Source organism: Sorangium sp. So ce124 (genome assembly GCF_051525235.1).
GTDB lineage: Bacteria > Myxococcota_A > Polyangia > Polyangiales > Polyangiaceae > Sorangium > Sorangium atrum.
The window spans coordinates 3,048,103-3,163,445 of sequence record NZ_CP150312.1 but is presented as its reverse complement, the minus strand read 5'-3'; the positions used below and the strand labels follow the sequence as shown (position 1 = coordinate 3,163,445).

The following is a 115,343-nucleotide window of genomic DNA, read 5'->3' as shown; positions in this document are numbered from 1 at the left end:
ATCGAGATCTCGACCCAGGCCAAGCACAACGTGTCCGGGGGCGGCTCGCGGTTCACCGGCTACCAGCACACGTTCAGCCTGCGCTACACGTCGCTGAAGCTCGACGGTACCTGGTCTCCGCCGCAGGCCGTCCGCCTGGCCGGCGCGAGCGCGCCGTACCGGAGCAGCTGGGTCAGCGCGCCGAACGGCGTCGCCGCCGATCCGCTGGCCGATTACGGCGAGTCCGCCCATTTCCGGAAGGTGCCGCGTTACGATCTCTACGCGCACGACGACGAGCCGCTGGCCGGCTACACGCTGCGCGGCTACGTCTGGGACCGCTGCTACCCGGAAATCAAAGAGGACGGCGAGCTCGTGGTCACGTGCATCGGCTTCGGCACCCGAGCGAAGATCGATTTCGCCGAGAACGTCATCGTGCCGATGAGCCCCTGGAACATGCGGCCGCCGCACGTGGGCAGCGTCCTGTCGATCAAGAACACTCGGTCGTTGGACAACCCCGATCGCACTCGGCCGCACCTCTTCTTCGGCTTGCCCGCGTCGTTCTTGATCGATCCCTACGCCCAGACCACGGTGTCCCGCAACGCGGCGAACGGGAGCTATTTGCAAGGCCGGATCATCGCGGAGTGGACGCTCGATCATTTCTTCGACAGCGTGCACGACGTCGACCTCGGCGAGCTGAAGTTCGGCGACGATCTGACCATCGTGAACGGCTCGGTCTCGGACGCGATCCTCACGAGCGGACAGGACCTCATCTACCTGCAGTGTCGCCCGAAATCGCCCTCGTCGCAGGCCCGCTCGCCGATCTTTTACCTCGCCAAGCGGCTGGGCACCCGCCTCGCGGACCACCTCTCGCGGGCGCTCTTCACGCGCGGCGTCGACGGCCTGCTCGACGTCGAGACGCAGAAAGCGCTGGGCGAGCCGGGCCTGCCTTTCACCGTCGTCGACTACCTCATCGACCGCACCACGAAGGGCGAGATCGACTTCACTGGGTCGCTCGGCGTCTATTTCCGCGAGATGTTCTTCCATATCCCGGCCCTGATCGCGAATCACCTGAACGTCCAGGGCCGCTACGCGGCGGCGCAGCGCTGGTACCATTTCATCTTCGACCCGACCGCCACGGAGACGATCGCCGTCCCGCCCGAGCTGAGCGCCGCGGAGAGGGCGTTCCGGCAGCGCGACCGGGTGTGGCGCTACATCGAGTTCCGCGGCCTCGACGCCCCGAAGCTGCGGAAGACGCTGACCGATGGGGCCGCGCTCGAGGCGTACAAGAGGGACCCTTTCAACCCGCACGCCATCGCGCGGCTGCGCCTCAGCGCCTACCAGAAGGCGATCGTGATGAAGTACATCGACAACCTGCTCGACTGGGGCGACAGCCTGTTCACCCAGTTCACCACGGAGTCGATCCACGAGGCCGTGATGCTTTACGTCATGGCGTCGGATATCCTCGGGCCGCGCCCGGACAAGCTCGGGTCCTGCGGCGACGGCAACATCGCGCCGAAGACCTACGAGGCCATCGCGCCTCACCTCGGCGCGGGCGAGGACGTGCTGATCGAGCTCGAGCAGTGGCGCGTCGGGCGGCCGGAGGTCGCGCTGAGCCCTCACGGCCTGCCGAAGATGCAGCGGGCGACGTTCGTGCTCGAGACGGCGCGGCTCGCCGCGCGGGGCGGCCGGCTCGGGGCGAACGCGCCGCCGGCCAAGGTGATGGTGCCCGAGCGGCGCGCGGTGGAGTGGAGCCTCATCGACGTGGACGAGCAGGTCGACTCGCGGCCCGGCAGCGCGCTCCTGGCCACCGAGAGGGACCTGGCCCAGGCGGGGCTCATCGAGCTCGACGCCGCGGAGGTCTCTGCGACCGTCAGGACCCCCGGCATGGCGCCTCAGGACGACAGGATCACGAGAGGGCTCATCGCCCGCCCGCTCGATCGGGCCAGGACGGGCATCGGCCTGTGGACCGCCTCCGGGGGGAAGGACGTCCCCGCCGCCGATTTCGGCAGCGTGGACAGGAGCTGGTTCGATCGTTTCTGGCGGTTCGGCATCGCCGTGATCCGGCAGGTCAGCCCCGTGTTCTGCGTCCCGGAGAACAAGGACCTGAGCGCGTACTGGGCGCGCGTCGAAGATCGTCTCTTCAAGATCCGTAATTGCATGGACATCGCCGGCGTGAAGCGCCTGCCGGCCCTGTTCGCGCCGGAGATCGATCCGCGGCTCCTGGTCCGCGCCCGGGCGGCCGGGCTGTCCCTGGAGGACGTGCTCAACGCCACGACGGGCAGCCTGCCGCCCTACCGCTTCGCCTACCTCATCGAGAAGGCGAAGCAGGCCACGGCCACGGTGCAGGCGTTCGGCGCGGCGCTCTACGCGGCGCTGGAGCGGCGCGACAACGAGGAGCTGAGCCGGCTGCGCGTCGTGCACCAGCAGAACCTCCTGGAGATGACGACCAAGCTGCGCGAGCTCGACCTGAAGGTCGCGGACGAGGCCATCGAGCAGCTGCGCCGGCAGAAGGCGGCGATCGAGTACCGGCGCGACTACTACCAGGGGCTGCTCGACGGCGATCTCAGCGCGTGGGAACGAACGCAGCAGGGGGCGCGCCACGCCGCCACCATCGCGTCGGGCATCGGCGCCTTGCAGCAGATGCTGGCCGGGGTTCTGTACCTCGTTCCGCAGCTCGGATCGCCCTTTGCCATGAAGTATGGCGGCGTCGAGCTCGGCAACTCGGCGAACGCGTTCGCGTCGCTGACGCGCGCTGCGGCGACGCTCAGCGAGCAGGTGTCCGCCTCGGCGGGGCTCGAGGCGGGCTTCGAACGCCGCCGCGAGGGGTGGGAGCACCAGGTGGAGCTGGCCGAGCACGAGCTCCGGCAGGTCGAGAAGCAGATCACCGGCGCGGAGCTGCGCAAGGAGATCGCGCGCCGCTCGATCGACCTGCACGCGGAGAGCATCAAGCAGGCCGAGGAGATCTTCGAATTCCACAACGAGCGCTTCACGAACCTCGGCCTGTTCAACCACCTCGCCACCACGCTGCAGCGGCTCTACCGCGACGCCTACGGCGGCGCGCTGGCGATGGCGCGGCTCGCGGAGCAGGCCTATCGGTTCGAGCGCAGCGACGAGGCGACTCCGCTCCTCTCTCCGAGCTACTGGGAGGTCTCGCGCGCCGGGCTGCTCGCGGGCGAGCGGCTGATGATCGATCTCCTGGCGATGGAGCGGCGCTTCATCGAGACCAACCTGAGGGCGCTCGAGATCGATCAGCCGTTCTCGCTCGCCCAGCTCGATCCGGCGGCGCTGATGCGGCTCAAGGAGACCGGGACCACCGACTTCTCGATCCCCGAGCTCGCCTTCGATCTCTTCTATCCGGGCCAGTACCGCCGCCGCATCAGGTCGGTGCGGCTCACCATCCCGTGCGTCACCGGACCGTTCACCAACGTGGGCGCGACGCTGACGCTGACCGGCTCGAAGGTCCGCCGGCAGCCCGCGCTGGGCGAGGAGGAGCTGTTCGATGTGCCGCTCCGGCGCAGCACCACGGTCGCCACGTCGACGGCGCAGAACGACGCCGGGGTGCTCGAGTTCGGCTTCCGCGACGAGCGATACATGCCGTTCGAGGGCTCAGGGGCGATCAGCTCCTGGAGGCTCACCTTGCCGGCCAACTTCCGCCCATTCGACTACCAGACGATCACGGACGCGATCGTGCACATCGCCTACACGGCGGAGTTCGACGGCGCGTTCCGGGACGAGGTGGAGGCGGTCAACGGCGCCGCCGAGGGGACGATCGCGAGCGTTCTCTCGAACACGCCGCTCGCCCGAACCTTCAGCCTGAGGCAGGACTTCTCGAGCGTGTTCGCGCGGCTGCTTCATAGCCCGGCGGACACCGAGGTGCGGATCGAGATCACCCCACGGCATTTCCCGCTCTTCCTGCAGGGGCGCAGCCTGCAGATTACGGGCGCGTCGCTGATCCTGCGCACGCCGCGGGATCAAACCGCGACGGGGCTGCGCATCGCCGTCAACGGCGCGGAGCAGACGGACTTCACGCGTGAGGAGAGGTTTGGGGGCATGTTCGCGAGGGCGCTGGGCGCAGCGCTCGCTGGCAGTCCGGTCGCAACGCACCGTCTATCGGTCAGGGCATCGGGCGATCTTGCGCCCGATGCACCTGCGCCGGGCGATGTCTCTGCGCTCGACTCCACGAAGGTACACGATATCTTGCTGTACATCGAGTTCAAGCCGGCTTAGCGAGCGTTGCCCACCAATCGATGAGTTCCGTTTTGGCAGTTGTTTCGCCGAAAGAGGGCGATCTTCCGCCATGTGGCCAGCAGCGAATGCCTCGTTGCCTTGATCGCCAGCCGATAGGCGCTCTCGTGTGCTGCGCCTGTCGGACGCGCGCGCAGCCCCTGGCGTACGCGGCGGATGCTCGGGCAGGTTATGCTGGATGTCCCCCGAGACGCAGTGGTCCCCTTCGTGCCCGTGGAAGGCGAGTTCGCGACCGTGGCGGCCGAGCGAAAGCCTCCTCGCGCTGCGGAGTCGCTGACCGGTACAGCCCCCTTGCCCGACATTCCGCGAGGGCCGGAGCTGCCGTTCCCTCAATCCGGTGCGGCGAAGGTGGTGAAGCGCCCGCCTCCTGTAATCGCGGAAACCGCACCGCTCTCTGACATTCCCCGCGGCGCCGCTCTCCCGTTCACGGCCGGAGCATCGGGGGCTCCCGTGCCGTCCACATCGACAGCCCGGCCGCAGCAGTCGCGAGCCCCCTGGGAGGTCGCAGAGACGTCACCGTTGCAGGCTCCCCCTCGCGGCCCGGTGATCCCCTTCGCGGCAGCGGACCCCGCGAGGCGTGCCGGAGCTCTGGCAGCATCGAAGCCCTCTCCGCCAGCCGCAGCAGACATCCGGGAGACGTCGCTGAACCTCGCGATTCCCCGTGAGCTGCTGACGCAAGCCGCGTCCACGTCGGCCCTTGCAACCGGAGCTGCCTCCCAGAGCTCCGCGGCATCGCCGCTTTCCATGCCCTCGAGCACGGCCGGCGACGGAAGTACAGTGCCCCTCCCCGAGTCGCTGGAAACGATCCTGCCGCTCGCCCAGTATGCGGCGCTCTGCGCGGAGCTGGTCCTGTCCCACGCCACGGCCGAGGAGATCTTCCGGCGCTACGGCCTGGGTTCCGGCGAGATGCGGTCGGCGATCGATTCGGCCTGGAAGGAGCGGCTCCGCGGGGACCCGGCGGAGTACTCGAGGTAGCAAGACATGTACCAGCGCTACTACGCGCACTTCGCCAGGCGAGGTACGCCCGCGCGGTGAACCGTCTCGACGTTGCGATACTCGATCGCCGAGATGGATGTTCACCCAGACGTCGTCCACGGACCGTGCTGCCTGCATGTAGGCCGGAGCGAGGTGCGCTCCTGAGTGAGCTCAGCAGACCGTGCCGCGAACGTCTGGACACTTTGCCCAGAAGTTCGAGAGGGACGCTGAACCGTCGGACGCACCCTCGACGATCTGCGCCGTGTCGATGCCGGCCGGCTCGGGGTGGTGGATGCCTCCCAAGCACCTCCGCCGGTCGAATTCCCAGCCCCTCAGATAGGGCCACAGTCCAGACATCCGGCTCCGGCGGTGACGGGCACCGTGGTACATCCGAGCACGTGCCGACGCTCGTCCTCTCCCGCCGCTACAGCCCAGACTCGAACGCCCTGTTCGCCGCGGCGCTCGCCGCCGGCTGGGACGTCGAGCGCCTCCACTCGTTCCGCTGCCCCGAGGGCCTCGCGGCGCGCGACCCGGTGTTCTACGGCGAGACGATCCTCGCCGACGCGATCCTGGACGATCTCGGGCTCGCGCTGCTCGAACCGACCGCTGACTGGCTGCCGCGGCTGCCGAAGCGCCATCGCCTTCGCGACGTGAGGCTCACAACCCTCGAGGATGCCCTGGCCCTCCACGATCGTGTGTTCATCAAGCCGACCGACGAGAAGATCTTCCCCGCGCGCGTGTACGCGGACGGCGCCGCCCTGGACCCGGACCCGCGGCTGCCGCTGGATCTGCCTGTTCTCGTGAGCGAGCCGGTGGTGTTCGAGGTGGAGTTCCGATTCTTCGTGGTGGAGCGCGAGGTGGCGGTGCTCTCGCCCTATATCCGGGGCGGGGAGATCGCCCGCAGCGCGGCGGGCGACTGGGAAGCGGATCCAGCGGAGGTCGAGGCAGCATCTGCGTCGGTCGACGCGCTGCTCGCCGACGCCGACGTGGAGCTACCGCCCGCGGCGGTCGTGGACATCGGGCGGATGGCGGGGCGAGGTTGGGGCGTCGTCGAGGCGAATCCCGCGTGGGCCTCGGGGCTCTGCGGGTGCAACCCGGCGAGCGTGCTACGCGTGCTGCAGCGGGCAGCCGTGCCACGGGGCATGGTGTCGGAGGCAGACCAGCGCTGGGTGCGGCGCGTCGGATGAGGGCTCGGGCTCGTCGTCATGTCGCACCACGAGCTCAAAACTATGAGGCAGGCTGATCCTCTTCGGGATCGGCCGCGCGCAGTGCGCACAAACCGCCATGAGTGACAGGGAGGCGCTCGAGATGACGCGCTGTCCTCGGCACCTCAGCTTCATGTACGACGAGCGGCGGCTCGCAGCACAGGAGCGCGATACCACGACCGGACCGGCTGGGCGCACGTCGTCAGGCTGGAGGAGCTACCGGCTGCGTCCCGTGCCCCGTGGCCCGGCCCCGTCCACCTTCGCGAGCCGCTTCTCGTGCCGCTCGATCGACTCGACGATCTTCGCCTTGCGCTCGCGCTCCGTGCGCCAGCGCCGTGGCTCCGGCACACCGAGCCACCTGGCGAGCCGCTCCAACGCGGCGACGTCCGCACGGAAGAGACTTTCACGACTCAGACAGATCACGACGGTGACAGGATAGATCCGCGGCGCTCATCGCGCCGGCACTTTGCCCGGCGCGCGTCCCGCGTGAATTGTCGCCGTGCATGCGTTCGCCGCTCCTGGCCGAACCGACCACACGGGCGCCTCGCGAGCCAACAGGAAGAGTGACGGGTCCCCTGCCCTGGTAGCTCGCTCTGCACCAGTTCGCATTGCCGTCATGTGAAGGGCGCGACCGTCGCGCCTCTCGTCACCGTGAGGCAATACGCCGCGAAGTGCAGGAATAAGAACTGTGAAGGAGAGCTCCTTCGCGGAGGCACTACACGCATGAACAACACCAAGTTCTTCATCAAGGCGCTACGCATCACGGCGGCCGTTTTGACGATGATCGCGCAGGTGATCCTCGCTTGCATGAGCTGAATCCGGTCGCTTCACGGGCTGATCCATGGCCCGCGTCTGCCCTTCATCCATCCCCGTTCTTGTCTCACCGCGCCCGCTCGGACGCACAGGAGCCTCATGTCCAACGTGTCCACTTTCGGTCCCTCAGAGCCCCGACGCAGCTGTCCCGTACATCATCCGCGTGCTCACCATGGGCGCGACGAAGAAGGGCGCCGCCATGGCCGTCGCCGGCCTGCGTGGGGCAGCCACCTCGGAGGCAATCTGGCCGTCGTCGTAGTGGAGCGCGTCGCTGGGCTCCTCCTCGGAGAGATCGCCGCACAGGCGCTCAAGGGTACGCGGAGCACTCGCCCGTAAACCACAACCAGAGCAGCAGCCCCAGGCAGTGTGCGGGACGTTCCGTGCGCCGCGCTGGCTTTTTCGGAGTCGTAATATGAAGCATTCCAAGAACGCGCCGCGTGCCGACGCGCTTTCGGTGTCGCTGAGCGGTCTCGACGCGCACATCGTTCACATCAGGACAACGATCACAGAAACGCCAGGCTCCTTCGAGATCATCGGCCTCAGCGAAGCGCGCCAGAGGGAGACCCGTATCCGGGTGCGCGCCGCCCTGCAGCAGCTCAACGTAGAGCTCCACCAGCACGAGGTCTCCGTCCGTGTTGTGCCGGAGGAAGTCGCGAGGTGCGGAATGTTCGACGTGCCGATGGCCCTCACCATCCTCGCGGCCCTGGGGCAGATCTCCGCCGCACCGTTGAAGGACACGGTCATCCTCGGCGAGCTCTCGTTCGGCGGCGCGATCCGGTCCGTGCGCGGCGTGCTCCCGAGCCTGCGCGGGGCCATCACCCACGGCATCACCCGGGCGATCGTCCCCAGGGCGAACGCCCGGGAGGCCGCGAGCGTGCCCGGGATCCAACTGCTCGTGGCCAACAACCTGGACGAGCTCGCGCGCTACATCCGCGAAGGCGCCCCGCTGGAGAGCGCGGGGGAGCCACCGCCCTTCCCGATCGTGCCGCCGGCTGCAGCGCCGGATCTCGGCGACCTTCGAGGGATGCATGCCGCGCGGCGGGCGGTGGAGATCGCCGCGGCGGGTGGACATCACCTCCTGCTGATGGGCTCGCCTGGAGCCGGGAAGACAACGCTCGCGCGGCGGATGTCAGGGATCTTGCCACCGCTCTCGCTCGGCGAGGCGATCGAGGTCACCTCCGTCTACTCCGTTGCCGGGCTGCTCATGCCGGAAGTCGGCTTGATAGGGGCGCGTCCCTTCCGCGCGCCCCATCACACGGTGAGCGGAGCTGGCCTCGTGGGTGGCGGTGAGCCGGTGCGGCCCGGCGAGGTCTCCCTGGCCCACCATGGGGTGCTCTTCCTCGATGAGCTGCTCGAGTTCCGTAGCAGCGTCCTGGAGACCCTGCGGCAGCCGCTGGCCGAGGGCCGCGTCATCCTCGCCCGGGGGCGCACGCGCGCGACCTTCCCGGCGCAGGCGCTCATCGTTGCCGCCATCAACCCGTGCCCCTGCGGTTTCGGGGGGGACTACGCGCGGCGCTGCGTCTGCTCCCCGGAGCGCCTGCGCGCCTACCGGGCGAGGCTGAGCGATCCGCTCTTCGACCACTTCGATGTCCAGGTGGCGCTCCCACCGGTCGACGTTGCCGCGCTCCAGAGCAGATCGAGGAACGAGCCCTCGTGCGAGGTGCAGAAGCGCGTCCTCGTGGCCCGCTCTGCGCAGGAGGAGCGAGCACGAACGGGCGCGACAGGCCGGAGCAACGCCCAGCTCTCCCCCAGGGAGCTCGAGCAGGTCGCGATGCCGGACGCGGCCGGGGCACGTCTCCTCGCAGAAGCAGCCGAGCGGTTGGGCCTCTCCGCGGCGGGCTACAGCCGCGTGCTCCGGGTCGCGCGCACCATCGCGGACCTCGATGGCAGCGACGGCGTTCACGCCCGGCACGTCGCCGAGGCTGTGCATGCAGTACTGCTCCCCCCTCGGGGAACCGCGGCCACGCCCCCGGCCTGATGCGCCGAGCCTGTCGGCGTCCGGAAGGCACCGAACCGCGACAGCAGCGCAGCTCGCCTTCCTTGGTGAGCAACAAGAACGCGAGGGCGGCGTGCAGGCACTCCTGCGCGCCGTCGTCTTCGTTGGAGAATTGAAGGCTGAGACTCGCGAAGAAGAAGACCGCGACCCCACCGGTCCTGGATCGCGTCCGCCGTCGCCTCACCCGGAGGCTCCTTCGGGCATGCACGGCCGCGGACCCGCGGTGGGGCTACTACCACCAGTTCGCGATCGCGATGATGAAGTCCTACCAGGACCTGCTCGCTGACCTCGGCCTCGTCGGCTACTGGGTGGTGCCGGTCGCCGAGACAGATCACTGGATCGACGCGCTGATGCTCGGCTGCCCAGACGGGCGCGTGCTCGACATCCCGGAGCCGTTCCAGGAGATCGGCCCGCCGCCCTTCCCCCAGATCCACGACGTCGTGGACTTCGTCCTGTCGATCGCGCAGGCCGTTTCGCAGAAGGCCCGGATCACGGGCGCGGGACCGTCCTCGTGAACCGGAAAGTCGCACAGGCGCCGTTCGCCGTGGGATCGGATGGGACGGTCTTCGTCAACCTGGCGCACGTGCGCGGTGACGTCGTCGTGGTGAACCTCATCCGAGAGGCTCGACGGATGGACGGGGTGCTGTTCCTCGGCATCTCCGTCACCGGAGCGGAGAAGGACCTGCTCATTCAGGCCATCGATAACGCGGGCGCCGAGGCGGTCGCGAAGATGGTCGGCCGGCGCCTGCGCGAGCAGAAGCAAAGCGGCCGGCGCTCTTCGTCGAGGGAGTCGCGATGAAGGTGCTGCGCGTCATCCGCATTGAGACGACGCCGGGCGGCGCGGTGCACCTCATCACGGCAGCGGGTGAACGCGTCATCGTCCGCCGCAAGGAGACGGAGGGCTACAGCACCGCCCGGGTTTGTCAACGTAGCCGAAGAAGAAGTTGCCGATCGGCACCTGCTCACCGTCGAGGCTCTCCCTCGGCGTGGAGCGGGGCCGGCGCTCTTCTGAAGCATCAACGTGGCGCACCTGGGGGAGCTTCCCTCGGGCGCGCTTCCACACGCGCCGCTCCGCGGCGCGATGGGAGAGGTCCATGTTTACGGAGAAGAAGCCGGGCGCCCCGCGCGTCGCGCTCGTGGGCTGCTCGGCCTCGAAGCAGAAGCACCCGGCGCCGGCGCGCGAGCTCTACACGTCGGCGCTCTTCCGAGCCGCGTACGACTACGCCGAGAGGACCTGCGACGCAGTGCTCATCGTGTCGGCGTTCTACGGCGCGGTCGCACCGAAGGCGGTGCTCCGCCCGTACGACCGGAGCCTGCGCCTGTACAACAAGCGCGAGCGAGAGGACTGGGGCGTGCGCACGGTCGGTCAGCTCCTGCCATCGTTCCAGCTGCCGCCCCAGCTCGTGATCCTCGCCGGTACGTTGTACGCCGACGCGCTCGCGCAAGGAGCGCACTGGCACAACCTGCCGCGGCCGGAGGAGCCCCTGCGCGGCATCGCCGGCTGCGGCCCGCGGGTGAAGTGGCTCAGGGCGAACACCCCGGCCAACCGAACCGACGAGCGGGCCTCGGGAGGTGCGCGATGACGCCGAGAGCCCGAGCGAAGGCGCTCGCCACCTTGGCGGAGCGGGTGCGGCAGCTCGCCGACAGCACGAACAAGTCCGAGGCGCTCCGGTGCACCGGGCCGGTCTCGTGCATCAAGAAAGAGCAGATGCGGAAGTTCCGGAAGAACCTGCGCCCGCTCTGGGCCTACGACACCGATCGGCTCTGCCAGGGCTGCCGCACGCACTGGTACATCACCATGGCGTCGGTCGAGCTCAAATCGCTCGAGGACGCTGCGGCAGAACGGGCGCGTCCTGCCCGCCCGCGGGGAACGCGATGATCGGGGGAGCCTGGGGTATCGAGCTCGACACGTCGACGGCGCCCATGTCCGTGATGTGCGCCCTCGAGCACGGCGGAAGACTCTGGCAGGCGGACGACGACGGGCATGTTGTCTGGTTCAGCCCGCGCGTAAGCATGTCCGTGCTCCTGATCCACGCCCTCTGCAAGGGCCGCGGGTTCGTCGGGTCGTGGCGTGAGGCCGTCGAGCACCGCCATCAACGGCTGGCGCTCCACTGATCCGCGCTCCTGGTGGGCTCGAGGAAGCTCGGGCCCGCCAGCTGGCGCGACAAAGACAACAACGAGAGGCACGCGATGAAGAAGCCGTCGAAGAAGGCGACCGGCATCGCGAGACGCGCACTGCCCGTGGCGGCCGGCGCCACCGAGGCGCCGCAGTCGGCCGGGCTCCCCACGAACGATCAGCCGTCCGACCACTGGGTGCTGCCTGCCATCCGCGGCGTCCAGGCCAGGCACGAGTACTACGTCGTGCTGGTCAAGCTGCGCGAGCTGCCCCGGCTCTTGGCGCCCATCGCGAAGATGCCGCTTGAGCTTCGGGCGGAGCGGGCGCTGAACAAGGCGCGGGTGCCGAAGATCGCGGAGTACATCCTTGGCAACCCGAACGACTACACCTTCTCCTCCCTGGGCGGCGCCGTCGATGCGCTGCCCCGCTTCGAGCCGGCGGCCGACAGGTCGCGCACCGGCACCCCTTGTGCCGCCCTCGAGTGGCGAAGCAACATCACGCCCAAGCCGCCGCCCGGGGCTGAGACCGCGAATTTTTTACCCCCTGCATGGTGCCCGCACCCAAGCATTGTCACGCCATGGATGACGACAACCTGCGCAGATGGTTGTGGACCGACGCGACCGCGGGCGCGCCGGACGATCCGGCAGGGGTCCTCTTGTCCGTGGAGCGGGACCACGTGGACTCGGTCTGGAGGGAGCACAGCCAGACCAATGTTCGCGTCCTGATCCGGAACGAGCAGCGCCCGGTGGACATGGAGGTCTTGCCGCGCCGGGTCGATGCGCCGTCGAGATGCACCGTGCCCGAGCTCCTCGCCCGCCACGAGCGCGTGCTCGTCGTCGGCGGGCGAGGCTCGGGAAAGACGGCGCTCATCGCGCGGCTCGCCGCGCGGGCCGCAGCAGACCACCGTCCGGGCACGCGGACGCTCGTGCCGTTCGTCGTCCCCGTATCGCTCCTCGACGACCCACGCTTGAGCGAACACACCATCGCGAAGCTCTCGCCGATCGGCGGGGTCGTGCTCCTTCGCCGTGCGCTCGAGGAACGCCGCGCTCTCGTGCTCGTTGACGGGCTCGATGAGGCGAGATCCGGCGCGAGGAGGCTCTCCGAGTCGGTCGAGGCGTTCGCCGAGGCCAATCCGGGAAATCCGATGGTCGTCACGACGCGCCCGCGTCGCACGGGGATCCCGGGCTATACACGCGTGGAGCTGCGCGGATTCGTGACGGCGACCCTCTTGCCGCAGCCCGGCTCCCGCGTGGTCGCGGCGCATCACTTCTTGGCGCGACGGGATCCGGGGCGCCGCACGTCCTTGATCGCGTCCACCATCGACGCGCTGCTCGAGCGCTACGCCGGCGAAGAGCTCCCACCCGACGCGATCCTGAAGTCGCTCGATCTGCGCGACCGGCGGCTCCTCTTCGGATCCATCGCCTGGCGCATGCACTGCGACCAGCTTGTCGAGCTCCCCATGGAGCCGCTGGCCGCGCTCCTGCGACAGCAGTTGAACGGCGCTCGCTGGGTCGAGGGACCGCGCCTCGTCCTCCGCAGGGCGGACGAAGAAGACGACGAAGAAGACATGGATGAGGATGAACACGGCGACAGCGATCGCGATCCCCAGGGCGGCTTGCTCGAGCGCGAAGCGGCCAGCGACGCCCGCGAGCTCGGAGAGCTCGCGCAGGACATCGACGGGATGGTCGAGCGCGTCATCGAAGAGATCCGCCGGCACCAGGGATTGCTGCTCGAGCCACGCCCCGGGTTCTTTTCGTTCGCGGACCTCTCCTACCAAGCGTACTTGAACGCGCTCGATCACGTCAGGATCGGCGCGCTCGACTTCCTCATCGAGACGCGAAACAATCCGTGGTTTCATGAGACCATCGTTCACGCAGCGGGCATACCGGAGGTGGACGCGGCCGCGTTCATTCGGGAGCTCCTCGAAGCGGATCGGGGTGAGCCGCCGGTGGCCACGCTGCTCGCTGCCCGATGCGCCGAGGTCGCCGGCGGGCGCCTCCCGACCCAGCTTCGACGCACGATCGCGCGGCGGCTCTCCGATGTGGTGCCAGCGCGTGATGCGTTCGACGTCGCGCGCCTCGTCGACGACATCGGCGAGGTCGCGGGTCCAGGGCTGATTCAAGCGCTCAGCTCCGCCAGTCCGAGCGAGCGGGCCTATACGGCGATGGCGCTCGGAGCCCTGCGCTATCGGCCCGCCTACGGCGTGCTGGTGCGGATGGCCGCCGACGATTCACCTGTGAACGAGCCGATCGAGTGCTGGCTCTGGGACGACGATCACCTCGTGAAAAATCAAGTTGTCGGTTGCTTCGCGCTCCTCTCGCTCTTCGACGTTGCGCTCGCCGTGCCGTCTGCAAGCACACTCTTCGAGCAGGCCCTCAAGCGCGTTCCACGCGGCGCGCTCGACTGCGTCTACAAGCTCATCGACTACCGACATGTGGTGAGGAGCACGAGGGCCTCCGAGGACAAGCCAATTCGCGATCTGGAGGCCGTCGATGTGCTCCTCGCCAAGATGCGCAAGGTGCTTGACCGCACGGGCGGGCCCTCGGAATGGGAGCCTCCGTAGTCGCGCCGTGAGAATGGCATTGTAACCACGACCTCCGCATGCCCATGCCAGACCGGAGATGAGGTTCCGGTCCGCCGACTTCGGTCGCGCAACCGGCGACCGAAAGGCCGACGACGGTAGGGTCGCGATCCCAGGCCGCGGCGACCGAGCGGCAAGAGGCGCGCCATGGCGCTCCTCAGCCCGGGTCGACGAACGCGCCCTGCTCGACGCCCTGCTCGACGAGCTTGTGGATGATCTCGGTGAGCGTCAGGTGCGTGTTGCCATTCCAGTGCTCGTAGGCGCGGATGCTCCGCACCTGCAGGGTTGACGCAAGGTGCATGAAGTCCGGGGTCTCTTCTTCGGGCGCGAGCGGGAAGTCCTCGACGAGCGGTACGTCGTGCCGCTCTCGTCGGCGATCCTCGTGGAAGCAGTCGAGCGCACGCCGCGCCTCGGCCGGCGTCTTGGCGCCCGCGAGGTACTGCTCCATGCGCTCCTCCGTCTTGCGCGGATCGATCATGGTGACGTTCCGATCGAGGTGCCGGTCGACGCTCTCGGGGCCAGCCGCCATGATCTCCGCCGCATCGAAGAAGCGGTTGAGCACGCGGGCGCGGCGAAGCACGACGCGGGTGCCGAGGATGGGGCCGAAGAAGCGTGCGGCCGCGATGGCGCGCTCGAACGAGCGGACCTCCAGCGTCATGCCGCCCTGCTTCGGGAACCGGAGGGCGCCGATCACGATGGGGTGGACCTCGGCCGGGAGCTCGGCGTGCGGCAGGCGGAAGGTCAGTTGCTCGGCTTCCGCCGTGTAGAGCCAGACCCAGCGGTCCCCCTCCACCTCCTCCTCCATGCAGCCGAGCTGCGCGAGGATGCGGGTGACGAAGCGCTTGCTCGGGATCTCGTAGTAGAGCCGCGCCGGCTAGCAGGGCTCGCCGGTCACCGTGCAGGGGAGCGCACGATCGGTGCGAAGGGGCGGGACGTCGACCATCGGCGCAGTGATCCTCGGCGACGGTCGCGGTGTCCACCCCCGTCGCGATCAACGCGGAGGCATGTCGAACGAGTCGGGCACCTTCATCGAGCAGCCGCTGGCCCCGCGTCGGACCGGCCTCGAAGCCGTCTTGCGCGTCGTCGATGACCATCGCGCTCGTGCCCTCGCGCGTCGCTAACCGGCGTGGCCGCACCGACCGGCGCGGGAGCAACGTGGGTCGCACCGATGCCGAGCTTCTCCGCCAAGCTCGGCCTGGCTCAAGCCAAGGGCTTCGCGCCCGAGACACAACCTCAGGCGAAGATCAACGTGACCGCTCGAGCGCGGCGGCGATGAGGTTCAGCAGTCGGATGGTCTTCGGCCTGGCCTGTCGGAGCCGGCGCAGCAGCCGCCGCAGCTCGGGCGACTCTTCCACGACCGGCCGGGGTCGTGCCGCCCGTTCCTGTCCGCGAACGCGCCCCGTGAGGATGTCCAAGGAGACGTCGAGCGCCTGACCCATCGCGACCAAGGTCGGGGTGCTCGGCATCGTCTGGCCGCGCTCGATGCGCGCGTAGAATTCCAAGCTGATCCCGATGCGCTCGGCTGCATCGGCCTGACTCCACCCGCGCGCCTTGCGCGCTGTGCGGGCGGCGGCGCCGATCTTCTTCGCGAGCTCCGTCTCCATGCCGTCCTGACAGGGCGGGCAGAAGACGTACGCCCACTCGGGTTGACATCACAGGAACTGAGAGGGCACCATCGGCGAGCAGTAGCGGCGACGACGAGTGCTGGTACTGGCTGGCGCGGTGAACGACCGCGGCTACGACGTCTTCCGGCTCGGAAGTCGCCTCGTCGTGGCCCACCGGCACATGTTCGAGATCGAGCACGGCCGCCCTCCCGCCGGGATGGTCCTGCACTCATGCGGCAAGAAGTCGTGCGTCAACCCGCGGCACTTGTACGAGGGCACGAAGCCCAAGCCGCACGACGCAGACGCGTCGCGGATCGAGCAGATCGATCGTGCCGCGCTCCCGCCATCCTCCCCGCCGCGAGGTGCCTCCGGGGTCAACAACCCGCGGGCTCAGCTCAACGAGGAGCAGGTCCGGAGGATCTGCACGCTCCTCGACCAGGGCGTGAGCCCGAGGATCATTGCGCTCGACTTCGAGGTGGACGCGAAGAGCATCCGGAACATCGATCAGGGCAAGACCTGGGGACATCTACCAGAAGTGGCGCAACGCGCGGACATGCCGAGGAGAAGGCGACGCCGCGGCTGGCGGCGGTACGGCCGCTGACGGCTCGGCGTGTACCCCACTGCGGGGGGAGAGAACAACGCCGTCCTTCAGCGTGCTCGGGCTAGAAGAAACGGGCCGCACCCATCTCCTTGGCTGATCCGAGCTGCGCGGTGATCGAGGGAAGTGCGCGGCCTCCGCGTGCTCGTCGAGGCGAAGTTCTGGGCGGACTTCACGGAGCACCGGCCCATGGACTACCTCGACCAGCTTCCGACGGGCGGCGTGCTCGTCGTCATCTGCTCGGGCGCCCGCCTCAGGAAGTCGGGCGTGAGCGGCGTAGCGAGCTGCGCGTCCGGCTCCACGTCAGCAGCCAGCGGCTGGTCCTCGAGCGTGCAGGTCGGAGGACGTGGGGCGGACTTGTCGCTCTCTGTCCGCGCGGATACCCAGGCCGGCGTGCAACACGCGGAGCACTTCCTCTCACGCCTCGATCGCCTGCCCCGCAGCGAGGTGGATCTCGCGCTCGAGCTCTACCGCGACCCGGAGCTGCTCCGCGCTGTCCTCGACGCCGCGACGCTGCCGGAGCGCGTAGAGCGGGTGGCGATCTCGCTCGACGATCCCGTGCAGGGCCCGTTCCTGGTCGTCACGCGCAGCGGTCACTTCGTCACGTGCCTCGGTCGGGGCATGCGGGCCGGGGATCTTCCGCTCGTGAAGCGCGGCGAGCTCGATGCGATCTCCCGGAAGGTCGCCCGGCTCCGGGAGAGGATGGACCTCGCGAAGCAGCTCGGCGGAGAGCGAGGGCACACGCGCCTGCTGCGGCGACTCCTCGTCGCGTCCGACTCGGTGAGCCGGGAGGACTTCCTCACCGTCGCGGCCTGGGAGCCGCTCCTCGGCCCGGTGTTCCTCGACCTCTACCTGGCCATGGGGCGGGAGCTCTCGCTGCAGGGGCCCATGCTCCGGACGCGTCGCAGCCGCCGGGCCCAGGACGAGGAGGTTCTGCACGCGTACTGGAACCTCCTGCACGCCGCGGGGCACATGGCCCTCCTGGGCGCGATCACCGCCGACCGGGAGCAGTACGTGTCGCTCACCGATCAGTACAAGGGAGCGCGGGCCGCGTTCAGCTATCCCCTGACCGGGACGGGCGTCGTCACGTTCATCCTCAAGGGCGCGTGGGCGGCGGCGCGCCTCGGCAAGCTCATGCTGCCCGACTACAAGCGGGCGCTCGCGGAGGACGTGAGCTTCTTCGAGCTGCTCGACACGCTGTTCGCGCTCCTCGCGATCGGAACCCGGACGAAGAGCACCCGCGCCGAGATCGTGAAGGCGCTTCACGCGGCCCCCAGCACCGCCCGTACGCCGCAGGCCAAGCGGATCCGGGAGGTGATGGGCCGCGATGTGCAGCTCTGCTGCGAGGTCACCGCCCAGCTCCTTGAAGCGCCCGCCGAGGAGCTCGAGGCGGTGGTCCGCCGAATCGGCGAGAGCTACTTCGATCCGGGTGCCGAGCGGCTGGACGATTCAATCCAGGAAGAGCTCGTCCGCACGCTGCCGCTGATGTCCTGGACCGATGGGATCACGGACGGGAAGAAGCTGCTGGTATCGCTGCACCTCATCGCAGCCACGGCTCGTGGCGCGCCGGAGCAGTTCTACCTGCCCGGCGAGCTCGCTGAGGCGCTCCACCAGCCGTGGACTCCGGCCAACACGTGGCTGGTGCTCGATCCGCTGCTGAAGGCGGAGCAGGCAGGGCGCAAGCCCGGCGCACGCGCGGCGTCGATCGGACGGCAAGATCCCTGCCCCTGTGGCAGCGGGCGGAAGTTCAAGAGATGCTGCGGGACGTAGGTGCAGGGCAAGGCACGAGCAGCGGCTCGAGCGCAGAGGTGGTCCGACGTGACGTCTCCCGGCGGTTTCTGGGAGCAAGCTACGCGCGGCGGTCGAGGTACGTTCGGTAGTGGTCCGGTTCGAGGATGGGGATCGCGTCGTTCTTCGTGACGCACGACATCCAGTACGGACCGGCGAGCTTCATGAACGCCTCGAACTGGGCCTCGGGCGTCGTCTCCTCGATGAAGTAGAAGAGCTTGTCGCGCACCATGTTCTCGATCTGGCTCTTCATCTCCTTGGGAAAGCCCTTCGGGTCGCCCCAGAGAACGGCCTGTTCGCCGTGGCGGATGGCGCGCGTCAGGAGGATCTCGCCCTTGCCGTAGGCATCTACCGACGGGAACACCGACATGGTCCGGCCCGAGATCAGCTCGCGGAAGTTCGCGACGGTCTTCGTCCGTCCGGCGTCCTGGTAGAGGCCGAGACGGCTCTTGCGCGCCTCGTCGATGAAGCGCAAAAACCCCGGCCCCGCCTCGGTCCCCTCGAGGAACTCCTCGAAGTAGTCGAGCGCAGTCTGGCGCTCGGGGCCGAAGGGGAAGTCCATCAGCGCCCAGCTCTGGACGAAGACGCCGTCCTCGAAGGCCGGGTCGCTCATGAAGAGCCTCTCCAAGTCCTTCCAGCAGCGGGTCAGCGCCGGGTACTTGTTCTCCGCGACGCACGCGATGCCGAAGAAAAGGAGAAAGCGGTACGCACGCATGTACTCGGCGAAACCAGGCGGACCCTCGATCCTCTCGGTGAGGAAGGCGTGAGCCGCCTTCACGTTCCGAAGCTGGTCGAGCGTGAAGCGCGACGGATCCAGATTGCCCGGCAGAATCGAGAGCCACGCAGGCTTCTTCTTCGCCATCGGGCCAGCGATAGCAGGCGGCGCGGCGGGCTTCCATCCCCACGCCGCGGGAGGCGCAGCGGCCCAGCCGCCGGGAGGGCCGCTGGACACGCAGCCGGTCGATCGGACCGAGCCGAGTAGCCGACGCCGAGGAGATCGAGGAGAAGGGGCGGACGTGGTTGACGTCGGCGCGAGAACGGGGCTCGCTTCGCCGCATGGCGATTTCGCGCCCGCGTCACACCGACCTGAAGCTCGTCCCGCAGGGCGAGATCGTGATCAGCGAGCCGGTGGGCGGCGGGGTGGAGGACATCACGGCGCTGGCGCGGGAGCTCGGCACCGGCCGGATGCTGCTCGGGCTCGATGTCCCGAGCACGTGCCCGACGAGGTACACCCCCGTCATGAAGCTCGTGCGGGATGGTTCCGACCCCGGCCGGTAGACGGTTCCGATCCCGGCCTGTACATGGTCCACCGCATGACCTACCGCGGCGACGGCGGCTTCCTGCCGCTCTCGGGCGGATCGCTTCAGGACCTGCTCAGCCGGTTCGTGGTCCACCTTGGGACCGATCGGTTCTTGGAGCTGTACTGAAATCCCGACCGCCGTCATGCAGAAGCCGCGCTTCACCGAGACGCAAGGACGCTACTTGGCCTTCCTGCGTGCCTACACGGCCGTCCACGGGCACGCGCCCTCCGAGGCGGAGATGCAGGACTACTTCAAGGTGAGCCCGCCGTCCGTGCACCGGATGATCCTCGCCCTGGACCAGCGGGGGCTGATCGCGCGAGAGCCCGGCGTGGCCCGCTCGATCCGGGTGCTCGTCCCGGCAGCGGAGCTGCCGCCGCTTGACGGTGACGAACCGACCCCGCGTGGACGGAGCGTCGCCGGCTCGGCCGACGATCTTCGGGAGCGTGCGACGATCGTGGAGCAGACGGGGCGCGAGGTGGTGAAGGTCATGCTCGCGCGGGCAATCGCCATCGGGATCGACGACGCGGACAGCCTGCCGCTGATCGCCGCCGCGGCGGACGCCGTCGAGAACATGGTCCGCGCGGCCGGCATCGCGCCGCGTGGCGCGCGGCTAGCGCGCGAGCGGGTGCTCGACATCGCCGAGAAGGAGTACCTGCGCCTGTGCAGCGAGCAGGACGAGGAGGGAGATCCCGAGGAAGACGCAGCGAGGTTCTGGGAGCTGCTGGAGCCCGAGGACGGGCATGGATGAAGCGGTGCCGCGCAAAGCCGTTCCGAGCCTGTAGTTCATCTTCTGGACTTTGTGCCCACAAGTTCAACGGCGGCTTCGGCGCCAGCACCCACGCGGATCACGCCTCCTCTCCCGCAAACCGTGGCTCTCAGCGAGGATAAAACATGGAGAAATCCACGCAACGAGCAGCCTGACCGAGGAGCCGTCGGTGATCTTCAAGATGTAGTTCAGCAACGTCTATCGCGCCTGCGTGGCGCGCTTTTCTGCGCGTCACGTAGGGCCATGGGCCTCCGTGTGCGCGCTGCATGGAGGACATCGTGAGGTTGAGTATCCCGACGGATCTGCGCCGCAGCTTCGAGGACAAGATCAAGCGCGACATCTTCAACCCCGTCGCCCGACTCCTTCCGGAGCATGTTCGTGAGGACCGACCGCAAGACGCGATCGCGCAGATCTGGGCCATGTACGAGCGCTACGCCGAGCGCGGCGAGCTGCTCGACGACGCGATCTTGGTCCACTCCTGCGGCCCGCGGGCGACGGACGCGAGCCGGTACTACGTTCCCTGCAACGGATACCAGAGGAAGTGCGATGTCTTCGACCCGTGCAACTTCATGGAGGGGCGTATCGAGGTGCTGCGCTTCGGCGATTTCGACAACGAGGACGAGCACCGTGGCCCCAACGAGGACGAGCACCGTGGCCCCGACGAGGACGAGCACCGTGGCCCCGACGAGGACGAGCACCGTGGCCCCGACGAGGACGAGGCGCCGGTCGGCTTCGGCCTCGCCGAGGCGACCAGCAGCAACCCCACACGGCGGATCTTGTCCGCGATCAATTTCACCGCCTGGCTTGCGGACCTCCCCGCGGACGACCGGTGAATGCTCGAGCTGCACGCCGCCGGGTTCGATCTCGAGGAGATCTCCGGCGAGATCGGCTCCTCGACGTTCGCCATTTGCAGGCGGATCGAGGAGCTCGGCGAGAACCTGGCCGGGCACGCCTGCCTGCCCGATGCCGTTCGTCGCCGGCAGTCGAAGCGCATGGCGATACACGAGGACGCACAGCCTGACAGCCGAGTCCGACGCAGGGTACGGGGCCGGCCCGACAAGTCGCAGGTCCCCATCTCCGGCACAAGGGACATGCCGACCCGGCGGATGCGACGCGCGGCGTGATGCCGCGGAGCGGGCCCACGCCGGTTCCTTTAGCCCTGGATCCCCTACGCGACGTTCGGACGGGCTGGAGGCTAAAACGAGGGAGGATCCCTCGTCGAGCGCCGCAGCGCTCATCTCCATATGTCCAGCTCTTTGATGTTGTTGTACGACTAACTCGCCGCGTCTTCCGGCTTGTCCGTGGCGGTGGTTCCGCTTCCTACGCCCACGCCGAGACCGAAGGCGGCGACGCACAAGGAGCAGAGGCCAAAGAAGAACCGGATCGGAGAGACGATGATGATCATGGGGATCCTCCTCATCTCTCTTATTCCCGAGAGCAGTCGGGAATTGAGACTACGACGGATGTTATCCTTCAGCCTGCGGCATCGCTCGCGTACCTCCGGGAACTTCAAGGCCGCCTCGATCCGCGGGCGGAGCGCATCGATCCGATCGCGGCACCGCGCACGATCTCCCCGGCGAGCGCTCGTGCACGATCCAGTCCGGCCGAGGAGGGGCCATCACGTTGACGCAGCCGCGGGAGACGGTGCTCTTCCAGCCCGCCGAGCGTGCACGCGGTCGTGTCCGCCTCTTGCTGAGGAGCAAGGCCTCGACATCCTGGCTGTAACGATGCCACTGTACCCGCTTGGGATGTTCCGGGTCAGGGCGTGAGGCATCACGGTGCGTGGCTTGACTTTGCGGCGCCCCCGGGCGGTGGCGTCCGGCTCATGCGAGAAGCGCGTCAGGAGCCTGCCGGCGCGCGGTCATGACGCCCGGGCGTACTTGCCCGTTCCGTGGACCTTCTCGGCGGCGTCGGCGCACCTTTTCAAGATCTCGAGCGCCTCGTCGGACGCGGAAGAAGCGGGGACGACCAGCGGCAGCGCGCCCGGAGGAGTGGCGGCGCTCACGCAGTCGGCCATGCCATGCAGCGAGGCGGGATGGCATCGCTCGAGGCCGGCCCTGAGCGAGCCGCCCCCGAGTTCGTTCATCCGCCGCGCCCCCTCGCTGAGGGCGTCGTCCCCGAGAGTCAGCTGGGCGGCTCTCGTCAGCGCGTCGTTGTCCGTGAGCGTCAACTGGGCGGCTCTCGTCAGCGCGTCGTTGTCCCCGAGAGTCAGCTGGGCGGCCCTCGTCAGCGCGTCATTGTCCCTCGTGGGCTGGCTCGGCGGCATCGTGGTCGTCGTATGCATCTTGATGTCCGTCATGATGTCCTCCTTCGCGAACTGGTAGGTGGCTAGATAGTCAACCACAAATCAAACGATATGGAAAGCCCTACCACCGCGGTCGTGTCCACCTGGTGTTGATGAGCTCGACATCCTCGGCCGAGTTGGTGGTCGTCTGCAGCACAACGTCCGTCGCGTCATTGCCGTATCTTGCTGATATCGACTTGACGTCGGGCTCGGCCCCCCAGGAAGAGGACGGGACGCTGGACGGGTCGACATGGGTGCCCTCCAAGGTCCTTCAGAGCGGCCCACCCAGCGGCGAAGGCGAGCACGTCGGACATAGACGAAGGTCCGTCGGCCGAGGTGCGAGATCGCCGTCAGGATTTTTCGTAGTAGTTGCCTGCCTTTACAGCAATCCACCTCCCGTCAGCGCAGCGAGGTTCGACACGAGGAGCGGGGCGGTGGAGCCGAGAGGAAACCGCTCGTGGTAGCGTTTTGACGGTTGGCGAACGGCAAGAAGAACTGCTGATCCCCGGTGCCACCATGGGGCCGGCGCACGGAAGTGCTCACCAGACGCTCGATGGCCGGATGCGGTTCTTCGGCGTAAAAATCATACATTTCATCCACTTACAGAAGTGGCTCGGTAGATGGCAGGACCGTCGGGGGCTGAATCCCGAGAGCAGGATCGGGGGCTCCAGATCGCCACGTCGCAGCTGGCACCGGCGCCGGGAACGGAGCGCTGTCCCCCGGGCGTGGCGTGTCGCCGGGTGAGCTCGGGTTGACGTGCCCGCAGGCTGTATGGCTACCCTTCCTTGCCGTGGCCCGGATCCTCGTGCTGCCCCGATGCGCCCGCGGTTCTCGGAAGGCTCCGCTTGGTCCGGGCCGTACCGGAGCTCGGCTTGGGGCACCGATAGATCGACGTGGAGAAGCGGCTACGGATCGGGAGCCGCGACGATTACTGCCAGGTCTGGGAGCTGGTCGGTGAGGTCCTGGACACAACCTGGATCGAACGCGACGGTGAGCTGACCCGGGCCGATCCAGATCCAGCCGACGGGGCCCGACGCCTTCTGCCGTACACGCTCAGGCGCGAGGTGAACGTGGTCCGCGAGCTCGATGGACCGGAACGATAGAGGCCCCTCCGCCTCCGCGCCCTGCACGTCCGCTCGGCATGCCCGGTCCTCCCGTCGCCCACCCGGAGCCGCTTGTCCTGACGCTCACCCGTGGGCGCGGGGAGGCGCGACGGTGACGGTCGTCGTCTGGTAGAACGGAAACCGCCCCGCGTCGGCGGCCACCGACCGGGGCGGGCGGCTCGCGCGTTCAGAAGCGCGGGCGGTGAGGACCTTAGCACAAACAGGTCCATCAAGTCGCCCGGATCCCCGGCCAGCGATCCGGTCGACATGCCGCTCCTCCCCAACGTCCAGCGTCTTGCCGCCCATGGCCCGGGCAGCCTCGCGGACCATGTCGTCGTCGACGTCTCGGCGATCCTGCGCTGGATCTTCGAGACGGAAGCCGACGCCATGCGGACGTGGGTGCTGCTCGACGAAGCAGTTCAACGGAGCGGCCGGCACGTCCTCTGGATCGTGGCCCCGTGCGCCCCTCCCTGCGACGGCGTCGATGTCGCCGATCTCGACCGCGAAGAGCAGCGCCTTCTTGTCCAATATGGAGCGGCGGCCGTCATCCGCACCCATCACCCTGCGCTCGCGTCGCTGAGGGAGTACATCCCCGGCTCGATCAGCGTCGTTACTGCGGGGGTCGACGAGCGCCTGCACCAGCTGCTTCCGCTGGACCACAGCGTCGACCAGATGCTCGACGTCGGCACCGGAAGGCGATGGTCCAGGGAATCCGCCCTTGCTCGTAGAGTCGAGCCATTCGCCCAGCCTGAACTTCGAGCGATCGTCGGCGCCGAGCCCGGTGACAAGGGCTTGACTCGCGATGCGCGGAAGTACGAGCCGCAGCTACAGCATCTCGTGCTGGGCGAGAAGCCGCTTGGCGAACTCCGTCTCGCTCCGTGGCTCGAGGAGAAGCTGCACGCCAACGCGCAAGACGTGAAGCGCCGGGCAGATGAGCTTCGCGGTGGAATCCTGGAGGACACGCCGACGATCTCCCGCCTCACGGACTGGGTGAGTTCCACGAGGCGAGCCCCTTCAACGACGTACCTGCTCCCCACCTTCGGCCGCGATGGAAGCCTCCTCATGCTGCACGCGATCGCGCGCCGGCAGTCGTTCTTCACGTTCGGCGACTACATCGAGGGGCATCTTCGCGATCTGCACCGCGACGATCCGGATCGCTGGTTCGTCCCTCACGGGCTCGACCTCTGCGCATGGATGGTCGATCGGGCGCTACCGCTGCCGCGATCGGTGGTCGACCCTGCGATGGCGGCCTTCGTCCTCAACCCTGACGACCCGCCGGATCTTTACAACACCTCCTCGGCGGCGCTCGGCTACCCGGACGACATCAAGGCGTGGCTAATGGACCTTGAGCGCGAGGAGCCCTCTCCGGAGCGCCTTCACGACGCGATCGGTCTGCTTCCTAGGGTCGACGTGGAGCTCACGCAGCTGCTCGCCCGAGAGGGACTCCTCGCCGTGCTTGAAGATGACGTCGCGCTGATGGTCCCGGTGCTCGCCAGGATCGAGCGGCGGGGCGCCTGGGTGGAGGTGCCGCGAGGATATCGCTCGTGGCAGGCGGTCGAGAAAAAGCTCGTCCGCCGCCTGCGCTTCCACGAGAAGATCCTGCGGCAGCAACTGCCTCACGTCGATCCGTACCACCAGTCGACGTGGTACCTCGTGAACGAGATCATGCGTCTCTCGGCGAACCTGGTGAGCTGGCGCTACGTGGCAGATGCGCATCCAGAGCAGCACCTCAGGCGCTTTGTCCTCGCTGGGCTGCCCGCCGCTCGTGCAATCCAGCGGGCGCGCAGCATCGACGCGAGTGCCCTCGAGTGGATCAAGAGGCTGGAGACATCAGGAGGGCGGTTGCGAGGGCGCCTCGTGCCGCAGGTGACCGGCCGCTTTGGCTACCGCGGCTACGCCCTGCAGAATATTCCGGCGCGTGGCATCGAGGGCCAGCTTATCCGCTCTGCGCTCCACGGGCCGCCGGACTACACCTTGTTCTCGGTCGACTACGACTCGTTCGAGGGCCGGCTGCTCGCCGCGATCTCGGGCGATCCTGCCCTGCTTGCGTCCGCGCAGCAGCGGGACATGCACGCCGCGAATGCGCAGCTGCTCTTCGGCATACCGACGCCGGAGCTCCGGGACCGCGTGAAAAAGGCGCTCTACGCCATCGGCTACGGCCAGCAGAAGAAGGGCTTCGTCTGCGACCAAGCCGATCTCACGAACGATGAAGCTGCGGCGTGCTTCGACGCGGTCGTCCTCGGCTTCCCCGAGCTCATTCGCTACTGCGGCACCGTCACGGCCAGCTTCCGGGCGACCCGCACCGCTACAAGCGCGGGGGGGTGGAGGCGGAGACCAAGAAGCGCGAGGGAGGCCATCAACACCGGCATCCAGGCGCTCGCGGCCACGATCTTCCGACGCGTGCTGCGCCAGCTCGATGTGAAGCTCGCGCCGCTCGGCGCGGCGGTGCTGGTCCAAGTCCACGATGAAGTGATCGTCGCCGCGCCGCCCGAGACCGCCCAGGCGGCGATGCAGGTCGTCACGGCCACGATGGAGAACGCCGCCCTCGATCCGCCGGTCCTCCTGCCTCATCCGGTCCCGCTGTTCACCAAGCTGCACCAGGGGGAGACGTGGGCCGATCTCTGAAGGTGCTGAACGAGTGGGACGAGTGCGGCCGATGCGAGCGCGCTGAGCGACGGCTCGGCGTCTTCGCGCCGAGGTGGTCGAACCAAGTGCGCGTCGTGATGCTCTCGATCGCAGCACCGCGGAGTACCCAGGTGGCCGGCGTCGTGCCACCCTCCATCCTTCGTGAGCTGGAGGCCATGCGGGAGGCGCTCGGCCTCGGGGTCGACGAGTGCATCGCCGACAGCCTTGCCGCCTGCGGCCTCGGAGCGCAGCCCGCGGCTCACGAAGTGGCGGCATGTGCCCACCGCTTCCTCGAGCATGCGGTCGGGGGCGCCATCCCAGATGTTATCATCCTCCGCGGCGAGGCAGCCCTTTACCTGGTGGAGGCCGCGGGACTTCTGGACGAACAGGGGGCCTGGCGCCCTGTAGGAGTGCTGCGTGGCGCACGTGTTGTTGTTCACGAGGGCGGCCGGCACGGGCTCTGGCATACGATCCGCGCGGTCGCGAAGCTCTTGAACAGGCAGGCGCGCTCTCTGCCCAGACATCCTCAACCGAGGGCAGGTGCCGAAGAGGAGTTGCTCCAAGTCCTCGGCCATCACACGGGGATGGGGCGCAAGTCGCTTGCCCGAGAGGGCTGGACGAGGATCGCGGGTGTGCGTCTCTCGGCCGCTGAGGTGCGCGCCCACCTCAACGGCCGGTACTGGGTCGCGCCCTTCTCGCCGATGCATGAGTGGAGCTTCGTCGGCGTCGACATCGACAGGCACAACGCGGTGCAGGAACTTCACTTCGAGGAGACCTTCAAGCGCGCCAGAAAGGCACTGCCGGGCGCGCTCGTTGTCCAGAGCGGCCCCTCGCGCGGCGCCCACATCTACGTCCGCGTCCCCGAGGGCTGGAAGTACAAGGACGCGGCGCTGGTCGTCCGCGCCTCCTTCACGATTCTCGGGCTCCTCCGCAAGCAGGACAAGACGCAGGACGGGCGGCTCATCGTCACCGAGCTCGTCGAGGTGCCCGCGCAGCCGCTCCGTCTCCCGTTCGGCCGCGGGAACAAGCTCTGGGCTGATCCGCGGCCGATTGACGAGCAGCTCGATACTTTCCTTGCGTACGGGCGCGGCGCCGACTTCCGTGCGTTCGAGCAGGCCAGGGCGCGCGTCTTCCGCGAGCTCGAGCTCGAGGGAGAATGGACGGCGGCGAAGGCGGAAAAGATCAACGGATGGCTCCACGAGGAGGAGCTGCGCCACGTGACGCGCGAGAAGCTCCCGTCGGACGATCCATGGGCCGCGGTGCTCGACGAGCTACCGCCGTACCTTTCCAAGATCGCCACGATTGGATCTCCGTCATACGGCAGCCGGAGCCGGTGGACCCGCGAACTCGTCCGCGCGCTCGCTGACCTGCGACCGCGTGAGGAAGTCGAGCGGCTCATGGCCCACTGGATCACCTCGCGGGCGCACGTGAGCGAGGACATCGAGAACAACGTGTCCCGGGCGCTGCGGCAGACGAAGAAGTTCATCGCGTCGCACTACCGCTCCCTTGGCGGCGTGCCGGAGCGCGTCTGGCGGGAGATCGACGACGCCATCCGCACCGCGTACACGAGGGCGGCGGCCTCGGAGCCGGATAAGCTTCGGGCGACCGCGCAGGGCGGGACGCTGCGCCTAGAGGACCTGCGCAAGACCGCGTTCTTCATCTTGCGACGGTTCTACGCCAAGAGGAAACGCACGCTCTCGTTCCACCATGACATGTACTTCCAGCGCTTCACCGGGACCAACACGTCGCGACAGGTCAAGCTCTTCCTCACGGCGAGCGGCACTTGGCTCCGCTTCAGCCGGGGTGCCGTGCAGGGCACGCGCTCCGACGAGTTCACCCTCCGGGACGACCTCTGGCTGGCAGCCCCCGGCGAGCCGCTGCTCTACCCGCTGCCCAGCGAGATCTGATCACGGTCGCTCCGCCGATCCTGTTCTCCCGTCCCATGAGCGCAAACCGCTTGTCTTCAAGACTTCCGTGAAGAGCACCACCAATTCTGAGACGAGCAAAGATCTAAAAGTCCCGGTGAACGGGTGGGGTGGTGCTGGTTGGTGAGTGGGTGGGGATGGCTGGGAGCGGGCGGGGGGAGGTGTGGGCGGTGAGTGGATAGGCCGGGCAAGGAGGGGTCGGAGGGGGGGCTTTTCCGTTTGCTCGGCTCAGAATCGGCGTCGGCCTCAACGAAAGTCTATGAATCAAGGGGTTTTCGCACGGGAGCGGTCCCGTGAGCCCTCCGAGGCGGTGACTCCAGCCCGAGGCTCGCTCCGGGTTCTTCATGTCGAGGTAATTGTTCGGGTGGACTTCGGAAGACTTTCGGCGAGATGAGGTTCAGGGTTGAGACGAGAAGACGCACAACGTCGACTTGAGCCGGAATTGTAGTTGTGGACGAACTGTGACGCACTACGCTGCGCGCCTTGGTGATCGAATGGAAAAACAAGGTGAACGAGTCTCCCTCGAAGCCGCTGATCTCGTGGAGAACGCCGTCGACATCCCTGAGTGCCACCACGACTCGGACGGCAAGACATGGCGGCTGATCGACGGGGACTACCACTGCATCTCCGACCCCGCCGATTGGACCGAGGATGACTGGCAGGAGCACGTTCCCGTCGCGTCGGCTCGGCTCGCTCAGCGTACGATCGCGCAGTTCAGCCGCCACCACTACCGCGTGAGCCCTGAACAGCTCGCAGAGAGGCGGCGGAGGTGGGCTGCGAAGCGCGCCGAGAGGGCCCGCGAAGAGCGCGTTCGCGCACGAAGCGATCAGGCATGTCGATTCCGTCCCGAACCGAAGCCAGTCCCGCGACCTCGCCCGATCCGCACCCGACGCTCATCGACGCAGCATGCGACCGCTGATCCGACACCCCCACCAGAGCCAGCTCGAGCGCAGCCCGCCACCGCCGCGGGGATTGACACCGCTGCGTACAGCGTAATGGCCGATCAGGTCATCATCGATGAGGTCCATCTCATCGACGGCGCCTTTAACGGGCGCGTCCCTCAAGACGGTGCACTGGGCGGTCGCAATCTTCTGCTTCACCTCAGAGGAGACGCCGACCGCGCTGTGGGAGACCGGATGCTAACCGGCGCTGTGGGGCGCTGGCGCGACCGCGGCAGCATCGTAAATGTGCCCGCGCACTCCTGGCACGAGGTGCTGCACGAGGCCTGGTGTTCAAGCTCGATGCTCGCGTCGGCGGAGCGGCCTGAGAGCATCGAGGCCGCACGGGCAACGGGTTACGCAACGGCGGTCGTCGTCGACATGTCTCCCTCGGACAAGGCGTTCTTCGCGGCGGGGTCGAGCACGACGATCGGCCCGTGCCCCGCTGAGACGAGAGGCAAGACGTGCGTGGAGTGCGGGTTCTACTTCGACGCTGACAAAGGCGTCATGAAGAACGTCGCCATCGCCTTAGAGGCGCATGGTCCGATGGCCCGCCGAGTGCGCGACGCCCTCGTTCAGCAGCGCGTTCTGGTTGCCGACGAGTCGCACGGCACTCCATCGCGAGAACGGTGAGCGAGATGAACGGGCACGCCCTCGTCGAGGAGAGCACGCCGCAGCTCGTCGTGATCGCGCCTGAGAAGCAAGCGTCTGCCGCAGCGCGGGATAACAAAAGTAGAAGGGCCCGCGCCCACAGCGTCGGTCTCCCGCATCTTCTTCCGGTTGCAGAGGTGGCCGCTGTTCTCGGCGTGTCCACCCGGACGGTTCGCCGCCTCATCAAGTGCGGTGAGCTCGTCGCCTACCGGATCAAGCGACAGCTCCGCGTCAACGCCGAGAGCGTGACGCACCTGCTCGAGACCTCGCGCATCGAGGGCTCGGAACGGACCAATCCATGCCGAAACGAAAGTACACGCTCGGCCAGCCGCATCTCCTCCGGCGCCGGGGCAAGACGAAGCTCTGGACCGGCTGGCTCGATGGTCGCGAGGTCTCCCTCGGCACCGCCGACCGTGCCGAAGCCCAGCGCCGCCTCGACGACCTCGCCGCCCGGCCCCGACATCAAGGGCTTGCCGCAGAACGCAGCGGAGCTGAGGAAGGAGCTCCGACGCCTCCGCGGCCGCTCTTGACCGAGCTGGCGCTGCGCTTCGCGGAGTACTGCCAGCCGCCCAGGCATACGAAGAAGACGGCGGACAGCTACGCGCGACGGATCCTCCACTTCGTCGAGTGGGCCGAGGGCCAGAAGGTCCGCCGCGCCGACGAGGTCGCGTTCAAGCTGATGTCGACGTACACCCGCAGTCGTACAGAGGCGGGTGCGGGTGCGGCGACGGTGAACCGGGACGTCACCGCGGTGCGCCGGATGTTCGCCTTCGCCGAGCGCGAGGGGCTGATCGCCGAGGACCCATTCGGGGCTCGGGTCTTCCGGAACCTGAAGCTGCGCGAGCCGCGCCCGAAGCCCAACGCGGTCACGCTCTCACCAGAGCATGTGGACCTCTTCCTGGACACGGCCGCCAAGGTCTCGACGCCGGCCTACGCTGCGCTTTTCCGCCTTACGGCCGGCAGCGCGATCCGGATCGACGAAGCCCGCCACCTGGACGCGGCCGACGTTGACCAGGCCCGCGGCGTCCTGACCATCACGCCGAAGCGGAACTGGACGACGAAAGGCTACCGTTACCGGGAGATCCCCATCTCGGAGCGGACCGCGGCCGCGGTGAAGGCGTTCGTGGCCAGCAGGAAGGGCTTGGCGACCGACGATAAGACGGTCTGGAAAGAGATCCAGCGCGTCCGGAAGGCGGCCAGCCTGCCCAAGTTCTCCATGCACGATCTGCGGCGGGCCTGGGCCAGCGCCGTGCACGCGAAGGGCGCCTCCCTGAAGCAGGTCAGCGTGTGGCTCGGGCACGCCGATGTGCAGACGACCGAGCGCTATATCCGCGTCTATCTTACCTCGACGAGCGGACACCAGTTCCTGCCGCGGTGATGCAGTGCAACGGCAGCGTCGGCACGGAGAACATCGCGCGATGAGCTGGGCGAGCGGCTGCCGGGGCGCAGCGGTTGCTGGAACGCACCCGGTGCCTGGCACCGCCGCTCACCGGGATGCGCCCGTTCGTCTGCTCGAGCCCCACCAGCCCGCTGCGGCCCGCCCTTCGGTCACCAACTCGCGCGAGCTGAGGGAGGACGGCAACTACGCCCGTCGCCTCCGGCTCTCGCACGAGATTTGGCAAACTTTTGGCAAGGAGGCTTGCCAGGGGTTTCCTGGCAGGTGTAACCCCGCGAAACCCTTGGCACCCCCGGCAAGAATTGAACTTGCGACCTTCGGTTTAGGAAACCGCTGCTCTATCCACTGAGCTACGGGGGCAGGGGCAACAGCCGCTACGGGCGCCGGACCCTGGCACACCTCGCCTCACGCATCAAGCCAGATCCCCAGCCACGCCCTCGTCCAGCCCGCTCTTCCGCCGCGCCTCAGCGGCCGACGCTCCTCCGCCGGCCGCCAGCCCGCGCGCTCTCCCACCGACCGCCGCCCTCCGCGCGCCTCGATCACCTCCACACCTCGCCCCAGAGCGCCGCCCCGATCGCCAGCGCGGTCGCGCCCCGCATCAGCCCTGCCCGCAGCGCCGCCACGGCGCGCTCGCGGTCCCCCCGCACCACCCGGGCGATCTGCTGCGCCCCCCGGTAGGCATGGGTCGGCTTCACCACCTCGACCTGCACCTCGTCCCCGAGGCCGAGATCGATCCTCTCCCCCATCCCCTTCCCCCCGGCCCGCGCAGCGCTCCCCGCTCCGCCGTCCTCTCCCGCCTCCGTCGCCCCCGCCTCGATCTCGGCTGCGATCCGCTCCGCGACCTCGTCCCCCGCCCCGCTCCGCTCCCGCGGCAGCTTCAGCACCCTCGCCATCGCCACCGCGTCGACCATGCACAGCCCCGCCACCACGGCGAACCCCATCGCCGCCACGAGGCGTTCGAGGTCGGGCGCCGCCGCCCCGGGCAGCCCCGACCCCAGCTGCAGCGCCACCGCGGTCACCGCCGCCGTCGCCGCCCACACCGCCCGCCTATCCGAGAGCGCCACGATCGATCCGGCGCGCGCCCGCCCGACGCGGTTCGCCGCGCTCAGCACCACCGCGAGCGCCGGAACGAACGGCAGCGCGAACACGGCGCCGAACGCCGCCCCGATGATCATCCCCGCCGGCCCCGCCACGAGCCCGATGGTCATCCCGTTCACGACGCCGGCCACCACGATGGCCCACAGCGCCAGCATGCCCGCCATGAACGGCCCTCGCCGGGTCCACTTCCCCGGCGCGTCCACCCACAGCGCGCCGTCCACCGGCGCCTCGCCCGCGCCCAGCGCCATCGCGCCATCGCCCCGGACGCCTCCGATCCGCGGCGTCAGGTAGTGACCCAGCAGCGCCGCGACGATCGGGGTCACGCCCGCGAGCAGGAAGCGGGGCACGAGCTCATCCATCTCGAGAACGTCGGCCGTGAGCCAGCCCCCCACGAGCCCGATCGCCCCGCAGGGGAGCACGAGCGACACGGGAGCATCAGGCGACATGGAATCGGACGTTGAACGCGGCATCTCGAAACCCTCCGGCTCGTTCGTTCCTCTTCGACGCGCAGGCCCTCGAGCAGCTTCCAGCTCTCTGTCGCGCTGCCCGACCTTCCATCATCCCACCACGGCGCTCCACGCGCGCTGCACACGGTCCGCGCCATCAGCCCGGCCCCGCCTGCGGGTGCGGGTAGTGGCTGAGCGCCACCAGGTTTCCGTCGGGATCGCGCGCGTACATCGTGTAGGCGCTCTCCCGCTCGACGACCACGCCCCCCGCGGCCAGCCGGCGACGCCACGCCTCCCGCTCGGACGGCGCGATCCCGAGGGCGACGCAGTGCCAGCCTGGAGCCTCATCGGCGCGCGTCGGCCCGGCGGCCCCCGCCCGCTCCACGGCCAGAAAGGCGCCGCCCCCGAGATCGAGCCACACCGACCGCGGCGCTCCGGCGTCGTCCGTCCAGCGCCGCACCACCGGCAATCCGAGGACGCCCGCGTAGAACGCCTCGGCCCGCGCCAGGTCGCCCACGACCACGGCGAGGTGATGGACCGACAGCGACGCTACCGTCCCGCTCATACTGCGCTCTCATTTCAGCGCCTTTCACGCGGCGACGCACCCGAAAAGCCACGCAGGCGTCGCGCGGTCGGCGCCTCGCCGACGCCGGGCGCTCGATCGGCCGACGCCGGGCGCTCGATCGGCCGACGCCGGGCGCGCGGCGCGCTCGACGTGCTCGATCACCGATGCGACCTGTCTTGCCCCGGCAGGGCGCCTCGTCTATGGTCCCGCTCGCGGACGCGCTCTGCCCGGGGAGTCGCACAGTCCGGTAGTGCACGAGCTTTGGGTGCTCGTTGTCGCGGGTTCAAATCCCGCCTCCCCGACCCTCTCCGACGATCCTCGCCCCCTCGCGAGCCCGGCGGTCCAGCTGAGCCCCATGGCCCCGGCCCCGCGGCTCAGCTGGACCGCCGCGCGCGTCCCCATCGCACCCGGCACGCACCCGCCCCGCATCGAACTTGGCCTCCTCGGGTCCGCTGCGCATAGTCCCGCCGATGTCGACGCCCGTAAGACTCCTGCTCGGCGCATGCCTCTCCTTGCCCATCCTCGCAGGGTGCGGCGGGCCGCAGACGGCCGCCCCGGCAGCGGCTCCGGCGCCGCGCGCGCAGAGCGCGGCGCCGCACAAGCAGGCGGTGCCCGCCGGGCAGCTCGCCCGCGCCGACGTCGACCGGGTGCTGATGCAGGGGCCGCCCTGGATCCTGCGGCGCGTGCCGGTCGAGGAGGTCGTCCGGGCGGGCGCGTTCATCGGCTGGAAGATCCTCGCGCTGCCCGCGGACTGGAGCAGCATCGACCTCAAGACCGGCGACGTCGTCACCCAGGTCAACGGCTCGACCCTGGAGCGCCCGGACGACCTGTTCGCGGCCTATCGCGCCCTGGCCAGCGCCAGCGAGCTCAAGATCGCGTACGAGCGCGAGGGCGCCGCGCGCGAGCTCGTCGTGCCCATCTTCGGGGCCCCGTCCAAGGAGACCGTCCAGGCCTTCGCGAGCGACAGCCCCCCGCGCCGACCGACGACCGCCCGGCCGCGGGGAACGACGGTGATCGAGGAAGACGACGGCGGCGCGCCGCTCGACGGCAGCGCGCCGTGAAGCGCGTACCGGCGCCGCGCGCGCGTCGCGCGGCGCGCGGCGCCGCGCCTCACATGTCGAAGGCCAGCCCCAGGACCCACGTCGAGGTGCCGACGTGCATCTGCGGGCGCGAGCCCAGCCCGTCGAGGTTCGCGAACATCCACTCGCCGAACAGGTACGTGTGGTTGATGCCCGTCGTCTCATCGAGCTGGGAGGCCGAGCGGAGGTCCAGCCAGTTGAGCGCGAGCATCCCGCCGAACGCGAGGTGCGTGCCCCACGTGATGCCCTCGCCCCGGACGCCATCGGGCTTCGGCGTGCCGGGGCCCGACGTCGTGGTCCATAACCCCATCCCCAGGCCCACCTTCGCGTAAGGCACGATCGGGACGCCCGTCTTGCGCATCAGCTCGTCGGCGCGGAGGACGGCCGACAGGTGCATCGGCATGATGGTGAGCGAGGTCTCCTCTGCCTCGGCCCTGGCGTCGCTGCCCGCCACGAAGGCCTTCGCCGACGCCGACGTGTACCCCCAGCCGAGCCCTGGGCCGATCGCGCCGACGTACGGGATCCGGAGCGGCAGCCAGTCGACCTCGACCCCGAAATAGAAATTCTGGCCGTCGCCGAAGGTCTTCCCGTAGGGGCCCGCGCCGGAGAACTCCTCGTCGACCTGGGGAGAGTACGGGGCGAAGCGGAGCTCGAACGCGAAGCTCTGAGGAGACGCATAGCGCTCCTCCCGCTGGATCCTCGACCGATCGTGCTGCCGCCAGTCGCCCACCCCGTGGCTCGTTTGCGCGCCGGCCACGGAGGCGGCGAGGAGCGCCGCGCCGCCGGCGAGGCCGGCGACCAGCTGATGACGGAGATGACAGATCATTCGCTCTCCTGCGTGAAGGAACGCGCGTGCGCGTGTGCGTGGCGTCGACGACGACGGCTCCTGCGCCACAACCCGAGCGCCGCGCCGGCCGCGACGGCGGCGAGCGGCGCGGCGGCCCACCGGCCCGCCCCCACCGGCCCTCCGATGCTGCAAAAGCCCCCGCCGGCTTGCCCGCCGGCATCTCGGTACTGCTCGAAGAACCCGTCGACGTCGGTCGCGGTCGCACAGGAGAGCGCCGACAGCGGCCCGGCATTGCCGACCTGGTCATAGGCCGCGACGCCGACGACATACGACTTGCCGTTGACGACGCCCTTCGTGGCCTCGCCGCGGCTGGCCCTCCCCACGCTGCCGCACTGGTACTTGGAGTCCGGGATCTCCCCCGAAACCAGGAGCGACGACTGGCACCCAGCGCCGCCGCCGCTCGTTGCGCCGCCGCCGCTCGTTGCGCCGCCGCTCGTTGCGCCGCCGCCGGCTGCCCCTGCCCCGTCGCCTCCTCCAGCGGCTCCGCCGCCGCTGCCGGATCCCCCTGCACCGTCGCCGCCCCCGGCTGCCCCTGCCCCGCTCGACGCAGCAGCGGATTGCCCCCCATCATCGCAATAGAGGTAGTAGCCCTGCACGTCCTCGTCCTCGTTCTGCGTGTAGTCGACGAGGAGACGACCATCTCCGGGGTGCGCCACCACGCCGGTCGGCGGCTTCGGGCCCTGGAGGTCCATCTTGGTGGTATCCCACTTGGCGGAATCCGGATTGTCCTGGTCCGAGGATTCGAGCCGCAGAAAATAGATGTTCAGGGGGACCGCGCCGGTGCTGGCCCTCGTGCTGTCGCACCCCTCCGCGCCGAGGGCCTCGGCGATCGCCTTCGCCGACACCTTGACGACCATCGTGTCATCCAGGTTGGACTGGGCCGACACCTGCTTGCACCGCGTGCCGGTGTCGCGGTTCGAGTACGCAAGGCAGTCCAGCGACTCGCTGACCCAGACGGCGAGCGTATCGCTGGTCGAGAAGCCGCTCAGCGTGAGCGTGAACTCGAGATCGTTGTTCGTCAGGCAGTCCTCGCGGCTGATCCAGAGCGGGTACTGCGCGTCCGGCCGCTGCAGCTCGGTGCGCTTCACGTCGGTGCTGATGGTCACCGTCGCGCCGGCCTGTCGCGCGCCTCCGGCGAGCGCCGCCGCCGCGAGGGCCACCGCGCACAGCCGGGGGAGGTGCCGCCGCCCTCGCGGCCGGGGCCGCACGAGATACCTTGTCGTCTCCATGGGCGCGTCCTTTCAGCACAGCTCGTACCACGCCGCAAATGCCTCGCACAGCCCTTCGAACGGCGGGGAAAACGGTCGTGCGCCCACGCCGGAGACCGCGTCGAACGCGCCCTCGGAGGCCCCTGCGGTCCCGTCGGAGGCGTCCTTGGAGGCGTCCTCGACGCCCCACCTCGGAGGCTCGGAGGCGCGCTGCATGACGAGCTGGCCATGTTCGCCGTCCGTTCCTGACAAGTTGGCATCGACGCCGCGGAGCAGCAGGGTGAGCGTACCGCCGCGCGGCGCCATGGGCCGACGTGCGCGCTGCGTGGCCCGAAACACGCGCCGTTCGAGGGAGCTCGGCTAGCTTGAAGCTGGTGGACTCGACCGACGCCGCTCCCCCGGAGCCGGGCTCGATGGCAGGGCCGAGCGCGAAGGAGCGCGCCACGGCGCCGGAGCCGGCGCGCGCTGGGCAGCCCGGCCAGCCCGGCGCGCGCCCGGAAGGCGCGCCCGCGTCCCTCGCGTCCGGGGCCACCCCGTCGGTGCGCCCGACCTCGACCCGGCCCAGCCGGCTGCCGCCGAGCGGCGCCGCCCCCGACGGCGACACCGCCGTCCTCGGCGTCCCGCTCACCCGCGTCGAGCTGCACCGGACCGCGCTGCTCTTCTGCCTGCTCTTCCTCGCCGCCCTCCTCTTCGTCGTCGGCCGCTCCGCGCGCGACGCGCTCTTCCTCACCAGGTTCCCCGTCACCTGGATCGCGCCGATGTGGATCGTGTACGGCGTCGCCTCCGCCGTCGCCGCGCTCGCGTACGACCGCGTCGCCCGCCGCCTGCCGCGCGCCCAGCTGTGCGTCGCCTTCGCCCTCTTCGGCGCCGTCACGTTCGCGCTGCTGCGCGTCCTCATCGGCCAGGAGGTGCGCGCCGCGATCCTCGTCTTCTACATCTGGTCCGAGATCATCGCGAACTTCACCGCCGTCCTCGTCTGGGCCGTCGCCCAGGACCTGCACGACCCGCGCAGCGCCAAGCGCCTCTTCGGCCTGATCGGCAGCGGGCGCGTCGTCGGCACCGTCGCCTGCGGCTTCGCGACGGGCGGCGTCGTCCGGTGGATCGGCACCGAGAACCTCCTGTTCGTGCTCATCGCGGCGCTCCTCGCCATGGCCGCGCTCACCAGCGCGCTGGCGCGGCGCCACCCGCTCGGGCGGCCCCCGTCCGGCGACGAAGCGCTCATCCAGGCCCGCCTTCCGCGCCTGGAAGTGTGGCGATCGCGCTACGCCCTCACCGTCGCGCTCCTGACCTTCCTCCTCTTCACGGTCCTCACGATCGGCGACTACCAGTTCAAGGCGATCGCCCTCACGGCCTACCCCCACGTCGACGACCTCACCCGGTTCATGGGGTTCCTCTACGGCGCCGTCGGCGTGGTCGGCCTCCTCGTGCAGCTCGTCGCGACCCCCCTGGTCCTCCGGCGCCACGGCGTGCTCGGCGGGCTGCTCGCCATGCCGGCCGCGTTCACCGCCAGCACCGTCGCGCTGCTCGCGGCGCCGTCGCTCGCCTGGGGCGCGATCCTCAAGCTGAGCGACAACGCGCTGCAGCTCACGATCTACGACGCGACGATGCAGCTCTTGTTCTTCCCGTTCCAGCCGGCGCTGCGGGAGCGGGTGCGGACGCTCGTCTCCACGATCGCCAAGCCCCTCGGCTACGGGCTCGGCGCGCTGATCCTGCTCGCCGTGGCGCCCACCGCCGCGACGGGCCCCGCGCTCGTCGAGGAGGCCGCGTGGATCGGCGTCTACTCCCTCCCGCTCTGCGCCGCCGCCATCGCCCTCCTCCCGCTCGTGCGGCGCGGCTACTTCGACGCCATGCGCCGGACCTTGATGCGCCGCCAGATCGAGCCGGACAGCGTCGTGTACGGCCCCCAGACGCGCGCGATCCTCAAGGAGGCGCTCTACAGCCGCGCCATGATGCAGGTGCTCTTCGCGGTCGAGCAGCTCCAGCAGCTCGACCCGCCCCTCGTGCGCGAGGCCGTGCCCGCGCTCGCGCGCCACGGCTCGGCCAGGGTGCGCGCGCTCGCGGTGCGCCTCGCGGCCGAGCTCGAGCACGAGGAGGGCGCCAGCATCGCGCGCGCGGCGATCCACGACCGGAACACCGACGTCCGCGTCGCCGCCGTCGCCGCGCTCGCGGCGCTGCTGCGGGAGGACGCGCACGACGAGCTGCTCGCGCTCGCGCGGGAGAGCGACGCCGCGGACGCGGCCGGCGGCGAGGAGCTCCGGGCCGCCGCGATCGCCGCGCTCCTGCGCTACTGCGGCCTCGACGGCATGCTCGAGGGCGCGCCGCGGCTGCGCGCGCTGCTCGACAGCCCGTCGCCCCGCGATCGCGTCGCAGCGGCCCGGATCCTCGGCCTGGTCGGCCACGCGTCGCTCCAGCGCGCGCTCGCGCGGCTCATCGGCGATCCCGACCCCGCGGTGCGGCGCGCGGCCGTGCGCTCGTCGTCGAGCGTCGCCGACCCGCGCCTGCTCCCCCTGCTCGCGGACGCGCTCGCCGAGCGCGCCCTCGCGCCGGCCGCGGGCCGGGCCATCGAGGCGCTCGGCGACGACGCCATCCCGGAGCTCGCGGCGCGCCTCGGCGACGACGGCACCCCGCGGGCCGTGCGGCTCGCGATCCCGCGGGTGCTCGCGCGGCTCTGCAGCCACGACGCGCTCGACGTGCTGCTCGCCCGGATCGACGACCCGAACGAGGCCCTCCGCCAGAAGGTGCTCGCGTCGGCGTCGCGCCTGCGCCTCGCGCTGCGCGCGCCGCCGGCGCCTCTCCGCGCGATCCGCGCCTGCATCGACGACGAGACGGTGGAGCACGTCCGCACGCGCGAGGCGTACATCGCGGTGCGCCCCCGCGTCGTCGGCGCGCTGCTCGATCAGCACCTGCTCCGCCGGCTGCGGAAGGGGCTCATCCGCGTGCTCCGGCTGTGCGAGCTCGCGTACCCGCGCGAGGTCGTCGCGCTCGTGCGCACCCACGTCTTCGGCCCGGATCCCGCGCTGCGGGCCAACGCGTTCGAGGTGCTGGAGTCGCTCCTCGACCGCCCGCTGCGCGAGCGCCTCGTCTCCCTCGTCGAGCGGCTGCTCGAGCTGTCGGCCGCGTTCCCCCGGAGGCCGGTGCCGCCGGAGGCCGGCGTCATCTCCTGGATCCGCCACGAGATCGTGCGCGGCGACCCCTACAGCGCCGCGCTCGCGCTCGATGCCGTCGCCCGGTACTCCATCTCCGGCGCCGCCGGGGACGCGCTCGCCGCGACCTACGATCCGGACCCGCTGGTCCGCGAGGCGGCCGCCATCGCGGTCGCCGTCACGTCGCCGCCGGGCGCCCGCGAGCGCCTGGACGCTCTGAGGGCCGACGAGGATCCCGCGGTGGCCCGTTACGCACGATACTGGGCGGTCACCGGCGGCACCGGCATCGACCCCGAGGACGAGATGTACACGACGATCGAGAAGGTCCTGTTCCTGCAGCGCGTTCCGCTCTTCTCCCGCGTGGCCGGCGACGATCTGGTGGCGCTGGCGCGCGGCTCGCTCGTGGTGTCGCTGGTCCGGGGCGACGTCATCTTCCGCCAGGGCGAGCCGGGGGGCGCGCTCTACTCGATCATCTCGGGCGAGGTGAGCCTCACCCTGGACGGCCGCGAGATCGCGCGCCTCGGCGCGAACGACGTGTTCGGCGAGATGTCGCTCTTCGACAGCGAGCCGAGGGCCTCGACCGCGGTGGTGACCGAGGACGCGGAGCTGCTCCGGGTCTCCGCCGAGGATTTCCACGAGGCGGTGCGGGAGACGGCCGAGATCGCGGACGCCGTGATCCGGGTGCTGAACCGGCGCCTGCGCGAGGCCGACCGCAAGCTGGCCGACGCGCACGCGCGGCTGTCGCTCCTTCCGAAGCCGCCGGCGCTGCCCGGGAGAGCGCCGCCCCCGGGGGACGAGACGCCGGCACTCGACGACAGCGACCTCGATTGAGGAGCGCCGACGCCTCAACCTCGGTCGGGTGCCCGTGCCTCAACCTCGGTCGGGTGCCCGTGCCTCAACCTCGGTCGGGTGCCCGTGCCTCAACCTCGGTCGGGCCAGCGCGGCGCTCCGGAACGTGGCCTGCAATGTGCAACGTCGAGCGCGCAGGGACGTCTGAAGAGATCCGAGGGCGCCCGAGGCCAGCCCGACCTCTCCCTGGCACCCCCTTCCAGAAGGACCCATCATGCTGCCGATGCCTCTCCCGCTGTCCTCTTCCCCCTCGCGCCCTGCCCCCGCGGCGCCGGGCATCCCCGGGGCCCGGCTCCGCCGGCTCGGCGGCGCCCTGCCGCTGCTCGCCGCGCTCATCGCCGCGCCCGCGAGCGCCGCCGCCCAGCCCGCCGAGGCCGCGCCGGTCCAGGTCGATGTCCGCGTGAGCGCGCAGGCGCAGATCGAGGCGGACGAGTACGAAGACACCGACCCGAGCGCCCTCGTCGAGTTCCAGCAGCCGCTCGCCGCGTACGGCACCTGGGTCGACGACCCGAGCTACGGCACGGTCTGGGTGCCCTCCGCTGTCGTGGTCGGCCCCGATTTCGCGCCCTACCAGACAGCGGGCCACTGGGCGCTGACCGACGACGGCGAGTGGCTCTGGGTCAGCGACTACACGTGGGGCCACATCCCCTTCCACTATGGCCGCTGGGTCTGGATCTCCTCCCACGGCTGGGCCTGGATCCCGGGACGCACGTACGCCCCGGCGTGGGTCGTCTGGCGCGTCGGTGACGCCGGCTACGTCGGCTGGGCCCCGATGCCGCCGACCTACACCTGGAGCAGCGGCGTCGCGGTCTCGCTGTGGACCGTCCCCCCTGCCGCGTACGTCTTCTGCCCGACGACGCACGTCTTCCACCGCCACGTCCACACGCACGTCATCCGCGATCGCGAGGTCGTCCGGCGCATCGCCGCGCACTCGCACACCTACAGGCCGGCGCGGCCCACCGCGGGCAGGCCCGGGCGCGCCGACGTCCGCCCGGGCGGCGACGGGGGCGCGGGCCGCTCGAGCCCGTCCCACGGCATCCGTCCTGGCGGCTACCGGCCGGCCTCGCCGTCGCTCGCGGAGGCCGGCGTCCCCTCCTCGGCCGCGCCGAGGCACCGCGACAGGCCGGATCCTCGCGCCCTCGCTTACGCCCGCAGGAGCACGACGCCGAGCGCACGCCTCGCGGCCCCGCCGGCGCGCCGTCCGGCGTCGCCCGCGGGCGACGACCGTCGCGCGGCGCCCGCGCTGCGCACGCCGCTCCACCCGCGGGGCACGCGCGACGGCGACGCTCCGGCCCCGGTCGCCAGGCCGGGCCTCCCGGCGCGGGGCGTGTCCGACGCGGGCGCGCACCGCGCCGGCGCGAGCCCATCCCACCGGCCCTCGCGGCCGGCGGTCACGCCGGCGTCGCCCCTCCCGGCCCCGGAGACGCCGGCCTCCCCGGCGCCGCGCCCCGTCGGCACGCCGGCCGCCACGCGCGACCTCCCGCACCGATCGCCGTCGGCCACGGCACCGCGGCCGCTGCCGCAGGCGACGCCGGCGCCGCAGCCCGCGAAGCCGCGCGCGCTCCCGAGCGCGCCGTCGTCGCCGCCGCGCCCCAGGTTCCACCTCCCGTCGGGCCCGGCTCCGGGGAAGACGGCGCCGGCGTCCGGTCGCCCGCGGTCGAGGTAGCGCTTGGTCCACGTCTTGCGACGTCCACGAGCAGGAGAAGATCCGATGACTCTTTCCGCTGACTTTGTGAAGCGTCGTTCACTGGGGCTGTGGTCGTTCCTTCTCGTCGCCGCGCCCCTCGCCTCGGCCGGTTGCATCATCGTCGACGAGGACGGCGACCACGATGGCCATCACGTCCACGATGACTGGGACGACGGCGACGACGGCAGCGTTCCCCCGCCGCCCGCGGACGACGTGCGGCGCGTCGCCGTCGACACGGACGCCACCCTGAGCACCGAGCCGGGCGAGGGCGTCGGCATCTTCGTCGAGTACACGGCGGGCGGGACGTGGACGCTCTGGACGACCTGCGACACCAACACCTCCAAGGTCGTCTGCAGCTTCGATCTCTATGCCTCGGTCGACACGTCGTCCGAGCTCATCGACCTCGCGGGGATCGAGATCGAAAAGACGGACGAGACGCGCCTCGTGGACATCGGCGTCGCGTATTTCCACGCCGAGACCGGCTCGGACATCGACGCGATGACGTTTGCCACCACCCCGGGCGCCGTCGTCCGGCTGGAGGCCCACCTCGACGGGGCGCCGGAGCCCCGCTTCGTCTACTGGTTCGGCGACGGCGTCCTGCACGAGGGCGCGCCCAGCAACCCGATCGACTTCAAGCCGACCGCGCCCTGACGGCGCGATCCTGACGCTCCTCCCGCTGCCCGCGCGGCGGGAGGAGCGCCCGGCGAGGACGCGCGCCGCCCGGGGCTATTTCTTCGGCTGGATCGGCTGCCCCTCGACGTCCCACGCCTCCGGTTCACCGAGGCCGATCGCCTGGAGCTGCGGCAGGATCTCCTGCCGCGGTCCCACGACCACGACGGTCGCCCCCTTCGGATCCACGGCCCTCGCGAGCTCCGCAAGGGTCGCCAGCGTCGCGCCCTGCCGCGCCTTGCTCGCGTCGCCGTCGAACGTCTCCGGCAGCTCGAGCCGCGCCAGCGTCCCGAGGCGCTGCGCGGTGCGGTTCACGGTCTCGTAGGCGGAGACGAGATCCGCGCGGTCCTGCGCCTGCACCTTCGCCAGCTCGTCACGGGTCAGCCCGGAGTCGGCCATCTTGGCGAGCTCGGCGAGCATCTCCTTCAGGGCGGGTCCGGTCGCCTCGGTGACGACCGAGGCCCGCGCCACGAACGCGCCCGGCAGCCTCGTCTCTGTGAACGCCGAGCCGGCGCCGTAGGACCAGCCGTGATCCTCGCGCAGGTTCTGGTTCAAGCGCGACGTGAACGAGCCGCCGAGCGCGGAGTTGACGAGCTGGAGCAGCGGCCGCCGAGGATCGCTCGCGGCGACCCCCTCCCGCACGGCCGCGATCACCGACTGCGGCGCCCCCGGGCGGTCCACGAGCACAAGCCGCGGCGGCTTCCAGGCCGGCGCGGCGGCCGCCGCGCCCTGCGCTGCCGGCGCGGCGCTCGCCGTGGCGCCCTTCGTGGCCGGCGCGGCGCCCGCCGTGGCGCCCTTCGCGGCCGGCGCGGCGCCCGCCGTGGCGCCCTTCGCCGACCACGCCCCGAGATCGCGCGAGAGCGCCTGCTGCAGCTCGTCCCGGGTGATGTCGCCGACCACGGTGATCACCGCGCGGTCCGGGCGCCACGCCGCCTTGTAGAACGCCTTCACGGCCGGGAGGCCGATCGACTTCGCGTCCGCGACCAGGCCGTCGACGGGGTGCCCGTACGGCGTGCCCGGCCCGTGGAGCGCGGCCATCGAGACCAGCCCCGAGACCCGCGTCGCGTCGTCGCCGCGCTTCCTCAGGTCGTTCTGCCAGAGCTCGCTGACGCGCTTCCACTCCTTCGCCTCGAACCGCGGGCGCGCGACCACGTCGGCGAGCAGCGAGAACGCCTTGTCGAAGTTCTTCTTCAGCACGGAGAGCGTCGCGACGCTGCCGTCGGCGCGCGCCCCGACCGAGAGCGTCGCGCCGAGGTCGTTGATCGCGCTGGACAGCTCCACCGCGCTCCGCGTCCCCGCGCCCTCGTCGAGCATGTCCGCGGTGATGTGCGCGAGCCCCGCCGCGCCCTTCGGATCGTCCGCCGCGCCCGACGCGACGGAGATGGCCACGGACACGATCGGCAGCGTGTGGCGCTCGAGCAGCCACACCTTCGAGCCGTTCGGACCGTCGAGCACCACCGGCGCCGGCGGCGTGAACGGCTGCGGCTTCGGCAGCTCCGGCTTGGGGCCGAGCGGGTCCGCGGGCTTCGCGGCCGCCGGCGGGGCGCTCGGACGCGGCGCCTCCGCCCGGGCAGCGGACTGCGCCGGCGTCCTCGGCTCGCAGCCGAGGACCGCGGCGACCAGCGCGATCATCGCGCCTGCGTGTGTCGCTCTCATTTCGTCACCGCCTTCTTCGCCTCTTCGCTGCCCTTCGGCACGACCCGCAGGATCACCCGGGCCTCGGGATCCAGGGTGCTCTTCGCGTACGCCTGCAGCGACTCCGCGGTCGCGTCGCGGTAGCGCTTCAGATCCTGCTCCACGAACCCGGGCTGGCCCTTCGACGTCTCGTACCGGTTGAGCATCGAGGCCCGGCCGGCGACCGACTCGAGCGCCGTCACGAAGGCGGTCTCGTACTGGTTCTTGGCCCGGTCGAGCTCCTCGCGGCTCAGCTTCGCGTCCCGCACCTTGGCGAGCTCCGCGTCGATGGCGGCCTCGACCTTCTCGAGCGGCACGCCTGGCCGCGCGATCGCCTCGACGGTGAACGTCGAGCCGAGATCGCCGGAGTGCTGCACGGCGCTCACCTCCTGGGCGAGCTGCTTGTCGTAGACGAGGGCCTTGTAGAGGCGGCTCGCCTTCCCCTGCTCGAGCGCCGTGGCGAGGAGGTCGAGATCGGCGTCGCCCGGCGCGTACTGCGGGGGGCTGTGCCAGGCCATGACCACCTTGGGGAGGTTCACGTTGTCCTCGATCGTCTTCCGCACGACGCCGCTCAGCTTCACCGGCGCGGGCGTCGTCGCCGCGGGGACGGGCCGCTCCGGGATGCCGCCGAAGAACCGCTCGATGAGATCGCGCGTCTTCTGCGCGTCGAAGTCGCCGGCCACGACGAGGGAGACGTTGTTCGGCACGTACCACCGCCGGAAGAACGTCGTGACGTCGTCGACGGTCGCGGCCTGGAGGTCCTCGTGCGAGCCGATCACGGGGTGGTGGTAGGGGTGTCCCTCCGGGTACATCAGCGAGGGCATGAGGAGATCGACCTTGCCGTAGGGCTCGTTCTCGCTCGTCTGGCGGCGCTCGTTCCGCACGACGTCGCGCTGCGCGTTGAGCTTCGGGAGGTCCATGCTGTCCGCGAGCGACGAGAACCGATCGGCCTCGAGCCAGAGCAGGAGCGGCAGCGTGTGGGCCGGCGCCACCTCGTGGTAGTCGGTCCGGTCCTCGCTGGTCCACGCGTTGTTCCAGCCGCCCTCGGCCTCCATCCACGCGTCGAACTGCTTCGTGGGGACGCGGTGGGTGCCCATGAACATGAGGTGCTCGAACAGGTGCGCGAAGCCGGTGCGCCCCGGCTCCTCGAACCGCGAGCCGACCTTGACCATGAGGTTCAGGGCGACCATCGGCAGCGCGTGGTCCTCGTGGAGGATCACGGTGAGGCCGTTCTTGAGGGTGTACTTGGTGAACGGGATGTCGAGCTTCGGCGCCTGCGAGGCCGCGGACTGAGGCGCGGTGGGTGCGGACGCCGGGGCGGCGGTTGACGCGGGCGCCGGGGCCGCGGCCGGTGCGGCCTTCGGAGCCGCGGCTGGCGCGGCCTTCGGAGCCGCGGCTGGCGCGGCCTTCGGAGCCGCGGCTGGCGCAGCCTTCGGAGCTGCGGCTGGCGCAGCCTTCGGCGGTGAGGACGTGGCCTCGGGCGGAGCTGCTGGTGCGGGCTTCGGCCCGGACAGAGAGAGGGCCGCGGCCACGGCGGCCAGGATCGGCCCGGTGGAGCGCGGGAGCGGCGGGTGACGCGCGCGGGTCTGCATGAGCCCGAGGGTTGCGCCGGTCGCGGGCGGAGCGCAAGCGGGCGGGAGCATGGATACGGAGCCGCGCCCGGCCAACGGGTGTGGTTGTCAAGTTGTCACGGAGGACCGACGCACCGCAGATGCGGAAAGAAAGCGCGGCGCGGACGGGGGATGGCCGGGCTTACGCTGGCTGAGCGCCGGCCGGGGTCGCGGGCGTTGCGGGCGGAGGCACCGCCCCCGGCTTTGCTTCGACCGGCTTGCTTTCCGCGGCCTTGCGGGCCTTCTCGCGCCGCGCCGCCACGCGCCGACGCCGCTGGTAGGCGCTCGTGACCTCACGGACGATCTCGGGGTGGCGCCGGAAGACGTGCGCTGCAGTCTTCCGGATGGCGGCAACGCGGTCCACCATGAGGTGCAGCACCTGGTTGCGGATCGTCGTCGCGGCGGCCGTGGCAACGCCTTCGGGGACCGTCTCCATCGTTCGCCGTTGCAGATCCTCCGCGAGCTTTCTGGCCTCGGCGATGAGGCGCACGTCGAACTCCTCGTCCGCCTCGACCAAGCGGTCCTTGAGCGCCTCCGCGAGCCCCGCGTAATCGCGGAGCGCCTGGGACAGGGCGCTCGAGCGCTGGCCGTCCTGCGCGTGGAACTCCTTGATTCGCGCGAGCTGCGCGTCGGCGGGCTCGTCGACGTCGTCGTCCAGCAGGAACTCGAGCGCCGACTCGAGCTCATCGACGACGAACCGGGCGCGTTCTCCGACATCGGTGACCGCGGGATCGACGATGAGAAGCAGCCGCGTCTGCGCCTCCTGCACGGCGTGAACGATGGAGAGCAGCTCCTCGCTGGTCGACGCGGGCAGGCGGTTCTTGACCCGCTTGAGGCCGGGGCGATCGCCGTCGGGCTCCCAGTACTTCTCCACGAACGCCGCGGCGGCGACCGCCTCGCGCACGGCGACGTCATACGGCACCTTCAGCGGGTTGTCGGTCCGCCCCGTCTCGGCGGCGGCCTTGACCCAGCGATCGTAGTCCTTTCCCTGCTTTGCCATGGCGATTGCTTGTTCCCTCCTCCTGCGTCCCGCGCCTCTCCGGCGCGGCGCGAAGCAGCAAGGATGAGCTCGCTCGCGGAGATGTCCAGTACGAAAGGGGCTGATCCGGATGCGGGCCGGGGACATCCGGTGCGGTGGGGTAGAGCTGCGGTGTCAGGATGGCGGTGGGCGCGTCCGGATGGCGGAGGGCGTGTCCGGATGGCCGGGCGGCGTGTCCGGATGGCGGCGAGGCACGTCCGGATGACGGGCGGCGTGTCCGGATGGCCGGGTGGCGTGTCCGGATGGCGGCGAGGCATGTCCGGATAGCCGGGGGCGCGTCCGGATGGTGCGGGCATCGGTGCCGACCGAGCTTCGCCTCCCGTGCACGCAACCGTGGACACGATCCCGGTTGTGGACGCGGGCGAGACTCGGTTGACACCGAGGCGGACCCGGAGGGCGTGTCTATCCGCGGGAGCCACAGCGTGCTCGAATCCCCGCCGGAGGTGCTCCCATGGCGCGCACGGCCCCCGTACCCAACATCCCTGCAATTCCCGGCATGAACCCCGGCGTCTTCGTGATGGGCGGCGGGGGCGCTGGCGGCGGGAGCGGGGCGGGCGGCGGCAACGGGTCGAAGAACGGCCAAGGCTCCGATGGGAGCAACGGCGGCAGCGGCGCCGGCGGCGGCGGCAAGGGCGCTTGCGGCTCGCCGGGGAAGGATGGCGGCGGGTGCCCGCAGCACCACGGCGGCAAGAACAGCGGCGCGGCGTCGCACGGCGACCCCATCGACGTGATCACGGGCCGCGTGTTCACCGCGCCCATCGTCGACCTCGAGCTGAGCGGGCCGCTGCCGCTCGAGATCGCGCGTTCCTATTCCACGACGAGCCGCGAGCGAGACATCGGCCTCGGCCACGGCTGGACGCACACGTTCGCGTGGGAGGTGGAGCTGCGCCGCGGCGGCGGCGCGATCGTCTGGACCGAAGACGGTCTGGACGTGCCCTTCGGGGTCGTCGAGCGGGACACGGGGGTGATGGGGCCGCACGGATGGGTGCTCCACCGGCACGAGGAAGGGTTCGCGCTCGACGTGCCCGACGGCACGCGGCGGATCTTCGCGCCGGACCTCGACGACCCGGCGCGCCGGCGCTTCCGCCTCGCGGCCGTCGAGGATCGCGCCGGCAACCGGATCACGCTCCACTACAGCGGGGCATCGCTGTCGCGCATCGTCGACTGCGTGGGCCGCACGATCCGTGTGGTGACGACACGCGAGGGGCGCATCGCCGCGCTCGAGGTCGTGTGCGCCTCCGGACGGGTCGTGCGCTTCGCGACGTACGAGCACGACCCCGCGGGGAACCTCGCGAAGGTCACCGACGCGGACGGCCACGCGACGGCGTACACCTACGACGACGACCATCGGCTCGTCTCCTACCGCTTGCCGACGGGCATGATCTTCTTCTTCCGCTACGACAACGAGGGTCGCGGTATCGAGTCGTGGGGCGAGCCCGAGAGCGGCGCCGACCCGTGCCTCGCGGACGATCTGCCCGAGCTCCTCGCGGACCGGAGCACCAAGGCCAAGGGCATCCACCACGTCAAGGTCGAGTACGGCCCTCACGGCTTCAGCCAGGTCGCCGATGCGGCGTGTACGTTCCGGTACGTCGGCAACGAGCACGGCAAGGCCGACAAGGCCGTGATGAGCGGGCGCGTCTTCGCCCGGACCTACGATCGACGCGGGCACCTGACCTCGTACACCGACCCGATGGGCGCGACCACGCGCTGGGAACGCGACCTGTTCGGCAACGAGACGCGCATCGTCGATGCGCTCGGCCAGCAGACGTGCATCGAGCGCCTGCCGAATGGCGACATCACACGGATCGTCGATCCCGACGGCAACGAGACGGTCGTCGAGTATCTGAAGGACGCGATCCTCATCAAGGATCCCACGGGCGCGCTGTTCGAGGTGCGCTACGACACGCGCGGGCTTCCCATCGAGACGATCGCCCCGAACGGGCGGGGCCGGCGTTACCGCTACGACGACCACGGCAACGCCGTCGAGGCCTCGGACGAGCGCGGCGTGGTGCTCTGGCAAGCGACCTTCGACGAGCTGGGGCGCTGCACCTCGTTCCGCGACGAGACCGGCGCGGTCACCCGCTACCGCCACAGCACCAATGGGCTGCTCCTCTCGGTGGAGGAGCCGGGGGGGCTCGTGTGGCGGTTCGAGCGGGACGGGCTGGGCAACGTGATCGAGGAGATTGACCCCAGCGGCCGGCGAACGGTCCTCGTCCGGGGAGGCACCGGCTCGCTCGCCGAGGCGCGGCTACCCGATGGGAGCACCGTCCGCCTGCGCTACGACCGCAAGGAGCGGCTCGTCCGCATCGTCAACGCGCGCGGCGAGACCTATTCGTTCGAGCTGGGGCCGACCGGCTTGAAGGAGCGCGAGCGCACCTTCGACGGGCGCGAGATCAGCTACGACCACGACCTCGCCGGCCGCGTCGTGCGCGTGGCGTTCGCGGGCGGCCACGAGATTTTCCTGGAACGCGACGTCCTTGGGCGCGTCGTGAACCGGACGCGCGCCGACGGGACCGAGGAGACGTTCGAGCACGACTTCCGGGACGACGTGCTGGCCGCCGAGACGCCGTCCGGGAGGGTGGAATTCGTGCGCGACGCCGCGGGAGCGATCATCGAGGAGCGGCAGATCGTCGACGGCGAGGTGTTCGATGTCCACGTCGAGCGCGACGCCATCGGCCTTCCCGTGCGCCTCCGGACGTCGCTCGGCCACACCGCGGAATGGCGCCGCGACTACGCGGGGCGCAGCTTCTCGCTGCGGCTCGACGGGGCCGAGGAGATGCAGGTGCGGCTCGACCTCGCGGGGCGCGAGATCGAGCGCGCGCTGTCAGGCGGCGGGCGCATGCTGCTGCGGTACGATGTCGCCGGCAGGATGATCGAGCGGTGCGTCACCTCGCCCGCGCTCGAGCGGCCGTTGCGGCCGGGGGAGCCTGAATGGGTGGGCGCGCGGGAGCCGGCGGCGACCGTCGATCAGCGCATGGAGTACAACCCCTCGTCCGAGCTCGTGGGCATGTGGGACGCGCAGTACGGGTGGACCCGCTACCAGCACGACGCGATCGGGCAGCTCCTCGCCGCCGTGCCGGAGGGCGCACGCGGCGAGCTCTTTGCCTACGACCCAGCGGGCAACGTCCACGACGCGAGCGGAACCGGCGCGGGCCGCGCGTACGGCCCGGGCGGCCTGCTCGTGCGCGACGGCGCGACGGCGCTCGTCTGGGACGAGTTCGGCAGGCTCGCCGAGCGGCGCACGCGGACCGAGACGGGCGAGCGCGTCACGTCCTACGAGTGGGCGGAGGCGGGCACGCTGTCCGAGGTGGTCCTGCCCGACGGGAGCAAGGTCAAATGCACCTACGATGCGTTCGCGCGGCGGCTCAAGAAGGAGGTCTACCGGCGAAGGGCGGATGGACGGTGGGCGCTGCTCCGGCGCACGCGGTTCTACTGGCACGGGAGCACGCTGCTGCACGAGATCACCGAGGCCGAGGGGGTGAGGTTCGAGCGGCGGTACTGCTTCGACGACGGCGGCGAGCCGCTGGCGCACCGGGAGATCGTGCGGCGCGACGGCGAGACTCGTGAGGGGGCGTGGATCTACTACGTCAACGACCTGGCCGGCTTCCCGGAGCGGCTCATCGGCGGCGACGGCCAGGTCCTCGCCGAGATCGCCAGGACCGCGTGGGGCGACGCCGCGGTGCGCGACGGCGCGCGGGCGGCGACGCCGCTGCGGTTCCTGGGGCACTACGCCGACGCGGAGACCGGGCTCCACTACAACCGCTACCGGTACTACGATCCGGCGCTGGGGCGGTACATCTCGCCTGATCCGGCGGGGCCGCTCGGCGGGCTCAACACGTTCGCCTACGCCAGGAACAACCCGCTCGACTACGGGGACCTGCTCGGGCTCGTCTACTCGCGCATCGTCGACAACAGCACCCGGCCGGCGACGGTGCTGTACGAGGGGTACAACGTCACGGAGGGCGCGAACAAGACCCCGAACCAAGGGGGGCACATCCCGCATGACTACCACCGCAAGCATTGCGCTGAAACGCAAGCGATACAGCGCATGAAGAACGACATCCTCGATGAAATCGACAAAGAACAGGGTGCCGCTGCGAAGCGGGGAACGAAGAAGAACCCGTTCATCCCGATGTCCAGAGACGAAAGACAAGCGGAGGCAACCCGGAGGCTAAAAGCCCGGTTTGACAACCCGAACATCTCGATCGAAACGTTTCAGGACAAAGACGGCGACCGCGTCAACCCTTGCGACCTCTGCCAACAAATGTTCGCCGATCTCGGGATTGGCCACGCGGTCGTCGGCGAAGAGGGGGAGCGCGGCCAATTCGGCCACTATAGACCAAGACGTCAAGGGCGCCGAAAGAAAAGATAGTGTTCGCAACTAGGAGCGCGCGATGGAGGAAGTTTTCTTTGGACAGAGCCAGCACGGAGCATTCGAAGCGCTTCGAGCATGGTGTAAAATGGGCTCTCCCGCGGCGTGTGTCGTGTTCGGGCCTACCGGCGCCGGGAAGACTACGACCATTGCTCGGTTTCTCAGGTCCATTACGGAGCCCGACACGCGGAAGGTAGTGGTCCGGGCTGGACGAGTCTTTGGCACGATGTTCGAGCAGGAGGTATTGGCGCAGCTCGCGGCCAGCCTGTGGCCCGGTGATGCACCATTCACCGATGACGTGGACGAGCTCTGCGCACGCCGCCTGAACCGGATCGCTAGCTGGGATGCCGAGAATGGCAAACCGCCCGTCATCATCGCCCTGCTCGGGCTCGACACGTGTGTCGACTGGCCAGACGATCCCGACGCTTCCGTCCTCGGCGAGCCGGGGCCTTCGGTGCACGTGCTGGTTGGGGTCTCAGGCACGCGAGAGATGGCCGAACAGTGGGCGGAGCGGCTGGCTTTTCGTCATGACAATGTAGCCTACATTGCCGTAGAGGGATTCAGATTGCATGAAATTGCCCCGGCTCTGCGCGATCGGCTCGCCTGGGCAGCGCTCGACGGCCCTGGACCGCGCGCGTATGTCGAGGAACTCCTCGCATCGCTGCGCGCGCGCAGCGCCTCCCGCCTCGAAGCCCTGCTGTCGATCCTGGCTCACGCCTTCGCGCCGCTCGGCACCTCCGACGCAGCGCAGCTCCTCGATGTCGAGGAGACCGATGTCACGGCCTGGCTCGACGCCCACGGTGAGATCATCGATCCCCTGATTGAGCGCTGCGAGGGCGACGCGCTTCGCTTTCGTCACGAGGCGCTGCGCGCCGCATGGGAAGCCGCCGACGGGCAGCGAACCGCCTCCTGCGAGCGACGGTTCGCAGCGGCGGCGCGACAGATCGTGCTCGCACGCGCCAGCGGCAGCGCTCAGGAGCTCCGCGCCGGCGCCTATCTCCGCCGTTACGCCGGAGCGCATCTGCTCGCGTCCAAAGCGTCCGATGCCGAGCTCCTCGCGCTCTGCGACCCGCGCTGGGCATGGCCATGCTCACGCGAGGACCTCGCCGCGCGCCGAGAGGACTTGCGATGGGTCCGGCAGAAGCTCGCCGCGCACGTCGAAGACCCGGGCGCAGGCAGCGCGTCGCCAGACGCGATATCTCGACTCGTCCGCGTGGCGCTCTCGCAAGGTGCGTTGGCGACCCTGCACGACGCATGGAGAAAGAGAGACGAGTGCTGGGACGGCCACCCGATCGAAGCCCCATGGGAGGGCACGGCGCGGGCGCTCGCCGTCGCGTTCTTCGGGCTCGCGGAGCATGCCTCTCCTCTGCTGCGTGAGCGCCTCGCGGCGCGCGCGCTTGACGTCGTGCGGCGGACCGGTGCGGCGTGGCGCGGCGATGCATGGGAAGACACGCAGGCGCTTCTCACAGCAGCACGCGCCGCATCGGGCGACGACGCAGCGACCTTCGCGCGCTGGGCGGTCGCGGCGACATGGCGCGGGGAGAAAGGGCCGGACCGGTACTTCGACGTGTGGCTCACTGCCGCCGCCTTCCTGCCCGCTTCCGAGGCCGATGTGCTCCTCCAGCAGGTCATCGAGCGCGCGAGGTCGAACCCGAACCCTGGATCCACGCTCGGCTGCGCGGGGAGGGCGCGAGGGCTCCGCCGTGAGCACGCGCTCACCCTCTTTCATGCGGCCATGTCGCTGCCGCCGCGGTCGCGGGCGAATGCGCTGGCACCCCTCCTGCCGCGCTTGCCCCCTGAAGAACGCGCCGTCGCTATCTCGGTATCGTTCGAGGCGGTCGTCGATCTTCTCGACGTGGAAGGCGAGAGGCTCGACTACGAAGGATATGCCGAGGCGCTGGCACCGTATCTCGATTTGCCAGAGCTCGTGAGGTTGCTCGACGAGGCGTCGCACTTCATGGGCCCGGCGCTTTCGGCGCGGTTCGCGGCGCTCGGTGAGCCTGCACGTGCCCTCGAGGCGATCGAGCGGCTCTGCTTCGAGGGCATCGACAGCGCTCGGCCGCTCTTACGGGCCGCCGCGCTCGCGGGCGGCGGCCCGCTCGTCGACGCCGCTCGCCGCATGGTGTCGACCGTCAAGCCGGAGTGGGTCCCGGTGGTGCTCGTCCGCGAGCAGCCGTCGGCGGCGATCCAGGTGCTGGGCTTCGAGGCGGCGCTCTCGATCGCAGAGAACGAGAGCGACGAGACGTCGCAGTACGCCCGCATCGCAGCGTTCACCTCGCTCTGCCGCGTCGCGCCAGAGGCGTCGCGGCCGTCCCTCGCCGCGCGCGCTGTCGCGGCGTACCGCGAGGACTCGGATCCGGACGCGCTGGGAGGGCTTGTGGACTGCGCTCCCTGGCTGTCGCTCGAAGACGCCGCGTGGCTGTTCGCCACCAGCCTCGGGAACACGGGAAGCGGGGACACGCTCAAGTGGACGCTGGGCCGCTGGGGCGGCGTGGGCCACCTCGCGCGCCTCATCGCGCGCATCGGCGGCGACGACGCGCTCGCCGCCGCCGCGGATGTCCTGCCCGAGGCGCTCCGGTGGGCCTCGCAGGCGGAAGCCGCGGGACGCCCCCAGGGCGGCGGGGCGTGCTCGGAGGGAGAGCGCGCTTGTCCAGAACGAGACGGATTCTAGTTCAACCGCACGAGCCGCCCCACGAGACGGAAGAGCCCCCGGGACACGGCGTTGATTCTGCCGCCGATCACCTCGATGTCGCCGCTCTCCTGGATCCGGAGCGCGCCGAAGCCCGAGCGGAGCAGCACCTCCTTCATTCCCTCGATAGAGATCTTCTCGGCGTGAAGGCGGAGCTCACGCGGCCGCCGCGTCCTGAGCGCCGCGATGACCTGCGGCTGCTCCCCCGCGCGGATCTCGACGAGCACGGCGTCGCCGTTCGCGCGGGCATCCTCGATCACCTCGAGATCGACCTCGGGCGCGATCTCGGCGGAGACAGGCCCCTTTGCACCGCGGGCGAGGATCACGGCGCTCCGCGTCTTGCCCTCGATCGATACGACGCGCGCCGTGCACGTCGGCACGGCGGCGATCGCCGGCGCGTCCCGCTCCGGGAGCGCCGCCGCCGTCCCCTCGACGATCTCGTCCAGGGTCACCCCTGCGGCCGCGATCTCCCCGGCGGCTTCGCTCGTGCTCACCGCCTGCACAACCTCCGGAGAGGCTTCCTCCGCCCCGGATCGACGGCTCGATGCGCTCATCAAGGCACTTCTATCACGTTCCTCAGCGCCTCAACCTGCAGCACCCGGGGACGTCTGAGCTGGCGGACCGCCCGGTGCCGCAGCCAGCGACCGCCACCTCGCGACCCGCCGCATCGAAGCACAGCCTCTGCCATCGTCCAGGCGTCTGGGTTGCCGAACCGCCGGTGCGCTTGACAGCTCGAAGGAGCTCGGGCTTGCTCCGAGCTCCCGCCGGAGGTGGGGCCGCACGGATGGGTGCTCCACCGGCATGAGGAGGGGTTCGCGCTCCACGTGCCCGGCGGCGTTCGCCTCGCCTGGATGAACCATGGCGATCGCGCTGGTCGTGGGGCTCCTGCTCGGTTATTTCGGATCGATCCCGGCGGCGGGTCCGCTGGCCGTGCTGCTGGTGGCCGCGGCGCTCGCGGGGCAGCCCCGGCGCGTCTTGCTGCCCGCCATCGGAGGAGCCCTCGCGGAGGGGCTCTCGGCGCTCGCCGCGGCGCGCGGGCTCGGGTGGGTCCTCGAGGCGCACCCCGCGATCGATCGCACCCTACGAACGGGCGGCGCGGCGCTCGTCGTGGCGATGGGCCTCGCCCTCGCGCTCGCGCCGCGTCGAGCAGGGCGTACACGACGGCCCCGCCGCGACCGCCGACGGCGAAGCGCCCGCAGCTTGCCGTGAAGAACCCTGCGCGCCTGGGTAATGCATTGCTCTCCGTGCAGCGGTCGCCGCGCTGACCGCTTCGCACCTCGCCCCCGCGAAGAAGTCGGAGCGTTCGGAATTCTCGGAATTTTCGGAAGCGCGGCGCGCGCTCCGGCAGCGTGTCGCAGGGCACAACGCGTGCTTGATCGCCGCCGGCGCCCGCAATGCGCCTGGTGAATCGCTCGCGTACAGCGCGGGCGGCTTTGCCGCGTTGTAGCTCCTTTGCCTCGTGAGGGTGCTTTGAGACGACGTCTGCCTCGGATTCACGCGTTGCTCGCCCCCTTATCGGCGGCGATGCTCTGGTCCGCGCCTGCTCGCCCCGGCGAGCCGCCGCAGCTCTCCTGGGACAAGCCGGTTCGCTGCATCCAATCGCCAAACGGCGGCGCGGTGCGCGTTCAATGCGAGCCAGGCCCGGAGGGCGAGCGCTGCCTCGTCGCGCCCGATCACCTGGCCTACGACGGCGGCGCGCTCGACAAGGTGCAGCCGTGCAACGTGGTTGAAGACGCCTCGGCCTACCGGGCCCTGACCGCGCGCGGCGCCCGCCTCGTCGCCGCCATCGCCGAGGCGCCGCCGGGCTACGCGCGCTCGGCCGACGGCAAGGCATTTCAGGTCAAGTTCGATCTCCTGAACCGGCTTTACCTGGGCGCGTCCTGGCTGCCCACGTTCCATGGAAACAACGGGCTCCCCGTGCCCGCGAGCTTCCCCCTGGGCCGCGGGAGGGCAGAGGCCGGCATCCACGTGAGCGTGCTCTCGACGCGCTCCCGCGCCCGCCATGACCTGCGCATCCTCGAGGGATCGGCCACGTTCGACGATCTCGAGCTCTCCGGGGTGCTCCTCAGCTACGATTACCAGCACCTGCACCGGCGGCCGGCCCACTGGCTCAGCACCTTCGTCGGTAAGCCGCGGCTTTACCCGATCTCGCCGCGGATGGGCTGGGGCTTCCGGGTGGTGTCGGTGAACGACCGCCCTCCCGCGCGCCGCGACACGCTCGACGTGGAGTTCGGCGAGGTCCATCTCACGTGGAATCCGTGGCAGTCGAACGACATGTACAGCCATGTCCGGTTCGAGGCGGGCGCCGATCTGGGGGAGTACTGGGAGCACCGATCGGAGATCGACGACGGCCTGGACACCGGCGCTCTTTACGTCGGCCCGACGGGCGCCATCAAATCGCGCTTCAGCCTCGGCGAGGGCGGCCTCCACGCGCTCTCGACCGCGTTCACCTACCGGCGCCCGAGCATCGCGGCCGGGAGCGGGAGGGGAGCGGCGATGAACCGCATCGAGGCCACGGTCGCCTACGAGGGCATCCTCCTCGCGATCAACGATCAGCCCATCTCGCTGCGGCTCGCCGCGATGGGGGTGAGCCGCAACGACCTCGACAGCGATGTTCGCGACGTGGAGATCAAGGCCGCCGCGGGCCTGCGAGTGTCGTTCTGGGCTCCCCCACGGGTGTTCGAGCCGATGCCCGTCTTCGAGGACCCGTGACGGCTCGGCGCCGCTTCGCCGCGCTGCTCGTCATGGCGGCGGCCGCGGCGCTCTCCCCGCGCGCCGGCCGCGCTGAGCCTGCGCAGGAGGGCGCCGGCCGCGCCGAGCCGGCGCAGGAGGGCGCCGGCGGCGGCGATACCGCTGTTTCCGAGGAGGGCCGGCGCTTCCGCGTGCGCTTCGACCCGGCGAGCCGGGTGTGGCTCGGCGTCGCGTCCGCGCTGCACCGGGGCGCGGGCGGGGCGATCGAGATCGAGCCCGAGATCGACGCGGGCCTGTCCTACCGCGCGCGCAGCGTCACGGGCTCCGGGCCGGGCCGCGTGATCTGGCAGTCGGATCACCGCGTCCTCGCCGGCCGGGTGTCTCCGACGGGGCAGGCGCTCGACGGCGTGCCCGCGCTCGACGGCGTGCCCGCGCTCGACGCGGCGCTGTACGGCGCATCGTTCCTGCGGCACGACGAGTCGCCGCGGGTGGTCTTGCCGATGTCGCCGCCGATCGCGGTCCCGTTCCCCTTCGACATCGGCGTGGAAGCCGAGGTGGGCCGGGTGAGCATCCCCTCGATCCCGCAGCGCCGGGGCGACGGAGCGCCGGCGCCGATGGTCCGGCTCGGCGTGGCGCGCGCCACGGCGATCCTCGATCCGTGGCGCACGGGCGAGGCGGGCCGCAGCTTCGAGATCGGGCTCGGGGTCCGTTACGACGTCGACGCTTACTACGCCGAGTCCACCTCTCCCCGGGCCGCGCCCGCGCGCCGCACGCTCGGTGAGCCCAGGGTGGTCCACCGGATCGCACCCATGACCGCGGGCTCGCTGCGGCTGCGCCTCCAGAGCGGCGACGGGCTGACGGTCTTCGATGGTCGAGGCGACGTCGTCCCGCACTGGACGAGCGAAGGGCGCTGGCGTGTCCTTGTGCGCTCGGCCGCGCACGCCGAGAGGATCCTTGCCGCGATCGACGATCAACCCATCGCCGCGGTGCTCGAGGGCGAGTACCGGCTGCTGCCGCCCGCCCTGGATGTGCAGGCGGTCCACGATCTGCGCGTGAGCCTCGGGCTCGCGTTCACGCTGGCGCTGCGTTAAGGCGACGACCGGGTTGAAACCGCCTGACGACCGCGTCTCGCCCCCGCGCCCATCGCCCGCGGCGCGCCGCGGGCGATCCTTTGCAGCTCACCGCCGCACCCCTCGCTTCGGATGAACCATGGCGCTCGCGCTCGTCGTGGGGTTCCTGCTCGGTTATCTCGGATCGATCCCGGCGGCGGGGCCGCTGGCCGTCTTGCTGGTGGCCGCGGCGCGCTCGCGGGGCAGCCCCGGCGCGCCTTGATGCTCGCCATCGGAGGGGCCTTTGCCGAGGGGCTCTGGGCGCTCGCCGCAGCGCGCGGGCTCGGGTGGGTCCTCGAGGCGCACCCCGCGATCGATCGCGCCCTGCGGACGGGCGGCGCGGCGCTCGTCGTGGCGATGGGCCTCGCCCTGGCGCTCGCGCCGCGGCGCGCCGCCGAGGCGCCGTCCTCGGGGCGAGCGACATCGGCGCTCCTGACCGGGTTCGTCCTCGTCGCGCTCAACCCGTCGTTTCTGGCGTCGTGGATCGCGTCGTGCGCCGTGCTCCGCGCGTACCCTGCCCTCGCGCCCGCGGTCGCGCCGGCCCACGCGGCCGCGCTCGCGGTGGGCGCCGCCATGGGCGTTGTGAGCTGGTTCGCGACGCTCGGGCGCTTGCTGGCGCGCTACCGCGAGCGGCTCGGCGCATGGCACGGGCGCCTTGTGCGCGGCCTCGGGTGGACGCTGGTGGCGCTCGGGCTCGCGGGGCTCCTGCAGCGGCTCGCGTGAGATCCGTGCCCCGTGTGGACGCCGGTCGCGCGCACGCATAACGTCGTTCGGATGGGGGTAGGCGCCGGCAGCCTGCGTCGTCCGGTCGTATGAACGCCCTTCCTGCCCCGGCATCGGACCGCGCGGCGAGCCCTCGGTCGCGCGCCTCGGACGCGTCGCCGCGCACGATCTACCGCAGGCTGCGGGCCGGCGAGCCGGCCCCCGAGGATCTCGCGGGCGAGCCCGCGCCGGAAGCCGCGGCCCCCGACGGCATCGAGGCGTTCTTTGCGGCCCTGACCGCGCTCCGCGACGAGGACGAGCGATGCGGCGCGCCAGGCGACGAGGACGCCGACCCGGCGCGGGTCCTGCTCGGCTACGCGCCGACCGCGCTGCTCGACGGGTGCTGGCTCGCCGCGGCGGTGCGCGTGCGCCACGCGGACAGCGCGCTCGGCGCGGCGTGCCTCGACGCGTTCTATCTGGAGTGCGGTGAGGGCGACCCGGCGCGGCACCACGGCGCCCTGTACGGCGCCGCGCTGGCCGCCGCGGGGCTCGCGCTGCCCGATCTCGCGAGCCCCGCATTCGAGCGCTCGGTCTGCCTCGCCGACGCGGACTTCGCGCTCGCGATCCCGGGGCTCCGCACTGCGCAGCTCGGGGCCGCGAGGCTGCCCGAGGCGCTGGGCCACCACGCGGCGGCCACGGTGCTGGGCCCGCCCGCCGCGGTGCGCCGAGCCGCGTCGCGCGCGCGCTGCGACGGCCTGTATTTCGCCGAGCACGCGGAGGGCGCGGAGGCGGCCCGCCGGGCCCGCGATCTCGCGCGACGGTGCCTCGAGGCGCACGCCGCTGGCGGGGCGCCGGACTGGTCGCGCGTGTGGCGCGGCGCGTGGTCGCTCTGGGCCGCGCGGCGCGCGTGGCTCGCGTCGCTCCGGCCCGCCGCCGCGCCGTCCGCGTGGGAGGCGATGCTGGCGCTCGTCGAGGCGAAGGCGCGCCACGCGTTCGGATTTCACGGCCGCGTCCGGCTCGACGGACAGGCGCTGGACGGCGCGCTCGATCCGGCGCGCCTCGACGCGCGCGGCATCCTCCTGCGCCTCGCGCGCTCGCCATGGATCGTGCCGGGGAGGCCCGACGAGAGCCCGCTCGTCACCCGCTCTGTGCAGTTCGGCGGCCCGATGTTCGGCGTGTTCACCGACGCCGAGGTCGACGTGATGCGCGCCTGGATCCGCGCGCTGATCGAGGCGCCGGAGCCTCCGGCCCCCGTCCGCGCGACGCGCGGCGCGGACGAGCGCGCCGGCTCGCCGCGCGTCGCTCACGACCACGACGGGGCCTCGATCGACGGGAATGGTCGAGGATCCACCCCTCGCGCGCAGGTACGCGCAGGGCTCCCGCTGCCGGAGCTGTACCACCGGCTGCTCTGCGCCCGCGGGCCCGGGGACGTGGACCGCGACGCGGGCGAGCTCGCGCAGGCGCACGTCGAGGCGGTGCTGCGAGAGGTGCACGGCGAGGTGTCCCCCGCCCGGCTCGCCGCGGATGGGCGCTGGCCCTGGTCCGCCGCGGGGCTCTCGCGCTGGGTCGACGCGCGGCTGCGCGAGCAGATCTTCGAGGAAGGGCACGCCCACGCGCAGTCCACGGCGGGACCGCATGCGGCCCCACGCCCCGCGCGCGGCCACACGCAGCCCACCGACGACGCGGGCATCGCGCGAGAGCTCACGCGCGACGAGGTCGTCTGGCTGCTCACCCAGCTCGCGCCGGCGGCCGTGATCGACGGCGCCTGGCTCCAGGGCGCGACCGCCCCCGGCGCGTTCCGCACGCCGGTCGCGGCGCTCCTGCTCCGGATCTACCGCGACGAGCTCGGCGCGGGCGTGCCCGCCCAGCACCACGGCAACGTGCTGCGCAGGGCGCTCGCGGAGCAGGGCGTGACGCTGCCGCCGTGCGACGCGCGCGCGTTCATCGAACGGGCCGACTTCCTCCCGCAGGCGTTCTCGATGCCCGTGCTCTGGCTCGCGTTCGCGCAAGGGTCCATGGATCTCTGGCCCGAGCTGCTCGGCCTCAACCTGGCCATCGAGATGGCCGGCATCGGCCAGGGGTACGCGATGGCGGCCTCGATCCTGCGGCGCCACCGGATCGACCCGTACTTCTTCGACCTGCACAACACCATCGACAACGCCGCGTCGGGCCACACCGCGTGGTCGATCGAGGCCATCACCCGGTTCATGGACGCCTGCGCGGCGCCCGGCGACGCGCTCGCGATCGAGCGCGCAACGCTGCGGATCTGGCGCGGGTACGCGGCGTACGCGCGCGCGAGCCGGCCGCTCGTGCGCGCCGTCGCGGTGCGCCTCGGCCCACGGCTCGGCTGGCGCTGGCTCCGGCGACATCTGCTCGGGGACACGGGGAGGTAGCGATCGATCATGTGCGGCATCGTCGGAGCGCTGGATCTCGCCGGGCGACGCACGTTCGATCCGGCGCGCCTCGACCGCATGGCGGCGAGCGTGCGGCACCGCGGCCCGGACGACGGCGCCTCCTTTTCAGCGCCAGGGATCGCCATGGCCACGCGGCGCCTCGCCATCGTCGACGTCGCGGGCGGCCGCCAGCCGATGGCCGACGCGAGCGGCCGCGTGTGGGTCTCGTACAACGGCGAGCTGTTCAACCACGCCGAGCTGCGCCGCGAGCTCGCCGCGCACGGGCACGCGCAGCGCACGCGGTGCGACACCGAGCTGTGGCCCGGGCTCTACCTCGACGCGGGCGAGGGCGCATTCTCCCGCGCGCGAGGCCAGTTCGCCGTGGCGCTCTGGGATCGCGAGGCGCGCACGCTGCTGCTCGGCCGCGACCGGATCGGGATCTGCCCGCTCCACTACGCGGTGGCGGACGGCTGGCTCCTCTGGGCCTCGGAGATCAAGGCGATCCTGGCGAGCGGGCTCGTGCGCCCCGAGGCCGATCCGGCGGGGATCGACCACGTCTTCTCGCTGTTCGCCGCGGGCACGCAGCGGACGTGCTTCCGCGGCGTGCGCTCGATCTGGCCCGGGCACTACCTCCGCGCGCAGGGCGGCGCGGTGGAGCAGCGGCGCTACTGGGACCTGGATTTCCCGGCCCAGGGCGAGGAGCGGCGCGTCGCCTCGCTCGACGCGCTGATCGAGGAGACGCGCGCCTGCCTGCGCGACGCCGTGCAGCGACGCCTCGCCTCCGACGGCCCGGTGGCGACATACCTGAGCGGCGGGCTCGACTCGACGCTGGTGCTCGGCCTCGCCCGGGAGGCCCGCGGCGACGCGCCCATCGCGTCGTTCACCGTGGGCTTCGACGGCGCCGGGCCCGACGAGCGACGCCGCGCGACCCGCAGCGCGGCGCGCCTGGGCGCGCGGCTCGAGACCCTGGTGCCCTCGCCAGCGGAGATCCTCGAGACCCTCCCGCGTGTTGTGGAGGCCGCCGAGGGCCCCGTGATGGACACGGCCGACGGGTGCGTGCTCCTGCTGGCGGAGCGCGCCGCGCGCCGGGGGTTCAAGGTCGTGCTCACCGGCGAGGGCGCGGACGAGGCGATGGGCGGCTACGTCTGGCACAAGACCCACCGCGCCATGGAGCGCCTCGCGCGCGTCCACGCAGCCTTGCCGCGCGCGATCCGAAAAACGCTGGCCGAGCTCGCGGCGCCCGGCACACCCGCGCCCACGTTCCAGGACCATTTCGGCGACGTTCGCCCGAGCCTCCTCGACCTGTACGAGCCGCTCTCCCGCGCGCGCTGGCTTTTCTATTCGGATACGATGGCCGAGCGCGTCGCGGGCCACGATCCGTTCTCCGAGCTCGACATCGCACCAGCGCGGATGCGCCGCTGGGATCCGCTGAATCGGTCGCTCTACGTGGAGTACAAGCTGATGCTGGCCGGACACCTGCTGGTGGGCAAGGGCGACCGCGCGGCGATGCGCTCGGGCGTGGAGCACCGCTACCCGTTCCTCGACGAGGCCTTCGTCGAGCTCTCCAGCGGCCTCTCGCCCCTGTACAAGCTCCGCGGGCTGCGGGAGAAGTGGCTCCTGCGCGAGGTGGCGCGGCGGGTGCTCCCGCGCGACGTCGCCGACCCGCCCAAGGGGATGTTCAAGGCCCACGCGCTCTGCGCGCTCGGGCCCCAGCCCCGCTGGATCGCGCAGCTCGTGAGCCCCGAGTCGCTGCGAAAGACGGGCTATTTCTCGCCCGCGAAGGTCGCGCGCGAGCAGCGCTTCCAGCGGCTCCTTCCCGCGCTCGCCCCGCGGCGGATCGTCGCCGACGGGAGCTACACCGCCGTGGTCACCACGCAGCTGTGGCACCACCTGTTCCTCGGCGGCGGGCTGTGCGAGCTGCCCGCGTGGTCGCCGCCGGCGCCCGCGGCCGGCCCGGCGCCCGTGGCAGCAGACGAGCGCGCGGTCGCGTCGATCGAGAGGACGGTCCCATCGTGAGCCTCCAGCTCTCCGCCGATCCCGCGCTCCACGGCCACGAAGGCAACCCTCGCACGCCGCCCCACGACCAAGAGGCCGCCGCGCGCGAGGACCGGCTCCACGCGGCGGTGCGCCGGCGCTGGGACCGCATCGACTGGACGCGCCCGATCCCGGCCGATGCGCTGGTGATCCCCGAGGCGCACTACATGGACGTCGCGGGCCTCGGCCTCACGGAGCGCCAGCGCGTCGCGATCAACCGGCTGTTCGCGTGCTTCACGTGCGAGCTGTTCATCCACTTCGAGGGCTACGTGATCCGGTACCTCGAGCGGTCGGCCCACCGCGCGCCGTACCTGTCCGCGCCCGTCATCGCCCGCTTCGTCGCCGAGGAGCGCACGCACGCGGAGATGTTCCGCCGGCTCCTTCACAGGCTCCGGCCCGATCTCTACCCGACCGACGCGGCGCCGCCGCGCTTCCTGCGCTGGGGCCGCGGCGACGACGCGGCGCTGCGCCTGGCCCCGGCCGGCACGTTCTTCCTGCTCGCGTGGTACTTCGAGGAGATCACGCTCTTCGTGCCGCGGGCGATCGAGGCCCGGCCCGACCAGAGCGCGGCGCTCGTCGCCGAGATCATGGCGCTGCACGCGCGCGAGGAGGCGCCGCACGTCGCCGTCGACGAGCGCGTGCTCCTGCACCTGAACGAGCGCTGTCCGCGCTGGATCGCCGCGATCCAGACGGCCCTCGCGCTGCCCTTCCTCGTGTACGTCGACGGCGTGGTCGGCGACGCCTGGCGCCGCCTCGTGGCCTCGGCCGGGAGCGAGCTGGGCCTCGACGCATCGCAGCGGCGGCGGCTCGGCGCGCGCGCCCCGACGCAGTCCGATCGCTGGGGCACCGAGAGCTTCACGCGCAAGCTGGAGGGCCGCGGGCTCACGGGAGCGCGGCCCCTCTGCTGGGCGCTGCGCCGCGCGCTGCGCACGGACGCCGCGTGAGCTCCGGGCTCGCGTACATCGGCGACAGCCACGGCATCCTCTCCGCGTGCCGCGACCTCATCGAGGCCGCCGAGCAGAGCGTCGTCCTGCAGATGTACCTCTTCGCGGCGAACGGCGACCAGACGACGCTGCTGCCGCGCCCGGGCGCGTTCCCCTACGCCGACACGGTCGCCGACTGGCTGATCGCCAAGAAGCGCGCGCGGCCCGACGCGACCGTCGTGGTGATCCTGGACAGCAACACGCCCGCGAACCCCGCCCTGACGCGCCGCCGCGGCGCGCTGGTGCGGAGGCGCCTCGCGGACGCGGGCGTCCTCGTGCTGAACGCCTGCCTGTTCGGCGCGCGGTTCGACCGGCGCCGCCGGCTCCTGCCCCGGATGAACTTCCACCTCGACCACGCGCGCATGCGCGTACCGATCGAGGACTGGGTCGAGCACCAGAACCGCTGGCAGGTGCTGCACAACGTCGAGGACCACCGGAAGAACCTGGTGATCGACGGCGGGCGCGCCGGCGCGATCACGTCGCACAACTTCATCGACGCGGCGTTCGACTGGCACGAGAACCTGTTCTGGCTCACGGGCGCCGTGGCCCGCCGGCTCTGGCGCGTCGCGATGGCGGCGATCGACGAGGCGCTCACCCTCCCGCAGGCGATCGGCGACGAGGGCCGCGCCGCGCTCCACGCGCTCGTCGCAGGCGCCGCGCGCGCCTCGCACGCCGCGCGCGGGCCCGACGCTCTCGGGACGGAGGGCGCCTCCCCGACGCCAACGCTCGCGCCGGTGCCAGGGTACGCCGGCGGCCTGCGCGTCCCCCTCCCCCCGCCCGGCGCGCTCACCGTCGCGGGCGACGAGACGTGCGCGCTCGTCGAGCACGAGGCGATCCGCGCGCGCCTCGCGGAGCTGTTCGACGGCGCGGCGGCGGGCGACGAGCTCCTCGTCGCGACGACGTACCTCTCGGACCTGCCGGTGCTCGATGCGCTCGAGCGCGCGGCGGCGCGCGGCGCCCGGGTGCGCGTGCTGATCGACTCCATCGACGCGCTCCCGCTGCCCCCCGCGGCCGCGTGGCTCATCCGCAGCCTGGTCAACCACCACGGGATCACCCGCGCGATCGAGGCCGAGGCGCGGTGGCCCGACCGCTTCGCGCTGCGGGTGCACGACTCGCGCGGCGGGGCGATGATGCACCTCAAGACCGCGGCGCGGCTGGGCGCTCGGCCGATGCTCGTGGGCGGCCAGGCCAACTTCACGCCCAACTCGTTCTCGCGCGCCTGGCTCGAGACCGACCTCGAGACCCGCGATCCGGCCTTCGTGGCCGCGTTCGCGGCGCACTTCGAGCGGCTCTGGGAGCTGCCCGCCTCGCGGCGCACGTCGAGCGGCCGGGGGGCGTGGGCGCGCTCGGCGCTGCTGGGCGCGTTCGAGCTGCTCGGCCTCCGGCCCTGACGCGCTCAGCGGAGCATGCCGATCACCAGGGCGGCGATCGTCGCGTCCGCGACGATGTGCGCGAGCACGGGCGCGAGGAGCCCGCGGGAGCGCTGCCGCAGGAGGCCCAGCATCACGGCCCAGCTGCCCGCCAGGAAGACGCCGAGCAGCCCCCGCGGGAACCCGTGCGCGTGCTGCGCGCCGAACGAGGCGGCCTGCAGGACCACCGCGACGCGCGCGCCCCACGCCGCCGCGAGGCTGGGCTGGAGCACGCCGCGCCAGATCACCTCCTCCAGCGTGGCGTTCAGCACGGCGAAGACCGCGCCTCCCGCGATGAGCACCGGCGTCGACACCTGGAGCAGCTCCGAGCCGGTGATGTCGCGGAGGTCGGGCCGGGCGAACGCGAGCCACCCGACGAGCGCGACCGGCGTGACGCCGCCGACGAGCGCCGTCCAGCGCTTCGGGAGCCCGCCGGCCGCGCGCCAGCCCTCGGGCGGACGCAGCGCGGGCGCGAGCCGCGAGAGGCCGCCGTAGGCCGCGAGCGCAAGGACCATGGCGAGCTGCCAGACGACGCCGAGGCGCATCGCCACAACGATGCACGCCGCGAGCGCCGCGACGGCGCGCGCCGGCCCCTGCGCCACGCGGGCCGCGAGCAGCGCTACGAGGACCGCGGCCGCGGCGACGGCGAGCGTCGCGCGCGGGAACGCGGGCGCGTCGAGCGCGGCCTGGAGCGCCAGGAGGCCGAGGGAGACCAGGCTCAGCGCGCGGTCGGCGCGCGCCTTCGGCTCGGAGAGGGCGGACGTGGGCTCTTGCATCGGGATCGCGCGGACGAGTCCGATCTACCTGGTTCCACCCGCCGGAGGTCCGGACAGGGATCCGGACAGAGAGTTCAACGCAAAGGCGCAAAGGCGCGAAGGCGCAAAAAAACAAATGTGCATTTTTGCGTCTTTGCGCCCTGGCGCCTTTGCGTTGAACTCTCTCCCCGCTCGCGAGGCAGATCCCTGAGGGGGTTCCGACCCGCGGTAACTAGTCTCGCGGCACCAGGCGCGACAGGACGACCCCCGGGATCGACGCCGCGAACGCGATCGCGAAGAACGCGGTGAACCCCACGCTGGCGGCCAGGTAACCGCTCAGGCTGCCGGCGAACGTCGCGGAGACCGACATGAGCGCCGACCCGATCGCGAAGTGCGACGACTTGTAGCCGTCCACGCAGCGCCGCATGAGGAACACCGCGAGCACCGCCGTCCCGATGCCGGCGGCGAGCTGCTCGAGCGTGACGAGCGCGACGACCCACGGGAGCGCCGGCCGCGCCCACGCGAGCGCCACGTACAGCAGGATCGCCGAGCTCTGCACGAGCGCGATCGGGAAGATGGTCCGCGCGAGCCCCCACCGCTTGATGATCACCCCGCCGAGGATCGAGCCGGCGATCGAGGCGACCGTCCCGACCCCGCCCACGTTGCCGCGCGCCGCCGTGTCGAGGCCGAGGCTCTTCAGCAGCGGCGACGACATCGCGAACATGAGCGCGTCGCCTGCCCGGTAGCAGAGGATGAACGCCAGGCTCGACGCGATCTTCGGCTGCCGGAGGTACGCATGGAACGGCTCGATGTAGCGCCGCAGCCCGGTCGCTGCTGGCGCGGCGCCGGCTCCGGGCGCGGCGCCGGCTCCGGGCGTCGCGGCCGGGCGCGGCAGCCCCGCGGCGTGCGCGATCGCGAGCAGCGCGAGCCCGCCTGCCGCGACGCCGAACGCAGCGCCAAAGGACGCCCAGCCCGCGAACGCCACCAGGAGCGCGCCAGCGAGCAGCGCGAGCCGGTACGCGCCGACCCGCAGCCCGGAGAACGCCGCCTGCGCGTCCTTGTCGAGCGCCTGCAGGTAGAAGCCGTCGACCGCGATGTCGTGCGTCGCCGCGGCGACGGCGACCGCCCCGAACAGCGCCGCCACGAGCCAGATCGCGCCGCTGTGCGCCGCCGCGGCGAGCCCGAGGACGATCGCGACGAGCGCGATCTCGGCCCCGACGAGCCAGCGCCGCGGGCTGCCGTGGAGGTCGACCAGCGGGCTCCAGAGGAACTTGAGGTTCCACGGGAGCCCGTAGAGCGACGTCAGCCCGATGATCTCCAGGCTCGCCCCCGCCGCCGTGAAGAACTCCCCCGCCACCTTGTGCGCGATCGCGTAGGGAAGGCCCTCGGCAAAGTAGGTCGACGAGATCCACAGGCCGCGGCCCGCCCCTCCCGCCGCGGCGTCGGGCGCCGCCGCCACGCCGGACGACGCGGCCTCGCCGGGCGCCTCCGAGGAGGCGCCACGCCTCGGCGGCTCCGCTCCCTGCTCGGGCAGCGCGGCGCGCGCCGGGACCGCGGGCTCGACGGGCTTGTGGGATGTAACGGCAGCCTCCACGCCTTCTCCGCACCCTTACACGATGCGCCCCGGGACGGAGCAAGTTCCGGGACGCCCGACCGCCGTGCCCGACGGCGGAAGCAAGCACGACGCCGTGAGGCCGCGACGCCGCGAGGCGGCGAGGACGCAGCGGACTCCATCGCGAGCGACGCTGTGGTATCGGTCCGGCATCTGGTTTAAACGGTGAACTGCATGCGACGGGCTCACGCTCCCTCGGTGTCCCCCTGCCGTCACGGCGGCGACGCCGATCGTGGCGCTTCGTGCCGCTCCGGCCGTGCGGCAGCGCTCGCGCGCGCCGACCTCGCGCCGACACGGCCGGCGCCTTGCCCATCTCCGGTCTTTCCGAGGGAGCCAGCGTGAACGAGTACACCCGGCGCGAGGAGGTCCGCGCCACCTTCATCGCCTCGGCCATCCTCGTCCTGTGCATCGCCGTGGCGGTCCTGCGGCTCGTCACCGTCGAGGGCAGGCTCGTCCCCGACCCGGGCGCGCGGCGCCAGGCCGAGGAGTCCGAGGCCCGCGTCGCGCCCGCGCGGGCGTGCGCCCTCGCCGGCGAGAAGCTGATCGTCGAGATCGACCTGTTCAAGGCGGCCGCGAAATCGGCGCGCATGCCCGACCCGGGCCAGGCGCCCCCCGCTCCGCCGCCGCCGCCGGCGACGACCACGAAGGGGCGGGCGCCGCGCAACGCGCCGCCGCCGCCGAAGCCCAAGGAGCCGGACAAGCAGGGCGCGTGGGCCTCGGCCCAGCCGCTCTACAAGCAGGCCAAGACCCTGGCGGGCTGCCGCGAGGCGACCGAGGCGCTCCTCGGGGCTCGGGTGAGCGCCATCCCCGCCTGGGAGGCCATCGTCAAGGCGGCCGCGATCACGCCGCCAGGCGCCGCGGAGGCCGAGCAGTTCGAGGCGGCGAAGCAGCTGCTCTCGCTCCTCGGCGACATCCCGGCCGACAAGGTCGCGCAGGCCACGAAGGACGCCGAGGCCGCGTTCAAGGCGAGCGCGGAGCGCGACAGGGAGCGCGCGCTCACCGCGATGGTCCGCGAGCCGCTGCCCCAGGGCGTCTTCTCGCGGCGCGTGGCCGTGAGCGTCGGCGTCGGGCTGACGGTCTGCGCCCTCTTCATCAGCTACCTGGGCGTGCGGGCCGCCTCGATGCGCCGCCTCGCGACGCTGCTCCCGCTGCGCGACGCGGTCCGCAGCGGGCGCCCGGGCATGCAGGCCGCGGAGATCCTGAAGACCGCCGCGGCGCACAACAGCGGCGAGCCCGGCCTCGTGATCGGCGCGGCCATCGGCGGGTTCTCCGCGGCCCTCCTCGCCCCGCGGGACGCCGACCTGTTCGTCGCCGGCGTCATGGCGGGCCTCCTCATCGGCCTCGGCGCGCAGTGGGCCTTCCGCCTCGCCCTCGGCGCGGGCCGCTGGCGCGGCCGCACCACGGAGCTCGCCGAGGTCGAGAAGCCGGCCATCCCCATCGTGCTCGTCCTGAGCGGCGTGAAGCCCGGCCTCGAGCTCGAGTTCATCCAGTTCCTGCGCTCGCTGCCCCCCACCGACGCCGCGGCGGCGGTCGAGAAGCTCGCCTCCCAGGCCGAGGAGCGCATCCTCGCCGCCGCCGACGCGGGCGCCGCCCTCACCCAGGGGAAGCCGCCGCCAGGGTGACGCCGGCAGCGTGACGCCGGCCGGCGCGGGGGGCGCGCCTGCCCCCTGACGGCCACAGAACTCCCGCGGGGTGTCGCCGCGAACACACAGCGGCGGCGGCCCTGCACCGAGCGCTCGATCCGCACGCCGTTCCATGGAATGGAGGCGCTCCCGACATGAGACACCCCCTGCAGGCTCGCCGGCCGTCCGGGCGATGGGCGCTCCTCTCGCTGCTCGCCGCCACCTGGTGGCTCGCCGCGCCCCCTGCAGCGGCGCAGGACACGGCCGCTCCGAAGGCCGCGGCGCCGCAGGCCGACGACGCTCCGCCCGCGACGCACACCGCCGCGCTGCAGGCCGATGCGCCGCTGGCCGTAGCGCCGCTGGCCGACAGCCCTCCGGCGGCGGGCGGCGCGCCCCCGACGGACGGGGCAGCCGGCGCCGGTGCGCCGGCGGGCGGCGCGGACGGTGCGGGTGGCGCAGGCGGCGCGGCCTCGGACGCCGGCCAGCGCAGCGCGGCGCGGCGCGACAGGCCCGGGGCGACGAGCAGCCGCGCCGCCCCCTCGAAGAAGCGCCGCGGGGACATCAACCCGTGCATGACGCCCGATCCGGGCTGGGGCGTCTACGACCCGTGGTCCCGCGCGCCCTCGATCGGGCAGATGATCATGCCCCACCGGGGCGGGGTCACGAAGCGCGGCGGCTTCGACGTCATCATCCACTTCCACGGCCACGAGGCGCTCCGGAAGGAGTTCGTGAAGACCGCCGAGGGCGCCGTCCTCGTCGGCATCGATCTCGGCATCGGCTCCGGCGCGTACTCGAGCGCGTTCTCGGCGCCGTACGTCTTCGAGAACCTGCTCGACAGCATCGAGCGCGCCGTCGCGAAGAAGACCGGCAAGAAGAAGGCCTACATCCGCAAGCTCGGCCTGTCGTCGTGGAGCGCCGGCTACGGCGCGATCGAGCAGATCCTGCGGCAGCCGGCCGGCAAGCGGGTCGACGCCCTCGTGCTGCTCGACTCGCTCCACGCCGGGTACGCGGACGAGCAGCAGCACAAGCTCAAGGTCGCGCAGATCGAGCCGTTCATCGCGTTCGCGAGGCGCGCCGCGGCGGGCGAGGCGTTCATGTTCATGAGCCACTCCTCCATCCTGCCGCCCGGCTACGCGTCGACGGCGGAGACGGCGAACTTCATCGTGCAGCAGCTGCGGGGCAAGCCGAGGGGCTCCTCCCGCGCCGACGTGCTCGGCCTCGACATGATCCTGCGCTTCGACCGCGGCGATTTCCACGTCCGCGGGTACACCGGCGACGACAAGCCCGATCACTGCGCCCACATCGGCCTGATGGCGGACGTGGTGCGGATCCACCTCAACCCGCGGTGGAAGTCGCCGCGAGGCCGGCGCTAGATGGGCGGCATCGGCGTCATCATCAACCCCCGCTCGCGCCAGAACCTGAGCGATCCCCGCGCGGCGGTCCGGCTCGCGCGCGCGCTCGGCGATCACGGCGTCGTCCGCGCCGCGCGCTCCCGCGAGGACCTCGCCCGCATCGCGGAGGACTTCAGGAAGCTCTCCATCGACGTGCTCGGCATCTCCGGGGGCGACGGCACGAACCACGTCACCATCACCGGCTTCCTCGACGTCTACGAGAACGAGCCGCTGCCGCCGATCGCCTTCCTGCGCGGCGGGACGATGAACACCGTGGCCAACGCCGTGGGCGTCCCCCGCGGGCGCCCCGACGGCCTGCTCGCGGGGCTCATCGCCCGCTACACCGACCGCGGCCGGGACCCGCTGCGCTGGGTCGAGCGCCACGTGATGCAGATCGGCGCCCACTACGGCTTCATCTTCGGCACCGGCTGCGTCCACGGCTTCATCGCCGAGTACAACCGCAGCGAGGAGCGGAGCGCGCTCTGGGCCGCGAAGGTCCTCGCCCGCGCGAGCGCCGCGGTGCTCCTCAACACGGGCACCCAGGTCGCCGCGCGCTGGCAGGGCCGCGTCCACTTCGAGGACGGCTCGGCGTTCCCGGACCGCGACTACCTCGCCGTCGCCGCCGGCACGGTGGACCAGATCGGCCTCGGGTTCCGCCCGTTCCACCGCCACGACGAGCGCCCGGAGAGCTTCCACATGCTGGGCATCCACACCTCCGCGCTCGGCTTCGTCAGGAAGCTGCCCGACATCTGGCGAGCGCGGCCGATGGGCGAGGCGCACACGTTCGAGAAGATCGCCCAGCGCGCGGTGCTCGAGGCCAGGTCGGGCGTGGTCCACTACGTCTGTGACGGCGACGTGCACGAGCACGCGGGCCCGCTCACCGTGCGCATCGGCCCGCGGGTGAAGATCCTCGTGGAGCACAAGTCCGGCCATCGCCCCGCCCGCGCCCGGCGCGCGTCGCACGATGTGTGCACCCGCGGCGAGCGCGCGCATCCCTGCGGAATCGTACGCTGATCATGCACGGATCACGCGCTGACCCTGCGCCGCCGGCGCGCCGACGCGCGGGCAGGCAGCGGCGCGCGGGCAGGCAACGACAGACGGGTGCGCGAGACCATGGCTGTGGGAGGCCAGCAAAGTTAGACTGCGATCGCTCCATGCCGCCGCGCACCATCTCCGCGCCCGCCTCGTCGACGGACTCGACCCCGCGGCCCGAGAGCGCGAGCCGCTCGTTCGCGGCTTCTGCGGCGTTCCCGCGCGGCAGCGCTCCGGGCTCGCTCGATCCGGAGCTGATCGATCCGTCCCTCGTGACACCGCCCCCGGAGGCCAGCACGCCGTCGCCCGCTCCGGGACGGGCGGCGCGGCGCATCTACCGCGAGGGCGACGTGATCGGCGGCAAATACCGCCTGCGCTACGTCCTCGGCGAGGGCGGCATGGGGATGGTGTGGCTGGCCCACAACGACGTCCTCAACATCGACGTCGCCATCAAGTTCATCCGGCGCGAGGTCAACTCGACCGAGGCGACGGTGCGCCTCCACCAGGAGGCGCGCGCCGCCGCGCGGATCGATCACCCCTCGATCGTCCGCGTGATCGACTTCGGGGAGTCCGATCACCGCGATCCGTACATCGTGATGGAGGTGCTCCGGGGGGAGCAGCTGGTCGAGGCGATCGAGCGCAAGAAGCGCTTCTCGCCCACGGGGGCGCTCCGCATCCTCCTGCCCATCGCGAGCGCCGTCGCCGCGGCGCACGACCGGAGGATCGTCCACCGCGATCTCAAGCCCGAGAACATCTTCCTCGTGAAGAACGATCGCGGCGATATCACCCCGAAGATCGTCGACTTCGGCATCGCCAAGGTGTGGAGCGAGACGGCGAGCGGCGAGATGACCAAGGCGGGCACGGTGCTCGGCAGCCCCGATTACATGTCGCCCGAGCAGGCGCGCGGCATCACCGACGTCGACGGGCAGACCGACGTCTGGGCGTTCGCCGTGGTGCTCTACGAGACGATCACCGGCCAGAAGCCGTTCCAGGGCGGCAACTACCACGACCTCGTCGCGGCGATCCTCGTCAAGGATCCGACGCCGATCACCGCGCTCGGCGTGGGCGACGAGGCGCTGTGGGCCATCATCGCGCGCGGCCTCGGGAAGGAGCGCTTCAACAGGTGGCGGACCATGCGCGAGATGGGCGTTGCGCTCGCGCGGTGGGCGACCGAGAACGGCGTCGTGGAGGACGTGACAGGGACCTCGCTCGCCATGCACTGGCTGAGCGACGGCGAGCAGCGGCCCCTCTCCGAGCGGCCTGCGGTGCGTGCGCAGCAGCGGCGCCTCTCCGAGCGGCCGGCGTCGGCGGTGCGGGCGCAGAGGAGCAGCGAGGACCACCTGGAGGTCGCTGTACACCCTGTGCACCACGAGGCCGCTCGCCCGAGCGGGGACCGGCGGCGCGTCGCCATCGTCGCGGCGGCGGGGCTGGCGACGCTCTTGATCCTCGGCGCCGCGCTGTTCTCCCTGCGCGCCATGAACGCGCGGGACGGCAGCGCCGAGCCCGCGCCTGCGGCGCCGACCGCCGCGTCGCAGGCCGCCGCCGCACCATCGACAGCACAGGGCCCCGCGCCCGAGAGCCGCCCCGAGCCGGCGCGCACGGCCGAGCCGCAGCCCTCGGCCGGCGCGCCCCGCCTCGGACCGGCGGAGGGCCCCACCGCGAGCGCCCACGCGCGGGAGCCCGCGCCGGCTCCCCGGAGCGCCGGCTCCCGACGGACCGCGCCCTCGCGGGCGGGCGCGAAGACCTCTGGCGCCGCCTTGCCGGTCCCTTCCCGGCCGAACTTCTAGCGTCGCGATGTCTTCCCAGGAAAGCCCCGCGCGCGAGGCGCGACATGGAAGGTCCACGGCCGGCGCGCGCTGGCCGCTGCTGCTCGCGCTGGCCGTGCTCACCGGCGCCTGCTCGCTGCTCGCGGAGAGCGCCCTCTCCGACAAACCCTCCGAGGGCGGGCAGGACGCGACCTCGACGGGCGGCGGCTGCGCGCCCGACTGCCCGGACGGCGCCTGCTGCGGCGGTACGTGCGTCGCGCTGGACACGGACCGGGAGCACTGCGGCGCCTGCGGCAACGCGTGCGGCGACGGGGAGTCGTGCTGCGGCGGGTCGTGCACCAGCGTGCTGAACGATCCCTCGCACTGCGGCGCGTGCGGCGCGGCGTGCCCGAACACCCTCTGCGTGGGCGGCCACTGCTCGTCCGAGTGCGTCTTCGGCTTCGACAACTGCGACGGGAACGTCGTCACCAACGGCTGCGAGGTCGATCTCACGAGCGATCCCGAGCGCTGCGGCGGTTGCTCGCTCCGTTGCCCCTCGGGCGCCATCTGCGCCGCGGGGCAGTGCGCCTGCGCGCCGCCGCTCCTCGACTGCGACAACCTCCACGACACGGGGTGCGAGATCGACGGCTCCTCGGATCCCGCGAACTGCGGCGCCTGCGGCGTCACCTGCGGGCCGAACATGGCGTGTCAGGCCGGCGTGTGCGGGTGCGCTCCGGGATACGCCGACTGCAACGGCTCGCCCGACGACGGCTGCGAGGCCACGCTCGGGACAGAGGCGGACTGCCGGAGCTGCGGGGATGCGTGCGCGGCCGGCATGATCTGCGATGGCCGCAGCGGCTGCGCCTGCGCGAGCGGGCGCCTCGACTGCGACGGCGCGCCTGGCTGCGAGGCGATCGGCATCGACCCGACGACCTGCGGAGCGTGCGACGTGCGGTGCGCGCCGGACAAGGCCTACTGCGACGGCGCGGCGTGCGCCGCCGGCTGCGCCCCGGGCCTCGCCGCGTGCGACTCCTCGTGCGTCGACACGCAGGTCAGCCCGTTCCACTGCGGCGCGTGCGGCGTCGCCGCGGGGCCGCACCAGCGCTGCGACCGAGGCGAGCTGGTGTGCGACGAGGGCTTCGCCGACTGCGACCCGGTCGCCCCGGGCTGCGAGTCCGACCTCACGAGGGACCCGCGGCACTGCGGCGCGTGCGCCACCGCCTGCAAGCCGGGCGCGGTGTGCGCCTCCGGCGCGTGCGCGTGCGGGGCGCTCACGCCGCACGACTGCGGCGCGGCCTGCCGCGCCTGCTGCTCGGACGAGGACTGCTCGGACGGCGACGGCTGCACCGCCGACGTGTGCGAAGACGGCGGCGCGAGGTGCAAGAGCACGGGCTGCGCCGACGGAGAGCAGTGCTGCAGCCTCGTCGCGTGCCGCCAGTGCTGCACCAGCGCGGACTGCAGCGGGGGCGACATCTGCTCCGGCGGCGCCTGCATCGCGCCGTGCGGAGGCGGCCTCGTGGCCTGCGATGGCACGTGCGTCAGCCTGGGCTCGGCCGAGCACTGCGGCGCGTGCGGGAACGCCTGCCTGAGCGGGCGCGAGTGCCGCACCGGCAAGTGCACGCCCGAGTGGGCCCCGATGACGAGGCTCGGCGCGCCCGCGCCGCGGCAGATGGCCGCGGCGACCTGGATCGGGAGCGCGCTCTTCCTGTGGGGCGGCCGCACGTCGGCCGGGGACGTGGGCGACGGGGCGCTCTACGATCCGGCGCGCGACACGTGGTCGACGCTGGGCAACGAGGGCGCCCCCTCGCCGCGCGTGCTCGCGGCCGCGGCGTGGACGGGCTCCCGGGTGCTCGTCTGGGGCGGCGGCTCGTTCACGAGCTTGTTCGGCCTGTCCACCGGCGGCGTGTACGACCCAGCGGCGCGGACATGGCGCGCGATGAGCACCACGAACGCCCCCGCGGCGCGGCGGATGCCGATCGGCGTGTGGACCGGCACGCGCCTCCTGATCTGGGGAGGCTCCGCGGGCGGCGCCCCCGTCGCCGGCGGCGGGCTCTACAACCCGGTCGCCGACGCATGGACGCCGGCCTCCAGCGCCGGCGCGGCCCCCGCGCGCGAGGGCGTCGCGTGGGCCTGGTCGGGCACGGAGCTCTACGTCTTCGGCGGGCGAGCCGGCGACGCGACAACGAACGAGGGGTACGCCTACAACCCCACGACCGACGTGTGGCGGTCGCTGCCGAGCGCCGACGCGCCGAGCCCGAGGACCGATGCGTTCGCGGTCTGGATGGGCGATCGGCTCCTCGTCTGGGGCGGGCAGGACCAGGACGGCAACGCCCGCAAGAGCGGCGCGATCTACGATCCGGCGGCCGACGCGTGGCGCGGGATCGACGACAAGGGCGCCCCCTCGGATCGCAGCCGCGCCGAGCGGCGCACCGGCTGGACCGGGTGGACCGGCGCGCACGCCCTCATCGCCGGCGGGCGGAGCGGCCTGACGTTCAGGCGAGACGGGAAGCTGTACGATCCGATGATGGCAGCGTGGGGAGCGAGCATGTCGGCCGCGAGCAAGCAGCACACCTTCGGCGTGGGCGTGTGGACGGGGACCGAGCTGATCTTGTGGTCCGGGCTCGACGGGCCCTCGCTGGTGCCCGAGGGGGAGCGGTTCAGGCCGTGACGCCGCGGCGGACGCGTGCGCTCTCGGGCGTCGTGGCGCTCCTCGTCGCGGCCGCGATGCTCGCCGCGCCCGCGCCCGCCGCGGCGCAGAGCGCGGCCGACGTCGCCGTCGCGCGCGAGATCTTCATCGAGGCCTCCGAGCTCGCCAGGCAGGGCCGCTGGGAGCAGGCGCGGGAGCGGTACGAGCGCTCGCTCGCGATCAAGCGCGCGCCGATCACCCTCTACAGCCTCGGGGTGGCCCAGCAGCAGACGGGGCAGCTCGTCGAGGCGCTCGAGAACTTCCGCGCGTTCCTCGTCGAGCCTTCCGCGCAGGCGACGAAGGGGTACGAGAAGCTCGCGCGGCAGGCGATCCAGGAGCTCGAGCGCAAGGTCGCGGCGCTCGAGCTGCGGCTCTCCCCCGGCGACGCCGCCGGCCTCGAGGTGAAGATCGACGGCGTCGTGGTGCCCGCGGCGGCGCTCGATCGCCCGCGCCCGGTCAACCCGGGGGATCACACGGTGACCGCGAGCGCGCCGGGCTACCGCGAGGCGGAGCGGAGCGTCGCGGCGGCGCCGGGGAGCCGGGCCGTCGTCGTGCTGAGCCTCGAGCGCGAGGTCGTCCCGCCGGCAGCGCCCGCCGGGCCGCGGGTGTCCTCGACGAGCGCTCCGGCGAGCGTCGCTCCGATCAGACCGGTCCTGCGCGGCGCCCCGCCGAGCTCCGCGCCCGACGCTGCGCAGAGCCACGTGGTGCCGATCGTGCTGCTCGCCGGCGGCCTGACCACCGCGGCGGCCGGCGCGGCCATCGGGCTGCTCGGGGTCGCGAGCGCGTCGGACGCGCCGACGCGGGACGGGGACGCCGCCGACGCCGCGCGCGCCCAGGCGCTCGCGGGCGACATCGTCGTGGGCGCCGGCCTCCTCGCGGCGGGCGTCGGCGTGCTCGTGATGATCTTCGACCGCGATCCCGCCGGCGCCCCGCGCAAGCAGCCCCCGCCGCGCGCCGCCCTCGATCCGTTCCGCCTCACCGTGCGCTTCTGATCTCCGATACGGGAGCTAGGCCTTCGGCATCTCCCTGCGGTCGAGGTTCACCACGACGAACGCGCCGTAATTCAGGACCGTGAGCGAGTCCTCGTCCACGATGAGCACGCGGACGCACTGGGGCGGAGACGGCGCGAGCAGGTCGACGTACGGATCGAACGGCGCCTCGTCCGTGGGCGGCAGCACGGCGTGCAGGAACTCGTGGAGCCGCGCTCGATGGTCGACGATGACGCTCGCGCCCGGCGCCTCCGCGCTGCCCCGCGCGTCGATCCGGAACAACGCCCGGCGCGCGGCCGGGGACACGACGAGGATCGCCGCGTCCGTCACCTCGATCTCGCTGGACGTGCACAGCCGCTCCACGCGACGGCTCACGGCCTCCTCCACCGTCTGGAACAGCCGCAGCCGCCGGCGCTGCCCTTCCGTGAGGCCCGGCTCCTCGATGTAGGCCTCGAGGCTGCACCCGCGCATGTTCCGCTCGCACCCGTACGTCATGCGTCTGCACCGTGGCTCGGTCTGCTCACCCGCCTCTGGCAGCCGGGTCGGACAGCCGTCACGCCTCCCCGCACGGGCGCTCATGCACGGGATTAGCCAACCCCCCCTGCACAGCGGCGCCGCTCCAGGATTGGCCGTGGCTGCCATGGTTTCCATGGCTCGCGGGCAGCGACCGGGACGCACACCTGCGTCCTGGAAGGCGGCACGGCTGCGCGGCGGGAGATGCAGGCGCGAACGCCCGCACCTTAGTGCACAGCCGCCAGGGCGATGCGCTCACACCGCCCGATGCACGAGAGCCGCTCCGTGTGCCCCGGGCGGCAGGACGTGGCGCTGGCGAGAGCTGCCGCCCTCGCCCAGCGGACCGGCGCTACGGCGCTGCCGGCGGTGCGAACTTCGCGGAGAGCTCCACCTGGGCCACGCTGCGCTGAGCGGCCTGCTGGGCGCTGGCGCCGGGCGGCACAAGCAATGCCTGGAGCCGCTGCGAGGCGTCGGCCACGCCTGGCGCAAAGCTCGACGGCGACCAGGTGAGCGTGCCCTTGCCCGAGGAGTCGAGCCGGTCGATGGTCATCGTGATCTCCCCGTTCGGGCCCGGCAGCTTGAGGTCGGCCCCTTCCGCGTACTGGCGCGTGTCCACGCTGAGCGAGACGGCGCCTGCCTCCACCTTCTCGATCTTGAAGACCCGGTACCGCAGCACCGGCAGCTGCGCGCCCGACGCCACCACGCGATCGGTGACCATCCAGTAGGCGCCTGCGCCGACGGGCTTGTCCGGGAGCGGCGGCGTGAGGAGCGCGATGGCCTCCCCGAGCGCGCCGATCAGCGGCTGGAGCCCTGGATCCGCGTCCTTGGAGAGCTCGAACTGGAGGTTGCCGACCACGTTCGCCGGCGAGAGCTCGTACCGCAGCGCGCTCCCCTTCAGCCTCGCGAGCGCGTCCGCGAGCTGCTTCGGCGGGCCGCCGACCGACATCGAGGCGAGCGTCGCCGACGCGATCTTCGCGATCACCTTCGTCGGAGCCGCGCTCGCCGCGGGCGCGGCCGCGCCCTCCTTGGGCGCGTCCGCCGGCTTCTCCGCCTTGAAGCTCACGCCGAGCTCCAGGTTCGGCAGCCCCTGCGGCCCGCCGAGGCGCAGCCCGAGCGTGATGTCGAGCTTCTGCTCGGATTTCGGGTCGGGCTTCGCGGCGAGCCTGGTCCGCGGCTCGCTGCCGTCGCTGATGACCTCGATCTTGTAAGGCACGTCCTTCGGGAGCGCGGCGGCCGCGTCGGACGCCGAGAACACGCCGCTCTCCGGCGGTCCATCCGCCGGGCCGCCCGCCGCTGGCCCCTGCTTCTCGGTGCTGCCCGACGCCGCCTCCGCGAGCTCCGCGCCGAGCTTGCCGCCGACGACGGGCAGCGCCGGGCCGGCGTCGAGCGCGCCAGCGTCGGCGGCGACCTGCGCCTTGCTCTTTTCCCCCTCGCAGCCCGCGAGCCCCGAGAGGGCGACCGCCGCGAGCGTCGAAGCCATGACCCAGCGCCACCGAGTGTCCATGACGGCCGGGTGTAGTCAAAACGGGCGCCATCTTCCAGCGCTCCGTTACGTCGCGCGTCGCGCGTCGAGCCGGACGGACGGCTCCCGTCGAGGCGGGGCCGCCGCTTCAGGCGCGCCGCGCGGCCTTGAGCCCGCCGATGTGCTCCAGGAGCTCGAGGGGCCGGAACGGCTTGGCGTAGTAGGCGGTCGCGCCGAGCTTCAAGGCGCGGGCGCGCGCCTCGTGATCGTCGAGGGCGCTGATCACGATGATGGGGAGGCTGGAGGTGCCCGGGTGCGCGCGGAGGCGCTCGCAGACCTCGAAGCCATCCATGCTCCCGGGCAGCATCAGGTCGAGCAGCAGCACGTCGAAGGGCTCGGTCAGGGCGCGCTCCACCGCCTCGCGGCCGGTGCCCACGCCGATCACCTCGTGACCACTCGCTCCGACCAGCGCCTCGATCATGCGCCGGATCGCGTCCTGATCTTCGCAGAGAAGGATTCGCATGGTCGCGAGCACGGGGAGCGTTGCACCCGCCCCATCGCGCGGTCAAGCGGGAACGCTACGCGCGGCGAGGGCGGGCGTCTGTGTCTGCTCGGTCTGCCACGTTTGCTCCGCCTGCGCCTGCTCCGGTTGCTTCCCTGTCGCGTCGCTGTGGGCGCGCGGCGCTGGTCGGCGGACGCAGCGCGAGCTCGATGCCGACGCGCGCCCCGCCGCCCTCGCGGCGCTCGGCGAACGCGCGGCCCCCGTGCGCCTCCGCGATGCGCTTGCACAGCGCCAGGCCGAGGCCGAGCGAGCCGCGCTCGGCGCCGCTCTCGCCGCCCGCCGCCCGCTCGCTCCGGAAGAACGGCTCGAAGATGCGCGTCTCCTCCCCCTCCGCGAACCCGGGCCCGCGGTCCTCGACCTCGAAGACGACGCTGCGCTGGCCGCCGGGACGGACCCTCAACCGCTCGGCCCCGCCGGCGTGCGCGCGCGCGTTCTCCAGCAAGTTGGCGAGGGCGCGCGCCAGCAGCGTCGCGTCCGCCTGGAACGCCGGCGTCCCCTCGACGACCTCCAGCAGCGTCGGATCCAGCCCGGCGCGCTCCAGGGCGCGGATCCCGGCCTCGGCCGGGTCGAGGCGGGTCACGGTGAGGGCCGCGAAATCGAGGCGCGAGCTGGCCAGGAGGTCGCCGACGAGCGCGTCGATCTCCATGACCTCGCGGTCGAGGTCGTCGAGCACGCAGGCGCTCGGTCCGTTGCCCTCGCGGGCCATCTCCGTCAGCAGGCGGATGCGGGCGAGCGGCGTACGGAGCTCGTGCGACACGGCGGCGAGGAGCTCTCTCTGGTCGGCGAGCTGGCGCTCGATGCGCGCGGCCATGTCGTTGACCGCCTCGGCGACGATCCCGACCTCGCCCTGCTGCCCGTGGCAGTCGAGCCGGACCCGGCTCGACAGCTTGCCGGCGCCGATCTCGTGGGCGACGTGGGCAAGATCGACGAGCGGGCGGGCGAGGCGGCGCGCGATGAGGCCGGAGGCCCCCCACATGACGATGGCCACGGCGAGCAGCGGCAGGGCGAACCGGAGCGACCCGCCGGAGCGGCCGCGCGCGGGGCAGAGGAGCACGGAGCCGAGCGGCCCCGCTTCGTCACGGACCGGGGAGACCAGGGTCTGCGCCCGGCAGGGCTGGCCGTACCTCGCGAGCCGCCGCCCTGTCGCGTCGATGAGCTCCAGGTCGATCTCGAGATCCTCGGCGAACCCGCGGGCGAGGGCGTCGCGGGCCGCGGGATCGGCCCATACCCGCTCGAACTCGTGGGCCACGAACGACTGGGCGCGGGCGTGCTCGCGTCGCCAGCCGGAGTTGCCGACGCGATCGATGGCCCCCATCGTGGCGACCGCGGCGAGCGCGGTGATCAGGATGGTGGCGCCGAACCACATGAAGAGCCGGCGGTGCAGCCGCGCGCTCAGGAAGCGGCCGATCGAGACCTTGCGCCCGTTCTCGTAGAGCCAGGATCGGTACCGCCTCCTCACACGCGGTCCTTGGCGAGCACGTAGCCGACGCCGCGCACCGTCTTGATGAGCCTCGGCGACCTCGGGTCGTCGGACAGCTTCTGCCGCAGGTGCGAGATGTGCACGTCGACCGTCCGCCCCCCGACGTTGACGTCGCCGCGGCCGGCCTCCTCGAGGAGCGCCTCGCGGGCGACGACGCGGCCGGCGCGCCGCGCGAGGGCCACGAGGATGTCGAACTCGATGCCGGTGAGATCGGCGGGCTTGCCCGACACGGTGACGACGCGGCCGGGCACGTCGATGGCGATGTCGCCGGCCACGATCCGCTCGCCGGCGGCGTCGGGCGTGGCCCGCCGGAGCACCGCGCGGAGGCGCGCGAGCAGCTCGCGCGGGCTGAACGGCTTCGCGATGTAGTCGTCGGCGCCGATCTCGAGGCCGACCACGCGATCGGCCTCGTCGCCGCGGGCGGTGAGCATGAGGATCGGCATCGAGCTCTTCTGCCGGATGCGGCGGACGACCTCGATGCCGTCCATGCCCGGCATCATCACGTCGAGCAGGACGGCGTCGAAGGTGCCCGCGGCGAGCGCCGCCAGGCCGCGCGCGCCGTCGCACGCGACGGTCACCGCGAACCCGTTCTGCTCGAGGTAGCTCGCGAGCAAGGCGTGGAGCCGTGTGTCGTCGTCGATGAGCAGGAGCCGCAGCGCCATGGAAGGACCCGTGGGGCAGGTGCGGCGGCGACCGGCCGCCGCTCACCCCTTGTATAGCTCAGGGACCCGCGCCGGTGTCGGGGTCGGCCGCCGCGGGCGCGTGGGCCGCGCGCGGGGCGCTCCGCGGGCAGGACGGGCAGGAGCGCTCGGCCTCCCGCGCGGCGTCCACGCAGATGGACGCGACGTGGCGCTGGAAGGCGTCGCGGCGGGCCTCCGCCCGGCAGCGCAGCGAGGAGAAGCCGGAGGCAAAGCCGGCGACGGTGCCGAGCGCGAGCAGCGCGATGGTGATCTGGCGTCGCATCATCGTCTCCTTCACGCCCACCGGCCGTGGGTCCTGTAGGGATCGTCGCCGCGCCACCCGGGCCTGCCGGACCACATGTCGCGGAACGCGGCCGGCCCGATCTCGATGAGATCGGCGAGCTGCTCGCGCTGGCGGTCCTCGAGCACGGCGTGGACCTTCGCGAGCGCGCCGACCGCGGCCTTGCGCAGCGACTCGATGGCCGTGTCATGGCGCGCGAAGAGCTCGCCGAGGCGCGTCTCGTCGAAGCTCGGGCTCCGCATCGCCGCAGCGACGTCCGCGCGCGTGCCGCGGATCTCGCTCCGCTGGGCCTCTGCGGCGGAGCGGAGCTCGTCGATGGCCGCGACGATGACCTTCTCCTGCGTCGGCGTGGTGCCGAGCCGATCGAAGAGGAAGGACAGGAAGAAGCGACGGCGGAAGCCGTGCCCCCCGAAGCCGCGCCGCCCGAAGAAGCGCGATCCAGCGCCCCAGGGCGCACCGCAATCACCCCTGTAGCCGCGCTTCAGCGTCATGAAGAGGCCTATCAGACAGGCCGTTCCAACCACGAATCCGAACATGATGAGTACCCTCCGTGAGCGTCTCCGCCGTCGATCCGTGCACGGGGCATGTGCGCGCGGCTTCGGCTCGTCCGAACGCGGGCGCCGCCCCGGGCAGCAACGACCGGAGCCGCAGACGCGCGGCTCCGGGACACCTCGAAGCTGCGCAGCGCGTGTGAAGGATGTTCAGGACCGTGTGTGAAGAAGCATGAAGATCGCCGCGGGGAGCGCGGCCCCATGACGGAGCGGCGCGCCCAGCGGGTGCGGAGCGGCGCGCCCAGCGGGTGCGGACGGCGCGCCCAGCGGGTGCGGAGCGGCGCGCCATCCACTCGCGGACGGCGCTTCGCGCTCCGGCGGCCCTACTTCACCGACTCGACGTCGCCGATGTCGTCGAGGTCGTCCTTGGATTTCCCGTCGCCCGAGGTCGCCCACGGATTCGTGCGCTCGCTCTCGGGTGCGCCGCCTTCTCCGCCGTCGTCGTCTTCCTCTTCTTCGAGGTCGTCGAGCGACTCGACCTTGGCCCCGGCCGGCGAGGCGCCCGGCGCAGGCGGCGTCGATGCGCGCGGCGCCGGGGGCGCGGGCGGCGTCGATGCGCGCACCGCCGGGGGCGCGGGCGGCGTCGACGCGCGCACCGCCGGAGGGGGCGGCGTCGATGCGCGGGCCGACGAGGTGCCAGGGTCGCTCGGGAGCCTGCTGCGCGACGGCTCACCCCCCTGCAGCGACACCGACGCCGCGGCGGCGCCCGCAGCGGCGGGCGGCCTCGCGGCGATCGCGCTCGGCGGCGTGACGCTGCCGCCGGCCTTCGGCCCCGCGGGGGAGCCGGCCGGCGGGCTGCTCACCGACGCCGCGAGGCCTCCCGGCGGCGAGCCGGACGCCCCGGAGGGCGCGGCGCTCGCGGCCTTGCCGGCCTGACCCGCGTCGGGCGCGCCGCCGGGCGAGCCGGAGGCAGGCGCCGACACGGGCCCGCCGCCGGACGACACGGGGGCCGGCGCCGACACGGGCCCGCCGGACGCCGACACCGCCGGCTTCGACACGGGACCGCCGTTGGATGGGACGGGAGCGGAGGCCCCCGGCGCCGATGCGGACGCCGCGCCGCCCGGCGGCGCGGCAGCGGGCGCGCCGCCGCGGCCGGACGAGAGCTCCACCGGCGCCGCCGCCTTCGGCGTGGCGGCCCGCGGCCCATCGAAGCGCATCGCCTTCTGCGCGAGCTGCACCACGGGGAGGATGTCGCGCGGCGGGATGTTCGCGGCGATGACGTCCGGCCCGGCGATCGCGAGCTCACCGTCGGCGTGGAACGGCACGCCCGGGCGCTCGCGCTCCTGCTTGAGCCGCGCGTTGTCGATGGCGACGCGGATCTCGAGCGGGATGCGGGTCTGCCACAGCCGACCGTCGATCGCCGTGCGCACGTCCCACGGCGTCAGGATCGGCGTCCTGCCGATGCCCTCGAACGGGCTGCGATCCGCGAGCAGCGCCTTGAGCAGCCACGCGACGATCTCCTGGAGCTGCGGCGTGTCCTGATCCCACGGCACCGAGTCCCGGAAGAACTGCCAGTAGCCGCCGGCCGGGCCGTACACAGCGAGATCGCGCGGATCGAACGCGTCCTCGAACGCGCGCGGGGTGATGTCGCCCTCGTCGATGACGGAGTCGATGAGCGCGCCCTGGAAATCGGGCGTCTTGCGGCGGGCGGCCTTGGGCGAGAGGCCGGTGAGGGACGTCGAGATCTGCTGGCGCACGTCGCTCCGCTCGCGGAACCAGCCCATCCGCTCGACCGCGCCGAACTGCTCGCGCAGCTTGACCGGCGTCCACCACGGCAGATCGAGCTCGCGCAGCCGCGCGATCAGCTCGGCCACGAGCTGCAGCGCCGGCTCGCTCGCGAGGTGCACGCGCGCCTCTCTCCTCAGCGTCTCGTCGTCCTTGCTCTCGGGATCCCGGTGCTGCAGCGATCGCTCCGCCATCGTTCCTCCGTGCTCCCCCGGCCGCACTGCTCAATACCAGAACCGGATCCGCGGCGGACAGCCAGCCCACGCGCGTCCGCGAAGAGCGATCTACGCGCCGCGGCGCCGCGCTCGACGCGACACGGCGCGCGCCTTCAGCGGACCGTCAGGATGTTGTTCTGCAATGCCACGCGAACACCCCATCCGCGTGGCCGAGCCAAGCGCCCGGGATCACCCGACCACGCCGCGCGCCGCCTTGGGCCTCGGCGCTGCGTCGATCCGGGCTAGGCTCTCGCGGCCATGCACGAGGACGGGGGAAGGAGCGCGCCCGAGCGCGCCGCGCGAGGGGTCGAGCTGTGGGAGCGCGGCGGGCGCGGGCTCTCGCCGTGGGCGCGACGCGTCGCGTGGGCCGCCGCCGAGGCGATGCTCTGCGACGAGGACGAGCGCGGGGAGCTCGCCCCGCCGGGCGCCGAGGTGTGCGAGCGCGCGGTCGCTGCGCTGGATCTCTCGCTCGAGCAGGGCACCCCCGAGACCCGGCGCGCTTTCGGGCTGCTGGCCGTCTGCCTCGAGCTCTTGCCGCCCTTCGTGATCGGCGCCTTCGGCCGGATGAGCCGGCTCTCGCTCGACCGGCGGCTCGCGTACCTGGAGGCGCTCGAGTCGAGCCGCTCCGGGCTCCTCGCGATGCTGCTCCTCGCCTTCAAGGTGCCGATGTGCATGGCCGCCTTCGAGGAGGGCGCGGAGCTCGCGCTGACGGGCTTCGACCGCGAGAGCACCGCGGCGCGGCGCAGGCTGCCCGGGCTCGGCGCCGGGGGCCGCGCGTGAACGGCGGCATCGCGTCGAGCGAGCCGATCGTCAGCGGGCGCGACCTGCCGGCGGGGTTCGACGAGCCGTGCGACGTCGTCGTGGTCGGCTCCGGCGCCGGCGGCGCGGTCGTCGCGGCGCTGCTCGCCGAGGCGGGGCGGCGCGTGATCGTGCTGGAGGAGGGCCCCCACGTTCGCCCTGACGACTACCAGCGCTGGAAGCCCAGCGAGTCGGTGCGGCGGCTGTTCCGCGAGGCCGGCCTGTTCACCGCGCTCGGCGTCGGCCAGACGCCGATGATCTCGCTCACCCTGGGGCGCGCCGTCGGCGGATCGTCGGTGGTGACCGGCGGGGTCTGCTTCCGCATCCCGGGCAGCGTCCACGCGCGATGGACGCGCGACCTCGGCCTCGACGAGCTCTCGGAGCGCGCCCTCGAGGCGGCGTACGAGAGCGTCGAGCAGCGGCTGGAGGTCCGCGAGGTCCCCGAGGCGCTGCGGTCCGCCTCGACGGCGCGGCTCGTCGAGGGCGCGAGGCGGCTCGGCATCCCGATGCGCCCGCTCCGCCGCAACACCGGCGGCGCGTGCGAGGGCAACGGCCGGTGCAACTTCACCTGCCCCGCCGGGGCGAAGCGCTCGGTCGACGTCGCCTACCTGCCGTCGGCGACCGCGCGAGGCGCGCGCGTGGTCGCCGACGCGCTGGTCGAGCGGATCGCCGTGAAGCGCGGGCGCGCCGTCGGCGTCGAGGGGAGGCTGCTCGGCGGCGAGCCCGGGGCCCCGCCGCGCCGCTTCCGGGTGCGCGCGAAGGCCGTGGTCGCCGCGTGCGGCACGCTGCACACGCCGCTGCTCCTCCGCGCGACGGGCGCGTTCGGGGCGAGCTCCGGGCTCGGCGACGGCGTGACGCTGCACCCGGCGGTGCGCGTGGTCGCGCGGTTCGACGACGCGCTGAACGGCTGGGACGGCGCGCTCCAGAGCGTCTACTCCGACCACTTCGACGCCGAGGGGATCAAGCTCGTCGGCGTCTACTCGGCGGTGAACGTGCTCGCGGCGGGCCTGCCAGGCGTCGGGCCCGCGCTGCGGCGGCGGGCCTCCGCGCTGTCGCGCTGCGCCGTCTTCGGCGCCATGATCCACGACGAGGGCGGCGGCCGCGTCCGCCCCGGCCCGGGCCGGGAGCCGCTCGTCTCCTACGCGATGGCGCCGCGGGACCTCGCGCGGCTCCGCCGGTCCATCACGATCCTCAGCGAGATGGCGCTCGCCGCCGGCGCGCGCGAGGTCTACACCGCGCTGCTCGGCGCGCCGCCGGTCACGTCGATGGACGCCGCGCGCGCGGCAGAGCGCGCTCCGATCGACGCGCGCCGCATCGAGTGCATGGCGTTCCACCCGCTCGGGAGCGCGCGGGTGGCGAACGATCCGCGGCGCGGGATCGTCGATCAGAGCGGCGAGTGCTTCGCGCTGCCGGGGCTCTTCGTCGCCGACGGCTCGATCCTCCCCACGAGCATCGGCGTGAACTCCCAGGTGCCGATCATGGCGATGGCGACGCGGATCGCGTGGCGGATGGCCGAGCGGTTCCCGCGGCTCGCTGCGGCGAGCCCCGCGTAGGGGGCGCGGCGCCGCGTAGCGGGCGCGGCGCCACGCGGTGCTACAACGTCGGCCGACGCCGACAGCCGAGGTTCCAGGATGCAAGCGACGATCGATCTCCGCTCCGACACCGTGACCCGACCGACCGCGGCCATGCGCGCCGCCATGGCCGCGGCCGAGGTCGGCGACGACGTGTACCGGGAGGACCCCACCGTGCGGGCGCTCGAGGAGCGCGTCGCGGAGCTCACGGGCAAGGAGGCCGCCCTGTTCGTGCCGAGCGGGACGATGGGCAACCAGATCGCGCTCCTCTGCCACACCCAGCGCGGCGACGAGGTGATCGCGGGCGAGGGCGCGCACTGCGCGTTCTACGAGAGCGGCGCCGCCCCCGCCTGGAGCGGCGTGCAGTTCGTCTTCGCCGGGCGCGGCGGCCTGTTCACGGCGGCCGACGTCGAGGACGCGATCAAGCCGCCGCAGTACTACCTCCCGCGCACGCGCCTCGTCGCGATCGAGAACACCCACAACCGCGCGGGCGGCCGGGTCTTTCCGCAGGAGGACGCGCTCGCCATCGCGTCGGTCGCGCGCGCGCACGGGCTCGCGCTGCACCTCGACGGGGCGCGCCTCTGGAACGCGGCGGTCGCCGCCGGCCGGACGCCCGCCGAGCTCGCCGCGCCGTTCGACACGGTGAGCGTCTGCTTCTCGAAGGGCCTCGGCGCGCCCGTCGGCTCCGCGCTGTGCGGCAGCGCCGACGTGGTCCGCGCCGCGCTGCGCTTCCGGAAGATGCTCGGCGGCGGCATGCGGCAGGCCGGCGTGCTCGCGGCCGCCGCCCTGTACGCGCTCGCGCACCACCAGGGCCGCATCGCCGAGGACCACGAGGCCGCGCGCGCCATCGCGCGGGCGATGCGCGCGGCGGCGCGCCACGCTGTGGCGCCCGCGACGATCGAGGAGCCCGAGACGAACATCCTCTACATCGAGACGCCCGGCATCCCGGCCGAGCGGCTCGTCGAGGCCGCGCGGCGGCGCGGCGTGCTCGTGGGGGCGACGGGCCGGAGCGCCGTCCGCGCCGTGACCCACCTCGATCTCGCGCCGGAGCAGGTCGCGCCCGCGGCGAGCGCCCTCGCCGAGGCGCTCGCCGAGGTGCTGGCGCAGCCGCGCGATCGCGGCGCCGAGGGCGCGCGCGCATGAGCGGCCGCCGCACGAACGCCCCCGCGCCGGCGCTCGCCCTCGCGATCGCCGCGCTGCTCGGCCCTGGGTGCGCGCCGGCGCGCGGCGACGCCTACCTCGCCGCGATGACCGCCGGCGAGCGCGCCTACCACGCGGGGCGCTACCGCGAGGCGGCCCGCTCGTTCGACGACGCCGCGTCGCAGGCGCTGCGCGTGAAGGACCGCGACGAGGCGCGCCTCATGCAGGCGCGCTCGTTCGAGCGCGAGGAGTCCTGGGGCGAGGCGCGCGCGTCGTACGAGCGGCTGCTCGCCGACTCGCCGCGCGGGCCGCGCTCGGAGCGCGCGGAGTTCGAGCTCGCCGATCTCGCGATCGAGCACGGCGACGCGGACGCGGGCTACGCGATGCTGCTGACGGCGACGCTGCGCCACCCGTCGCACGGGCTCGCGCGCAACGCGCTGAAGCGGCTCATCCGGCGCGAAGAGGAGCGCGCCGGCGCGGCGGGCGCGCTCGCGTGGCTGCGGCAGCGCGGCCCAGCGCTCCGCGGGACGGAGCTCGATCAGGACGTCGCCTACCACACCGCGCTCCTCCTGGAGCGGAGCGGCGATCGCGAGGCCGCGCTGCGCGCGCTCGTCGCCGCCGCGCGCGCGCACCCGTACCCCGTCGGCAGCTTGACGGACGACGCCCTGTTCCACGCGGCGGAGCTCGCCGCGTCGCTCGGGCGCCCCGAGGAGGCCATCGGCTACCTGAGGGAGATGCTCTCCGCGCGCGAGCCGGCCGTCACCGGCAGCTACGATCGCGGGAAGTTCGACGACGCGCAGCTCGAGATCGCGCGCCTCTACCGCGACGCGCTCGGCGATCGCGCGGCCGCGCGCCGCGAGCTGCACAAGCTCTATACGGACCACCCCGCGTCCATCCTGCGCGACGACGCGCTCTGGGCCGAGGCGAAGCTGTGGCGCGAGGATGGCCGGAGCAAGGAGGCGTGCGCCACCGCAGCCCGAATCGCCCGGGAGCTCCCAGAATCGCGCTACGCGCGCTGCGCGCACGCTATATGTCCGTCGCTCCCGGCGGCGCCCCGCCCGTGCGCGGACTACATCCTCCGCGAGCTCGACGAACGGAAGGACCCTTGACGCGGGGACGCCGCGCGGCGCGGTCGCCGCGGCGGCGCGCCGACCGCGCTCAGTCGTCCTCGTCGTCCGCGGGCTCCAGCTCGGCGTCGTCGTCGTCGTCGCCGTCTTCGTCCTCGTCGTCGGCGAGGTCCTCGTCGTCGGCCTCATCGAGGTCGTCGTCGTCCTCGCGCGGCTCGTACTTCAGATCGATGCCGATGTCGCCGAGCTGGGTCTCGAGGAGCTCGAAGAGCTCGTCCACGTCGTCGCCCCCCCACTCGTCGAGCACGTCGGTCAAGAACTCAAAAAAATCACCGCTGTCCAGACGACGCTCGATCTCTTCGACCTGCTCCTCCGAGAACGCCTCGAGGACGTCCTCGCGCAGCGCTTCGGTGTCGCCTTCCTCAACGGCATCCGCCGCAGAGAGGCGGATCTGCTTTACGGCACGCTTGTCGAGGTGAATCTCCATGAAGGTGGCTTCGTTTAGGCGACCCTCGCAGCTGCCGTCAAGCGGCGTATGGTGTCGAGCTTCAAGAGACCGCTCGTCTCCCCCCTCCGTCGCGTCTTTTCCTGGGGGCGCGGCGGGGACGCCGCGGGGCGCGGAGCTGCCCCAGGCGGCCACGCGCGCCCCCACGTCGGAGGTCGGCGCGGGCGCGCCCCCAGCGCCCGCGCGGCGGAGGAGCGTTGCCGGCGGCAGATCTCTCGCGTATCTCAAACAACTCGTGCGTTTGCGATCTCCGCCCGGCGCGCTCTCGGCCGCGATCATCGCGGCCGGCGCCCTGCTGTCCTTGACAGCGCGGGCCGCGCCTCCGCACCTCCAGGCCGAGGGCGCCCTCCACGGCGCCGCGCCGGGCGCTCCCGCCGGCGGCCGGACGGGAGGAGGCCCGGGCGAAGGGGCCGAAGACGGCCGCGCCGCGCCCGCCGGGAGCGCGCTGCTCCACGCGGCGGGGGACGAGGCCGCCGCCGAGCAGGAGCCATCGCTCGCCGTCAAGCCGCGCGTCGAGCTCGCCTCCCGACCGCCGCCGCTGCACGTCGAGTACGTGCAGTACGGCGTCGCCCTCGTGGCGGAGATGAGCCTCGATCCGGGCGCTGCCTGCCCGCGCTCGGGGCCCCTCTACGCGTGCATCCTGGGCAGCGGAGGCGGGCTCGCGATCCGCGGCGGATACCGATCGCCGGGCCCCTGGTACTTCGGCGGCGCGTACCAGTTCACCAAAATGGACTCGAGCAACCTCTACCGGCTTGGAATCTTCCAGCAGCTGCGGGCCGAGATGAGGTACCTGCCGGACATCGGCTACCGGGCGGCTCCGTACTTTTCCGCCGGGATCGGCGGCGTCGCCTACGGGAACGAGTGGGGCGTCGAGACGGGCGGCGCGCTCATCTTCGGCGGCGTCGGGGTCGAGCTGGAGGTCTCGCGCCGCGCGGTGCTCGGCGTCAGCTGCGTGTACCGGCCGGTGCTGCTCGCTGGCTGGAGGGATACGGCCAACTACGAGCGGGCCACCGCCATCGCGCAATTCGTCGGCTTCGAGCTCCTCCTCGAGGTGCGGACCGAGGTCGGCCGGCGCTGAGCGGTTCCCCTGTCCGCTCGAGAGAACGCACCGGCTACTTGACTCGACCGTCGCTCCGCGGTCCCCTCGGCAGCGTGATCTGCGATGTGTGCGGTCGCGACAACGCTGGCGATCTGACGTTCTGTCAGGATTGCGGTCGGCGGCTGAAGGCTCGAGAGGCGCGGGTCGTCCCGCCGACGCCGCCGAGCGGCTTGCCGCAGGTGTCGCTCCCGGCCCTGCCCGCGCCTGCACAGGCCGAGACGCCGCCGCCCGCGAACGACGCCCGCGCGGCCGCCAGGCCGCCGGGGCCTCGCGGCGCGCCGGGGCGCCTTCGCCCGGAGGCGCCCGTGTTCTCCTTCAGCCCGCTCAGCTCGGCGAGGACGGAACCGGCCATGCCGGCGGCGCACGGCCGCGCGGAGGGCGCATCGCGCCCGGCGCGCGAGGGCGCCGCGACGCCGGCTGCCGGCGCGCTGGACAGCGCGATCCAGATGGTGCCAGCCCTGCAAGCGCCGAAGGTCACCGAGCGGGGCGACGCGCCCGCGCCTCCCGCGACGCCCTCGATCACCGACGCGATCCTGGGGCTCTCCTGCCCGAACTGCAGCGGGGAGAACCCTCCGGGCTACCGCTTCTGCGTGACGTGCGGCGCGCCGCTGAACAGGAAAGATGGCGGAGCGGCGGCGGGCGCTCCACAGCCGGTGAGCCAGGTGTCGAAGCGCGCCAGGGGAGAGCGCGGCGAGCCAGGCGCCGCGCTCTCCCCTGGCGCGCCGTACATGGCGCCCCCGCCGCACGAGGAGATCGGGACGACCGCGCGAGGTCTCGACGACGTCACGCACGTCACGCACGCCGCGCCCCGGCACGCACCTCCGGCGGAGGCTGCGCCGCAGGCGGCCCGCGACGAGCGCTCCGGCGCCGGAGACGCGCAGCAACGGGGCGGCGCGCCGGCCAGGCCGCCTCCGCCCCCGCTGCCACCGGTCGCCCTGCCCCCGGCGCGGCTGCCCCCGCCCGCGGCCAGCGGGAGCAGCGCCGACAAGATCGTCGGCTCGCCGGTCGTCGACATCGCGTCCTCGCAGCGGGCGCCCGTCCCGCCGGTCGAGTGCGCGCGCTGTCGCGGTCAGTGCCTGGCGGGCACGCGGTTCTGCAAGTACTGCGGCGCGCCCCTCGAGGGCGAGCGGCCCGCCTCCGAGCGCCCCGCCAGACCCGCCACCGACCGCCCGCAGCCAGCGCCCGCGCTCGCCCCGGACGCCCGGCGCGACCCGCAGCGGCCCCCACGTGCTGCCGAGCCCGCCGGGTCGCTCTCGACCGAGACGGGCAGCGCGCCTCCGCCCTCCCAGCAGCCGCTCGCTCCGCTGCGCGCGTCCCTCTCGGCTCGCCCGCCGGCGTGGGTTCCGGCTGACACCCAGCCGACCCGGGCTGACACCCAGCCGACCCGAGCGCCCGAGGGCAAGCTCATCGTGATCGTCGAAGACGGGACCGAGGGAAAGAGCTTCCCCCTCGCCGGCCCGCAGATCGACATCGGCCGCACCGAGGGGGAGATCCTCCTGGAGGACGACCAGTACGTCTCGCCCCGGCACGCGCGGATCATTCCGCAGGAAGGGTCCTGGGTTCTCCGTGACCTGGGCAGCGTCAACCGCATCTACCTTCGCATCCGGAAGACGCACGCCCTCCGAGATGGCGACTTGCTCCTCCTGGGCCTCGAGGTGTTACAGTTTCAGACCGTGAACGACGGCGAGCGAGGCCTCGGCCATGCCATCCAGCATGGAACGTTGCTGTTTGGCTCGCCCGCCATCCACCGCCGGGCGAGACTCTGCCAGCGGACGGTGGAGGGCGTGATGCGGGACGTGTACCACCTCTACCGGGATGAGACGGTGATCGGACGGGAGACGGGAGACATCGTATTCACGGCCGATCCGTTCCTCTCGCGACGCCACGCCGCCATCCGGAGGAACCCGGCCACGGGGGAGTTCACGCTCAGCGACCTGGACTCGTCGAACGGGACCTACGTCGCCATCCGCGAGGACGTCAGCCTCCTCGATCGCGACTTCGTGCGCATCGGGCAGCACCTGTTCCGCGTGGATCTCACCCGATGAGCGACCAGACCGTCCGCGAAACGCCGACCGAGGCGCTGGAAGTCGAGGGGCTCCCCGGCGCGGCGTCGGCAGGAACCGACTCGAGCAGCCACGCCGGCAAGGCGCTTCATGACTCCCCGCACGGCGCCGCGTCGCTCGAGCCCGGCAAGGCGGGGTCTGTGGAAGCAGGCAAGCCCGTGAACTGGAAGCCCCCGCCGCCCAAGACGCGTCCGGCCGCGAACGCCGCGCAGAAGGCTGGCATCGCCGTGAAGCCCGTGAAGGCGCCCAGCGCATCGAGCCCGGAGAAGGTCGGGCGGAAGCTCCCTCCACCGCCGCGGGTGCGGCTCACCGCGGGCGGGTCGCGCGAGGAAGACGCGGATGGAAGCACGACACGGTCGGACGACCTCGGAGACGCAGTGACCCCCGACGCGCCGCCGGCAGCCGCTCAAGCGCACGCCTCGCTCGCGGCTGCGTCGTACGACGGCGCGTTCGACGAGACCCCCGCCGCGGAGGCCGCCCATGGCGGCGGCGCGGCCGGGCGCTTCGCGGGCGAGGCGCCGGGAGCCGGCGAGCCGGACGAGGGCGGGCAGCGCCCGGACGGCATGGACGGCGCGGCGACACCGCCCGACGAGCCGCGCCGCCCCGAGGTCGTGCTGCGGCTGTTCGGCCGCACCGACGTGGGCCAGGTCCGCGAGCACAACGAGGACAACTTCATCGTCGCGGATCTCACGAACGCGAGCCGCGGCCTGATGGAGATGGACCGCTACCAGGTCGTCGGCGAGCGGGGCGCGCTGCTCGGCGTGTGCGACGGCATGGGCGGCGCCGCGGCCGGCGAGGTCGCGAGCCAGCTCGCGGTTGACATCATCTACCAGCGGATGAGCGCCGCCGGTCCCCCGGAGAACCACGACGAGCTCGCGGCGCGGCTGGTGCAGTCGATCGAGGCGGCGGGCCTCCGGATCTTCAGCGAGGCGAAGCTCGATCGGACCCGGCGAGGGATGGGGACCACCTCGACCATCGCCGCGCTCATGGACGATCACCTGTTCCTCGGGCAGGTCGGCGACAGCCGCGCGTACGTCCTCCGCGGCGATCGGCTCGTGCAGGTGACGCGCGACCAGTCGCTCGTGAACCAGCTCATCGAGGCGGGCCAGCTCACCGAGGAGGAGGCCGAGACCTTCGAGCACAACAACATCATCCTCCAGGCGCTCGGCACCGCGGACTCGGTGCAGGTCGACCTCACCTTCGTGGAGCTCAAGCGGGGCGACACGCTGATGCTCTGTTCCGACGGGCTCTCGGGCATGGTGCGGAACGAGGAGATCCGCGAAGTGCTGCGGACCGTCGACGATCCGATCGAGGCCTGCAAGGTGCTGACGGATCGGGCCAACCAGGCCGGCGGGCACGACAACATCACGGTGGTGGTCGCGAAGTTCGACGGCGACGGGCTCGCCCCGCCGGAGCTCGAGGACATCGAGGATCTCCGCTACCAGAAGTACGCGCTGCCCGAGCACCTCCTGGCGCAGAACGCCGCCGCGTCCGAGCCGGCGCGCAAGGTGAAGGAGCTCGACGAGAAGAAGATCTCGCAGCGCCCCCCCTCGCCGAAGTCGTGGCTCAGCAGCAGCGCCGACAGCGACATGGACGACGACGGGGACGACTACGACCAGGTCGCCTCGCCGCTGCCGGCCGACGACGCGCTGGACGAGCGCAACGCCCGCGCGCCCGTCCAGGGCGACGAGCCGATCATGATCCCGACCGACGGCGCGCCGCAGTGGCTGGTGATCTTGATGATCGTGAGCGCCGTCGCGTGCGTTACCATCGCCGGCTACTACCTGCTTCGTTAGGGTGCGCGCGGCGCACGTGCGCGCGCCCTCCACCGCGATGCTGCGCAGCAACGACAAGCGCGGCCGGCAGACGCCGGCCGCCCCGCAGGAAGAGTGGCCCCCCGGGCGCCCCGACGCGGACGGCCGCGTCGACGTCGAGACCGCGCAGCGCATCGTCAAGGATGCCGTCGTGCAGGCGATGCGGCGCGAGGAGAAGGCGCTCGCGCTCGTGCGCGCCAAGGCGGACGACGCGAGGCGCAAGGTGTCGCGCCACAACCTGCTCCTCGGGCTAGGCGTCGCCGCGGCGCTCGTCGCCGTGGCGGTGGCGTCCGTGGTCACGTACCGGTCGCGCCGGGCGGCCGACGCGCTGGCGCGCGAGGTCGGCCTCGGGATCGCGCCCGCGGCGCGCCCGTCGGGCGCGATCCCGGAGCAGGTACTCTCGGGGCGCGCCATCTTCGAGCAGAACAGGCTGGCGCTCTACGTGATGGGCTACAAGGTGGACAACCGCATCGGCGGTTGCTGCTCGGCGTTCGCCATCGCGCCCGATCTGCTCGCGACGAACGCTCACTGCGTCCGCGACTGCCGCGCCCGCGGCGGCACCTCGATCGTCACGCAGAACGACTCGATGGGGAAGATCCGCTTCCCCATCGTCGCGATGTCGGCCCACCCGGCGTACAAGCCGGGGCAGGCGGGCGCCGGCTCGCCGGACGTCGCCCTGCTCCGGATAACCGGCAAGGCGACGCACACGGTGAAGCTCGCGAACGACGCCGAGCTGCGGGCCATCGGGCCGGGCGACGACGCCTACGTCATCGGCTTCCCTGGTCGCCTGATGGACCCGCTGAGCCCCTCGGCGACGTTCCTGCAGGGCCGCATCGGGCGCGTGACCGGCATCGACGAGGAGGCGACGACGCCGGACCGCGCCGTCCTGATCCAGCACGACGCGGTCACGCGCGGGGGCAACAGCGGGAGCCCCATCTTCAACCAGTACGGGCACGTCATCGGCATCCACGCGGCGCACATCGACGACGAGGACGACGTCACGATCGACGGCCGGAAGGCGACGGTGACGCAGAGCTCGCCGTTCCGCATCGGGATGCGGATCGATCTGCTGAAGGGGGTCCCCGCGCCGTGATGCTGCGTGTCGTGCACACCTTCGGGCGCAACGCCGGGTCTGTGGAGCTCCACGACCGGCGCGCGGTGCGCTTCGGTCGAGCGCCGGACAACGACGTCGTCTTCGACCCGAACCACGATCGCGACGCGAGCAGCCACCACGCCGAGGCGCGCCTCGAGGCGACGGGCTGGGTGCTCTACGACCTCGACAGCCGCAACGGGACCTACGCGGGCGGGCAGCGGATCAAGCGGCACCCGATCGCGTCGGGCGACGAGATCACGTTCGGCGCCAAGGGCCCGCGGGTGCGGCTGGAGCTCATCGAGCGCCGCACGTCGGGTCCGCCGCCGGCGCACGCCGTGGCGCCTCACCTCTCTCCCGCCGCGGCTTACCCTGCGCCGGTGACGGGCCATCCCGCGCCCGCTGCGTACCCCGTGCCGACAGCGGGCTACCCCGCGCCCGCCGCGTACCCCGCGCCCGCCGCGTACCCCGCGCCCGCCGCGTACCCCGCGCCCGCTGCGTACCCCGCGCCCGCTGCGTACCCCGCGCCCGCTGCCGCCCCCCATGGACACGTCCCGGCCGCGCCGCCGGCCGGCGCGCGGCGGGTCGGCGAGCGGACGATCGCCATGATGATCTCCTCCGCCGTCGCGGCCGCCACGGGGCGCGCGAAGCCCCGCGGCACCGTCGAGATCAACGCCATGCTCCACAAGGAGGTGCACGCCGCGACGGCAGGCCAGCGGCGCACGACCTACATCCTGGCCGCGCTCCTCGTGATCGCGCTCGCCAGCCTCGCCGCGCTCATCGTCTACAACCGCTCCTCCCACGACGAGATCAGCCAGCTGCGGGAGGAGCTCGCGGGCCTCTCGCCGGAGGACCCCCGGCGCAAGGAGATCGAGCGCCGCCTCGGGACGCTCCACCCCTCGAACGCCAACTTCGGGCGCAACCTCCACGACCGCTCGAGGAAGGGGATCTTCATGCTCGCCGCCGGGCGCGAGGGGTTCTGCACGGCGTTCGCGGTGCGGCCCTCCGTCCTCGTGACGAACGCCCACTGCATCACCGCGGCCAAGCGCCGCGGCGGCGCGATCGTGGCGCTCGAGAACGAGGGCCGGGGCCAGATAAACTTCGCCGTGACCGGCATGCGGACGCACCCGCAGTACCGCGACAGCGCGGATCAGCTCACCCCGGACATCGGCACCGTGACGATCGCGGGGCGCGCGGCCGCCGTGCTCGAGCTCGCGACGCGGGAAGAGCTCGCCGCGGCGGGCGCCGGCGACGACGTGTACCTGATCGGCTTCCCGGAGCGGCTCACGGACACCGCGAACCCCGTCGCCACGTTCCTCGCCGCCAACATCGGCCGGATCACGGGCGCGAACGGCCGGCCCGCGCCCGCGGCGGAGGCATGGCTGATCCAGCACGACGCCCGCAGCACGAGCGGCATGAACGGGAGCCCCATCTTCAACGGCCAGGGCAAGGTCATCGGCATCAACGCCGGCGGTTACCTCGAGGGCAACGACGAGACGATCTCTGGCCAGAAGATGGAGGTGGTAAAGGCCTCCCCCTACAAATTCGGGATGCGCATCGACCTGCTCGACGCCATCCTGCGCTGACTCCCGGCCGAGAGAGATGCTCCGCCACGCGCTCCGCAGGCTCCTCTGGACGCTGCCGACCCTCGTCGGCGTCTCGCTGCTGACCTTCTTCGTGCTCTCCTTCGTCCCGGATCCGACGGACGACCCGCTCCTCGCCAGCTCGCTCTCCAGCGCGGAGCTCGCGCGGCTCCGCCGGGAGCGCTTCCTCGACCTGCCGCGCTTCATCAACCTGGAGCCGCGCGACGTGCGCCTGCGCGCCCTCGCGGCCGCGCAGGCCATCGCGGCCGGCGGCGACGACGCCGCGGCCGCCGCCGACGAGCTGCGTCGCCTCGGCGGCGCCGCGCTGCCGCACATCCTGCCGCTCGACGCGCTCGCGCCCGAGCCGCGCACCCGCGTCGCGCTCGCGCTCGCGCCCGTCGCGGCGCGGATGGGCCTGCCGCGGGCCGACGACGCCGCGGACCCGGCGCACGCTGTCGCGTTCTGGACGCGCTTCTGGGACGACCGCGGCATCGAGTTCCGGAGCGCGTCGGTGCGGAGCGCCGTGCGGCGCCTGGTCCGCTACGGCTCCGCGTCGCGCGCCGCCGAGCTGCTGGAGCTCGACACGTTCGCCCTGCAGGCGGTGATCGCCGCGCTGCAGCCGCCGCGCGACGCCGAGTCGCTCGAGCAGGCGCGCGCCCTCGTCGACGTCGCGGCCCACATCGCGGAGATCGACGACCGGATCGCCCCGGGCGACGACCTCGCGGAGGCCCGCGCGTGCGTCACGCGGTGGAGGTCGTTCTGGAACGTGTACCGCAGCGACTTCGAGGTGTTCACCGGCCCGGCGCAGCTCGCGGCGACCGTGCTCGAGACCCGCTACGGCAAGTGGGCGCTCGGCGCGGTCACCCACCGGCTCGGCGTCGCGGCGACCGGCGAGCCGGTGCTCGACGAGCTCGCGCGGCGCGCGCCCGTCACCCTCGCGCTCGTCTTCGGGGCGATCGCGCTGGCCTACGCCGTGGCGATCCCGCTCGGCGCGCTCAGCGCGGCCTCGCAGGGCCGGCGGAGCGACTCGGCGATCGCGGCCGCCGTGCTCACCGCCGCCGTCCTCCCGACCGCCGTCGTGGCCGTGGCCGCCGTGCTCCTCTCGGGCGGCGCGCGATCCCTGCTCCTGCCGACGTGCCTCATCGCGCTCTCGCTCGTCGCCGCGCCGACGCGGCAGCAGCGCGCCGCGCTCGTCGCGGTCCTCGCGCAGGACTTCGTCCGGGCCGCGCGGGCGCGCGGCGCCGGCACCGCGCGCGCCATCGCCGTCCACGGGCTCCGCAACGCCGTGCTCCCGGTCGTGACGCTCGCCATGCTCGAGCCGCCGATGGCGCTCGGCGGCGCGTTCGTCGTCGAGCGCGTCTTCGAGCTCCACGGGCTCGGCGAGCTCACGCTCCTCGCCGTGCAGGCGCGCGACGTGAGCTGGCTCATGGCCATCTCGATCGGCGCCGCGGCGATCGCCGCGCTCGGCGTGATCGCGACCGACCTCGCCTATGTGCTCGTCGATCCGCGGCTCGGCCCGGCGGTGCTCTCGCGGAGGAGCGAGGCGTGACCCACGCGACGGCGTTCCTCCGCCGGATGGTCGGCAGCAAGCGCGTCGCCATCGGCGCCGTGCTGCTCGGCGTCCTCGCCCTGCTCGCCATCTTCGCCGAGCTCCTCGCCGCCCCTGCGCCCATCGCCTGCTTCGGGCCGGAAGGCGCGGAGATCCTGCCCGCGGTCACCGAGGGCGCCACGCTCGATTCGCTCACCGAGGCCGAGCTCAGGGTGCGCTTCGAGGGCTTCGCGATCTGGCCGCCCATCCGCTACGGCCCGGAGCAGCGCACCGACGCCGGCCCGAACGCGTCGCCGTCCCTCGACCACCCGCTCGGCACGGACTTCGAGAGCCGCGATCTCGCCGCGCGGCTGATCTACGGCGCGCGCACGGCGCTCGGCCTCTCGCTCAGCGCGGTGCTCGTGGGCATGTTCCTCGGCGTCGTGCTCGGCGGACTCGCGGGCACGCTGCGCGGCGTCTGGAACGACGGCCTCGTCCGCCTCGTCGAGACGGTCGACACCTTCCCGGCGATCCTCGTCGTGGCCATCGTGCGGGCGATCGAGCGCGAGCCCTCCGCGCTGTCGCTGGTGCTCGCGGTCGCCTTCGTCCGCTGGGCGGAGATCGCGCGCCTCGTGCGCGCCGAGGTGCTGCGCGCGTCGAGCGAGGAGTACGTGATGGCCGCGCGCGCGCTCGGCAGCACCCGGCTGCGCGTCTTCTACCGCCACATTCTCCCGAACGCGCTCGGCCCCGTGATCGTGAGCTCGGTGCTCGGCGTGGCGTCCGTGGTCCTGCTCGAGGCGGCGATCTCGTTCCTCGGGATGGGGGCGCCCGCGCGCGTGGCCTCGTGGGGGGAGACGCTGGGCCAGGCGGCGCGGCACCCGAGCGAGATCCGGCTGCTCGTCTTCCCCGGCGTGCTGCTCCTGGCGACGGTCGGCGGCTCTTACCTCATCGCCGACGCGCTGCGCGACTCCATCGATGCACGCACCGTCCGCGCGCGCGTCCCGCGCTGACGGCGCGGGGGCCGTACGTCCGCGCGCCAGCCGCCGGCCGTGCAGCGCTCTCGCGCGCCGAAATTGCGCAAAATCCCCTTCATCTCCGCGATCTCGGCGGCGGAGCCCTCGCGCCGCTCGATCTCGCAGGAAAGGCCCGCTATGAATTCGCCCGCCATGGCCGTTCCCGAGATCAACGAGCAGGAGTTCGAGCGCGAGGTGCTCCGCAGCGAGTTGCCCGTGCTCATCGATTTCACCGCCACCTGGTGCGGGCCGTGCAAGACGGTCGCGCCCGAGGTCGACGCCATCGCGCGCGAGCTCGAGGGCAAGGCCAAGGTGGTCAAGGTCGACATCGACCGGTCGAAGCGCATCGCCACCACGCTGCGCATCCAGGCCGTCCCGACGTTCATGGTCTTTCATCGAGGCCGCCCGGTGGCCGCCGAGCAGGGCGTCCTCAACCGCAAGCAGCTCCGCGAGCTGCTCGATCCCTTCCTCCCGCGCGCCGAGGGCGCCATCCGGGCGGCCGAGCTGGCGCAGCTGATCCGGGAGGGCCAGGTGGTCCCCGTGGACACGCGCGAGACCCCCGCCTACGGCCGCGCCCACATCCCGGGCGCTGTGCACATCCCGATCGAGGAGATCGAGGGCCGGCTCGCCGAGCTCCACATGCTGGCCGGCGCGCCGGTGCTCTACTGCCGCTCCGGCGACAAGTCGAAGGACGTCGCCGCGAAGCTCGCCGAGGAGGGCGTGCCCGTCGCGTTCCTCGAGGGCGGCTTCCTCTCGTGGGAGGCCGAGGCGCTCCCGATCCAGCGCCCCGACTGACCGCTGCCGCACGCTGCGCCGCTCGGCGAGCACGGCGCCTCGCGGCGGCACCTGCGCGGCGCGGCGTTACCCCTTGGCGGCCGACAGCGCCGCCGAGACGACCTCGCGCACCGGCACGCCGTGTGTCCTCGCCGCCGCGGCGCAATCGTCGAACTCCGGCTTGATCTGCGGCGGCCCGAACGGCCCCTCGCTGATCTTCACCCGGATGGCTCCGTACGCCGTCTGCACGGTGGTGATCCGCCGCGGCCGCTCGGTGCGCGCGACAGGGATCTTCCGTAGCCCGATGCTGGTCGTCTCGCGGAGCAGCGCCGTCGCGACGGCGTCGGCCTGGGGGGCGGCCGCGAGCGCGGCGATCGTCAGGGCGGGGCGCCCTTTCTTCATGGTGATCGGCACCGCCCAGGCGTCGAGCGCGCCCGCCGCGAACAGCGCCTCGATCGCGTGCCCTGCCACCTCGCCCGTCAGATCGTCGACGTTCGCCTCGACGAGCACGTGCGACGCGCTGCCGACGCTCTCCTCGCCGCCCGTGCGCGTCCCGAGCACGACCCGCAGCAGGTTGGGGCGGTCCGGCAGCTCGCGCTGACCGGCGCCGAAGCCGATCCGATCGGGGGCGAACGTCGGCCAGCGCTCGAACCGGGTCGCCAGCGTGGCGATGATGGCCGCGCCGGTGGGCGTGACCAGCTCGGCGTCGAGCTCGACGCCGTAGGTCGGGACGCCGCGGAGGCACGCGACCGCCGCGGGCGGCGGCAGCGGGAGGATCCCGTGCCGCGCCTTCACGAACCCGCGCCCCATGGGCAGCGGCGATCCGACGACCTCCGCCCCGATGTGCACGATCGCCGCGGCGGAGCCCACGATGTCGACGATCGCGTCGACGGCGCCGACCTCGTGGAAGTGCACGTCCTCGAGGCGGATGCGGTGCACGGCGGCCTCCGCCTCGCCGAGGCGCCGGAAGATCCGGCGTGCCAGCGCGGCGACGGGTGGATCGAGCGGCGCGGCGGCGAGCATGGCGTCGATGGATCCGTAGGTGCGCTCCGGCTGCTGCGCCTCGACGTGCACGTCGAACGAGGTCGCCACGATGCCGCTCCGATGGGCGTGCCCACGGTGCAGGTGGAACCCATCGAGCGGCAGCGCGGCGACGGCGCGCTCGATGACGAGGAGGGGCACCCCGAGATCGAGCAGCGCGGCGATGGTCATGTCGCCCGCGATCCCGCTGAACGCGTCGAAGAACAGGACCTTGCCCGCGCCCGCGCCCTCCTCGAGGAGCGGCGCGCGCGGATGGTCGTGCCCTCCGTGCGCGTGCCCGTGGTCGTGCTCGTCTCCGTGCGCGTGGTGGTGGTGATGGCCTCCGTGCGCGTGCTCGTCTCCGTGCGCGTGCTCGTCGTGGTGATGGCCTCCGTGCGCGTGCTCGTCTCCGTGCGCGTGCTCGTCGTGGTGATGGCCTCCGTGCACATCCCCGTGCGCGTGGTCGTGATCGTGCCCGTGTCCCATCTCTCGCCTTCTCCGTTCCCCGGGCGCCTTCGCGGCGCGGCGCTCCCGCGGTCGCGCTCGTTCCGCGCTACTCCTTCGGCAACATGCGATGCACCACCATCGCCGCGCCGAAGCCGCTGTCGATGTTGACCACGGCGACGCCGGAGGCACACGACGTGAGCATGCCGAAGAGCGCGGTGAAGCCGCCCAGGGCAGCGCCGTAGCCGACCGACGTCGGCACCGCGATGACCGGCGCCGCCACGAGCCCGCCGACCACGCTCGGCAGCGCGCCTTCCATGCCCGCGACAACGATCACCGCCGACGCCTTGCGCAGCTCCTCGACGCGATGGAGGAAGCGGTGCAGCCCCGCGACCCCCACGTCGTACAGCCGCTTCGCCTCGAGGCCCACGGCGCGCAGCGTCTCGATGGCCTCCTCGGCGACCGGGAGATCGCTCGTGCCCGCCGTCACGACGGCGACCGTCCCGGCGGCGCGCTTCGGCGGCGGCGCGACCTCGATGCTGCCGGTCCGCGCGAGGGGCACATAACGGAACGCGGGCACGAGCGCAGAGACCGCCGCGCCCTTCGCGGCGTCGACCCGGGTCACGAGCACGTTCTGGCCTGCCCCCGAGATCTCCCCGGCGATCAGGGCGATCTGCTCGGGTGTCTTCCCTTCGCCGAAGATCACCTCGGGGACGCCCTGCCTGAGCGCGCGGTGGTGATCGACGGTCGCGACGCCCAGGTCCCGGAAAGGCAGCCCCCGGAGGGCATCGAGCGCCTCCTCGACGGCAAGCTCGCCGGTCCGAACGCGCTCAAGCATCTCCCGGACGAGGCGCGGCTCCATGTGCGCAGCCGCTTAGCGCGGCGGCGTCCCCAGGGCAAACGTTCCGCCCCGCCTGCCCAGCCGCGCCCGGAAGAGCCCTGGCGTGGGCCGCTCGAGCCGTCCTGGTCAGGAAAAGGTCCAGGCACTTTGCTCAGGAGGGGGCGACAGGACTACTTTCGGCGCCGCGTGCCCGCCTTCGTCGCTCCCCTCGTCGGCTTTGCTCTCGGCGCGCTGCTCGCCTGGTTCAGCGCTGCAGCCCCTCACCGCCTGGGCGCGCTGCGCGCGGCGGAGCCTCGGCTAGCGACGGGCGCGCGCGCTCGGCCGCTCGCGCTCGTCTCCCTGTTCGCTTGCTTCGTCTTCGCGCCGGTCTGCGCGTACTTCCTCGTGTTCGCCCCTGACTGGAGCTTCGCGTACCTCGTCGACACGCGCCGCATCCCGTCCGCCGTCGACCTCGTGCTCGTCCTCGTCAATGCCGCCTCGGTGCCCGCCGGCTTCGCCGCCGCGCATCGCTTCGCCGGGAGCGCTGGCGGCAGGTGGACCGCCCAGCGCGCGGTCCGCGCGCTCGCCGTCCTCGCCGGCGCGCCGCTGTCGATCGCCCTGCTTGCCGTCATAGCCCTGTCCCGGCGGCTCGCGCTCGACGGCACCTACCGGCAGGTCGAGGGCGACTTCGGCGTCCACCCGGTCGCCGGCGGCCCGCTCGGCTATGCGCTCCTCTGGATGTACACCATGCTGGCCGCCGGCTTCGCGGTCACCGTGAGCGCCCTCCTCCGGCGCGAGCCCACGGGCGGCGGGCCGAAGGCCGAGCCCTCCCCCGGCGCGCGCCCCCGCGCCGCCCCGAGCGAGCCGGCGCCTGAGGTCGTTCCGCCCCGGCCCGCCTCGGCACGCCCTCAGCGGCGGCTCGGCGTCGGTAGCGGCGGGCGCTCCAACCGGCCGGGCTGAGACGCCTCCCCGCGCGCGGGGATCCCGCGCGCGGGGGGGGGGGAGCGCCCCGGGAGGCGACCGCGTCACCGCGTTGACGGAGCCAGCCCGCTCCACCACCCTGTCGCCCCATGTCCGAACGAGCCCGCGTGGAGCAGCAGGTCGAGGAACTCATGGAGCTCGCCGAGCAGGTCGTGACGCGCGCCAGGAAGGGCGGCGCCGACGTCGCGGAGGCGATCGCCCGCTCCGGCTCCGAGCTCACCACCAAGGTGCGCCTCGGCGAGCCCGAGCTCGTCGAGGAGGCCGTCCACAAGGGCCTCGGCATGAGGATCATCAAGAAGCAGCGCGTCGCGCTGACCTCGACGTCCGACCTCACGCCCCGCGGCATCGATCGCTTCGTGGCGGACGCGCTGGAGCTCGCCGACATCTCCCAGGAGGACGCGTTCGCCGGCCCCGCCGATCCGGAGCTCATCGCCAAGGGGCCCTTCCCCGCGCTCGATCTCTACGATCCCTCCGGCGGGGAGGTCACGGCCGCGCAGGCGATCGACATCGCGCGCCGAGGCGAGCAGGCCGCGCGCGACGCCGACCCGCGCATCACGAACAGCGAGGGCGCGACGTTCTCGCGGAGCGCGGGCGCCTTCGCCCTCGTCCTGTCCGGCGGGTTCCGCGGCGGCTTCGCCGGCTCGTACGCGCAGCTCGTTGTCTCCCCGGTCGCCGACGACAGCGGCGACAAGAAGCGCCGCGGCTTCTACTTCACCGGCCGGCGCCACCTCGCCGACCTGGACGCCCCGGACGCCGTGGGCCGCGAGGCGGCGCGCCGGACGCTGCGCAAGCTCGGCGCCCGCAAGGTGCCGACCTGTGAGGCGCCCGTCGTCTTCGACCCGGACGTCGCCCGGTCGATGCTCGGGTTGCTCGGCTCCTGCATCATGGGCAGCTCGATCTGGCGCAAGTCGAGCTACCTCGTCGGCCGCGAGGAGACGCGCATCGCCAGCGATCTCATCACGATCGTCGACGATCCGCTGATCCCGCGCGCGCCCGGTTCGCGCCCGTTCGACGGCGAGGGCCTCCTCGCCCGGCGCAACGTCGTGGTCGAGCAAGGCGTCCTGAAGACTTACCTCTGCGACAGCTACAGCGGCCGGAAGCTCAAGCGCCCGCCGACCGCCAGCGCCTCGCGCGGCGCTGGCGGCGGCGTCGGGCCGTCCACGTCGAACTTCCTCCTCCAGCCCACCTCCACGCCAGCGGCGGAGATCGTGCGTTCCACGCCGCGCGGGCTGTACGTCACCGAGATGATGGGCTTCGGCTTCAACGCCGTGACCGGCGACTTCTCCCGGGGTGCGTCCGGCTTCTGGATCGAGAACGGAGAGCTCGCTTACCCCGTGAGCGAGGTGACCATCTCGCTGAACCTCGACGAGCTCTTGCAGCGGATCGACGCCGTCGGGGACGACCTCGATCTCCGGACGTCGACGTGCTCGCCGACGTTCCGGGTCTCCTCCATGACCATCGCTGGAAGCTGAAGCGCCTCCGCCCGAGGAGCCATGCTCCTCGAGCGCGTCTTCCTCCAGGAGACGCCGACGCGGACTCTGCAGCGGGGTTGCGAGCGACCCATCAACCGGCCCCGGGTTGTGCTGCGGGAGGGGGTTCTGACCTCAGCGGCTCGCTCTGCACTGCTACGGCCGTGCTGCGGCTCCTGGCGGAGTCTCCTCGGGCGCGACCGGCCGTCCTAGCCCAGCCTCTTCTGCCGGGCGTAGGACGGCCGGGGCCCTGGCTCAGCGTGAAGACCCGCCTGCGGCGAGGCTCCGCGGCGGCTCTTCCGACGCCGGACCGCTCGCCGCCTGGAGCGGCGCCGCCGTCTGCGCGGCCGCGTCGGGCATGAGGAAGCCCTTCAGCTGCTGCGCGTCGCTTCGGCCGATCCGGCCGACGAACGACGGCAGGCTGATCGGCTCATCCGACAAAGCGACGAACGTCCCCTGCGAGTTCGCTCGATGGAGCGCCTCGAAGAGGGAGGGGACGTCCACGTCGCTGGACACCGCCCGCACGTCGACGATGTACACGTCCGCGGGGTCCGCCCCCGCGAAGATCAGCGCGTCATACGGGTGGCTCGCGTGCCGGATGGGCACGCCTTCCCCGAGGGCTCGCGCCACGTGGGCCATCGTATCCTTGGTGCCGATGGCCATCATCGACTTGGAGGTCGCCTTGGCGAGCTCCCGGGGCACCGAATAGCCCCATGCCCGGAGGAACTCGGCCACGTCCGCAGCCTTGAAGCGCAAGTGTCTCCCCGGCGTACGGAAATGGGCAATCCTCCCTCGATCTACCCAGTTATGGATTGTCTTCAAGTCGACCTCGCACAAGGCTGCGAGGTCCGATGCCGTCAACAGCTTTTCACGAACACCAGCCATCGCCGAACTCCACGCGAAAGGCACCTGCCGCACAGCTCGCGTTCACAGCGCGGCAGCGTCTCCTCAGGTGGCGGCCCCCCCACCCGTCTGTCTACTCGATTGAAACCTAGCTCTCATAGACGGGTCCGTCACCCGCTTTGCTCGAATTTTCTCGGCCCCGGGGCGAGTTCGCCCCGCGCGGAGGCAAACTCCCCATCCTTCAGGGGATCTCCTTGTTCATTATGTTCACGCGACCGGGCGTCGGCCAGCTGGTCGCGAAGGAGCCAGCCGAGCCGTCTGGAGCGTGCGGAGCGACGCGGGCCAGGCTCATTCCCGGCTTTGGCGTGGGCGCGGCGGGCGACCTGGACAAGACAGCACCTCCTTGATCCTTCAATTTGAGCGGTTCTCCCGAGTTCGACAGCCCGTGGTTGCCAAGTTTTGGCACGCGGAGAAGAAGCGTCTCGGGAGCAGACGGAGGATCGAGCTCATCATCAGAAACGTAGTCCTCGTTGACGACCAGAGCGTACGCGCCGGGCATGAGGGAAATAGGGGGCAATTCGGTCTCACCACCCACATCGGCGAGTACAACCCCTGTGAGCTCAGCAGGGACGTCACCGTCATTGTAGAGCTCGACCCACTCCTGTCCTGGCTCCGGCCCGACGGGGTTTGCCAGCACCTCGTTGATGATCACATGGGGCATGGGGGCGAGCGTCATGGCAGAGAACGTCCGGCGCTCCACGACCCCGGCGTTGTCGACGGTCGCAATGGCGAGCTCGACGGGGCTCAAGGGCGGCAGTGGAGCGAGGACGAACGGCTCGCCCGGCCGCACCGCGAGGACTTCGTCGAGCCCCGCGCCCGCGATCGCCCAGAGCAGCGGCGCATCCGCCGAACGAACGAGGATCCGATCGTCGGCGATCTGAGCACAGCCCGGCCCGAGCGCGAGCTCGTCCGGCGCGCACACCGTCGCGATGGCTGGAAGCGGATCCGATTCCAGCACAAATGGACGCGGATCGAGGCTCACAGCCGCCGGCTCTCCCGGGAGCGCGACCGGAGGCCCCACGAGGCGCAGGCCGTCGGTGTCGGGCGGCGCCGTGGCGGTTGGCTCCCCTTCGAAGCGCAGGCAGCGCGCGCCGATGTCGTCGACGGCGCCGCGGCGCAGCTCGCCCGTCGGTCCGCCTGGCGCGAGTGTCGCCGCGGCGACCACCTCCGGGAGGGGCGCGTCGCCGCACCACACCCCCAGGCCGAGGGTCGCGCCGGCGTCGGGCGGCGGCCAGAGCCGTGAGAGCACGGGCGGCGAGCCCTCGGTGGCGATCTGGATATGGTGCGAGAACACAGGGCTGCCGCTCGCGATGGCGTAGGTCTCCCCGGGCGCGAGCGGGGCGAGCGGCGCCACGGTCAGCGAGAGGTCGCCAGGGGGCGTCCCGTTCAGCCAGGCGATCGAGGGGACGACGCGCTCCGACAGCGCCGTCGACAGCTCGCCTCGCTCAATCTGCCGGAGATGCGCCGCGCTGAGCTTGCCGCGGACGACCAGCGCACGGGCGGGATCGACGCTCTCGAGAGCGGCGCCGGGGAGGAGCACGCGCGCCCGCAGCACCGGAGGCGCGGCGTCCAGCGGCGCGGTGGGCTCGATCTGGAGCTCGGGGCCGGCGTCTGCGGGGCCAGCGACGTCGGCGTCCTCTTCGTCACCGCCCTCATCGAGTTGCGGGGGGACGACGAGCTCCGGCGCGCAGGACAGGGGTGAGGCCACGAGCGGCGCGAGCGCAAGCGGCAGTGAGCGTAACGCGCGGGAGGTCCACGAGGGGTGAATCGGGCAACGATGGGTCATGACGCGGAGTTCGGCGGGAGCTCGCGGCCGGTTGCTCGACGTCGCTTTCTTTTTTCGAGGCCGCTACCCTCGCCCCGCATGGCCCCCGAGGACATCAAGAAGCTCCGGCAGGAGCTCGGCTGCACGGCCCGCGAGCTCGCCGGAGCGCTGGGCATCGAGCAGGAGACCGTGCTCGCGTGGGAGCACGGAGATCTCTTCCCCACGAAGCGCTTCGTGGGGATGATGGAGGATCTGCGACGGAAAGGTCCGGAGGCGATCCCCCGCAAGAAGAGGAAACAGGTCGCCGCCTCGCCGCTCCAGATGCTCGCCGATCCCGAGCTCTGGCGGCTCTTCCGCAAGCTCCTCGCCCACCCCGAGCTGAGGAGCGCCGCAACGAAGCTGGCCGAGGCCTATCCCGATCCGACGGATGCTCCACCGCCGTGAGCGGCGGGGCGACGCGCTGGACGCGCAGACGAGGATGAACGTTCAGTCATCGTCCTCGTCATCTTCGTCGTCCTCGTCTTCATCATCTTCGTCTTCCTCGTCTTCGTCCTCGTCGTCCTCTTCCTCCTCGTCATCTTCGTCTTCCTCGTCTTCGTCCTCGTCGTCCTCCTCCTCGTCTTCGTCGCCCTCCTCCTCGTCTTCGTCGCCCTCCTCCTCGTCTTCGTCGTCTTCGTCGCCCTCCTCGTCTTCGTCGTCCTCCTCCTCGTCTTCGTCGTCTTCATCCTCGTCGCGCTGTTCATCCGCGACATCGTTGGCGTGCTGGAAAGCGTCCTTCTCAGCAGCCTCACCAAGCGCTGCGTCCGCTCCCACGACAGAGATCTCTTCAGGCATTTCGTCTTCCCTTGCTTCCATCGCGACCTCTCCCTCCCGCGGCGCAGCAGACGACGCGCCGACGTCTTCCGATAGGTTTTCCCCCGCACTGGCGGCGACGCTCGTCCGGATCGATCCCTCCGCGCCGGCGAAGCTCTCCTGTCCCGACGTCACCACCCCCGTCTCGGGCGGCTCTTCGCCGAGCTCGCGCTCATAGGCGCGGCGCGACTCGTCGGTCAGCTCAGTGAACTCGCGCAGGGTGGGCAGCTCGCCGAGCGCCTTCAGGCCGAAGAACTCGAGGAACTGCGCCGTCGTGCCGTACAGCATCGGGCGCCCAGGCTCGTCCTTCTTGCCCAGGATCCTCACGAGATCACGCTCCAGGAGCGACTTGAGCGCCGCGCCGGAGTCCACGCCGCGGATCTCGTCGATCTCGGGCCGCGTGATCGGTTGCCGGTACGCGACGATCGCGAGCGTCTCGGTCTGGGCGCGAGACATCTTGACCGGCTTCTGCTCTGTCACCTCGCGAACGAAGGGCGCAAATGCGGCGCTCGTGCGAAAGACATACCCTCCGGCGACCTCGTCCAGGCGAAACCCTCGCCCGTCGTACTCCGCGACGAGCTCGGCCAGCAACTCTCGCACGACGCGGTGCTCTGCATTCGCCGAACGCGCGAGCTCCCGGGCCGGCACCGGTCGCTCCGCCACGAAGATGAGCGCTTCCAGCACTCCCTTCAGGTGCTTGCGCGCGACGGCAGAGAGCCCGGGCGCCGTGGTCGCGCTCCGGACAGGAACGTCAGCGCGGCGCGCCGGATGACCGAGCTGGTCCCATGCGCCAGCGCGGAAGCGAGCGACCGGATCTTGCCGCGTCCCTCTCGATACGCGCGGCTCCTTCTTCCCGCCCCTCGGTCGCTTCGTTCCGCCGAGCCACGCGTGCGCCGCTGCCCTCAGCCGCGCCGGCGTGGCCTGCGCGCTCGCCCTCGCCGGCGTGCCCTGCCCTGTCGTCTTCGGCGCACGCGGCTCCTTCTTCCCGCCCCTCGGTCGCTTCGTTCCGCCGAGCCATGCGTGCGCCGCCGCCCTCAGCCGCGCCGATGCGCCCTGTCCTGTCGTCGTCTTTGCTATGCGCCGCCGCTTCGCCGCGGCATCAGCCACCGTCACGGCCACTCCCTGCGTCTACCTCATCCACCTCTGCCGGCGGCGCTGCGAAGTCCTCTGCGGCCGAGTGCGCGTTCGGGTCCACGGCAGCATCGCGCTCCGCCTCTCCCGGAGCCGGGTCGGCATCACCTTCCACCGCTTCCATCGCAGGCTCGCCCGCTGGGACGGCGTCCGCACGACTCGTCTCCTCCGCGGCCACGGGAAGGTCCGTCGCCGATGCTTCACCGCTCGATTCCTCAGCTGGTTCGGCCAGCTCCTCAGCTGGCTCGGCCAGATCCGACCACGCCGGTTCGCTGCTCGATTCGTCCGCCGCCTCCGCGGGCTCCGGTTCTGCCGCCTCGGCGCTGACGTCCTCCAGCGGCTCCACAAGCTCCACAGGCTCGGCCAGCTCCGACCACGCCGGTTCGTTGCTCGACTCCTCCGCTGCCTCCGCGGGCTCCGGTTCTGCCGCCTCGGCGCTGACGTCCTCCAGCGGCTCCACAGGCTCGGCCAGCTCCGACCATGCCGGCTCGCGGCTCGACTCCTCCGCTGCCTCCGCGGGCTCCGGTTCTGCCGCCTCGGCGCTGACGTCCTCCACCTGCTCCACGGGCTCGACCGGCTCCAGGCTCTCCGGTGCGACGCTCGGCGCCCCCGCGGGCTCCGCTCCCGACGGCGCTCCGTTCGTCGGCTCGGCCGGCTCGACGAGCTCCGGCCCGGCCGGCTCGCTTCGCCCCACCTCGACGGCCTCCGCGATCTCGCCCTCGGCGGCAGCAGGCGGCGCTCCTGCCTCCTCGCTCCCCGCCGTCTCGATCCGCTCCGCCGCCGGCGCGCCGTCCTCGGAGCCGTCAAATGCCATCGGCACGCCGTCCTCGGAGCCGTCAAACACCACCGGCGCGCCATCGGCGACCGCGAGCTGGATGTGAATGGGCGCCAGCGGGTCCGTCTGGTGGACCCGGATGAGCCTCAGCTTGCACATCTCGAGCACGGCCAGGAACGTGATCACGACCTCGAAGCGCGGGATCACGCCCCCTTTCGAGACGCTGTCGAGCAGCAGATCCTCGAACCGCATGGCGCGCCGCGCCGAGAGCTTCTCCGTGAGCTCGACGATGCGATCCGTGATGCTGATGCGATCGAAGACGACCTCATGATCAATCTGGACGTTCGTCCGCTTCAGCACCCGCTCGAAGGCGTCCAGCAGGCTGAAGATCGCCGTCTGCGCGAACGGAGCCGGGCCCTTGGGCACCTCGCTCTCGCTCATGCCGCGCGTGAACACGTCGCGCCCGAGCGTCCCGCGCTCGGCCAGGTCGGCTGCGGCGACCTTGTACTTCTGGTACTCAAGGAGCCGCCGGACGAGCTCCGCCCGCGGATCTTCCTCCTCGCCCGGCATCCCGTCGTCGTCCTGCCCCGCAGGCACGCTCGGCAGCAGCATCTTCGACTTGATGTGCGTCAGCGTCGCCGCCATCACGAGGTACTCGCTCGCGAGGTCGATCGACAGCGACCGCATGAGCTTCAGGTACTCGAGGTATTTTTCCGTGACGAAGCTCACGGGGATGTCGAGGATGTCGAGCTCGTGCTGCTGGATGAGGTGAAGCAGCAGGTCGAGCGGCCCCTCGAACGTGGGAAGCGTGACGACGTACTCGCCCTCGCGCGGCCCTGCGTCGGCCGCCGGCGAGGCGATCTCCCGGGCCGGCGAGGCGACCTCCCGGGCCGGCGAGGGGGCGGCCTGGCGCGCGGCGGGCGCAGGGGCGGCACCCGCGTTGCCGCGCCCTCTGCCGTTGCGCGCCCGTGCTGCACTCGCCTTGGAACCGCTCACGCCGCGACCGTAGTCGCAAGGCGCCGGTCGGTCCACGTCCGAGCGTCCTCGGGCGCCGCGGCGCGCCGAAACGCCGCTCCGTCCGAGAATTTATGGCGGGAGCGGTGCTAGGATCAGCGCCGTCGATGGAGCCGTCCCCCGCGAAGAGCTGCCCCTCGTGCGGCGAGCGCTACGACGCGGGCGTCCTCTATTGCCCGCGCGACGGCACCCCGCTCGCGAGCTCGCGCAAGAGCCCCACGTTCGGCGCCGCGGAGCGCGACCCGTACGTGGGCATCACGCTCGGCGGGCAGATCCAGACCCGCCACCTCATCGGCATCGGCTCGATGGGCCGCGTCTACCGCGCTTTCCAGGCCGGGATCGAGCGCGACGTGGCCGTGAAGATCCTCCACCGCGAGCTCAGCAGCAACGCAGAGCTCGTGAGCCGCTTCCACCGCGAGGCCAAGATCTCGAGCCGGCTGGTCCACCCGAACGTCGTCCAGGTCCTCATGACCGGGAGCGTGCCCCCGACCGCCGACCCCCGGATCGGCGGCGAGCTCTACCTCGTCATGGAGCACCTCGACGGCATCTCGCTGCTCTCCGCGCTCGCCGCGGCAGGGGCAGGCGGCGAGAGCGAGGCGCTGCCGCTCCCGAGGGCGCTCCACATCGCCCTCCAGGTGTGCGACGCGGTCGGCGAGGCGCACGCGCAGGGCATCGTCCACCGGGATCTCAAGCCCGAGAACATCATGCTCGTCCGCCGCAGCGAGGACCCGGATTACGTGAAGGTGCTCGACTTCGGCATCGCCCGCCTCGACTGGGCCGACAAGGCGATGACCACCCAGGCGGGGCTCATCTTCGGCACCGCCAAGTACATCTCGCCCGAAGGCGCCGAAGGGCAGCGGGTCGGTCCGCCGGCGGACGTCTACTCCATCGCGACGATGCTGTACCAGTGCCTCGCGGGGCGCGCCCCGTTCGAGGGCGACTCGCCGGTCGCGCTCCTCGTCCAGCACACGCACGCCCCGCCGGCGGACCTGCGCAGCATCGCGCGCTCCAGCTACGTGCCCGAGCCCATCGCGCGGATCGTGATGCAGAACCTCGCCAAGAAGCCCTCGGACCGGGCCTCCGACGCGCGCGCCCTCGGCCGCGACCTCGCCCTCGCCGTCCGGGCGAGCGGGCTCGACCCCGAGGAGATCGCCGCCCAGCCCGGGCTCCTGCGCGCCAGCGCGGTCATGAAGCTGGCCTCGAAGTCGCGCACCAAATCGCTCGATCTCTCCCCCGCGCTCGCCGCCCAGATCGGCGGCATCGCCGCGCCGACGCTCGAGAGCGCCCACATCGGCGACCTCGAGCCCCGCCTCCCGGGCGGCGATGCTGCGCGCTACAGCGACCCCGCGTCGCATCGCCGCGAGGAGGAGCGCTCCTCCTCCTCCAGCGGCGCCGAGCGCGCTTCGTCCAGCTCGTTCAGCTCGGCGCCCTCGTGGACAACGCCGCTCGCAGCCTCGTCCCAGGCCGAGCGGCCCTCGAGCGGCGCGCGGTTCGGCGGCGCGCTGGCCGAACCGGCGGAGCGGCTCGACGCCGGAGCGCGCGCATCGTGGAGCCCCGCTCGCCACGGCGGCGCGGCGGACGAGCCCGCGCGCACGGCGATCGGCCTCGGCATCGATCCCATGCGCGACGCTGCGCCGGTCCCGTCGACCATGCAAGGCGTCGAGTCCGCCGCGCGGCCGCTCCCCCGTCGGGCGATGATCGCGCGCGCGACCGCCCTCCTCGCGTGCGCCAGCGCGGTGGGGTTCGTCGTGTTCCTCGGCGGGCGGCACCTCGGCGCCTTCGGGGGGCCGTCCGCGCGCGACACCATCGAAGGGCACATCGAGCGCGCGCGCGACTGCATGGGCAGGCACGCCTGGGACACCCCGCCCCGCGAGAACGTCAAGGAGATCGTCTCGCAGGCGCTCGCGCGGTGGCCAGGAGACGCGCGCCTCGCCGAGCTCCGCCGCGAGTCGTCCGAGCGCATCGTCGCCGACGCCCTCGGGCGGAAATACGCCGGCGACAAGGCCGGCGCCATCCAGCTCGCGAAGCTCGCGCTCGAGCTGCAGCCGGCGCTCACCACCGCCCAGCACCTCGTCGCCGAGCTCTCCGGGGGCCCGCCGGGCGCCGCCCCGGCGCCGCCCCCTCAGGTCGCTCCACAGAGCTCGGGGACACAGGCCGCAGGCGCCGACCGCAGGCCTGCGCCGCGCCGCCCCGCGCCGGCCGAGGGCCGCGGCGCTCCTCAGGGGCAGCCGCCGGCGCCCGTCCCCCGGGGCGCGCCGGCCCCGTCCCCGACGCCGGGAGGCGCGGGTTCGCCCGACAGCACCGGCGCTGCCTCGCCGCCGGCCAGCGCCGCGCCAGCGCCGGTCCTGCCTCCCTCGCCGCCGCCGCTGCCCACGGACGCCGCCTCGCCGCTCCCCTCGTCGACGGGTCCATGGCTATAATCCAGAGAACGTGAGTCCAGGCGGCCGGTACCCGACGTCGCAAGCGCCCTCCGACGCCCGCGCCGGGCAGGTCGGCCGGGCAGCAACGGCGGGGCGTGACAGCGCGCGAGCGACGAGCGTGCGCTCGCGCGGCGCCGCATGCGCAGCCGCGCTCGTCGCGCTCCTGCTCTCCGCCCCCGGCCGCGCCGACGAGAGCAGGGCCGCCCGCCGCGCGGTCGCCGCGCGCGAGCGCGGTTTCCCCTACACCATGGTGGAGGTGAGCAGCGGCGTGATGACGCTCCCTGGCGCCGACGTCTGCCCCGTCTCGGTGTCTCCGGGCGCCTGCGAGCAGGGCGAGACGAGCGTCTCCCTCGGCATCCACAACCTCTACCGCTGGCGCGACATCGGCTTCGGCGCAGGCATCTTCTGGGCAGCGACGCTGACCTCCGACGCCGCGCGCGGCGCGCGCGGCCTCGAGCGCGATCACGCGCGCAGCTACTTCATGCTCGATGGGCTGTTTCGCTATTACGCCCTCCGCATCCACAGCTCGGAGTGGTGGGCCGGCGTGACGATCGGCGGCGTCGTTGTCAACGACTCGTGGTCGGTCGAGGCCGATCGCAATCCCTACTCGGACACGGCGTATGTCGGGCCCAGGGCGGCGACGATCGGCACCGAAGGCGTCGCAGCCGGCCTCGCGTTCGGCGGCGATTGGGCCTTCGCCGACAACTGGAGCGTCGGGAGCCACATCCGCTACTCGAGCTGGTTCCTCCCCGAGAAGCGCAAGGTCTCCCCGACCGGCGATCTCGCCTCGCTCTCCCAGCGCGTCGACATGTTCAACATCGGCGTCCTGATCGCGTACCGCCTCGCGCTCTGACGCCGCGCCGGGCGCCGCCGGCAGCGCCGCACGCTGTGACGCCGCGCTCCGCTCGGCGGGCGGCAGTTGACGCGACATCGCCAGGTCGGTACGCCTGCCCGGCCGTTTCCATCCTGCGAGGAGCCCCCGATGCCGCTGAATCTCTCGAAGGTCGGCTACACGACCCAGCCCAGCGCGTTCACCTTCAACTGGAAGACCCTGGCCACCTACGCGCTCGGGATCGGCGCCAAGCGCGAGGAGCTCGAGTACCTGTACGAGGGCACGCCGGGCGGCATGAAGGTCTACCCGACGTTCGGCGTGATCCCTTCCCAGGGGACGGTGTTCGAGGCGCTCGAGGCGGCCGGG

Annotated in this window: 94 protein-coding genes, 2 tRNA genes and 1 pseudogene (2 of these 97 only partly in view); 64 read left to right on the top strand and 33 right to left on the bottom strand. The window is 72.1% G+C overall.

The features are described 5' to 3' along the window. From WMF19_RS12145 to WMF19_RS12135, 3 genes are all read left to right on the top strand, one after another. A protein-coding gene (locus WMF19_RS12145; RefSeq protein WP_437899228.1) for a neuraminidase-like domain-containing protein crosses the window boundary here: on the top strand, positions 1-4,206 show its 3' end. 4,689 nt of this gene lie to the left of the window's left edge; the window shows 4,206 of its 8,895 coding nt (coding positions 4,690-8,895); its start codon lies off the left edge, out of view; its stop codon occupies positions 4,204-4,206. 762 nt (positions 4,207-4,968) lie between these two features. After that, positions 4,969-5,199, top strand: coding sequence for a hypothetical protein (locus WMF19_RS12140; protein ID WP_437899227.1), 231 nt, complete (start codon positions 4,969-4,971; stop codon positions 5,197-5,199). 398 nt (positions 5,200-5,597) lie between these two features. Beyond that, on the top strand, positions 5,598-6,386 hold the full coding sequence (locus WMF19_RS12135) for an ATP-grasp domain-containing protein (RefSeq protein ID WP_437899226.1): 789 nt from the start codon (positions 5,598-5,600) through the stop codon (positions 6,384-6,386). 234 nt (positions 6,387-6,620) lie between these two features. Here WMF19_RS12135 and WMF19_RS12130 read toward each other — a convergent pair whose 3' ends face one another. After that, positions 6,621-6,752: a hypothetical protein gene (locus WMF19_RS12130; RefSeq protein WP_437899225.1), complete on the bottom strand. Its 132-nt coding sequence runs from the start codon at positions 6,750-6,752 to the stop codon at positions 6,621-6,623. An 877-nt stretch (positions 6,753-7,629) separates the two neighbouring features. Between WMF19_RS12130 and WMF19_RS12125 the strand changes: the two genes are divergently transcribed. From WMF19_RS12125 to WMF19_RS12090, 8 genes are all read left to right on the top strand, one after another. Continuing rightward, entirely contained in the window at positions 7,630-9,195 is a 1,566-nt protein-coding gene (locus tag WMF19_RS12125) for a YifB family Mg chelatase-like AAA ATPase (protein ID WP_437899224.1), read from the top strand. Between the two features lie 272 nt (positions 9,196-9,467). Then, positions 9,468-9,728 carry a hypothetical protein gene (locus WMF19_RS12120; protein WP_437899223.1) on the top strand — a complete coding sequence of 87 codons (261 nt, stop codon included), beginning with the start codon at positions 9,468-9,470 and terminating at the stop codon, positions 9,726-9,728. Then, positions 9,725-10,012 carry a hypothetical protein gene (locus WMF19_RS12115; protein ID WP_437899222.1) on the top strand — a complete coding sequence of 96 codons (288 nt, stop codon included), beginning with the start codon at positions 9,725-9,727 and terminating at the stop codon, positions 10,010-10,012. Before WMF19_RS12120 ends, WMF19_RS12115 begins: the two co-directional genes overlap by 4 nt. Positions 10,013-10,307: 295 nt before the next feature. Beyond that, positions 10,308-10,796 carry a DUF6884 domain-containing protein gene (locus WMF19_RS12110; RefSeq protein WP_437899221.1) on the top strand — a complete coding sequence of 163 codons (489 nt, stop codon included), beginning with the start codon at positions 10,308-10,310 and terminating at the stop codon, positions 10,794-10,796. Further along, positions 10,793-11,092: a hypothetical protein gene (locus tag WMF19_RS12105; RefSeq protein WP_437899220.1), complete on the top strand. Its 300-nt coding sequence runs from the start codon at positions 10,793-10,795 to the stop codon at positions 11,090-11,092. Before WMF19_RS12110 ends, WMF19_RS12105 begins: the two co-directional genes overlap by 4 nt. Then, on the top strand, positions 11,089-11,328 hold the full coding sequence (locus WMF19_RS12100; protein ID WP_437899219.1) for a hypothetical protein: 240 nt from the start codon (positions 11,089-11,091) through the stop codon (positions 11,326-11,328). The genes WMF19_RS12105 and WMF19_RS12100 overlap by 4 nt, the downstream gene beginning before the upstream one ends. 75 nt (positions 11,329-11,403) lie before the next feature. Next, positions 11,404-12,054, top strand: coding sequence for a DNA sulfur modification protein DndB (locus tag WMF19_RS12095; RefSeq protein WP_437899218.1), 651 nt, complete (start codon positions 11,404-11,406; stop codon positions 12,052-12,054). Positions 12,055-12,080: 26 nt separating this feature from the next. Then, positions 12,081-13,892, top strand: coding sequence for an NACHT domain-containing protein (locus WMF19_RS12090; RefSeq protein WP_437901617.1), 1,812 nt, complete (start codon positions 12,081-12,083; stop codon positions 13,890-13,892). Between the two features lie 175 nt (positions 13,893-14,067). Here the strand turns inward: WMF19_RS12090 and WMF19_RS12085 are convergent, their stop codons facing one another. Together WMF19_RS12085 and WMF19_RS12080 are read right to left on the bottom strand one after the other, a co-directional pair. After that, the gene (locus tag WMF19_RS12085; RefSeq protein WP_437899217.1) at positions 14,068-14,715 is read right to left on the bottom strand and encodes a hypothetical protein; all 648 of its coding nucleotides are present in this window, start codon (positions 14,713-14,715) and stop codon (positions 14,068-14,070) included. A 439-nt stretch (positions 14,716-15,154) separates the two neighbouring features. Then, positions 15,155-15,514: a helix-turn-helix domain-containing protein gene (locus WMF19_RS12080; protein ID WP_437899216.1), complete on the bottom strand. Its 360-nt coding sequence runs from the start codon at positions 15,512-15,514 to the stop codon at positions 15,155-15,157. A 97-nt stretch (positions 15,515-15,611) separates the two neighbouring features. Here WMF19_RS12080 and WMF19_RS12075 point away from each other — a divergent pair, with 97 nt between their 5' ends. Both WMF19_RS12075 and WMF19_RS12070 read left to right on the top strand, forming a co-directional pair. Next, on the top strand, positions 15,612-16,115 hold the full coding sequence (locus WMF19_RS12075) for an HNH endonuclease (protein ID WP_437899215.1): 504 nt from the start codon (positions 15,612-15,614) through the stop codon (positions 16,113-16,115). Between the two features lie 123 nt (positions 16,116-16,238). After that, complete coding sequence (locus WMF19_RS12070) at positions 16,239-17,882, top strand: YecA family protein (RefSeq protein WP_437899214.1); 1,644 nt, start codon at positions 16,239-16,241, stop codon at positions 17,880-17,882. Positions 17,883-17,961: 79 nt separating this feature from the next. Here WMF19_RS12070 and WMF19_RS12065 read toward each other — a convergent pair whose 3' ends face one another. Next, positions 17,962-18,762 (bottom strand): hypothetical protein, encoded by an 801-nt coding sequence (locus tag WMF19_RS12065; RefSeq protein ID WP_437899213.1) that lies wholly within the window; start codon positions 18,760-18,762, stop codon positions 17,962-17,964. A 194-nt stretch (positions 18,763-18,956) separates the two neighbouring features. On the opposite strand from WMF19_RS12065, the gene WMF19_RS12060 reads away from it, so the two are divergent. The 5 genes from WMF19_RS12060 to WMF19_RS12040 all read left to right on the top strand — a co-directional run bounded on the left by WMF19_RS12060 (position 18,957) and on the right by WMF19_RS12040 (position 21,091). Continuing rightward, entirely contained in the window at positions 18,957-19,178 is a 222-nt protein-coding gene (locus tag WMF19_RS12060) for a hypothetical protein (RefSeq protein ID WP_437899212.1), read from the top strand. A gap of 23 nt (positions 19,179-19,201) precedes the next feature. Further along, positions 19,202-19,327, top strand: coding sequence for a hypothetical protein (locus WMF19_RS12055; RefSeq protein ID WP_437899211.1), 126 nt, complete (start codon positions 19,202-19,204; stop codon positions 19,325-19,327). Positions 19,328-19,343: 16 nt separating this feature from the next. Then, positions 19,344-19,949, top strand: coding sequence for a LexA family protein (locus WMF19_RS12050; protein WP_437899210.1), 606 nt, complete (start codon positions 19,344-19,346; stop codon positions 19,947-19,949). A 296-nt stretch (positions 19,950-20,245) separates the two neighbouring features. After that, the gene (locus tag WMF19_RS12045) at positions 20,246-20,800 is read left to right on the top strand and encodes a hypothetical protein (RefSeq protein WP_437899209.1); all 555 of its coding nucleotides are present in this window, start codon (positions 20,246-20,248) and stop codon (positions 20,798-20,800) included. Further along, positions 20,801-21,091, top strand: a complete 291-nt coding sequence (locus tag WMF19_RS12040; protein ID WP_437899208.1) for a hypothetical protein — start codon at positions 20,801-20,803, stop codon at positions 21,089-21,091. 149 nt (positions 21,092-21,240) lie between these two features. Here the strand turns inward: WMF19_RS12040 and WMF19_RS12035 are convergent, their stop codons facing one another. Both WMF19_RS12035 and WMF19_RS12030 read right to left on the bottom strand, forming a co-directional pair. Next, a complete protein-coding gene (locus WMF19_RS12035) occupies positions 21,241-21,372 on the bottom strand; it encodes a hypothetical protein (protein WP_437899207.1) in 132 nt (43 codons plus the stop codon). A 456-nt stretch (positions 21,373-21,828) separates the two neighbouring features. Beyond that, positions 21,829-22,311 carry a hypothetical protein gene (locus WMF19_RS12030; RefSeq protein ID WP_437899206.1) on the bottom strand — a complete coding sequence of 161 codons (483 nt, stop codon included), beginning with the start codon at positions 22,309-22,311 and terminating at the stop codon, positions 21,829-21,831. 833 nt (positions 22,312-23,144) lie between these two features. Here WMF19_RS12030 and WMF19_RS12025 point away from each other — a divergent pair. From WMF19_RS12025 to WMF19_RS12000, 6 genes and pseudogenes are all read left to right on the top strand, one after another. Then, entirely contained in the window at positions 23,145-23,354 is a 210-nt protein-coding gene (locus tag WMF19_RS12025; RefSeq protein ID WP_437899205.1) for a hypothetical protein, read from the top strand. Positions 23,355-23,444: 90 nt separating this feature from the next. Then, positions 23,445-25,979 carry a DNA polymerase gene (locus WMF19_RS12020; RefSeq protein ID WP_437899204.1) on the top strand — a complete coding sequence of 845 codons (2,535 nt, stop codon included), beginning with the start codon at positions 23,445-23,447 and terminating at the stop codon, positions 25,977-25,979. Between the two features lie 632 nt (positions 25,980-26,611). Continuing rightward, positions 26,612-27,886: a hypothetical protein gene (locus WMF19_RS12015; protein WP_437899203.1), complete on the top strand. Its 1,275-nt coding sequence runs from the start codon at positions 26,612-26,614 to the stop codon at positions 27,884-27,886. A 512-nt stretch (positions 27,887-28,398) separates the two neighbouring features. Further along, positions 28,399-29,475 carry a hypothetical protein gene (locus WMF19_RS12010; RefSeq protein ID WP_437899202.1) on the top strand — a complete coding sequence of 359 codons (1,077 nt, stop codon included), beginning with the start codon at positions 28,399-28,401 and terminating at the stop codon, positions 29,473-29,475. 5 nt (positions 29,476-29,480) lie between these two features. Next, positions 29,481-29,747: pseudogene (locus WMF19_RS12005) on the top strand (helix-turn-helix domain-containing protein); the annotation flags it as partial. Between the two features lie 44 nt (positions 29,748-29,791). Beyond that, complete coding sequence (locus tag WMF19_RS12000; protein ID WP_437899201.1) at positions 29,792-30,871, top strand: tyrosine-type recombinase/integrase; 1,080 nt, start codon at positions 29,792-29,794, stop codon at positions 30,869-30,871. A gap of 302 nt (positions 30,872-31,173) precedes the next feature. On the opposite strand, the gene WMF19_RS11995 is transcribed toward WMF19_RS12000, so the two are convergent. From WMF19_RS11995 to WMF19_RS11985, 3 genes are all read right to left on the bottom strand, one after another. Next, positions 31,174-31,249, bottom strand: a tRNA-Arg gene (locus WMF19_RS11995). 179 nt (positions 31,250-31,428) lie between these two features. Continuing rightward, the gene (locus WMF19_RS11990) at positions 31,429-32,433 is read right to left on the bottom strand and encodes a hypothetical protein (protein WP_437899200.1); all 1,005 of its coding nucleotides are present in this window, start codon (positions 32,431-32,433) and stop codon (positions 31,429-31,431) included. Positions 32,434-32,590: 157 nt separating this feature from the next. Further along, positions 32,591-32,998 carry a VOC family protein gene (locus tag WMF19_RS11985; protein WP_437899199.1) on the bottom strand — a complete coding sequence of 136 codons (408 nt, stop codon included), beginning with the start codon at positions 32,996-32,998 and terminating at the stop codon, positions 32,591-32,593. Positions 32,999-33,226: 228 nt separating this feature from the next. On the opposite strand from WMF19_RS11985, the gene WMF19_RS11980 reads away from it, so the two are divergent. Together WMF19_RS11980 and WMF19_RS11975 are read left to right on the top strand one after the other, a co-directional pair. Continuing rightward, positions 33,227-33,300 (top strand) — tRNA-Pro (locus WMF19_RS11980). A 168-nt stretch (positions 33,301-33,468) separates the two neighbouring features. Continuing rightward, positions 33,469-34,059, top strand: a complete 591-nt coding sequence (locus tag WMF19_RS11975) for a serine protease (protein WP_437899198.1) — start codon at positions 33,469-33,471, stop codon at positions 34,057-34,059. Between the two features lie 49 nt (positions 34,060-34,108). Here WMF19_RS11975 and WMF19_RS11970 read toward each other — a convergent pair whose 3' ends face one another. Genes WMF19_RS11970 through WMF19_RS11960 form a run of 3 tightly spaced genes read right to left on the bottom strand, consistent with a single transcriptional unit; the run spans position 34,109 to position 36,438 of the window. After that, the gene (locus tag WMF19_RS11970) at positions 34,109-34,903 is read right to left on the bottom strand and encodes an MXAN_2562 family outer membrane beta-barrel protein (RefSeq protein ID WP_437328807.1); all 795 of its coding nucleotides are present in this window, start codon (positions 34,901-34,903) and stop codon (positions 34,109-34,111) included. Next, entirely contained in the window at positions 34,900-36,153 is a 1,254-nt protein-coding gene (locus WMF19_RS11965) for a hypothetical protein (protein ID WP_437899197.1), read from the bottom strand. Before WMF19_RS11965 ends, WMF19_RS11970 begins: the two co-directional genes overlap by 4 nt. 12 nt (positions 36,154-36,165) lie before the next feature. Next, on the bottom strand, positions 36,166-36,438 hold the full coding sequence (locus WMF19_RS11960) for a hypothetical protein (RefSeq protein WP_437328805.1): 273 nt from the start codon (positions 36,436-36,438) through the stop codon (positions 36,166-36,168). 68 nt (positions 36,439-36,506) lie between these two features. Between WMF19_RS11960 and WMF19_RS11955 the strand changes: the two genes are divergently transcribed. The 3 genes from WMF19_RS11955 to WMF19_RS11945 all read left to right on the top strand — a co-directional run bounded on the left by WMF19_RS11955 (position 36,507) and on the right by WMF19_RS11945 (position 42,462). Beyond that, positions 36,507-40,106 carry a HEAT repeat domain-containing protein gene (locus WMF19_RS11955; protein WP_437901616.1) on the top strand — a complete coding sequence of 1,200 codons (3,600 nt, stop codon included), beginning with the start codon at positions 36,507-36,509 and terminating at the stop codon, positions 40,104-40,106. Positions 40,107-40,338: 232 nt separating this feature from the next. Then, positions 40,339-41,790 (top strand): DUF6600 domain-containing protein, encoded by a 1,452-nt coding sequence (locus WMF19_RS11950; RefSeq protein WP_437899196.1) that lies wholly within the window; start codon positions 40,339-40,341, stop codon positions 41,788-41,790. A gap of 45 nt (positions 41,791-41,835) precedes the next feature. Then, positions 41,836-42,462 carry a hypothetical protein gene (locus tag WMF19_RS11945; RefSeq protein ID WP_272101757.1) on the top strand — a complete coding sequence of 209 codons (627 nt, stop codon included), beginning with the start codon at positions 41,836-41,838 and terminating at the stop codon, positions 42,460-42,462. A gap of 75 nt (positions 42,463-42,537) precedes the next feature. Here WMF19_RS11945 and WMF19_RS11940 read toward each other — a convergent pair whose 3' ends face one another. The 3 genes from WMF19_RS11940 to WMF19_RS11930 form a co-directional block, all read right to left on the bottom strand. After that, complete coding sequence (locus WMF19_RS11940) at positions 42,538-44,136, bottom strand: M16 family metallopeptidase (protein WP_437899195.1); 1,599 nt, start codon at positions 44,134-44,136, stop codon at positions 42,538-42,540. Then, the gene (locus WMF19_RS11935) at positions 44,133-45,746 is read right to left on the bottom strand and encodes a M16 family metallopeptidase (RefSeq protein WP_437899194.1); all 1,614 of its coding nucleotides are present in this window, start codon (positions 45,744-45,746) and stop codon (positions 44,133-44,135) included. The genes WMF19_RS11940 and WMF19_RS11935 overlap by 4 nt, the downstream gene beginning before the upstream one ends. A 160-nt stretch (positions 45,747-45,906) precedes the next feature. After that, positions 45,907-46,764 carry a hypothetical protein gene (locus tag WMF19_RS11930; RefSeq protein ID WP_437899193.1) on the bottom strand — a complete coding sequence of 286 codons (858 nt, stop codon included), beginning with the start codon at positions 46,762-46,764 and terminating at the stop codon, positions 45,907-45,909. Positions 46,765-47,254: 490 nt separating this feature from the next. On the opposite strand from WMF19_RS11930, the gene WMF19_RS11925 reads away from it, so the two are divergent. Together WMF19_RS11925 and WMF19_RS11920 are read left to right on the top strand one after the other, a co-directional pair. Continuing rightward, on the top strand, positions 47,255-51,175 hold the full coding sequence (locus WMF19_RS11925) for an RHS repeat-associated core domain-containing protein (protein WP_437899192.1): 3,921 nt from the start codon (positions 47,255-47,257) through the stop codon (positions 51,173-51,175). A 226-nt stretch (positions 51,176-51,401) separates the two neighbouring features. Further along, positions 51,402-53,846, top strand: coding sequence for a hypothetical protein (locus tag WMF19_RS11920; RefSeq protein ID WP_437899191.1), 2,445 nt, complete (start codon positions 51,402-51,404; stop codon positions 53,844-53,846). Here WMF19_RS11920 and WMF19_RS11915 read toward each other — a convergent pair. Further along, entirely contained in the window at positions 53,843-54,358 is a 516-nt protein-coding gene (locus tag WMF19_RS11915; RefSeq protein ID WP_437899190.1) for a hypothetical protein, read from the bottom strand. The two genes, WMF19_RS11920 and WMF19_RS11915, sit on opposite strands and share 4 nt — an antisense overlap. Before the next feature lie 364 nt (positions 54,359-54,722). Between WMF19_RS11915 and WMF19_RS11910 the strand changes: the two genes are divergently transcribed. From WMF19_RS11910 to WMF19_RS11870, 9 genes are all read left to right on the top strand, one after another. Beyond that, complete coding sequence (locus tag WMF19_RS11910; protein WP_437899189.1) at positions 54,723-55,073, top strand: hypothetical protein; 351 nt, start codon at positions 54,723-54,725, stop codon at positions 55,071-55,073. Positions 55,074-55,364: 291 nt separating this feature from the next. After that, positions 55,365-56,576: a hypothetical protein gene (locus tag WMF19_RS11905; protein WP_437899188.1), complete on the top strand. Its 1,212-nt coding sequence runs from the start codon at positions 55,365-55,367 to the stop codon at positions 56,574-56,576. Next, on the top strand, positions 56,573-57,646 hold the full coding sequence (locus WMF19_RS11900; protein ID WP_437899187.1) for a hypothetical protein: 1,074 nt from the start codon (positions 56,573-56,575) through the stop codon (positions 57,644-57,646). The genes WMF19_RS11905 and WMF19_RS11900 overlap by 4 nt, the downstream gene beginning before the upstream one ends. A gap of 118 nt (positions 57,647-57,764) precedes the next feature. Next, the gene (locus WMF19_RS11895; RefSeq protein WP_437899186.1) at positions 57,765-57,887 is read left to right on the top strand and encodes a hypothetical protein; all 123 of its coding nucleotides are present in this window, start codon (positions 57,765-57,767) and stop codon (positions 57,885-57,887) included. After that, the gene (locus WMF19_RS11890; RefSeq protein ID WP_437899185.1) at positions 57,887-58,387 is read left to right on the top strand and encodes a LysE family transporter; all 501 of its coding nucleotides are present in this window, start codon (positions 57,887-57,889) and stop codon (positions 58,385-58,387) included. The genes WMF19_RS11895 and WMF19_RS11890 overlap by 1 nt, the downstream gene beginning before the upstream one ends. Before the next feature lie 89 nt (positions 58,388-58,476). Then, complete coding sequence (locus WMF19_RS11885) at positions 58,477-60,759, top strand: iron-containing redox enzyme family protein (protein WP_437899184.1); 2,283 nt, start codon at positions 58,477-58,479, stop codon at positions 60,757-60,759. A gap of 9 nt (positions 60,760-60,768) precedes the next feature. Then, positions 60,769-62,775: an asparagine synthase (glutamine-hydrolyzing) gene (gene asnB / locus WMF19_RS11880; protein WP_437899183.1), complete on the top strand. Its 2,007-nt coding sequence runs from the start codon at positions 60,769-60,771 to the stop codon at positions 62,773-62,775. Next, positions 62,772-63,737, top strand: a complete 966-nt coding sequence (locus tag WMF19_RS11875) for a diiron oxygenase (RefSeq protein ID WP_437899182.1) — start codon at positions 62,772-62,774, stop codon at positions 63,735-63,737. The genes asnB and WMF19_RS11875 overlap by 4 nt, the downstream gene beginning before the upstream one ends. After that, complete coding sequence (locus WMF19_RS11870; RefSeq protein WP_437899181.1) at positions 63,734-65,167, top strand: phospholipase D-like domain-containing protein; 1,434 nt, start codon at positions 63,734-63,736, stop codon at positions 65,165-65,167. Before WMF19_RS11875 ends, WMF19_RS11870 begins: the two co-directional genes overlap by 4 nt. Before the next feature lie 5 nt (positions 65,168-65,172). Here WMF19_RS11870 and WMF19_RS11865 read toward each other — a convergent pair whose 3' ends face one another. Both WMF19_RS11865 and WMF19_RS11860 read right to left on the bottom strand, forming a co-directional pair. Continuing rightward, positions 65,173-65,961 carry a CPBP family glutamic-type intramembrane protease gene (locus tag WMF19_RS11865; RefSeq protein WP_437899180.1) on the bottom strand — a complete coding sequence of 263 codons (789 nt, stop codon included), beginning with the start codon at positions 65,959-65,961 and terminating at the stop codon, positions 65,173-65,175. A gap of 211 nt (positions 65,962-66,172) precedes the next feature. Further along, a complete protein-coding gene (locus WMF19_RS11860) occupies positions 66,173-67,534 on the bottom strand; it encodes an MFS transporter (RefSeq protein ID WP_437899179.1) in 1,362 nt (453 codons plus the stop codon). Positions 67,535-67,890: 356 nt separating this feature from the next. Here WMF19_RS11860 and WMF19_RS11855 point away from each other — a divergent pair, with 356 nt between their 5' ends. The 6 genes from WMF19_RS11855 (at position 67,891) to WMF19_RS11830 (ending at position 77,020) form a co-directional block, all read left to right on the top strand. After that, entirely contained in the window at positions 67,891-69,174 is a 1,284-nt protein-coding gene (locus WMF19_RS11855; RefSeq protein ID WP_437899178.1) for a hypothetical protein, read from the top strand. A gap of 155 nt (positions 69,175-69,329) precedes the next feature. Next, entirely contained in the window at positions 69,330-70,547 is a 1,218-nt protein-coding gene (locus WMF19_RS11850; protein WP_437899177.1) for a hypothetical protein, read from the top strand. Beyond that, positions 70,548-71,579, top strand: a complete 1,032-nt coding sequence (locus WMF19_RS11845) for a diacylglycerol/lipid kinase family protein (protein WP_437899176.1) — start codon at positions 70,548-70,550, stop codon at positions 71,577-71,579. A 140-nt stretch (positions 71,580-71,719) separates the two neighbouring features. Further along, positions 71,720-73,384 (top strand): protein kinase domain-containing protein, encoded by a 1,665-nt coding sequence (locus WMF19_RS11840; RefSeq protein ID WP_437899175.1) that lies wholly within the window; start codon positions 71,720-71,722, stop codon positions 73,382-73,384. Between the two features lie 7 nt (positions 73,385-73,391). Continuing rightward, on the top strand, positions 73,392-76,010 hold the full coding sequence (locus WMF19_RS11835; protein ID WP_437899174.1) for a Kelch repeat-containing protein: 2,619 nt from the start codon (positions 73,392-73,394) through the stop codon (positions 76,008-76,010). Beyond that, the gene (locus tag WMF19_RS11830) at positions 76,007-77,020 is read left to right on the top strand and encodes a hypothetical protein (RefSeq protein WP_437899173.1); all 1,014 of its coding nucleotides are present in this window, start codon (positions 76,007-76,009) and stop codon (positions 77,018-77,020) included. The genes WMF19_RS11835 and WMF19_RS11830 overlap by 4 nt, the downstream gene beginning before the upstream one ends. A gap of 15 nt (positions 77,021-77,035) precedes the next feature. Here WMF19_RS11830 and WMF19_RS11825 read toward each other — a convergent pair whose 3' ends face one another. The 8 genes from WMF19_RS11825 to WMF19_RS11790 all read right to left on the bottom strand — a co-directional run bounded on the left by WMF19_RS11825 (position 77,036) and on the right by WMF19_RS11790 (position 84,485). Next, the gene (locus tag WMF19_RS11825) at positions 77,036-77,512 is read right to left on the bottom strand and encodes a hypothetical protein (protein ID WP_437328779.1); all 477 of its coding nucleotides are present in this window, start codon (positions 77,510-77,512) and stop codon (positions 77,036-77,038) included. Positions 77,513-77,879: 367 nt separating this feature from the next. Then, positions 77,880-79,010: a hypothetical protein gene (locus tag WMF19_RS11820; protein ID WP_437899172.1), complete on the bottom strand. Its 1,131-nt coding sequence runs from the start codon at positions 79,008-79,010 to the stop codon at positions 77,880-77,882. A 130-nt stretch (positions 79,011-79,140) separates the two neighbouring features. Beyond that, positions 79,141-79,515, bottom strand: coding sequence for a response regulator (locus WMF19_RS11815; RefSeq protein ID WP_012234686.1), 375 nt, complete (start codon positions 79,513-79,515; stop codon positions 79,141-79,143). A 55-nt stretch (positions 79,516-79,570) separates the two neighbouring features. Further along, entirely contained in the window at positions 79,571-81,013 is a 1,443-nt protein-coding gene (locus WMF19_RS11810; protein ID WP_437899171.1) for a HAMP domain-containing sensor histidine kinase, read from the bottom strand. Beyond that, entirely contained in the window at positions 81,010-81,696 is a 687-nt protein-coding gene (locus tag WMF19_RS11805; protein ID WP_272101733.1) for a response regulator transcription factor, read from the bottom strand. Before WMF19_RS11805 ends, WMF19_RS11810 begins: the two co-directional genes overlap by 4 nt. A 58-nt stretch (positions 81,697-81,754) precedes the next feature. Beyond that, positions 81,755-82,000, bottom strand: coding sequence for a hypothetical protein (locus WMF19_RS11800; RefSeq protein ID WP_437328776.1), 246 nt, complete (start codon positions 81,998-82,000; stop codon positions 81,755-81,757). An 8-nt stretch (positions 82,001-82,008) separates the two neighbouring features. Next, positions 82,009-82,551, bottom strand: a complete 543-nt coding sequence (locus WMF19_RS11795) for a Spy/CpxP family protein refolding chaperone (RefSeq protein WP_437899170.1) — start codon at positions 82,549-82,551, stop codon at positions 82,009-82,011. A gap of 338 nt (positions 82,552-82,889) precedes the next feature. Next, positions 82,890-84,485, bottom strand: coding sequence for a hypothetical protein (locus WMF19_RS11790; RefSeq protein WP_437899169.1), 1,596 nt, complete (start codon positions 84,483-84,485; stop codon positions 82,890-82,892). 279 nt (positions 84,486-84,764) lie between these two features. Here WMF19_RS11790 and WMF19_RS11785 point away from each other — a divergent pair, with 279 nt between their 5' ends. The 4 genes from WMF19_RS11785 to WMF19_RS11770 all read left to right on the top strand — a co-directional run bounded on the left by WMF19_RS11785 (position 84,765) and on the right by WMF19_RS11770 (position 89,124). Beyond that, entirely contained in the window at positions 84,765-85,286 is a 522-nt protein-coding gene (locus WMF19_RS11785; RefSeq protein WP_437899168.1) for a hypothetical protein, read from the top strand. Beyond that, a complete protein-coding gene (locus WMF19_RS11780; protein ID WP_437899167.1) occupies positions 85,283-86,857 on the top strand; it encodes a GMC family oxidoreductase N-terminal domain-containing protein in 1,575 nt (524 codons plus the stop codon). Before WMF19_RS11785 ends, WMF19_RS11780 begins: the two co-directional genes overlap by 4 nt. A gap of 78 nt (positions 86,858-86,935) precedes the next feature. After that, on the top strand, positions 86,936-88,018 hold the full coding sequence (gene ltaE, locus WMF19_RS11775; RefSeq protein WP_437899166.1) for a low-specificity L-threonine aldolase: 1,083 nt from the start codon (positions 86,936-86,938) through the stop codon (positions 88,016-88,018). Next, on the top strand, positions 88,015-89,124 hold the full coding sequence (locus WMF19_RS11770) for a tetratricopeptide repeat protein (protein ID WP_437899165.1): 1,110 nt from the start codon (positions 88,015-88,017) through the stop codon (positions 89,122-89,124). Before ltaE ends, WMF19_RS11770 begins: the two co-directional genes overlap by 4 nt. A 49-nt stretch (positions 89,125-89,173) precedes the next feature. On the opposite strand, the gene WMF19_RS11765 is transcribed toward WMF19_RS11770, so the two are convergent. Then, positions 89,174-89,569 (bottom strand): hypothetical protein, encoded by a 396-nt coding sequence (locus WMF19_RS11765; RefSeq protein WP_437899164.1) that lies wholly within the window; start codon positions 89,567-89,569, stop codon positions 89,174-89,176. Between the two features lie 253 nt (positions 89,570-89,822). On the opposite strand from WMF19_RS11765, the gene WMF19_RS11760 reads away from it, so the two are divergent. The 8 genes from WMF19_RS11760 to trxA all read left to right on the top strand — a co-directional run bounded on the left by WMF19_RS11760 (position 89,823) and on the right by trxA (position 100,572). Then, positions 89,823-90,665, top strand: a complete 843-nt coding sequence (locus tag WMF19_RS11760; protein ID WP_437899163.1) for a hypothetical protein — start codon at positions 89,823-89,825, stop codon at positions 90,663-90,665. Between the two features lie 38 nt (positions 90,666-90,703). After that, positions 90,704-92,731, top strand: a complete 2,028-nt coding sequence (locus tag WMF19_RS11755) for an FHA domain-containing protein (RefSeq protein ID WP_437899162.1) — start codon at positions 90,704-90,706, stop codon at positions 92,729-92,731. Continuing rightward, positions 92,728-94,545, top strand: a complete 1,818-nt coding sequence (locus WMF19_RS11750; protein ID WP_437899161.1) for a Stp1/IreP family PP2C-type Ser/Thr phosphatase — start codon at positions 92,728-92,730, stop codon at positions 94,543-94,545. The genes WMF19_RS11755 and WMF19_RS11750 overlap by 4 nt, the downstream gene beginning before the upstream one ends. A gap of 16 nt (positions 94,546-94,561) precedes the next feature. Beyond that, complete coding sequence (locus WMF19_RS11745) at positions 94,562-95,656, top strand: S1 family peptidase (protein ID WP_437800908.1); 1,095 nt, start codon at positions 94,562-94,564, stop codon at positions 95,654-95,656. After that, positions 95,656-97,239 (top strand): FHA domain-containing protein, encoded by a 1,584-nt coding sequence (locus tag WMF19_RS11740; protein WP_437901615.1) that lies wholly within the window; start codon positions 95,656-95,658, stop codon positions 97,237-97,239. The genes WMF19_RS11745 and WMF19_RS11740 overlap by 1 nt, the downstream gene beginning before the upstream one ends. A 16-nt stretch (positions 97,240-97,255) precedes the next feature. Continuing rightward, on the top strand, positions 97,256-98,785 hold the full coding sequence (locus tag WMF19_RS11735; RefSeq protein WP_437899160.1) for an ABC transporter permease subunit: 1,530 nt from the start codon (positions 97,256-97,258) through the stop codon (positions 98,783-98,785). Next, entirely contained in the window at positions 98,782-99,774 is a 993-nt protein-coding gene (locus WMF19_RS11730; RefSeq protein WP_272101718.1) for an ABC transporter permease, read from the top strand. Before WMF19_RS11735 ends, WMF19_RS11730 begins: the two co-directional genes overlap by 4 nt. Before the next feature lie 156 nt (positions 99,775-99,930). Further along, positions 99,931-100,572 carry a thioredoxin gene (trxA, locus tag WMF19_RS11725; RefSeq protein WP_044964524.1) on the top strand — a complete coding sequence of 214 codons (642 nt, stop codon included), beginning with the start codon at positions 99,931-99,933 and terminating at the stop codon, positions 100,570-100,572. Positions 100,573-100,638: 66 nt separating this feature from the next. On the opposite strand, the gene larC is transcribed toward trxA, so the two are convergent. Continuing rightward, the gene (larC, locus tag WMF19_RS11720) at positions 100,639-102,057 is read right to left on the bottom strand and encodes a nickel pincer cofactor biosynthesis protein LarC (RefSeq protein ID WP_437899159.1); all 1,419 of its coding nucleotides are present in this window, start codon (positions 102,055-102,057) and stop codon (positions 100,639-100,641) included. Positions 102,058-102,124: 67 nt separating this feature from the next. Continuing rightward, entirely contained in the window at positions 102,125-102,877 is a 753-nt protein-coding gene (gene larB / locus WMF19_RS11715; protein ID WP_437899158.1) for a nickel pincer cofactor biosynthesis protein LarB, read from the bottom strand. Between the two features lie 165 nt (positions 102,878-103,042). On the opposite strand from larB, the gene WMF19_RS11710 reads away from it, so the two are divergent. Together WMF19_RS11710 and WMF19_RS11705 are read left to right on the top strand one after the other, a co-directional pair. Continuing rightward, positions 103,043-103,795 (top strand): hypothetical protein, encoded by a 753-nt coding sequence (locus WMF19_RS11710; RefSeq protein WP_437899157.1) that lies wholly within the window; start codon positions 103,043-103,045, stop codon positions 103,793-103,795. A 110-nt stretch (positions 103,796-103,905) separates the two neighbouring features. Continuing rightward, positions 103,906-105,288 (top strand): TldD/PmbA family protein, encoded by a 1,383-nt coding sequence (locus tag WMF19_RS11705; RefSeq protein ID WP_437328762.1) that lies wholly within the window; start codon positions 103,906-103,908, stop codon positions 105,286-105,288. A gap of 252 nt (positions 105,289-105,540) precedes the next feature. Here WMF19_RS11705 and WMF19_RS11700 read toward each other — a convergent pair whose 3' ends face one another. Next, positions 105,541-106,170 carry a helix-turn-helix domain-containing protein gene (locus tag WMF19_RS11700; protein ID WP_437899156.1) on the bottom strand — a complete coding sequence of 210 codons (630 nt, stop codon included), beginning with the start codon at positions 106,168-106,170 and terminating at the stop codon, positions 105,541-105,543. A 199-nt stretch (positions 106,171-106,369) separates the two neighbouring features. After that, positions 106,370-107,896: a lamin tail domain-containing protein gene (locus tag WMF19_RS11695; protein ID WP_437899155.1), complete on the bottom strand. Its 1,527-nt coding sequence runs from the start codon at positions 107,894-107,896 to the stop codon at positions 106,370-106,372. 156 nt (positions 107,897-108,052) lie between these two features. Here WMF19_RS11695 and WMF19_RS11690 point away from each other — a divergent pair, with 156 nt between their 5' ends. Further along, positions 108,053-108,397: a helix-turn-helix domain-containing protein gene (locus WMF19_RS11690; RefSeq protein WP_272101711.1), complete on the top strand. Its 345-nt coding sequence runs from the start codon at positions 108,053-108,055 to the stop codon at positions 108,395-108,397. 42 nt (positions 108,398-108,439) lie between these two features. On the opposite strand, the gene scpB is transcribed toward WMF19_RS11690, so the two are convergent. Then, complete coding sequence (scpB, locus tag WMF19_RS11685) at positions 108,440-109,489, bottom strand: SMC-Scp complex subunit ScpB (RefSeq protein WP_437901614.1); 1,050 nt, start codon at positions 109,487-109,489, stop codon at positions 108,440-108,442. Positions 109,490-109,904: 415 nt separating this feature from the next. Next, entirely contained in the window at positions 109,905-111,707 is a 1,803-nt protein-coding gene (locus WMF19_RS11680) for a segregation and condensation protein A (RefSeq protein ID WP_437899154.1), read from the bottom strand. 125 nt (positions 111,708-111,832) lie between these two features. Between WMF19_RS11680 and WMF19_RS11675 the strand changes: the two genes are divergently transcribed. The 3 genes from WMF19_RS11675 to WMF19_RS11665 all read left to right on the top strand — a co-directional run. After that, a complete protein-coding gene (locus WMF19_RS11675) occupies positions 111,833-114,145 on the top strand; it encodes a serine/threonine-protein kinase (RefSeq protein ID WP_437899153.1) in 2,313 nt (770 codons plus the stop codon). Between the two features lie 10 nt (positions 114,146-114,155). Next, positions 114,156-114,998, top strand: coding sequence for a hypothetical protein (locus tag WMF19_RS11670; RefSeq protein WP_437899152.1), 843 nt, complete (start codon positions 114,156-114,158; stop codon positions 114,996-114,998). Positions 114,999-115,127: 129 nt separating this feature from the next. Continuing rightward, positions 115,128-115,343, top strand: partial view of a MaoC/PaaZ C-terminal domain-containing protein gene (locus tag WMF19_RS11665; protein WP_437899151.1) — the start only. It continues 633 nt past the right edge of the window; only the first 216 of its 849 coding nucleotides appear in the window; the start codon lies at positions 115,128-115,130; its stop codon lies off the right edge, out of view.

Coding starts and splice junctions, on each gene's coding strand:
- WMF19_RS11950 (WP_437899196.1), top strand. CDS start 40,339: ATGCTGCCGATGCCTCTCCCGCTGTCCTCTTCCCCCTCGCGCCCTGCC.
- WMF19_RS12055 (WP_437899211.1), top strand. CDS start 19,202: ATGGTCCACCGCATGACCTACCGCGGCGACGGCGGCTTCCTGCCGCTC.
- WMF19_RS11935 (WP_437899194.1), bottom strand. CDS start 45,746: ATGCAGACCCGCGCGCGTCACCCGCCGCTCCCGCGCTCCACCGGGCCG.
- WMF19_RS11975 (WP_437899198.1), top strand. CDS start 33,469: ATGTCGACGCCCGTAAGACTCCTGCTCGGCGCATGCCTCTCCTTGCCC.
- WMF19_RS11750 (WP_437899161.1), top strand. CDS start 92,728: ATGAGCGACCAGACCGTCCGCGAAACGCCGACCGAGGCGCTGGAAGTC.
- WMF19_RS11785 (WP_437899168.1), top strand. CDS start 84,765: ATGCACGAGGACGGGGGAAGGAGCGCGCCCGAGCGCGCCGCGCGAGGG.
- WMF19_RS11925 (WP_437899192.1), top strand. CDS start 47,255: ATGGCGCGCACGGCCCCCGTACCCAACATCCCTGCAATTCCCGGCATG.
- WMF19_RS11850 (WP_437899177.1), top strand. CDS start 69,330: ATGAGACACCCCCTGCAGGCTCGCCGGCCGTCCGGGCGATGGGCGCTC.
- WMF19_RS11985 (WP_437899199.1), bottom strand. CDS start 32,998: ATGAGCGGGACGGTAGCGTCGCTGTCGGTCCATCACCTCGCCGTGGTC.
- WMF19_RS12140 (WP_437899227.1), top strand. CDS start 4,969: ATGCCCTCGAGCACGGCCGGCGACGGAAGTACAGTGCCCCTCCCCGAG.
- WMF19_RS11825 (WP_437328779.1), bottom strand. CDS start 77,512: ATGACGTACGGGTGCGAGCGGAACATGCGCGGGTGCAGCCTCGAGGCC.
- WMF19_RS12010 (WP_437899202.1), top strand. CDS start 28,399: ATGGAAAAACAAGGTGAACGAGTCTCCCTCGAAGCCGCTGATCTCGTG.
- WMF19_RS12080 (WP_437899216.1), bottom strand. CDS start 15,514: ATGGAGACGGAGCTCGCGAAGAAGATCGGCGCCGCCGCCCGCACAGCG.
- WMF19_RS11690 (WP_272101711.1), top strand. CDS start 108,053: ATGGCCCCCGAGGACATCAAGAAGCTCCGGCAGGAGCTCGGCTGCACG.
- WMF19_RS11920 (WP_437899191.1), top strand. CDS start 51,402: ATGTTCGAGCAGGAGGTATTGGCGCAGCTCGCGGCCAGCCTGTGGCCC.
- WMF19_RS11840 (WP_437899175.1), top strand. CDS start 71,720: ATGCCGCCGCGCACCATCTCCGCGCCCGCCTCGTCGACGGACTCGACC.
- WMF19_RS11795 (WP_437899170.1), bottom strand. CDS start 82,551: ATGTTCGGATTCGTGGTTGGAACGGCCTGTCTGATAGGCCTCTTCATG.
- WMF19_RS11845 (WP_437899176.1), top strand. CDS start 70,548: ATGGGCGGCATCGGCGTCATCATCAACCCCCGCTCGCGCCAGAACCTG.
- WMF19_RS11705 (WP_437328762.1), top strand. CDS start 103,906: ATGTCCGAACGAGCCCGCGTGGAGCAGCAGGTCGAGGAACTCATGGAG.
- WMF19_RS11700 (WP_437899156.1), bottom strand. CDS start 106,170: ATGGCTGGTGTTCGTGAAAAGCTGTTGACGGCATCGGACCTCGCAGCC.
- WMF19_RS11835 (WP_437899174.1), top strand. CDS start 73,392: ATGTCTTCCCAGGAAAGCCCCGCGCGCGAGGCGCGACATGGAAGGTCC.
- WMF19_RS12090 (WP_437901617.1), top strand. CDS start 12,081: ATGGAGGTCTTGCCGCGCCGGGTCGATGCGCCGTCGAGATGCACCGTG.
- WMF19_RS12105 (WP_437899220.1), top strand. CDS start 10,793: ATGACGCCGAGAGCCCGAGCGAAGGCGCTCGCCACCTTGGCGGAGCGG.
- larC (WP_437899159.1), bottom strand. CDS start 102,057: ATGGGACACGGGCACGATCACGACCACGCGCACGGGGATGTGCACGGA.
- WMF19_RS12035 (WP_437899207.1), bottom strand. CDS start 21,372: ATGATCATCATCGTCTCTCCGATCCGGTTCTTCTTTGGCCTCTGCTCC.
- WMF19_RS11990 (WP_437899200.1), bottom strand. CDS start 32,433: ATGTCGCCTGATGCTCCCGTGTCGCTCGTGCTCCCCTGCGGGGCGATC.
- WMF19_RS11885 (WP_437899184.1), top strand. CDS start 58,477: ATGAACGCCCTTCCTGCCCCGGCATCGGACCGCGCGGCGAGCCCTCGG.
- WMF19_RS12085 (WP_437899217.1), bottom strand. CDS start 14,715: ATGGAGGAGGAGGTGGAGGGGGACCGCTGGGTCTGGCTCTACACGGCG.
- WMF19_RS12040 (WP_437899208.1), top strand. CDS start 20,801: ATGCTCGAGCTGCACGCCGCCGGGTTCGATCTCGAGGAGATCTCCGGC.
- WMF19_RS11740 (WP_437901615.1), top strand. CDS start 95,656: ATGCTGCGTGTCGTGCACACCTTCGGGCGCAACGCCGGGTCTGTGGAG.
- WMF19_RS11895 (WP_437899186.1), top strand. CDS start 57,765: ATGGCGCTCGCGCTCGTCGTGGGGTTCCTGCTCGGTTATCTCGGATCG.
- WMF19_RS12000 (WP_437899201.1), top strand. CDS start 29,792: ATGCCGAAACGAAAGTACACGCTCGGCCAGCCGCATCTCCTCCGGCGC.
- WMF19_RS12100 (WP_437899219.1), top strand. CDS start 11,089: ATGATCGGGGGAGCCTGGGGTATCGAGCTCGACACGTCGACGGCGCCC.
- WMF19_RS12120 (WP_437899223.1), top strand. CDS start 9,468: ATGATGAAGTCCTACCAGGACCTGCTCGCTGACCTCGGCCTCGTCGGC.
- WMF19_RS11940 (WP_437899195.1), bottom strand. CDS start 44,136: ATGAGAGCGACACACGCAGGCGCGATGATCGCGCTGGTCGCCGCGGTC.
- WMF19_RS11805 (WP_272101733.1), bottom strand. CDS start 81,696: ATGGCGCTGCGGCTCCTGCTCATCGACGACGACACACGGCTCCACGCC.
- WMF19_RS11770 (WP_437899165.1), top strand. CDS start 88,015: ATGAGCGGCCGCCGCACGAACGCCCCCGCGCCGGCGCTCGCCCTCGCG.
- WMF19_RS11790 (WP_437899169.1), bottom strand. CDS start 84,485: ATGGCGGAGCGATCGCTGCAGCACCGGGATCCCGAGAGCAAGGACGAC.
- trxA (WP_044964524.1), top strand. CDS start 99,931: ATGGCCGTTCCCGAGATCAACGAGCAGGAGTTCGAGCGCGAGGTGCTC.
- WMF19_RS11965 (WP_437899197.1), bottom strand. CDS start 36,153: ATGGAGACGACAAGGTATCTCGTGCGGCCCCGGCCGCGAGGGCGGCGG.
- WMF19_RS11960 (WP_437328805.1), bottom strand. CDS start 36,438: ATGGCGCCGCGCGGCGGTACGCTCACCCTGCTGCTCCGCGGCGTCGAT.
- ltaE (WP_437899166.1), top strand. CDS start 86,936: ATGCAAGCGACGATCGATCTCCGCTCCGACACCGTGACCCGACCGACC.
- WMF19_RS12095 (WP_437899218.1), top strand. CDS start 11,404: ATGAAGAAGCCGTCGAAGAAGGCGACCGGCATCGCGAGACGCGCACTG.
- WMF19_RS11865 (WP_437899180.1), bottom strand. CDS start 65,961: ATGCAAGAGCCCACGTCCGCCCTCTCCGAGCCGAAGGCGCGCGCCGAC.
- WMF19_RS11910 (WP_437899189.1), top strand. CDS start 54,723: ATGGCGATCGCGCTGGTCGTGGGGCTCCTGCTCGGTTATTTCGGATCG.
- WMF19_RS12110 (WP_437899221.1), top strand. CDS start 10,308: ATGTTTACGGAGAAGAAGCCGGGCGCCCCGCGCGTCGCGCTCGTGGGC.
- WMF19_RS11800 (WP_437328776.1), bottom strand. CDS start 82,000: ATGATGCGACGCCAGATCACCATCGCGCTGCTCGCGCTCGGCACCGTC.
- larB (WP_437899158.1), bottom strand. CDS start 102,877: ATGGAGCCGCGCCTCGTCCGGGAGATGCTTGAGCGCGTTCGGACCGGC.
- WMF19_RS11890 (WP_437899185.1), top strand. CDS start 57,887: ATGCTCGCCATCGGAGGGGCCTTTGCCGAGGGGCTCTGGGCGCTCGCC.
- WMF19_RS11765 (WP_437899164.1), bottom strand. CDS start 89,569: ATGGAGATTCACCTCGACAAGCGTGCCGTAAAGCAGATCCGCCTCTCT.
- WMF19_RS12050 (WP_437899210.1), top strand. CDS start 19,344: ATGCAGAAGCCGCGCTTCACCGAGACGCAAGGACGCTACTTGGCCTTC.
- WMF19_RS11945 (WP_272101757.1), top strand. CDS start 41,836: ATGACTCTTTCCGCTGACTTTGTGAAGCGTCGTTCACTGGGGCTGTGG.
- WMF19_RS11930 (WP_437899193.1), bottom strand. CDS start 46,764: ATGGCAAAGCAGGGAAAGGACTACGATCGCTGGGTCAAGGCCGCCGCC.
- WMF19_RS12125 (WP_437899224.1), top strand. CDS start 7,630: ATGAAGCATTCCAAGAACGCGCCGCGTGCCGACGCGCTTTCGGTGTCG.
- WMF19_RS11735 (WP_437899160.1), top strand. CDS start 97,256: ATGCTCCGCCACGCGCTCCGCAGGCTCCTCTGGACGCTGCCGACCCTC.
- WMF19_RS11970 (WP_437328807.1), bottom strand. CDS start 34,903: ATGATCTGTCATCTCCGTCATCAGCTGGTCGCCGGCCTCGCCGGCGGC.
- WMF19_RS11820 (WP_437899172.1), bottom strand. CDS start 79,010: ATGGCTTCGACGCTCGCGGCGGTCGCCCTCTCGGGGCTCGCGGGCTGC.
- WMF19_RS12065 (WP_437899213.1), bottom strand. CDS start 18,762: ATGGCGAAGAAGAAGCCTGCGTGGCTCTCGATTCTGCCGGGCAATCTG.
- WMF19_RS11675 (WP_437899153.1), top strand. CDS start 111,833: ATGGAGCCGTCCCCCGCGAAGAGCTGCCCCTCGTGCGGCGAGCGCTAC.
- asnB (WP_437899183.1), top strand. CDS start 60,769: ATGTGCGGCATCGTCGGAGCGCTGGATCTCGCCGGGCGACGCACGTTC.
- WMF19_RS11815 (WP_012234686.1), bottom strand. CDS start 79,515: ATGCGAATCCTTCTCTGCGAAGATCAGGACGCGATCCGGCGCATGATC.
- WMF19_RS12060 (WP_437899212.1), top strand. CDS start 18,957: ATGGCGATTTCGCGCCCGCGTCACACCGACCTGAAGCTCGTCCCGCAG.